Genomic DNA, 109,432 nt, shown 5'->3' with positions numbered 1-109,432 from the left:
AAATACGCCGCAGGGTCGCCGGGCAGCGCGCGCGTCATCAGGAAGGTGACGACGATGACGCCCGCCAGTGTCGGCAGCGCGGCAGCAAGCCGCCGCGCCAGGAGCCCGAACATCCGCCTCAGCCCTTCGTGAGCACGCGATAGTCGAGCTGGCGGTGGAACCAGTAGCGGTAGCCATCGATGTTGTCGCGCATCGCCACCATCAGCTTCGGCTGGAACAGCGGGATGCGGGGAACGTCGGTGAACGCCTTCGCAACGAAACCCTTGATCGCGTCGGTGTACTCGGCCTCGTTCTGCGTGAAGCGCGACTTCTCGATCAGCGCGTCCATCTCGGCGTTCTGGTAGCCCATCGTGTTGAACACGGCGTTCTGGCCGTGATAGGCCCAGAAGAAGAAATAGTCGGGGAAGTTCAGCCAGCCGCCGAAGGTGTTGGTGATCAGCGGCATCTCCTTCTTCAGCAGCTCGTTGCGCCAGTTCGCCCCCGGGATCTTGTTGATCGTCGTGCGGATGCCGAGGCGCGCCAGGCTCTCCGACACCAGCACCGAGATCGGCTCGTTCATCGAGGCGAGGCCGAGGTCGAAGCTGAAGGTCGTTTCGAAGCCGTTCGCGTAGCCAGCCTCGACGAGCAGCGCCTTGGCGCGGTCAAGGTCGGTGACGTAGGGATGCGCCTGCGGCCACGTCGCATCCGCCGGCTGTGCGGGGCCGCCGAACAGCGGCACGGCGGTGCCGTAGGCCACCTGGTCCATGATGCGCTGGTAGGGGATGGCGAAGGCGATGGCCTGGCGCACGCGCACGTCGTTGAACGGCGGGCGGTTCACGTTCATGCCGATATACTGCATCGCGTTCTCGACCGGCGTGCCGACGATCTTGAGCCGCCGCGCCGCGGCAAGCTCCTGGAAGTCCTTCGCCGGCAGGTCGAACGAGATGTCGGCGTCGCCACGCTCGAGCAGCGCGCGGCGGTTGCCCGCCTGCGGCACGATGCGCCAGATCACGCGCGCAAGGTCAGGCCGCTTGCCGCTCCTCCAGCCATCGAAGCGGGCGAACACCATCTCCTGCCCCGGCACCCAGCGCTCGAGCCGGTAGGCGCCACCGGCGGCGGGGTTGGCGCGCAGCCACTCCATCGCCCAGGGATCAGCAGCCGTGGAGTTCCTCTTCGCGAGGCCGGAGTTGTAGATCGCTGGCACCGGCACCGCGAGGTCGGGCATCGTCAGCTTGTCGGTGCGGATGAAGTCGATGCGGATGGTGTTGCGATCGACCACCACGAACTGCTCTGGCTTCTCGAGGGAGCCCGCGCGCATCTGGAAGGTGGGGAAGCCGCCCACCGCGAGGGCGCGGTCGAAGCTCCACTTCACGTCCTCGGCGGTGACGGGGCTGCCGTCATGGAAGGTCGCGTCGCGGCGCAGCTTGAACGTCACCGAGGTCGGCGTCTGGTTCCAGCTTTCGGCGAGTTCGGGCTCGAGCTTGGTGTAGTCGTAATGATCGACGCCGTTGGCATCCTTCTTCACGCCGAAGGTCATCAGCCTGTCGTAGAGGTTCCACGACGCCTCGTAGGCCGGCCGGTTGGTGCCGACGCCATGGATGTCGGTGCTGTTCGGTGGGTTCTCGCTGATCAGCAGCAGCGTCTCGCGGCGCGACTGCGCGGCGGCGCCATGGATGGCCGGCGCCGAGGCGACGGTGCCGAGGGCGGCTGCGGTACCTGCCTTCAGGATATGACGACGTGAAATCATTGTGCCTCTCCTCGGTCTGCCGGATTGGGGGGGCGCAGCAACCGGCATGCCACGTGCACACCGGCGCAGAAGAGGCGGAAAAAGACGGCATTCACGGCAGGCAGGCGACAGGAGTTGGTCATGAGTTGGGCGATCTGCACGCGAAGCGACCCGATATGCGCATATTGCATGCAATCCAACGGGGCCGGGCCATGAGCCACGGGGGCGATCTCTCCATCCCGGCCCTCGCCGCGGCGTATCGCGCCGGAGAGCGGCCGTCCCGCGTCGCGGAGGCGGTGCTCGCCGCCGCGGCCGCGCATGGCGACGGCGCGATCTGGATCGGCGGCCCCTGCGCCGACCGCCTCCGCGCACAGGCGGCCGCCCTCGATGCACGCGACCCCGCCTCGCTGCCGCTCTACGGCATTCCCTTCGCGGTGAAGGACAATATCGACGCGGCCGGGCTTCCCACCACGGCTGGCTGCCCTGCCTTCGCCTACCAGCCCGCCGCCTCGGCCACCGTCGTCGCGGCGCTCGAGGCTGCCGGTGCGATGCTCGTCGGCAAGACCAATCTCGACCAGTTCGCCACGGGCCTCGTCGGCGTTCGCTCACCCTACGGCGTGCCACGGAACGTTCTGGCGGCGGATCGCGTGCCGGGCGGGTCCTCATCGGGCTCCGCCGTCGCGGTCGCGGCAGGCCTCGTGTCGTTCGCGCTCGGCACCGACACGGCTGGGTCGGGCCGCGTGCCGGCGATGTTCAACGGCATCGTCGGGCTGAAGCCGACCAAGGGACTCGTCTCGACGTGGGGTGTCGTTCCCGCCTGCCGGTCGCTTGACTGCGTGTCGGTGTTCGCGACATCGGTTGCCGATGCGATGGCGGTTCTCGCCGTCGCCGCCGCGTTCGATGCGGAGGACCCATTCGCGCGCGCCGCACCGCCAGGCTGGGTGGCGCGCGGCGCCGCTGGCCATCGGCCGCGCCTCGGCGTTCCCGCGCCCGCGCAACGCGCCTTCTTCGGCCGCGCCGCTCCGGAGGCGGCCTATGCCGACGCCCTCGCACGCTGGGCGGAATTCGCCGACATCGTCACGATCGATTTCGGCCCCTTCGCCGAGGCCGCGCGGCTGCTCTACGAAGGCCCGTGGGTGGCGGAGCGCACGGCGGTGGTCGAGCGCCTGCTGGCGGAGCGGCCCGAGGCGATCCACCCAGTGGTGCGCGGCATCGTCGTCAAGGGAACTGGCCTTTCCGCCATCGAGACGTTCCGGGCGCAGTACAGCCTCGCCACCTTGAGGCGGGCGGCCGATGCGGTGATGGCGGGCATCGATGCTCTGCTGCTGCCGACCGCCCCCTTCGTGCCGACGCTCGCCGCGCTCGCGGCGGAGCCCGTGCTGGTGAACAGCCAACTCGGCACCTACACGAACTTCGTGAACCTGCTCGACCTCTCGGCCCTTGCCATTCCGGCGGGGACGGATGGCGAGGGGCTTCCCTTCGGTGTCACCCTTGTCGGGCCGGCTTTCGCCGAGGGTGACCTCGCTGGGATCGCGGCGATGTTCTCGGGCGAAGCGGCATCACCTGCTGAAGCGCCATTCCCGTTCCTCGATGTCGCGGTGTTCGGCGCGCACATGCGGGGGCTTCCGCTGAACAAGGACCTGGTCGCCCTCGGCGCGCGCTTCGCCCGCGAGATCGCCACCGCGTCCTGCTATCGCCTGCTGGCGTTGCCCGGGCAGCCGGCGCGGCCTGGCGTCGTGCCTGATGCGGCCGGTGCTGCGCTGGCCGGCGAGCTCTGGCGCATTCCGGCCGGTGCCGTTGCCGCCCTGCTTGCCTCCATCCCGGCACCGCTCTCGCTCGGCCGCGTGCGGCTTGATGACGGAACAGAAACGGTCGGCTTCCTCTGCACCGAAGCGGCGCCAGCGGGGGCGGAGGATGTGACGCGCTTCGGCGGCTGGAGGGCCTACCGCGCCTCCATCGCTGGCGTCGCGGCGAGGTAGCCCGCGGCGGCCTCGGCGATGCGCCCGACATGGGTGCGCATGGCGGCTTCCGCGCTTGCGGCGTCTCCTTGCGCGATGGCGGTGACGATCTCGCCATGCTCGACGTGGCTCAGCATCAGCCTTCCCTCGAGGTTGAACTGCCCGCGGCTGAAGGGGCGGATGCGCACGCGCATCGCCTGCGTGGTTTCCTCGAGGAAGGGATTGTGGCTGCCCGAGAAGATCGCGTGGTGGAAGCGGAGGTTCACGGCCTCATACGCTGCCGCATCGCCGCCGCGCATGATCGCCGCTGCCTCCTCATGCAGTGCTGCAAGTGCGCGGCGTTCGTGCGGGTCCATCCGCAGCGCGGCGAATCGTGCGGCGGTCGCCTCGAGCTCGGTCATCAGTTCGAACATGCCGCGCAGCCGTGGTGGGTCGGGCAGTGCAACGACAGCGCCCCGATGCGGCCGATGCTCGACAAGGCCCGAGGCGGCGAGGTTACGCAGCGCCTCGCGCACGGGGGTACGCGACACGCCGTAGCGCGCGGCAAGCCCTGCCTCGTCAAGCCGCTCGCCAGGTGCGAGCCTGCCATCGACGATCGCCTCGGCGATCGACCGTGCCAGCCGCGCGAGCTGCGTCTCCTCGCGCCGCGGCGCATTCGCCGCGATGCTCGCCCCAGGCGTTTCCATGCGCCTGATCATGGTCGCTCGCCCCAACACGGGCCAGGGCTAACCGATGCGCGCATAGGGCAGGCCACGCGCGAGCCAGCAGCCGACGGTGATGCCCGTGATGCGCCCGCCTTCACGCTGAATCGCGAGCGTCCAGTCCCCCGGCGGTGTGTGGTCGAGCGCGCGGGGGCAGGGCAGCGTCCAGAGGTCAGGGCCGATGGGTTCGAGCAGTTCCATCCGCCCAGCACCGAGGAAGCCCTGGAACGCGCCGTAGAGGGCGCCGCCCGCATCGGCGATCATGAGCTCGGCGGCGAGCTCCGCGCAGCGATAGCGGCCGGCGATGTCGGGTGTCGCCTCGCCAATGCAGCGGGCGAGATGCGTCACCTGGTTGTCGGCCGCACGCTCCATCAGGAGCGTTCCGTTGCCGGGACGAAGCCGCGTGCCGCCGCCTGCCGCGGAGCCATCGGCCGCGAGGTCCAGCCGCTCCGCCGCCTGGCCGTAGCGGAGGCGCAGCTGACCCGGCCACGGCGCATCGATGCGCGCGGAAAGCCCCGTTTCGGGTTCGACATAGGTGCCGAGCCAGGGGGGAGGTGCGAGCGTCGTATCGGGCTTCGGCTTCGCGATGCCGAGCACGGCGGCGAAGGCATCGGTCGCCGCAGCGGTGGCATCCGACAGGTGGTTCAGCATCGCAACGACGGAGATGCGCTCAGTGGGAGCGTAGAAGCGGTGGCTTCGCCAGCCGCGCAGCGCGCCGCCATGGCCGATCACCGCATGGCCGAGTTCGTTGCGGCGTGCGAGTCCGAAGCCGTAGCGCGCCGGCGTGCCGCAGGCGAAGGTGACGGGGGCGGCGAGCCGCGCATGCAGCGATGCGGCATCATCGCGTGTCGCGTCGATGTGCTTCTCCCACGCGATCATGTCATCGAGCGAGGCGCCGATCCCGGCATCGCCGGTCCAGACGATGCGGTTCTCGGCCGCGCGGAAGCCCGATGCCACGGTGCCTTCGTAGCCCTCCGTGCCATCGGGCATCGCGCGCGTGTCGGCGGCGAGGAAGGCGGTGTCCATGCCCACGCGATCGAAGATCAGCGTGCGCAGCAATTCGGCGAAGCTGCGGCCGGAGACCTCCTCCGCCGCATCCGACAGCAGGCGGAAATTCTGGTTCACGTAGGAGGCGCGCGTGCCAGGTGCGAAATGCAGCGTGTGCGTGCCGGCGATCACCCGCGCGCTCTCATGGTCGCCGAACGGCGCCTCGACGGGAGAGCCATGCAGCATCGCCACCGCCCAGTAGTCACGCAGGCCCGACTGGTTGTGGCAGAGCAGCCGTGCGGGCGGTGCGGCATCGCCCAGCAGGGGAAGCCGCGCACGCACGGCGGCATCGAGCGCCTCCGGTTCGCCGAACGCTTCGAGCACCACGCCGCACGTGAACTGCTTGGTGATCGAGCACATGCGGAACAGCGTGCGCGGCGTGAAGGGGATGCGCTGCTCCGCGTTCGCATAACCCCAGGCGTGGCAGGCGAGCACCTCGCCCTCGCGCAGGATGGCGATGGCCCCGCCAGGCCCCGGATAGGCGCGCGGCAGGTCGGCGAGGAGCGAATCGAGTCGCTGGGTGAGGCCCTGTATCATGCGCCCAGTGTTGCCCGATTACGCCGGAACTGGAATGGCTGCCCTGTTGCCCGCACCAGCCGGCGGATAGACTGTGCGTGATGCCCGCGCCATCCCCCCTCCCCGACGTGTTCTGGCAGGACCTCGCCGCCGCGCCGCACGTGACGGCGCCCTACGCCGATCGCGTATCGACGCGGCTGCCCGATGGGCGCTGGCTGCTGCAGCCGCTTCGCCCCGTGGCCGACGACCCTTCCCGCGCCGTCGCCTCCCTGATCTCGACGCAGGCCTCCTTCACGGTCGAGCATGCGTTGACCGGCTTCCTGGTCGGCGCAGCCCGCGCGCTCGCGCCCGAGGTGGTGGTTGGGCTGCCGACGCTCGGCCACGTGTTCGCGCGCGGGGCTGCGGAGCGGCTGGGGTTTCCGAACTGGGTGGCGCTCGGCTACTCCCGCAAGCTCTGGTACGACGAGGCGTTGGCCGAACCCATCGCGTCCTCCACAAGTCCCGATGCCGGCAAGCGCCTCTGGCTCGACCCGCGCGTGCTCGGCCGGCTCGCGGGCCGCCGCGTGCTGGTGGTCGATGACGTTGTCTCGACGGGCATCTCTGCTGCTGCCGCGCTCAGGCTCCTCGCGCGAGCGGGCTTCCCCGCCGTCGGTGTCGCGGTTGCGATGGCGCAAGGTGACCGGTGGCGGGAGCGGATGGCGGGTGTCGCCGTGGTCGCCGGCTTCGCGACGCCGATGTTCCGCCGCGATACCGACGGCTGGCGGCCTGTCGAGCGAACCTAGCCGCGCCGCGCCGCAAGCACGGCGAGGATGGCATCGACGATGCCCTGGTAGCCGGTGCAGCGGCAGAGATTGCCGGCGAGCTCTCGCCGCACCCGCGCTTCGTCAGCCCCCGGAATGCGCAGCACGATGTCGCGCGCGGTGATCAGCATGCCGGGCGTGCAGTAGCCGCATTGCAGCGCGTGGTGTGCCGTGAAGGCCGCGCGAAGCTCTGCCATCACAGAATCGTACTCGAAGCCTTCGATGGTGCGTACCACGGCTCCGGCGCACGCAGCGGCGAAGGCGATGCAGGCACGCGCGGGCGAGCCATCGAGCTCGACCGTGCAGGCACCGCACACGCCATGCTCGCAGCCGAGATGCGTGCCCGTGAGGCCGAGCGTCTCGCGCAGGGCATCGGCGAGATGGGTGCGGGGCGGCACGTCGAGCGTCGTTTCGATGCCGTTCACGGTGAGCGTGGTCATGCGGCGATGTCCCCGAGCGCGCGATCGAGTGAAACGTGCAGCAGCCGTGCCTTCCATGCTTCGCCTGGCCACGCATCGATCGCGGCATGAGCGCGAGGGCCGGCATCGGCGCCCTCGGCGATGATGGGCGCGCCATCGGTCGCCCCGACCACGACGCGGCGGATCGCGCGCGCTGGGTCATCCAGCACGGCGGCGATCGCCATCGCGAACTCGCCCTCCTTCCGGCAGAGCTTGCGGTAGGCGAGCCGCGCGCCCGGCCTGGGCCGTGGGATGGTGACAGAGAGGAGCAACTCGCCCTCGGCCAGTTGCGTGGCGAACGCGCCCGACATCCAGCCCGTCAGCGCCTCCTCGCGCTCGCCCTCCGGCCCCGCGATACGCACGCTGCCGCCGAGGGCGGTGAGCGCGCTGATCCAGTCCGCCGCAGGGTCAGCGTGTGCGAGGCTGCCGCCGACGGTGCCGCGGTTGCGCACGGCGCGATAGGCGATGTGGCCGGCGATGGCGCGCAGCGTTCCCCCCGTCGGGTCAGGCACGCGGCCATCCTCCACCTCGGCATGCGTCACGGCCGCACCCCAGGTGATGGTGTCGTCCGTTTCGGCGTGCGCACGCAACGCGGCGAGGGTGCGGATATCGGCAAGGCGCTCGGGCGTGGCGAGGCGGAAGTTCAGCATGGGCCCGAGCGACTGGCCCCCCGCCAGAGGCCGCGCGCCGTCGGCGAGGGCGGCGAGCGCATCGGCAACGGTGCGGGGGCGAACGAGGTCGAAAGCCGCTGCCTTCATCGTCCCGCCCGCGCCAATGCCTCGAGGATGCGGCGCGGTGTGATCGGCAGCGCATCGACGCGTGCGCCGAGCGGCCGCAGCGCATCGTTCACCGCATTGGCGATCGCCGCCGGCGGGCCGATCGCGCCGCTCTCGCCGATGCCCTTCTGGCCGAACCGCGTCAACGGCGAGGGCGTTTCCATATGCTCGATCGCGATGCGCGGAATCTCGCCGGCACCAGGCAGCAGATAGTCGGCCAGCGAGGCGGCGAGCGGCTGCGCCTCTCCGTCATACGGCATCTCCTCGTAGAGGGCGGTGCCGATGCCCTGCGCGGTGCCGCCGAGCACCTGGCCGTCGACGATCATCGGGTTCAGGCACACCCCGCCATCCTCTGCGATGACGTAGCGGCCAAGCGTGACGAACCCCGTCTCGGTATCCACCGTCACGGCGCAGGCGTGTGCCGCGTAGCTGAACGTTCCGCCATCGGAGAGCGGCTTGTAGCCGGCTGTCACGTCAAGCCCCGCTGGGTCAACGTCGCGCGGCAGCAACTGCGGGGCGCGATACCAGGTGTGCGCGACCTCGCGGAGCGTGACGGACGCACCGCCCGGTGCCACCACGCTGCCATCTTCCACGCGCACGGAACCGGCCTCGGCCTGCAGCAGATGCGCGCCGATCGCGGCGATGCGCTTGGCCAGCGTCTCGCAGGCGGCAGCGACAGCCCCGCCCGACATGACGGCGGACCGCGAGCCCCAGGTGCCGGTGGAATACGGCGTCAACGCCGTGTCGCCATGCACGAGCCGCACGGCGGCAGGGTTGATGCCGAGGATGGTGTGCGCCACCTGCGCGAGCGAGGTCTCCATCCCCTGGCCGTGGCTGTGCGCGCCGATGCGCAGTTCAAGCACGCCATCGGGCGTCAGCCGCGCCTGCGCCTGCTCGTGCCCCGGCACCATCGGGATGCCCCAGCCGTGATAGACGGCCGTACCGTGGGCGCCCTGCTCGCAGAAGATGGAGAGGCCAACGCCGGTGCGGACCGGTCCCGTCTCGCTCGCCTGCTGCGCGCGGAGTGTCGGGATGTCGAGCGCAGCGGCAGCACGGCGCAGCGCCTCGGGATAGTCGCCGCTGTCGAACACCTTGTTCGTCACGTTCGTGTACGGCATCTCCTCGCTCCGCACGAGATTGCGCTGCCGCACCGTTTCAATGTCGATGCCCGTTGCCTCGGCGATCGCGTCCATCACCGTCTCGATCGCGTAACACACGCCCGTCCGCGCCACGCCGCGATAGGGCAGGATCGGCGGCTTGTTGGTGGCGACCGAGAAGGTGCGGCAGCGATAGCGGCCGAACCGGTAGGGGCCGGGCAGGATCGAGGCGATCTGCGCGGCTTCGAGGCACGCCGAGAAGGGGTAGGACGAGTAGGCGCCCGCATCGACCATCGCCTCGCAGTCGAGCGCGAGCAGGGTTCCCTCACCGTCCGCGTAGGCCGTCAGCTCATAGGCGTGTTCGCGGCAATTGGCGTTGGCCGAGAGCTGCTCGAACCGGTCCTCGATCCACCGCACCGGCGCGCCGATGCGCCTCGCGAGCCATCCGAGTGCCACCTCCTCCGGCAGAAGGATTCCCTTGTAGCCGAAGCCGCCGCCGACATCGGGCGAGATCACGCGGATCTGCCCATGGTCGAGGCCGAGGCATTCGGAGAGGCCTGAGCGCGTGATGTGCGGCATCTGCGCCGATGACCACATGACGAGCTGGTCGAGCCTGCCGTCCCACTCCGCCACCACGCCGCGGCCTTCGATCGGCGACATGCATTGCCGCGCGGTGCGGAGGCTGCGGCGGATGACGATGGGGGCCGTGGCAGCGATGTCTGACAGGTCATCATCGACGAAGGTCTCGAGGACGATGTTGTCAGGCCATTCCTCGTGCACGCGGGTGGTGGTTGCGCGCGCCTCCGCCATGTCGACCAGCGCGGGCAGCGGCTCCCACGCAATGTCGATCAGGCCCGCAATGTCCTCGGCTTCCGCGCGGGTCGCGGCGACGATCATCGCCACCGCCTCGCCGACATGCCGCACCTTGCCGGTGGCGAGCACGGGCTGGTCCGACCGGCGGAAGCCCTTCAGGCCTGAGTACGCGCGGATGGGCGCGACATCGGTGAGGTCGGACGCCGTGAACACCGCAGCGCGATGAGCCTCCGGCACCGTGATGGCGCCGATGCGCGCGTGCGCGATGGGGCCGCGCAGGAACGCCACCTCGCGCATCCCGGGGATGCGGATGTCGGCGACGAACCTTCCCTTGCCGCGCAGGAAGCGATCATCCTCCTTGCGCGGCAGGCGCGCACCGACGCCCTTTCCGCTGCCACCATCGGCCATCGCTGGTCAGGCGGCAGCGGGCAGTGGCAGGATCGGTGCGTTCGCGTCATACCGCGTGCCGGCGCGGAGGCAGAAGAGCGGCCGCAGCATGCGATCGACCGTCGCCTCGTTCTTCTCGTTGTCGCGCAGTAACCAGCGGCCGCGCTCGTCCGACAGCACCGAGATATCGGCCTCCACGCCAGGGCGCAGCGTGCCGATCTCGCCCGAAAGGCCGAGCATGGCGGCGGCGTTCGACGTCACCATCGGCACCACCTGCTCGAGCGTGAGCCCCAGCGCCATCATCTCGACCATGGCGTGGACGAGGCTGAACCGCGCCTGGCCGGCGAAGGGGTGGTTCTCGTCATCCGGATGCTCGCCGGGCGTTCCCGGCGGCGGCGGCACGCGGGTGTTGTAGCCGTGCATGTCTGCGCCGAGCGTGTCGGGCATGATGCCGGCGGCCAGCACCTCGCGCGCGACGCGGAACGAGAAATGCGAGCCGTGGCCGACATCGATCTTGAGGCCGCGCGCCATTGCCTCCTTGATGATCGGGTGCACCTTCCCGTTGCGATCGACGAAGCCGCCCGGGTGGCGGGTGAACGGATGCGCGAGGATGTCGCCCGGGCGCATCAGCTCCGCCACCTCCGGCACGATCGTATCGGGATCGACACTGTTGCCGCCCTCGCCCGGCAGGGCCCAGAGCTGGCCGAAATGGATGTAGACGGGCAGGTCGGCCTCACGCCCGATCTCGGCTGCCATGCGCATCACCTCGATGCCCCAGCGCGCGAAGCCGCCGATCTCGGCATGCGCCTTGATGCCGCGCACAAGGTCGGCATTGGCGAGCGCCGCCTTCACGGTTGCACCCACGTCCACCTGCTCGGGGCTATAGAGGGAGGGGTAGTAGTGCCCCTCGAGCCCGCCGACGACATAGGCCGACATGAAGGCGTAGCAGCGCGTGGCCGAGGCGTTGGCGATGTAGTTGCGATAGGCGGGGAAGGTCATGCACGACGCTCCACCCTGGTCGATCACCGCGGTGGTCGCCGAGTTCACGCCGACCATGTCGGGCGGCAGGCCGAAGCGGCCTGTGACGTACTGGAACACGTGGCCATGCGTGTCGATCAGGCCCGGCAGCACGATGCGGCCCGCAACGTCGATCACCTCGCGCGCGGCGGCTGGCATGATGCCGGGCGCGACGGCGGCGATCCGCCCGCCCTTCACCGCGACGTCGAAGGCGCCGTCGAGGCCCTGCGCCGGGTCGATCACGCGGCCGCCCTTCAGCAGGATGTCATAGGTCTCGGTCATCGTTCTCTCCCGTCACGCGGCGCGCACTCAGGCGCTGCCGTACCAGCGAAGCATGGCCTTCTCGGCGAGCGCCACCGCCCCGTAGAGCACGAGGCCGATGACGCAGAGGGTGGCGATCGAGGCGAGGATCAGCGGCGTCTCTGCCTGCGAGGAGGCGAACAGGATGAGGTAGCCGAGCCCCGCCTGCGCGGTGATGAACTCGCCGACGATTACGCCGATCATCGCGAAGGTGACCGCGATCTTCATCCCCGAGAAGATGTAGGGCAGCGCGTAGGGAAACCGCACGGCCGCGAACACCTGCGCCTCGGTGGCGGTGAGCGAGCGGCAGAGGCGCAGCATGTCGGGCGGCACCGCGCGCAGCCCCGCCATGGTGGCGATCACCACGGGGAAGAAGCTGATGAACACCGAGAAGGCGAGGCGGCTTTCCGAGCCGATGCCGAGCCAGACGATGAACAGCGGTGCCAGCGCGATCTTGGGGATGAGCTGGAAGAACACCACGGTCGGATACACCGCCTCGCGGAACCGCCTTCCGTACACGAGGAAGGTGGCGAGGGTGGTGCCGAGGATCATCGACAGCAGGAACCCCACCACGGTCTCGACCGTCGTCGGCACCAGGTGGGTGAGCAGGAATGGCCAGGCGGAGAGGATGCGCGCCCATACCACCGAGGGGGCCGGCAGGATCACCGTCGGCACCGCGTAGAAGCGGACGAGGAACTCCCACAGCAGCAGCACGCTGACCGCGAAGCCAAGCGGCATGAGCACCGTGCCGGACCGCCGCGCGAGCATGCGCAGCGCGCCGGGTGCGGCTGGCGCTGCTGCGGGAGCGGGAAGGCGTGCGGCGTCGGCCGTCATGCAAACGCCTTCAGCGAGCGCCGCGGCCCGCGCGCCTCGCCGGCGCGTGCGTAGCCTTCCTCGATCCGCGCGCGAAGCTCACCGCAGATGCGGTTGAACTCCGGGTCCTCCTGGATCGACATGTCGCGTGGGCGCGGGAACGGGATCGTCACGTCAGCCACAACGGTGGAGGGGCGCTTGGCCATGACCAGCACGCGGTCTGAGAGGAACACCGCCTCGCGGATCGAGTGGGTGATGAACACGCCGGTCTTGTGATACGCGTCCCAGATATCCATGAGTGCCACGTTCATCTCGTCGCGCGTGATGGCGTCGAGCGCGGAGAAGGGCTCGTCCATCAGCAGCAGCTCGGGGTCGTGCACCAATGCGCGGCAGATCGCCACGCGCTGGCGCATGCCGCCCGAGAGCTGGTGCGGCTTCTTGCCCTCGAACCCGCCGAGGCCGACGAAATCGAGCAGCCGCATCGCCCGCTCGCGCGCGGGGGCGACCTCGCGGCGCATCATCCGGATCGGGAACAGAACGTTCTCGAGCGCCGATTTCCAGGGCAGCAGCGTCGCATCCTGGAACACCAGGCCGAACTCCGGTCGCGGCCCCGTGACCGGTGCGCCATCGACCGTGATGCTGCCCTCCGACGCGGGGTCGAGGCCGGCGATCATCATCAGCAGCGTCGACTTGCCGCAGCCGGAGGGGCCGAGGATGGACACGAACTCGCGGCGGCGGATGGTGAACGACGCGCGCGCCACGGCCTCGACCGGGCCTGACGGCGTCTCGTACACCTTCCGCACGCCATCCACCACGATCTGTGGCGGCGGCTCCATCCCCGGATCCGTCACCGAGCTCAGCCGAGCATCTTCGCGAAGTCGCCGAGCTTGCCGCGCAGCGCCTCCCACTCGGCGGCCGACAGCTTCGTCTTGCCGGCGAAACGGTTCGAGATGAGCGCCTCGACGGCCGGGCGCCGTGCATCGCCAGGTGCACCGAACTCCATCACGAGGTCGGTCATCTCGGTCCAGCGCGCCATGTCGGACCAGCCGAGGCCGTTGTTGATCGCCTCGGGGGCCAGGATCGTGTACTGCATCAGCCCCTGCGACAGCCGCGCATTCTCGCGCCCGCCCTGGGTGATGCCGATCTCCGGCACCTGCTTGATGAACATGTCGAGCGCGCGGTCAGGCTCCTTCAGCTGCAGCACCGTCGCCTCGATCAGCGCGTCCGTCACGGCCTCGCACAGGCCTGGGTCACGCTGCAGCACTTCCGCGCGCGTGGTGACGACGTTGGCGTAGAAGGTGATGCCCGCGGCGCTGTACAGCATGAAGCGGTGCGGCGCGTTCTGGCTCTGCATCACCGGGATGGTGGAGGAGCCGATCGCGGTGATCGCGTCCACCTGCCGGTCGATCAGGCTGCGCTCCAGCACGCGGTTGTCCATCTGCTGGATCGTGACCTTCGAGACGTCGATCCCCGCCTTCCGCGCGAAGGCCGGCCAGAACGGGAATTCGGCCGAGGCCGGCACGGCGCCGATGCGCTTGCCCTCGAGGTCCTTCGGCGTGCGGATCGGGCTGTCGGCGCGGAGTGCGATGCCCATCGTCATGTCGTAGTTGATGGTCGCGAGCCCGGTGAGCGGCAGGCCGCGCGCGGCGGTGAGGATGAGCGGGCCGGCGCCGACCAGGCCGAAATCGAACTGCCCCTGCGCGATCGCCTGGCCTGCAGCGACGGAGCCGAAGCCGCGGCTGATCTCGACGTCGAGCCCGCGCGAGCGGAACATGCCCGCCTCGCGCGCGACATAGGCATAGGCGGTCGCCCCCTGCGCCAGCCAGGGGAGGGTGAACTTGATGCTGCGCCGCGCCTGGGCGCGCACGGCCGGGGCTGCGAGGGCGACGCTGGCTCCCAGGGCGCCGGCGCCAAGCAGGACCGCGCGCCGCGAGGGGCGCAGAATGGATGTGCTCATGTGATCGACCTTTCCCCGGGTTCCCCAGCGCCCTCAGGAGCGCCGCACCGGAGCCCGTGGTCAGCAATCCCTATGCCAGGGGTCGTCATGCCAGGGGAGGGCGAGGATCGAGCGCGCGCGCCAGCTGCTTTCCGCCGAAGCCTTCGGCAGACTGCCCACGGAATGCGCAGTTCGCTCACGCCCAGCGCGCATCCTCCGGCATCACGGGGGGCATCGCTGCCTCCAGCACGGCCGAGCCGCGCAGCACCAGGTCCTCGCGCATGTGCGTGGCCACCACCTGCACGCCAACGGGAAGCCCCGCCGCGTCGAACCCCCAGGGAACGGAGGAGCAGGGCTGCTTCGTCAGGTTGAAGGTCCAGGTATAGGGCGTCCAGTCGTACCATTCGGGGTAGAGCATCGCGTCGGGCGTGTTTACGCCATGGCCGGCTTCGAAGGCAGCGATCGGTAGGGTCGGGCAGACCAGCAGGTCGTGGCTTCGGTGGAACGCGATCATCGCGTGCATCAGGCGGTGGCGCTCGAGCTGGGCGAGCTTCTCGGCCACCGCCGAGGTGGCAAGCCCGCGGCGGCCGACATCGAGCAGGCCAGGGTCGAACAGCTTGAGGCGCTCGGCCGGCGTGGTCATCACCGCGCTCGCATAGGCCGCTTCCCAGATCGTGGCGAAGGCAGCGCGGGCGTTCCAGAGCGGCGGATCGGCCCATGTCACGGTCGCTCCCGCTGCCTCCAACGCCCTGGCCGCCCCTTCGAGCGAGGCCGTGCGCACGGCATCGGGCCGACGCGTGAAGCCGAGCGTTGCCGAAATTGCGACGCGAAGGCCCGCAACCCCCGCCCCGAGCAGGGAAGGATAGTCGACGGAGGGCAGCGCCGAGGCGGCAGGATCGCGCGCATCGGGGCGGATCATCGCGGCAAGCACCGCCGCGCTGTCGGCCACGGTGCGGCTCAGCGGGCCGGGGGCAACCAAGTCGCCGGCCGGGCTGTCATAGAGGCCAGGCACGCGGAACGAGGTGGGCTTGATGCCGAACACGCCGGTGAAGCCCGCCGGCATGCGGATCGATCCGCCACCGTCACCGCCCGTCGCGATCGGGCACACGCCGGTCGCCACCGCCACCGCCGCGCCGCCGGAGGAGCCGCCAGGGGTCAGCGCCGGGTTCCAGGGGTTGCGCGTCACCCCGGTGAAGGGGCTGTCGTTCACGCCCTTCCAGCCGAGGTCGGGCATGGTGGTGCGGGCGAAGATGACCGCACCCGCCTCGCGCAGCCGCGCGATGTGGGGCTGGTCCTCGGCATCGGTCACGGGGTCACGCGTCAGGCTGCCGCTCCGCTTCGGCAGGTCCTTCGCACCGTGGTTCTCCTTGATCGCGAGCGGCACGCCATCGAGCGGGCCCTTCGCCTCGCCCTTCATCCACCGCGCCTCTGCCTCGTGCGCGGCTGCCTTCGCCGTCTCGGGGGCGAAGGCGCTGAACGGGTTCAGCTTCGGCTGAACCTTCTCCGCCCGCGCCAGCGCGGCGGCGAGCACCTCGACGGGCGACAGGCGCTTCGTGCGATACGCGTCCGCGAGCGCTGCCGCGTCCATCCGATGGATTTCGTTCACCGCCACTCCCCCTTGCCTGCCGCGCGGTGCATCCTACAAGCACAACCGGTGAGGGGAACCCCGATGGAGCTCGACCTGCCCGACGTGGTGGCGGAAGTGCGCGCGGTGATCGACCGCTACGAGACCGCATTGATGACCAACGACATCCCGACGCTGGAGGCGATCTTCTGGGACGATCCGCGCACCGTCAGGCTCGGGGTGAACGAGATCCTGTTCGGGATGGACGCGATCCGCCGCTTCCGCCGCGCCCAGGCAGGCGGCTACCAGCAGCGCGAGCGGCTCGAGGTGCGGGTGACGACGTATGGGCGCGACACGGGCGTGACCAACATCGTCTATCGCCGTGTCTCGACCGGGCTGATCGGGCGCGAGACCAAGATCCTTGCACGCATCACCGGGCTCGGCTGGCGCGTCGTCTCGGCGCATGTGTCGCTCAACCCCGAAGGCACGCCCATCGAGACGTAGCGCCTATCCCTGGCACATGACCTGCGCGATCCTCATCCCGCTGCGCAGCTGGTCTGCCACTGCACCGAAACGATCGGGGACGACGGCGATGGCCCGCGTGCCAGGTGCGGCGCGCTGCATCTGACGGTCTGGCCCGGCGAAGGCGAGCAGCGTCTCCGGCGCGGCGGTGGAGAAGCGGCCGCGGCGCGGCTCCTCCGCCACCATGACGCCGAGCACGTTGCCGTTCGCATCGAGCAGCGGCCCGCCGCTGATGCCGCCGAGACTGCCGCGGATTGACGGCGCGCGCCGCACCTCGGCCCATTCGAGCGTCGGCGCGCGGCCCTGGAACAGACCGCGCGCCTGCATCTGCGCCCGGCCGAGCAGGCGGCCCTGCACCGCCCCTGGCTTGCCCTGCGGGAATCCCATGCCGAAACCGTCCATCCCCCTCACGGGCGCATCGCCTGCCAGAACGAAGGGTGGGGTTCCGCCCTGGGTGCGCAGAAAGGCCACGTCGGCCTGTGGATGCGCCCAGGCGAGCGTGCCGCGCACCCAGCCCTGCCGCCCGCGCAGGCCGATCTGCCGGCAGCCTTGCGCGACGTGCCGTGCGGTCAGCCACAGGCCCGACTGGTCGACCGAGAAGGCCGTGCCCGTGCTGTTGCCGCCGCCACCGCCGCCCTGGACCTCGAACACGGGGTCGCGCGGCGAGGGGGGCGGCAGGGGGACGCGATCACCCTGCGGCGGCACGCGATCACCCTGCGGCGGTACGAGAACGGGCGGCGGTGGCTGCGGCGCCTCGGCCATTGGCGGGATGCGAGGCTGCGGGTTCCCCTCCCTGTCCTCGCCGAAGAAGGCCCAGAGCGCCATGACGAGCATCAGCAGGGTCGCGATCTTGTCGAGCCCGCGCATCGCCTCAGCCCGACATCGCGCCGGCGTTGACGATGCCGACGGAGAGCTGCACGGCGGCAGCGACGAGTGCGGCGGCGATGTCGCCACGCTCGACGCGCGCGGGAAGCTCGCGCAGGAGAAGGTTGGCGAGGCCGAAGGCTGCGGCCTGCATCATGGTCGCGACCGCGCCCCAGACCAGAATGTCAGCCACCGAGAGGGAGCGGGCGAGCGTCGCCCCCACGGGCATGGCAAGCCCGATCAGCGCGCCGCCAAGCGTGATCGCCGCCGCAACGTTGCCACCGCGGACCAGCTCGAGCTCGTGGTACGGCGTCAGCCGCGCGTAGATGGCGATGCCTGCGGCGTACACGGCAGCGGCGGCGATGAACTGAAGCACCAGCGTCGGCAGGCCGCTGATCAGGCTTTGAAGCACGGGATCCATGCAGGGATGTCCTTCGGGTGAGGGCTCAGAGCCTGTTTGAGAATGCGCTGCCATGAGCTGGATGGCGCGGTTTCCGAGAACCGGCGCGCAGCGGCCTTGAGGGCCGTGAGCACCGGAAGCGCAGGAAATCAAAGCCAGACGGCCATGGCAGTAGCATTGTCAAATAGGCTCTCAGATGACGGTGGGGTCGTTGCCGGCGGGCGCTGCCGTGTCGGCGAAGGCTTCGACGGCAGCGACATGCGCCTCCGCCTCCTCGAGGAACAGGCTGCGGGTGATCGCGCGCACCACACGGTCAGGCCCGAACTTCATGCCGTTCAGCCCGACGCAGACAGGCCCGACCGAGGGAACCGCCGCGATGCCGACATCGTGGAGGCGCGCGAGCATCGGCGCATCGGCCGCATCGCGTGCGGTGTAGGCGAAGCCGGCATCGAGATAGGGCATCGCGCCCAGCGTGGCGTCGGCGCCGGCGGGGGGAAAGCGATCGGCCCAGAGGGCGATGCGGTCGGCGAAGGCGGCGAGCTCCGGCCGGCCGCCCATGCGCACGGCAAATCCCGTCGCCGCGATTACGAAATCCGCAGCGATCGTGCCCTGGGGTGTGTCGAGCGCCACGGCGCCCCCCTCCACCCTTGCAGCGCGAAGCGGGGAAGCGGTGAGAACGCGAAATCGGGCGCCATGGTCGGTGCAGCGGGCGACGCTGTCCGGCGGCGGCGGCACCGCGAAGCGGGCCAGCACGCGGTGCAGGCGGAAGCGCTGCGCGTCGGAAAGCTCGCCGTAGTGGCGGAGGAAGCCCGCGAACTCCATCGCCTGCTTCACGTTCGGCTGCTCGATCGACGCCCGCCGTGCGATGAGCGTGACCGATGCCGCCCCACGTTCCAGGGCCACGGCGGCATTGTCGAACGCCGACGCACCCGCCCCGATCACCGCGACACGCTTTCCGGCGAGCGCTGCGACATCGATCATGTCGGATGAATGCGCGCGGAGATGGCCAGGCAGCGCTGCGATCTCAGCGGGCATCGCCGGCCCGCCGGCGCCGAGCACGCCGGTGGCCAGGACGATGCGGCGGGCGAAGCACCGCTCCTCCCCGCCAGGCCCTGCAAGCGTGCAGGCGAACAGCCCCTCGCCCGCCTCGGCGATGGCCACGAGCCGCGTGCCGTTCTCGACCGTGATGCCAGCGGTTTCGCGGAACCAGCGGAGATAGTCCATCCACACCCCGTTCGGCGCGCGCACCAGCGCGTCCCACGCAGCCGTGCCGAAGCGCGCGGCGTACCAGGTGGGGAAGGAGAGGGGGGCAACGCCGAGATCGGGCCCGACGAGCTCCTTCGGCGTGCGCAGCCAGCGCATCCGCGCAAAGCCGAGCCACGGGCCCTCGTGCCCCTCCTCGGCCGCATCGACCACCCGCACGCGCGCCACCTTCTCGCGCGCGAGGAGGAACGCCACCGCGAGCCCGTTGATGCCGGCACCGGCGACGAGAACATCGGCTGCCTCGGACCCATCGGGCGCGACGACGGGCCGCGTCCAGCTGCGCCTGGGATAGTCGATATAGCCCAGGGTGGCGCGGGCCTCGTCCGCGAGGGCCGCGACGCGTGGGTGATCCGGGGTGTCCATGCCGTCCATGGCCGCCAGGATGCCAGGGAGTGGCAAAAGGATCGAGATCACGTTGCGCCCGCCCTGTCCTGGCCGCATGCTCGGCGCGGGAGGAACGGTGCGATGGCGGCTGACAGGGCGAAGGCGCCGCGGTCGGGCCCGCGTGGCGGGTCTGTCGATCCGGCGGCGCTGATGGCCGTCGCCGAGGCGCTCGACGACATGCCGCGCCGGCCCGACATGCTGGTCGAGGCGCTGCACGCGGTGCAGGACCGGTTCGGAGCGATCCGCCATCGTGACCTGCGCGCGCTCGCCGAGCTTTTCGGCCTTGCCGCCGTGGTGCCGTACGAGACCGCGACGTTCTACGCGCATTTCGACGTGATCGCCGATGATGCTCCCTTGCCGCCCACCGTGACGGTGCGTGTGTGCGATGGCCTGCCCTGCGCGATGGCGGGTGCGGCAACACTGCTGGCCGGACTCCGCGCCGCGATGCCGGAGGCGCGCATCATCCCCGCCCCCTGCATCGGTGCGTGTGACCGGGCACCGGCCTGCAGCATCGGCCACGCGGTGATCGGCGAGGCGAGCGTCGCGCGCGTGAAGGCCGGCGCCGCACACCCACCCGCGCTGCCGGCCCCGCGCGCCTACAGTGCGCTCGCAGCCTCGCCCCCACCGGAGGCGCTGGTCGCGACCATTGCCGCCTCGGGCCTGCGCGGTCTCGGCGGTGCGGGCTTCCCGGTCGCGCGCAAATGGCAGCTCGTGCGCGGCAACCCAGGGCCGCGGCATCTCGTCGTGAATGCCGACGAGGGTGAGCCAGGCACGTTCAAGGACCGCTGGTGCCTTGCCGCCGATCCGCACCGCATGCTGGAGGGCATGCTGATCGCCGCCCGCGCGGTCGAGGCGTCCGCCTGCTGGATCTACCTGCGTGACGAGTATGGCGACCTTGCCCCTGGCCTCGCGCGCGCGATTGCCGACATTCCCGCGGGTGCGTTCGATGGGCCGATCCATCTCCGCCGCGGGGCCGGCGCCTATATCTGCGGCGAGGAGACGGCACTGCTCGAAAGCCTCGAGGGCCGACGCGGCTATCCGCGCCACAAGCCGCCCTTCCCGGGGCAGGTGGGCCTGTTCGGGCAGCCGACGCTGATCCACAACGTCGAGACGCTGTGGTGGCTACCGGAGATCATCACGCGCGGCGCCGAGGCGTTCGCGCAAGCGGGGCGCGCGGGGCATGCGGGTCGGCGGCTGATCTCGCTGTCGGGCCGCGTGCGCGAGCCTGGCGTGAAGGACGTGCCGATGGGCATCACCGCGCGCGCGCTGATCGATGAGTTCGGCGGCGGCATGGCGGAGGGGCATCGCCTCGTCGCCTACCTGCCTGGCGGTGCGTCGGGCGGCATCCTGCCCGCCTCGATGGCCGACCTGCCGCTCGCCTTTGGTGCGCTTGAGAAACATGGCAGCTTCGTCGGCTCGGGCGCCGTCATCGTCCTCTCCGACCATGACGACCTGGCGGAGGCCGCGCGCAACCTCGCGCGCTTCTTCCGTGACGAGAGCTGCGGCCAGTGCACGCCCTGTCGCGCCGGCACGGCCAAGGCGGCAGCGATGCTCGATGCCGCGCACTGGGACGGCGCCCTGCTCGCCGAGCTCGCCGCGGCGATGGCCGACGGCTCGATCTGTGGCCTCGGCCAGGCGGCAATGAACCCGGTGCTGAGCCTCATCCGCCACATGCCGGAGCACGTTCCATGAGCGTGACGTTCACCCTTGACGGCGAGGCCGTGACGGCCACGCCAGGCGAGACGATCTGGCAGGTGGCGCAGCGCCGTGGCACCGAGATCCCACATCTCTGCCACCTCGATCGCCCGGGCTATCGGCCTGACGGCAACTGCCGCGCCTGCATGGTGGAGATCGCGGGCGAACGGGTGCTCGCCGCCTCCTGCATCCGCACGCCTGCCGATGGCATGGTCGTCACCACCGCGAGCGAGCGTGTGCGGCGCACGCGCCGCGTCGTGTTCGAGCTCCTGCTCGCAGACCAGCCCGCATCGTTGCGTGATCCAAACGGTACCTTCGCCCGTTTCACGGCCCAACTTGGCGTGACGGAGAGCCGCTTTCCGCGCACCGCGCCTGATCTGGCGGCGGATGCGAGCCACCCCGCGATGCTGGTCCAGCTCGATGCTTGCATCGCCTGCGGGCTTTGCGAGCGTGCCTGCCGCGAGGTGCAGCACAACGACGTGATCGGCCTCGCCCATCGCGGGTCCGATGTGCGCGTGGTGTTCGATGCCGCCCTGCCGATGGGAGCCAGCAGCTGCGTTGGCTGCGGCGAATGCGTGCAGGCCTGCCCGACAGGTGCCCTCCTCCCCGCTTCGGTCGCGATCGAGGGCGTGCGCGCCGTGGTGCCTGATCGCGTGGTGGACAGTGTGTGCCCCTATTGCGGCGTCGGCTGCCAGGTGGCGTTCCATGTGGCCGACGGGCGCATCGTGGAGGTGACGGGGCGCGATGGGCCGTCGAACCAGGGGCGGCTCTGCGTGAAGGGTCGTTTCGGGTTCGACTATGTGCGCCACCCCGATCGCCTGACGGTTCCTCTCGTTCGCATCGATGGTGCCGCGAAGGACCCGGCAGACTGCATCGATCCCGAGTCCGCGCGCGGGAAGTTCCGCGAGGCGAGCTGGGACGAGGCGCTCGACCGCGCCGCAACCGGCCTGCGCCATGTGCGCGATCGTTTCGGTGGCGATGCGCTGGCCGGCTTCGGCAGCGCCAAGGGTGCCAACGAGGAGGCGTATCTTTTCCAGAAGCTGGTGCGCACGGGGTTCGGCACGAACAACGTCGATCACTGCACGCGGCTCTGCCACGCGGCCTCGGTCTCGGCGCTGCTCGAGGGCATCGGGAGTGCGGCTGTCACCGCGCCGTTCACGGCGGTGGCGGACGCTGATTTCATCCTGGTGATCGGCGCGAACCCGACCGAGAATCACCCCGTTGCCGCGACCTACATCAAGGACGCCGCCGTGCGCGGCGCGGTGCTCGCGGTGGCCGATCCGCGCGGCACGGGGCTCGACCGCTTCGCCACGCACACGCTCCGCTTCTCGCCAGGCAGCGATGTCGCGCTGCTGAACGCGATGCTGAACGTCGTGATCACCGAGGGGCTGGTTGACCGGCAGTTCGTCGCCGCGCGTACGCAGGGGTTCGACGTTCTCGCCGCCCATGTCGCGCCGTTCACGCCCGAGGCGATGGCGCCGGTCTGCGGCATCGGGGCCGACGCGATCAGGGCCGTCGCGCGCGGCTTTGCGCGGGCACGGGCGGCGATCATCCTCTGGGGCATGGGGATCAGCCAGTCAGTCCACGGCACCGACAATGCGCGCGCGCTGACGGCGCTGGCGCTGCTCTGCGGCCAGGTGGGACGGCCGGGGACGGGCCTGCACCCGTTGCGGGGTCAAAACAACGTCCAGGGCGCCTCCGATGCCGGCCTGATCCCGATGATGCTGCCCGACTATCAGCGGGTGGATGACGCCGCGTCGCGCGCAGCGGCGGAGGCCGTGTGGGGTGCCCCCGTGCCGACGGCACCGGGCCTGACCGTCGTCGAGATCCTGCACGCGGCGGAGGAAGGGCGCATCCGCGGCATGTACGTGATGGGCGAGAACCCGGCGATGAGCGACCCCGATGTGGCTCACGCCCGCGCCGCGCTTGCCTCGCTCGACCATCTCGTGGTGCAGGACCTGTTCCTGACCGAGACCGCGGCACTCGCCGACGTGATCCTGCCCGCCTCCGCCTGGCCCGAGAAATCCGGCACGGTGACGAACACGAACCGCCAGGTGCAGATGGGCCGCGCAGCGCTCACCCTGCCCGGCGAGGCGCGGCAGGATCTCTGGATCATCGTCGAACTCGCCCGCCGCCTCGGCCTCGCCTGGGAGCATCGCGCGGTGGCCGAGGTGTTCGCCGAGATGGCCTCCCTCATGCCCTCGCTCACCCACGTCACGTGGGAGCGGCTGGTGGCGGAGGGTGCCGTCACCTACCCCGTTCCCGGCCCTGGGCTTGCGGGCAGCGGCATCGTGTTCGCCGATCGCTTCCCCACGGCCGATGGCCGCGCCCGCCTCGTGCCGGCGGCGCTGTCGGACCCGACCGAACTGCCCGATGCCGCCTTCCCGTTCGTGCTGACGACGGGCCGCCAGCTCGAGCATTGGCATACCGGAACGATGACGCGCCACACCGCCGTGCTCGACGCGCTCGAGCCAGGGCCCACGCTCAGCCTCTGCCCGGCCGACATGCGGCGCCTCGGCCTCTCGCCAGGCGAGGACGCCCGGGTGGTGACGCGGCGTGGCGAAATCGTGCTCGCGGTGCGTGCGGCCCCCGGGCTTCCCGAAGGCCTCGCTTTCATTCCGTTTGCGTATCACGAGGCGGCGGCGAACATGCTGACGCATCCGGGCCTCGACCCGATCGCGCACATCCCGGGCTTCAAGCACTGCGCGGCGCGGATCGAGCCGATCGCCCCTCAGCTGCCGATCAGCCGCGCCAGCGCATCCCCGATGCCGGTGACGGGCGAGGGCGGCGGCGGGGCGTAGGAGCCTGCCGTCGCGCGCGCCGGGCCAAGCCGCGCGAGCATCAGCGCCTGGGCGATGCCGCAGGCGAGGCTGTCGAGCACAGGCACGGGCGTGCGCGCACCGATCCGCTGGGCAAGCCCCGCGAGCCCGGCACCGCCGAGCACGATCACTTCCGCCCCCCCGTCCACCAGCGCCCTGGCTTCGGCCGCGAGGCCCGCGACGGCGCCGTCAGGATCGGCCGCGATCTCGGCCCCCGTCTGCGGCACGGAGCGGATCAGCGTGCGCTGGCCAAGGCCGATGGCGGCAGCGTATTCGGCGAGCATCGGCACCCAGCGTGCGCCACCCGTCAGCACCCCGATGCGGCCGCCCAGCGCGGCGGCGGCCAGCAGGCTCGCCTCCGCCATGCCGGCGACGGGAACGGGGGAGACCTCGCGCAGCGCGGCAAGGCCAGGGTCGCCGAAGCAGGCGAGCAGCACCGCATCGGGCGTGGGCGGGCTGGCGAGGCGGAGGGAGAGCGCATCGAGGGCAGCGTGGCCGGCAATCGCGGCGGCGGCGCGCGTGCTGATGTAGCGGGCACCGAACCGCGCCGTCGCCTGCTCGATCGTCACCCCCTCGCCCGCGATCGGGGCGGCGAGGGCGGCCATGCGCGCGGTGATGGCGGCATCGGTGTTGGCATTGAGGAGGAGAAGGCGCATCGCGGGCGGATTCCGCTGGATTGGAGGGCAGGCTGCCCACGGCGCGGGCAGGGAGGCGCCACAATCCATGCTTCGCAGCCGCCCGCAAGCCCCAGGCGGCCCCCAGATGGCCCCCGGGCGGCTTGGCGCGACGGGCTGGCACGGTGCTTGCGTCGCCTGAGGCCAACGCTGGAATTTCACTGCCAGACCATCACGATGAATGCGGCGCCCGGGGGCCATTGCTGCTGCCACGGCTGCGCCGAACGAGACAAGGGAGAGCATGATGACGACCACCCGCTCGATGCTGTTCGGCGCAGGCCTCGCCGCCCTGATCGTGGCCGCGCCGGGGCTTGCCAGCGCCCAGGGCACGATCCGCATCGGCATGACGGCGGCCGACATCCCGCTCACCCACGGCCAGCCCGACCAGGGCTTCGAAGGCAATCGCTTCACCGGCATTCCCCTCTACAATGCCCTTGTCGAGTGGGACCTGACGCGCGGCGATCGCGCCACCCCGCTTCGCCCCGGCCTTGCCACCGAATGGGCCGTCGACCAGGCCGACAAGACCAGGTGGGTCTTCCGCCTCCGCCCCGGCGTGAAGTTCCATGACGGGTCGGACTTCAACGCCGATGCCGTGGTGTGGAACGTCCGCAAGGTGCTTGACCGCGAGGCGCCGCATTTCGATCCGCGCCAGGTCGGCGTCACCGCCTCGCGCATGCCGACGCTGCGGCGGGCCGAGAAGATCGACGATCTCACCGTCGCCCTCTTCACGTCGGAGCCTGACAGCCTTCTGCCGATCAACCTGACCAACCTGTTCATGGCGAGCCCGGCGCATTGGCAGGCCAAGCGCGCCGCCGCGGCGACCCCAGAGGCGGCGTGGAACGCCTTCGCGGCCGACCCGTCGGGCACCGGGCCGTTCCGGATGACGCGGCTGGTGCCGCGCGAGCGGGCCGAGTACACGCGCAACGACGCCTACTGGGGCACGAAGGCCAAGGCCGACCGGATCGTGCTGCTGCCGATCCCGGAGGCGAATGCCCGCACCGCGGCACTGCTCTCCAACCAGGTCGACTGGATCGAGGCGCCCTCTCCTGATGCCCTGGGACAGCTCCGCTCGCGCAACATGCGCATCGAGCAGAACGCCCAGCCGCATGTGTGGCCGTGGCAGCCATGCTTCGCCGAAGGCTCGCCGCTCGCCGACGTGCGCGTCAGGAAGGCGATGAACCTCGGCATCGACCGCGAGGGGCTTCGCACCCTGCTCGGCGGGCTCATGGTGCCGGCTGTCGGCTCCGTGGCGCCTGGCCACCCGTGGTGGGGCAACCCCTCGTTCCAGATCAAGCACGACCCCGTGGCGGCGCGCGCGCTGCTGGCCGAGGTTGGCCACAGCCCGCAGCGGCCGTTGACGGTGAAGGTGCAGATCTCGGCCTCCGGTTCGGGCCAGATGCAGCCGCTGCCGATGAACGAGTTCGTGCAGCAGAATCTCAAGGAAATCGGCATCAACGTCGAGTTCGACGTGATCGAGTGGAACGCGCTGTTCACCAACTGGCGTCGCGGCTGCCGCGATGCCTCCGCCCGTGGGGCGCACGCGATCAACGTGAGCTTCGCGGCGATGGACCCGTTCTTCGCCATGGTGCGGTTCTGGGACAGCAAGATGGCCCCGCCCACCTCGAACAACTGGGGCTTCTTCAACGACCCGAAATTCGATGCGATGGTGGCCGAGGCGCGCAACGCGTTCGAGCCGGCGGCGCGTGACGCGGCACTGGCGAAGCTGCATGCGGCTGGCGTCGACGAGGCGCTGTTCATCTGGATCGCGCATGACGTGTCGCCGCGCGCGATGAGCCCGCGGGTGCGCGGCTTCGTCCAGCCGCAGAGCTGGTTCGTTGACCTGACCCTGCCGTATATCCAGTGAAAAGGGGCATCCAGTGAGTGATCGGGGCACCCGCGCCGTGACCACGATGCGGTGCCCCGCCACGCTGGCTGCGCTGCCATGCTGATCTATCTCGTCCGCCGCATCCTCTACGCGATCCCCATCGCGCTCTCGGTCGGGCTGGTCTGCTTCATGCTCGTGCATATCGCGCCGGGCGATCCGATCAATGCGATCGTGCCAGCCGATGCGCCGCAGGAACTGGTCGACCAGATCCGCCGTGACTATGGGCTGGACAGGCCCTTGCCGATCCAGTTCGGGGTCTGGCTCGGCAAGGTGGTGCAGGGCGATCTCGGCAACTCCCTCGCCACCGGCCGCCGCGTCTGGGCCGATCTCTCGGTCGCTGTCGTCAACACGCTCCGCCTCGCGCTGACGGCCGCGATGATCGGCTTCGCTTTCGGCTGCCTGCTCGGCGGGCTCGCCGGAACCTTCCAGGGAACGGTCATCGACAAGGCCGCGGTGGGGCTCGCCGTCGCCGGCGTGTCGGTGCCGCATTACTGGCTCGGCATGGTGATGGTGATCCTGTTCAGCGTGAACCTGAACTGGCTTCCCGCCATGGGTGCAGGGCCTGGCGGGTCGAGCGACTGGGCGTGGAACTGGGAGCATATCCGGCACCTGATCCTGCCCGCCGTGACTCTTTCCGTGATCCCGATGGGCATCGTGACGCGCACCGTGCGCGGCATCGTCGCCGAGATCCTGAACCAGGATTTCATCCAGACGCTGCGCGGCAAGGGCCTCTCCAGCCGCGGCATCTTCTGGCACGTGGTGAAGAACGCCGCGCCGAACGCGATCGCGGTGATGGGGCTGCAGCTCGGCTACCTGATGGGCGGGTCGATCCTGGTCGAGACGGTGTTCTCCTGGCCCGGCACGGGGTTCCTGCTGAACAGCGCGATCTTCCAGCGCGACCTGCCGGTGCTGCAGGCGACCATCCTCGTGCTTGCGATGTTCTTCGTGGCGCTGAACCTCATCGTCGATCTGGTGCAGACCGCACTCGATCCGCGCATCAAGCGGGCGTGAGCCGCATGGCCGATGGCGCGGTGACAGCGAGGCCAGGCGCGAACGCAGCGGCGGAGGAACTCGCCGTCCAGGCGCGCGAGGCAGCGATCAGGAGCCAGGGCTACTGGGCCGGCGTGTGGAAGCGTGTCAAGCGTGACCCCGTGACGATCGCCTGCGGGCTGATCCTCCTCACCATGCTCGCCGCCATCGTGTTTGCGCACCTGATCGCGCCGCATGACCCCTACCAGGGCAGCATGATCCGCAGGCTTCGTCCCATTGGTACGCCGAACTATCCGCTCGGCACGGATGAGCTTGGCCGCGACATGGTGACGCGGCTTCTGTTCGGCGGCCGGCTCTCCTGGTTCATGGGCATCACGCCCGTGTTCCTCGCCTTCCTGATCGGCACCACGCTCGGCGTCCTCGCGGGCTATGCGGGCGGCGGCGTGAACATGCTGATCATGCGCACGACCGACGTGTTCTATGCCTTCCCCTCGGTTCTGCTCGCCATCGCCATCTCAGGCGCGCTCGGCGGCGGCACGATCAACGCCATCGTCTCGCTCACCCTCGTGTTCATCCCGCCCGTGATCCGCGTGGCCGAGAGCGTGACCACGGGCGTGCGCAACCTCGACTTCGTCGATGCCGCGCGTGCATCCGGCGCGGGTGCCTTCACCATCATCCGCGTGCACATCCTCGGCAACGTGCTCGGGCCGATCTTCGTGTACGCGACGAGCCTCGTCTCGGTGTCGATGATCCTCGCCTCCGGCCTCTCCTTCCTCGGCCTCGGCGTGACGCCGCCCGAGCCGGAGTGGGGCCTGATGCTGAACACGCTGCGCACCGCAATCTACGTGAACCCGACGGTCGCGATGCTGCCGGGGGCCTGCATCTTCGCGACCTCGATCTGCTTCAACCTGCTGTCGGACGGGTTGCGCCAGGCGATGGACGTGAGGGCCTGACGCAACCACCGGGGCGCGCTATGCCTCGGGCATGGACCGCGCCGCCGTCGTTCTCACAGCCATCGTTCCCGTCGCCCTGCTGATCGCCCTCGGCGCAGCGCTTCGCCGCGCGCCCGGCCTCGGCGATGCGTTCTGGGCGGGGGCGGAACGCCTCTGCTACCTCGTGCTGCTGCCGGCGCTGCTCGCGGTTGGCCTCGCGACGGCCGATTTCTCGACCGTCCCGGTTGGCGGCATGGCGGTGGCGATCTTTGGGGCACTGCTTGCCGTGGCTGCCGGGCTTGTCGCGCTCAGGCCTGCGATGGCGATCGACGGACCCGCCTTCACCTCCGTGTTCCAGGGCGGCGTGCGGTTCAACAACTACATCGCGATCGCGGTCGCGGCCGGGCTCTACGGCGCGCAGGGTGTGACGCTGATGGCGGTGGCAACGGCCGTCAGCGTGCCCTCGGTGAACGTCATGGCGGTGCTGGTGTTCGCCCGCTTCGGCACGGCACGGCCGACGCTGGCCGGCACGGCGAAGGCGCTCGCGACCAACCCGCTGATCCTCGCCTGCGTCATCGGCATCGCCATCCAGGCCATCGGGCTGCCGCTGCCTGGCGTCATCGTCGCTTCGTTGCGCTCGCTCGGCCAGGCGAGCCTGTCGATCGGGCTGCTCTGTGTCGGTGCCGCGTTCCAGCCGGCAGCGCTCTGGGCGAAGCCGGGGGCGGCCGCGATCTCGAGCGCGGCGAAGTTCGTGGTCCTGCCCGCCGTCACCTGGCTCGCCTGCCGTGCGATGGGTGTCACCGGCACGGCGGCCGAGGTGGCGCTGCTGTTCGCCGCGATGCCGACGGCGAGTTCCGCCTACATCCTCGCCCGCCAGCTCGGCGGCGACGCGCCGCTGATGGCCGGCATCACCACGGCGCAGACGGTATTGTCGGCCGCCGCCATCCCCCTCGTCCTCGCGCTCGCCGCTTAGCTCCTGACCAGCGCTGCGCGGGTCAGGTCATCGGCCGGCAGGAAGGCCTCGATCGCGAGCTCCGACAGCGTCACGTCGCGCGGCGTGCCGAACACCATCGAGGTGGAGAGGAAGCTCAGCATGCCGCGTTCGGTGGCGATCCGGAACGGAATGGCCAGCTCGTCGGCATCGGCGTCGTGCTCGCTGTCGGGTGCGGGATAGCCGGCGAGCTCGGCACGGAGTGTGATGATCGCCGCATCCCCCGTCTCGGCAATCTGCCGCCCGAGGCGCGCGAGCAGGTGTGCCCGCCATGCGCCGAGGTTCGTGATCCGCCTCGCGAGCCCGTCCGGGTGCAGCGTCAGCCGCAGCACGTTCACGGGCGGTGCCAGGAGTGCGGGTGCCGCACCGGCGAGCAGCAGCGGCACGGCAGCGTTGGCCGCAAGCAGGTGCCAGTGCCTGTCGATCGCGACGGCGGGGAAAGGCGCGTGCGCGGCGAGCACGGAATCGACGGCGGCGCGGACCGAGGCGAGGCCGGGATCATCCAGCCCGCGCTCCGGGAAGGCCGGCGCGTAGCCCGCGGCAAGCAGCAGAACGTTCTGGTCACGCAGCGGCACCTCGAGCTGGTCGGCGAGCCTGAGCACCATCGCGCGGCTCGGTCGCGCGCGGCCGGTCTCGAGATAGCTCAGGTGTCGCGTCGAGATGCCGCCCTCGAGTGCAACGGCAAGCTGGCTCAGCCGCCGTCGCTCGCGCCACTGGCGAAGCAGCGGTCCGAAGCCCTGGTCGGTCGCGATGATCTGCGTCATCGGCCGACGCTACTCCGGCACGGATGCAATCTCCATGACCTCCGAGGTCATCGACGATGGCCGTCTGAACCCGTCATCTCCCGCCATCCGCATGTAGCGGACATGGATCGAAAGGAGAACGACAATGACACGACCCACCCCCTGGCTCACCGCTGTGCTGGTGACCGATGCCATCGGCTGCCTTGCCCTCGGGCTGGTCGCGACGGGCGCGCCTGGCCTGGTCGGCGGGCTCACCGGCCTGCCGCGCGGCTTCATCGTCCCGGCGGGCGCCGTCCTGCTGGCCGCGGCGGCAGTGCTGATCGTCACGGCGGCGCAACGCAGCGTGTCGCTGACGATGCTTCGCGTCGTCGCCATCGGCAATGCCGCCTGGGTGCTGGCCTCTGTCGCCACGCTCGTGCTGATGCCGATGACCACGCTCGGCGTCGTGTTCGTCGGCGTGCAGGCGATCGCGGTCGCGGTCCTCGCGGTGCTGGAGGCACGGCCCCTCGTGTCGGTCCGGGCGGCAGGTGCGGCATGAGCGCGGTGCCGGCCTACGCGGTGGGGCTGCTGCGTCCCACCACGGTCGATCACGGGATCGAGACCTATCTGACCCGGATCGATGCGACGCTTGCGCCGTTCGGTGGACGCTTCCTCGTCCACGGTGGTGCCGCTGACGCGCTGGAGGGGGAGTGGACGTCGGATCTCGTGGTGATCCGCTTCCCTGACATGGCGGCGGCGCGCGCCTGGTACCGCTCGCCCGCCTATCGCGAGATCCTGCCGCTTCGCACCGCGCGAGTGGAGGGTGCGGTCGCCCTCGTCGAAGGCGTGGGCGAGGATCATCGCGCCGGCGACATCCTCGCGGGGCTTCGCGCCGCGGTGACGTGACGCCTGATGTAACCTCGGGCGGGGTAGCGGCGAAACATGGACAGCACCCCGTCCGGAACCGTCTCGATGCCACGCCCCTCACCCGCGACCACTGTCGCAGTGCTCGCCCGGCCGTGGGCGTGAGCGACGCCCCGCCGCGCCGGATGCCGCCTGCGCGACCAGCGCGTGATCCGCGACTGGATGCGTTGCGCGGGCTGATGCAGCTGCAGATCTTCGCGAGCCATACGGTCGGGAGCTGGTTTGGCGTGTGGGCGATCCACGCCGCCTGGGGTTTGTCCGACAGTTCCGAGCAGTTCGTCCTGCTGTCGGGCTTCGGGCTGGGTTCGCTGTTCGCCTACCGTGCGGCGCGCGAGGGGCAGCGCGGCGCGGTGGTGGACCTGCTGCGACGCACCGCCCGGCTCTGGCGCATCCACCTCATCGTGTTCTTTGCCTTCGCGGCCCTGGTGATCCTGTCCGACAGGGCAGGGCTGCTGCCGGGCGAGATCGCGGATCTGGGCTGGGTTTGGATGGCGGAGGCACCGTTCGCCGCCGCGCTGGCGGCACCGACAATGCTCTACCAGCCGAAATTCATGGACATCCTGCCCATCTTCGTCTGGTGCATGCTCGCGCTGCCGCTTTTCATGGTGGTAGGGGAATGGTCGGCGAGCGCGGCGCTCGTGCTCTCCGCCGCGGTGTACGCCGCCGGCATGTGGGGAGGGCTCAGCCTTCCCGGCCTCGGCGGCGAGCCGGTCGCGCTGAACCCGTTCACCTGGCAGGTGCTGTTCGTGATCGGCGCACTCGCCGGCCGGCAGGCACTGTCCACGGGCAGCGCGTTGCCGCGCGTGTGGTGGCTGATGCCGCTGTCGCTTGCCGTCATCGCGGTCGCGTTCTGGATCAGGCTCGGCTGGCATGGCGCGTTGCCGGAGATGCTGGTGCTGCCCCTGGCGCGGACCGACGCGGTGTTCGGCAAGCAGGACCTCGCCTTGCCGCGCATCGTCCACGCGCTTGCTCTCGCCGTCGTGGTGCGTGGCGTGACGGCGCGCGAGGGCGTGTTCGCGCGACCGGTCTTTGCCCCGCTGCGGGCCGCGGGGCGGCACAGCCTCGAGGTGTTCTGCGTCGGGCTCTTCCTCTCCTGGGGCGGGTCTGCGCTCCTGCGATTCACGGGCGGGAGCGTGCTGACCGATGCGACGACGATCGCCGCCGGCATCGCTCTGCTGCTCGGCTTCGCGATATGGAAGGAGCGTGGCCTCGTGCTGTTGGTCAGCGCCCCGCAGGTGCGAAGGTGAACGCCGAGGCGCCCTTCACGGCGGGGTCGAGAACGAGGCGGTGCTCGACCGGCGGGAAGGCGCGGCTGCGGCAGTTCGGCCGTTCGCAGAGCCGGCACGAAAGCCCGATCTCCGTCACCGCGCGGCCGACATCGAGCCCGTCGGCGTAGGCGACGTCGGCGGCGTGGGCGGCATCGCACCCCATCGCGATCACATGCACCTCGGGCGGTTCGGGCCACGGCCCGGCGGGGCGGGCGAGTGCCTTGGCGAAGCAGAGGAAGGTCGCGCCATCGGGCAGGCGCGCGACCTGAACCTGCACGCGGCCGGGGGTCGCGAAGGCCTGGTGAGGCACCCAGCGCGGGCATGAGCCGCCGTAGCGCGCGAAGGGAAACCCCGCCGCCGAATAGCGCTTGGTGACGTTGCCGGCGGCATCCGCACGGAGGAAGAAGAACGGGATGCCGCGCGCCCCCTCGCGCGAGAGGGTGGAGAGGCGGTGGCATGCCTGCTCGAAGCCGACGCCGAAGCGTGCGGCGGCCGCGTCCATGTCATGACGGAGTTCGCGCGAAGCGGCGAGGAAGCGGGCATAGGGCATCAGCAGGGCGGCCGCTGCGTAGTTCAGCAGGCCGAAGCGGATCAGTGCCGCTGCCTCATCGGTGCCTGGGCGGATCGTTGCGATCTCGGCTTCCACCGCATCGCGCGCCTCGATCAGCATGAGCTGGTACGCCATCTGGAAGCCGCGGCTCTCACGGGGCAGCAGGTCGGACAGAGCGAGCAGGCGGGAGGCGGCGTCGTAGCGGCGGATCTCGGGCTGCGCCTGGACGATCACGGTCAACCCATGGGTGCGGCGCAGCCGTTCCGCGATCGCATGGTTCATCTCGGCGGCGAGCGTGGTGCCGATGTCGGCGCCGATCGCCTCCGCCGCCGCCTCGAGACCCGGGAAATGGTTCTGCCGCGCGTGGAACGCATCCCGCGCCTCCTCCGTCGGCAGCGCGAGCCTGGTTCCGGTCGGCAGGGTGATGCCGGCGGCATCGTCGCGCGCAACCCGGAAGGCGCGGTAGATGGCGAGCACCGCGCGGGCCGCATGGGGCGCCGCATCGACCATCGCTGACACCTCCGCCTCCGGTACCTTGTCGACGCCGAGCAGCGGGTCGACGAACGCCTCCCGGAGCGAGGCTTCCGTCTGCCGTTCCTCCGCGCCGCCGAGGGCAGCGAGATCGACCTGGAACAGCGAGGCAAGCTTCAGTAGCAGCGAGGCGGTGACACCACGCTGGTCATGCTCGATCAGGTTCAGGTAGCTGCCGGAGATGCCCAGCGCGGCGGCGAGCGCCTGCTGCGTCAATCCACGCTCGGTGCGGAGGCGTCGGATGGTGCGGCCGATCTGCGGCTTGCGTGCCATGGCGTGAGTTCCGATCGCCACTGTGGGTGGCAAGGATTTTTACACGATTAACCGTATCGCGCATTTTTCCGAAAATCCACCCACGTCTTTGCTCATGTTGTTGCGTGATCTCGCTGGCATCTCGCGGGTGCAGCGTGAAACATTGACCACACGCCCTCCCGTAACGTGAGGGATGTATCAAGGAGTGAGATCGCCATGGGCACCACGAACTACCCGCGCTGCTATGCCCCCGAGGGCACTGCCACTTCCATTCCAGGCACTCCCGCATCATGGCTCGCCGAGCGGTTCGAGGGCATCCGCCGTGACTACACGCCGGATGACGTCGAGCGCCTGTCGGGCAGCGTGCGGGTGCGCCACACGCTGGCCGAGATGGGGGCGCGCCGCCTCTGGCACCTGCTGCGCACCGAGCCGTTCGTGAACACCCTCGGCGCGATGACCGGCAACCAGGCGATGCAGCAGGTCAAGGCAGGGCTGAAGGCGATCTATCTCTCCGGCTGGCAGGTGGCGGCCGATGCGAACCTCGCCGGCGAGATGTATCCCGACCAGTCGCTCTACCCTGTCAATTCCGTGCCGATGGTGGTCAAGCGCATCAACAACGCACTCCGCCGCGCCGACCAGATCGCCAAGATGGAAGGCAAGGGGGACGAGACGCACTGGTATGCCCCCATCGTGGCCGACGCCGAGGCCGGCTTCGGCGGGCCGCTCAACGCGTTCGAGCTGATGAAGGCGATGATCGAGGCCGGTGCCGCGGGTGTGCATTTCGAGGACCAGCTCGCGTCGGAGAAGAAGTGCGGCCACATGGGCGGCAAGGTGCTGGTGCCGATCTCGACGCATATCCGCACGCTCAACGCCGCGAGGCTGGCGGCGGATGTCGAGGGCGTGCCGACGGTTCTGCTCTGCCGCACCGACAGCCACTCGGCCCAGCTGCTGACCGCCGACATCGATGAGCGTGACCGCCCGTTCCTGACAGGCGAGCGCACGGCGGAGGGCTTCTTCCGCATCAGGCCAGGCATGGGCGTCGAGTACGCGATCGCGCGCAGCCTCGCCTACGCGCCCTACGCCGACCTGCTGTGGTGGGAGACGTCGGAGCCGAACATCGACGAGGCGCGGCAGTTCGCCGAGGCGATCCACCGGCAGTTCCCCGGCAAGATGCTCGCCTACAATTGCTCGCCCTCCTTCAACTGGCGGAAGAAGCTTTCGCCGGAGAAGATCGAGACGTTCCAGCGCGAGATCGGTGCGATGGGATATCGGTTCCAGTTCGTCACGCTCGCGGGCTTCCACAGCCTCAACTACTCCATGTTCCAGCTCGCCCGCGGGTACAGGGAGCGCGGCATGGGCGCCTATTCCGAGCTGCAGCAGGCCGAGTTCGACGCGGAGCCGCAGGGCTACACCGCCACGCGCCACCAGCGCGAGGTGGGCACCAGCTACTTCGATGCGGTGAGCATGGCGGTGACGGGCGGAACCAGCTCCACCACCGCGCTCAAGGGCTCGACCGAGGACGAGCAGTTCTTCGACGACCACGGCGGCAAGACCGTGGCGCACACGCCGCTGCACGCCGCGGCAGCGGAATGATCCGATAACGACTCGAGCGAGGAAGCGTCCGGCCAGGAGGGGGCGGTACCTGCGGGGGTGCCGCCCCGTTCCCTTGCGCGACGTTCAGTTCGGCACGAGCACCTGCACGGCGGCCCAGGTTTGCGGGAACGCTCCCTGGCCGGTGACGCCGCGGATCGCCCGGCCGGTCTGGCGGATCACCGTGCCGTCATCGAGCACCCAGCGCGTGTACTCGATCTCCCACGAATTGAAGCCGAAGCCGCGGTCGTTCAGCGTCTGCCGCCAGGCGGTGAAGGTGCCTGCGGGAATGGTGATCTGCTCCCGGCCGACGATCGTGACCGTCACCTGCCAGGCCTCGCCGTAGAAATTATGCGTCTGCCATGAGGCACGCTTGCCGGCTGCGAAGGGGAAGAGATTTCGCAGCTGCGTTCGCTCCTCGCCCGGCGTGTACTGCGTCAGCGCCGCGATGTTGAACAGCGCGCGCACGGTGCGCTCCTGCCCCGCGACCGTGAGCGAGAACACGCAGAACTCGGCATCGTCGCGCGCGGCGCCCGCGTAGACGATCATCCGCCCATCGTCGCCGCGCACCGTCGTGCCGGCGGCCGGACAGCCAAACCCAGGCGGCGGCTCACGTGCCGGCTCGACCTGCGCCGTCGTCGGCCCCTGGGCGCAGCCGGCGAGCGTTACCGCAAGCACAGCGGCAAGCGCGCCCGTTTTAAGGAGTGCCGTGTTGCTTTCCATGACCCGTTCCCCTCACGCATGTTGCGCGTTCGTCACGGAGGGAGGCTAGCACCGACGGCCTGCACCGCCGCAACCCGGGTGATGGCAGGTATGGGCAGCTGCCCCCATGACCGCGCGGGCCGGCGCTGGTAGCGTTCGCCGCGCCGATGAACCCGGAGGAGACAGACACCCCATGGCCCAGCCGCTGACGATCTATGGCATCCCGCGCTCGCGCGCCTTCCGCAATCTCTGGGCCGCCGAGGAGACGCGCGTCGAATACGTGCTGGAGGCGACCGATTTCACCACCGGCGTCAAGGCGCCCGCCTTCGTCGCGATGAACCCCAACGCCAAGATCCCGGCGCTGAAGGATGGCGATCTCGTGCTGTGGGAAAGCCTCGCGATGAACCTCTACATCGCGCGGAAATACGGCGAGGGCCTCTGGCCGGAGAAGCTCGAGGACGAGGGCCGTGTGTTCATGTGGACGTTGTGGACCGCGAACGAGCTCGAGAGCATCCAGATGCAGTGGGCCTACAACAGTTTCATCCGCCCGCCCGACCAGCGCGACGCCGCGCTGGCCGCCGCCGGGGCGGAGGGCATGAAGAAGCCCTATGGCGTCCTCGAATCCGTGCTGAAGGAGGGCGGCCCCTATCTGCTGGGGCCGAATTTCTCGATCGCCGACCTCAACGTCGCCTGCGTCGCCTACACCGCCTGGTTCAACAAGTGGGACTTCTCCGCGTTCCCGAAGGTGAAGGCCTGGCTCGACACCTGCCTCGATCGGCCGGCGGCGAAGCGGGCACGGAACATGCGCGAAGCGGCGTGACACAGCGATGCTGAAGGAAGCCTCCGCCCAGGCGACCTGGGCGGGGCTTCTGGCAGGGCTCGTCGGCTTCGCCTCGAGCTTCGCGGTCGTGCTGCAGGGCCTCGTCGCTGCCGGGGCAGACCCGGCCCAGGCAGCGTCGGGGCTTGCCGTGCTCACGGTGGCGATGGGGCTCTGCGGGATCGCGCTGAGCGTTGGAACCAGGATGCCGATCTCGGTCGCGTGGTCGACTCCGGGGGCTGCGCTGCTCGCCAGTTCCGGCGCGCCGGAGGGTGGGTTTGCCGTGGCCGTCGGCGCCTTCCTCGCGGCCGGCGCGCTCGTCGTCGCGGCGGGGCTGTTCCGGCCGCTCGGCCGCGCGGTGGCCGCCATCCCGGCGCCGCTTGCGAACGCGATGCTGGGCGGCGTGCTGTTCGGCCTTTGCCTTGCACCGGTGCGCGCTGCCGCCGAGGTGCCGGCGCTCGCCCTGCCGATGCTCGCTGCCTGGGCGATCGCCGCACGCATCAACCGGCTCGCGGCGATCCCGGCTGCCCTTGTCGTTGCGGTCATCGGCGTCGGGCTCACGGTGCCGGCGGGCGATGTCGGGCCGATCATCGCCGTGCCGGTGCTCGTGATGCCGCGCGTCGAGGCGGCGGCGATGATCGGCATCGCGCTGCCGCTGTTCCTCGTGACGATGGCGTCCCAGAACATTCCCGGCATCGCCGTGCTGTCGGCGAATGGCTACCGGCCGGAGCCTGGGCCGCTGTTCACCGCGACGGGCGTCGCCTCGGTCGTGGCAGCGCCGTTCGGGGCGCATGCGGTGAACCTCGCTGCGATCACGGCAGCGATCTGCGCCGGCAATGGCGCGCACCCCGACCCGGCGCGGCGCTGGTGGGCAGCGACGGTCGCGGGGGCGAGCTATGTCGTGTTCGGCATCCTCGCAGGCGGTGTGACAGGGCTTGCCGCCCTTGCCCCGCCCGTGCTCGTCCAGGCCGTCGCAGGGCTTGCGCTTCTGGCACCCCTGGCTGCCGCCCTCGTTGCCGGCCTCGCCGAGGGCAAGCATCGCGAGGCGGCGATCGTGACCTTCGTCGTCTCCGCCTCCGGCGTCAGCATCGCCGGGATTGGCGCTGCGTTCTGGGGGCTTCTCGCCGGCGGTGCATTGATGGCGCTCGCGCGGGTGGGGCGGTAACGCCACGGCGATTTGCCGCGACAGGGGTCGGTCGGTAGGGTGCCGCCGACGACTGCCATGCAAGCAGAATCATTGGGGGAAACATCGCGTGCTCCATCTCGACCTGCCGTCAGCCGACGGATTCCGCACCCTCGCCGAGGCGCGCGCCGATGTTGCCGTGACGATCGCACTGCCGACGACGCCGCTGTCGCAGGAGGCGGGTGCCATGCGCACCGCCTTCGCGAACCTCGCGAAGGAGGCAGTGGCGCAGGCAGCGACGCTCGATCTCGCCCGCGGGCGTCTCGCAGCTCTCGAGGAGCATCTGCACGATCTCGCCGATGACGAGGAGTTCTGGACGCTTCAGGCAACCAGCCTCTGCGTGCTCGCCACGCCCGACCGGCTCCGCGCTTTTCGCCTGGCGAACCGGCTGGCACCGCAGACGCATGTATCCGACCGCTTCCACATGAAGCCGCTGCTGCGGGCGCTGACGTTCCCCCATGTCGGGCTCGTCCTTGCGCTGTCCGAGAACGGCGTGCGGCTGATCGAGGTGTTTCCCGAGGGAGCGCCGCTCGAGCTGAAGGTGCCGGGCCTGCCGCGCGATGCCGCATCGTCCGTCGGCAAGGCCAGCATCAATGACCGCTCGCCCAGCGGCCGCGTGCACGGCTCCGAGGGCAAGAAGGTTCGCCTGACGCAGTATGCGCGGGCGGTCGACGTCGCGCTCCGCCCGGTGCTCGTCGGGCTCAAGGCGCCGCTGTTCCTCGCGGCGTCGGAGCCGCTGGCCTCGATCTTCCACAGCCTCTCGACGGCCGAGGGCCTCATACCGGGGGTGATCGCGGCAAGCCCCGACAGGACGCCGGACGCCGAGCTCGCCACCCTGACGCGCGCCGGCCTCGATGCGCACTATGCCGCCAAGCTCGCGGCGTTCCGGGAACTGCACGCCGCGCGCGACGCCGATGGCCGCGCGACGACGGACGTGGCGGCCACCGGTCGCGCCGCTGCATTCGGGGCGGTCGATACGCTCGCCGTCGACATCGACGAGGCGCTGCCCGGGACCTATGACGCGACCACCGGTGCGATCACCCACGCCGCCGGGCCGGGTGCCGACAGCTACGGCATCGTCGATGCGATCGCAGGCCAGGTGCTGGCGACGGGCGGCACCGTTCTCGGCGTCCGCCGCGCCGACATCCCGGATGGCGCGCATCTCGCCGCGGTGCTGCGCTACCGGCTCTGATCGGACCCAGAGGGCGCGGGGCGAGCGTGGGCAATCGCTCATTGGATCAGGCAGGTCATCCACGCCGATCGACGCCCGCTCACCGACCATGGCACGGCCGCCACGCAGCGGGTGTTCATCACCATCCTCGATGCCGTCGCCTGGCGGCCCGTCACCGGCTGGGCGCCGCCCCAGCCCCCGCCCTCGGCGAGGGACTATGCCGGCGCAGGCCTGCCCTGGTTCGACCTCTACGAGACCGATGCCGAGGCGCTGCCCGCCGTGGCACACGGCCGGTGCAGGCCTGGACCGGGGACAGACGCACCGACGCTCGGCGCCGGGCGAAGGTGTGCGCGAGGTCCGCGGGCACTGTTGCCGAGAAGAATGGCCGGCGGGAAAGCGCCCGCCGGCCATGCATCAGCGCAGCGGGGTGCGGCTCACTGGGTGACGGAGTCGTGGCTCTCGCGCACGTCGAGCGTCCACGTGCCAAGCCCGATGTCGAAGGTCATCTCGACGGTCGCACCTGGGTTGGCCTCGCGCGCCTGGGTCGCCATGACCTCCGCGCCCGTCTCGGTGAGGCCGGTGAAGAACTCGCCCGGCGTCAGCGCGCGCTGCGCCGAGGCTTCGCCTGCAACGAAGAAGGCGAGGGGGAGGGCGGCGATCCAGAACTTGCGCATTGTCTCTTTTCTCCATGGGATGTCGTGGCGACGTCACCAAACGTCACCACGCCATGAAGACCGAGAAAGGTTAACGGGCCTCTTCAGCGGCGCCGCTTGCGCGGGACCCAGATGCGCCTCACCGGCATGGCCGGCGGCCCGGCACGTGCACTCAGGGCCAGCGCACTTCCGGCGGCAGGCTCATCAGGATCGCCTCGGTGTTGCCGCCGGTCTTGAGGCCGAACAGCGTGCCGCGGTCATGCAGCAGGTTGAACTCGACGTACCGGCCGCGGCGGACAAGCTGGTGGTGCCGCTCCTCCTCCGTCCAGGTCTCGTGCATGCGCCTGGCGACGATGGCGGTGAAGGCCTCGAGGAAGGCGACCCCGACATCCTGGGTGAAGGCGAAATCTGCATTCCAGTCACCGGTGTCGTGGTTGTCGTAGAAGATGCCGCCGACCCCGCGCGGCTCGCCGCGATGGGGCAGGAAGAAGTAGCGGTCGCACCATTCCTTGAACTTCGGGTAGTAGGCCGCGTCATGGCGGTCGCACGCGGCCTTGAAGCCGGCGTGGAACGATGCTCCGTCCTCTGCCGTCTCGGCACGGTCGAGGAACATCGGCGTCAGGTCGCCGCCGCCGCCGAACCAGCCCTTGGTGGTGACGATCATGCGCGTGTTCATGTGCGCCGCCGGCACGCGCGGGCTCTGCATGTGCGCGACGAGGCTGATGCCTGAGGCCCAGAAGCGCGGGTCCTCGGCGGCACCCGGCATCTGGGCGCGGAACTCGGGGGAGAACTCGCCGAACACGGTCGAGACGTTGACGCCGACCTTCTCGAACACGCGCCCCTTCATCACGCTCATCACCCCGCCGCCGCCGCCCGGGCGGTCCCATGCCTTGCGGGTGAAGCGGCCTGGCGGGAGGCGGCCGGCAAGCGGCGTATCGGGCGCGTCCTCGAGCGCCTCGAACGCGGCGCAGAGCCGGTCACGCAGGGTTTCGAACCAGTTTCGGGCGGCCTCGCGCTGGGCCTCGGAGGGAATCGGCATGGCGCAATGGGGCCGCAACCGCCGGCAGCCGTCAACGGGCAGCCGTCAATGTCGCGTCGTCAACGTGCAGCCGTCAACGGACCTGGGCGCAGGGCGGCGTCAACGCATCCGAAACCTCGCCGTGCCTACCCTTGCGAAGGTCCGTGCCGTTTCCATGTCGGGCATGCAGGTTCGGGTGTGCAGCGGTTGCCGAATGCAGCCGCAGGCGCTATAGGCCCGCCGGCGTTGGACTTCGGGGGGCGCGGGCGTTTTCACCGCGCCCGGCGGTGTGCTCGATGCCGCCGGCGGCTCCTCGTGCCATCGCTGATCGGCGACGGATCGGTTTTCAGCGCGGCCCCTTTGCGCCGCTGCAGGAGAGAGACGAATGGCAGACGCAGCGACCGCACCCTCCACCGGAACCGCACCCCACGGTTCGACGGGCCCGGCCGAGACGCGCCGCGACTTCCTGAAACTGACCACGGCAGCGATGGCCGCCGTGGGCGTCGGCGCGGTCGTGTGGCCGTTCATCCAGAGCATGAACCCCTCGGCCAGCGTCCTGGCGCTCGCCTCCACTGAGGTCGACCTCGCCCCGATCACCGAGGGCCAGTCGATCACCGTGATGTGGCGCGGCAAGCCGGTGTTCGTGCGCCACCGCACGGCCGACGACATCAAGGCCGCGAACGACGTTGCCCTGAACACGCTGCCCGATCCGCAGGCCGACGGCGCGCGGGTGCAGAAGGCCGAGTGGCTCGTGATGATCGGCGTCTGCACGCATCTCGGCTGCGTCCCGCTCGGCCAGCGCCCGACGGACGCGAAGGGCGATTTCGGCGGCTGGTTCTGCCCCTGCCACGGCAGCCACTACGACACCTCGGGGCGCATCCGCCGCGGCCCGGCGCCGCGGAACCTCGACGTGCCCGAGTACACCTTCGTCAACGACACCAACATCCGCATCGGCTGAGGCACCCAATCATGGTCGGTCTGCACAAGAGCGAGATGAAGAACCCGGTGGTGCGCTGGATCGATGAGCGCCTGCCGATTCCCAGCATGCTCAATCAGGAATACGCGAAGTTCCCGACGCCGAAGAACTTCAACTACTTCTGGAACTTCGGCGCGCTGGCGATGGTCAACCTCGTGATCATGATCGTCACGGGCATCTTCCTCGCCATGCACTACACGCCCCACACGTCGTATGCGTTCGACAGCGTCGAGCGCATCATGCGTGACGTGAACTTCGGCTGGCTGATCCGTTACATCCACATGAACGGCGCCAGCATGTTCTTCATCGTGGTGTTCATCCACATCTTCCGCGGCCTCTACTACGGATCGTACAAGGCGCCGCGCGAACTGCTGTGGATCCTTGGCGTCGTCATCCTGCTCCTGATGATGGCCACCGCCTTCATGGGCTACGTGCTGCCCTGGGGCCAAATGAGCTTCTGGGGTGCCACCGTCATCACCAACCTGTTCAGCGCCTTCCCGATCGTCGGCGAGAGCATCGTCGTGTGGCTCTGGGGCGGCTTCAGCGTCGACAACCCGACGCTCAACCGCTTCTTCTCGCTGCACTACCTGCTGCCGTTCCTGATCGTGGGCGTTGTGTTCCTGCATGTCGTGGCGCTGCACATCACGGGCAGCAACAACCCGCTCGGCATCGAGCCGAAGGGCCCGCAGGACACCATCCCGTTCCATCCCTACTACACGATCAAGGACACGTTCGGCCTCTGCATCTACCTGATCGTGTTCGCCTTCCTCGTGTTCTTCATGCCGAACTACCTCGGCCACGCGGATAACTACATCCCGGCGAACCCGCTGGTGACGCCCGCGCACATCGTGCCCGAGTGGTACTTCCTGCCGTTCTACGCGATCCTGCGCGCGGTGCCGGACAAGCTCGGCGGCGTGCTGCTGATGTTCGGCTCGATCCTGGTGCTGTTCGTGCTCCCCTGGCTCGACACCAGCCCGGTGCGCAGCATGAAGTTCCGCCCGCTCGCGCGGCCATTCTTCTGGATGTTCGCGATCATCTGCGTCGTGCTCGGCTATGCCGGTGCGATGCCCGCCGAGGGCATCTGGGTGACGGTCAGCCAGGTGGGCACCGCCTACTACTTCATGTACTTCCTGGTCATCCTCCCCGTGCTCGGCAAGATCGAGAAGCCGCGGCCGCTGCCCGAGAGCATCTCGGCGCCGGTGCTGCGGGGCGGTGGTCCGATCATGGCCGGTGCTGCCGCCAAGCCGATGGAGAAGGCATGATGCGCATCCTTCGTACCACTGCCCTCGCGGCGGCCCTCGCGCTGGGCCTGCCAATCGCTGCCCATGCGGCGGGAGAGGTGCCGAAGCCGCCGGCGCAGAACTGGTCGTTCGGCGGGTTGTTCGGCACCTTCGACCGGGCGTCCGCGCAGCGCGGCTTCCAGGTCTACAAGGAGGTCTGCGCCGCCTGCCACGCGATGAAGCAGATATCGTACCGCAACCTGGCCGATATCGGGTTGTCGGACGCCGAGATCCGCGCCATCGCCGCTGACGTCCAGGTCAAGGACGGACCGAACGACGACGGCGACATGTTCGAGCGCCCCGGCCGCCCGTCCGACCGGTTCCGCAGCCCCTTCGCCAACGAGAAGGCCGCGCGCGCAGTGAACAACGGCGCCTACCCGGTCGATCTCTCGCTCATCATCAAGGCGCGCGGCGGCGGGGCTGACTATCTCTACGCGCTGCTCACCGGCTACCGCGACGAGCCGCCGGAGGGCGTACCGGCGATGGACGGCATGCACTGGAACGACTACTTCCCCGGGCACTGGATCGCGATGGGACGGCCGCTGAACGACGACCAGGTGACCTTCGCCGACGGCACCCCCGCGACCACCTCGCAGATGGCGCGCGACCTCACGACGTTCATGGCCTGGGCCGCCGAGCCGGAGCTCGAGGAGCGGCGGGCGATGGGTGTTCGGGTGATCCTGTTCCTGATCATCCTCGCCGGCATGACCTATGGCGTGAAGCGCAAGATCTGGGCTGATCTGAAGCACTGATCCGCGCCGGACTTTCGGTCTACAAGAGCGGGGCCGTCCTCAGGGGCGGCCCCTTTCGTTTGCGAGGAGCCCGAGCATGCCAGAGAGCCCTGTCCCCGAACCCGTCATCGGCATCATCGGCGGCTCCGGCGTCTATGACATCGAGGGCATCGAGGGAGCCGAGTGGCGCACCGTGCGCACGCCCTGGGGGCTGCCATCCGGCGAGCTTCTGTTCGGCCGCCTCGCCGGTGTCAGCGTCGTGTTCCTGCCGCGTCACGATCGCGGCCACCGTCTCTCGCCGACCGACCTTCCCTATCGCGCCAACATCGATGCGCTGAAGCGTGCGGGCTGCACCGAGATCATCTCGCTCTCGGCAGTCGGCAGCCTGCGCGCGGAGTTGGCACCCGGCACCTTCGTGATCGTCGACCAGTTCATCGACCGCACCTTCGCGCGGCAGAAGAGCTTCTTCGGCGCTGGCTGCGTCGCGCATGTCTCGATGGCTGACCCTGTGTGCCGCAGGCTCGGCGATGCGCTGGAGCAGGCCTGCCGCGACCTCGGCCTCGCGCACAAGCGCGGCGGCACGTATCTCGCGATGGAGGGCCCGCAATTCTCGACGCGGGCCGAAAGCGAGATGTACCGCGCCTGGGGCTGCGACGTGATCGGCATGACGAACATGCCGGAGGCAAAGCTCGCCCGCGAGGCGGAGCTTTGCTACGCCACCGTCGCGATGGTGACCGACTTCGACTGCTGGCACCCGGAGCATGACCACGTGACGGTCGAGGTCGTGGTGAAGGTGCTGTTCGCCAACGCCGCGAAGGCGCGGTCGCTCGTGTCGAAGGTGGTGCCTGTGCTGGGCGGGCGGCGGGAGCTGTGCTGGGCCGGCTGTCACACCGCGCTCGAGAACGCGATCGTCACCGCACCGGAGAAGCGCGATCCGGCGCTTGTCGCGCGCCTCGATGCGGTGGCCGGCCGCGTGCTCGGCCTCGAGGCGAAGGGCGAGGCGTAAGGCGGCCGGCTGGGCGTTGCGCATTGCCGGCCTCTCGCGCGCGTCGCGGCCCCCTCACCCAACCCTCTCCCCCTTGGGGGAGAGGGCCAGGGTGAGGGGTGGGCGAGCGGCCGGCCGCTTACGCCAAGTGCTTGCCGAAGAACGCCAGGGTGCGGGCCTGCGCCAGATCGGCGTCGGGCTTGCTGAAGCTGCCGCGCTCGTCACACCCGAAACCGTGCTGCGCGCCGGCATAGACGAACACCTCCACACCCGGCTGTGCCGCACGGATCGCCTCGACATCGCTCATCGGGATCGAGGCGTCCTTCTCGCCGAAATGCATCTGCACCGGGCAATGCGGCTCCTCCATCCGCGTGCCCGCGATGCCGCCGCCATACCAGCAGGAACTCGCGGCGAAGCGGCGCGTGCGTGTCGCTCCAAGCCAGGCGACCGTTCCGCCCCAGCAATAGCCGACGATGCCGATCGCAGCGCCGGCCGGCAGCGCGGCGGCGGCGGCCTCGATGTCGAGAACCGGCCCCTCCTCCGGCACCTTGGCCCGGAGTTCGCGCCCGCGCGCGACGTCATCGGCGGTGTAGCCGAGCGAGACGCCGCGCTCGGTGCGGTCGAACAGCGCGGGCGACACCACCGCGTAGCCGGCCGCGGCGAACCGGTCGCACACGTTCCGCATGTGGTGGTTCACGCCGAAGATCTCCTGCACCACGACAAGCGCGCGGCGCGAATCAGCCGGCCCCGCGGCATAGGCGGCGAGCGCGTGCCCGTCAGCCGCCGTCAGCGTGATCATCTCGCCCATCGATGTCCTCCATTGCCCGGTCCTGTCGCCGGCATGACGCAGGCGCGTCGCGCGTGCAAGCCCATCACCGGAATACCGCGACGAGCACCGAGAGGGTCAGCACCGACACGAGGGTCGAGGCGACCACGGTCGCGCCCGCACGATCCATCCCGACGCCATAGCGCGCGGCGAGCAGCACGGGGTTCGAGCCCGTCGGCAATGCGGCGGCCGTGACCGTGACGGCGAGTGCCGGCCCGTCGAGCCCGATCGCGAGGGCCGCACCCCACACCAGCGCCGGCATGATGAACAGTTTCGCCACCGTGCCGAGCATCACGTCCTGCCAGCCGTCGCCGAGGCGGAACGCGGCAAGCCCCGCGCCGAGGGAGACGAGTGCCACGGGCGAGGAGGCAGCGCCGAGCAGGTCGAGCGTCGCCTTCACGGGCCCCGGCAGCGGCGGCAGGCCGAGCGTGCGCCAGAGAATGGCCGCGAGGAGGGCAGCGACGATCGGGTTGGCCAGCACGGCGCCCACGACGCGCCCGAGTGCGCGCAGGCCCCCCGTTCCCTTCGCGTCGAGCTCGAGCAGCACCGTGGTCAGCCCGACGAGGGCAAGCGAGTGGAGCCCGATGATCCCGAACAGGATCGACAGCGTCTCCGGCCCGAACGCGGCCAGCGTCAGCGGGATGCCCATCGCGACGATGTTGCCGAAGCCGGCATTCAGCGCGACGAGTGCAGCGGGGCCGATGCGCAGGGCAAGCCGCGTGCGGGCCAGCACGAACACCAGCGCGTAGGTGGCCAGGCACCCGGCGAAGAAGGCGATCGCCGAAACACCACCCATCCCCTCCGACGAGAGCCCGGCGGAGAACAGCAGGGCAGGGGCGGCGAAGCTGAAGGCGAACAGCACCAGGCCACGCTGTGCGGCCGCATCCATCAGCTTCGCCCGCATCGCGCCGTAGCCGAGGCCGACGAGCGCGAACACCGGCACCACGGTGGTCAGGACGGCGGCGAGAACCTCGTTCATGATGCGGCGATGCGCCACGAGGGCGGAGAGGATGCGATGGGCGATCTCGTGAACCTGCGCCGCGCCCGCAAGGCGCGCGGGAAGCAGGCGGAAGCCGAACAGGCGGCCATGAACCGCGCGCTGCACGGGCGCACGAAGGCGGCGAGGGCCGAGGAAAAGGCAGAAGCAGCGCGGCGTGAAAAAGCCGCCCGCACCCTCGACCAGGCCCGCCGCGACCCGGATCGCTGACCGGCGGACCGGACGGCGCCATCGTCGCACGCGGTCACGACAACCGGGACTGCGTTGGCTCCGCGGCCGCGTCGCTCTCCTCTGCCACCCCCCCAGGCTCGTGCGGCAGGGCGAGCTGGAACGTCGTCCCCGCAGGCCCGGTGGCCACGACCGCGATGTCGCCCCCATGCGCGCGGACGAGGTCGCGCGCGATCGCAAGCCCGAGCCCTGACCCGCCCTTGCGGCCGGAATGGAAGGGCCGGAACGGATCATCGGCGAGGGCGGCCGGAAGCCCTGGCCCATTGTCGGCCAGCGTGACGACGACCCCGCCTTCCTCCGCCGCCGCACGCACGGTAATCGATGATGCACCGGCCTCGATCGCATTGCGCAGCAGGTTGAGGAACACGCGGAACAACAGCTCGCGGTCAGCCGCGATCGTCAGTGCCGGCGCGACCTCGGCGAGGATCACCGCGCGGCCCTCCGGCCCCGCGGCAGCACGCGCTGAAGCCGCGCACTCCTCCACGAGCCCCCGCAGCGGAAACCGCGTGACGGCGAGCGTCGGCGGTCCTTCGCGGGCGAACTCCATGGTGCGCGAGCAGAGGGCGACCGCACGCTCGATCGACCCGAGCAGCGTCTCCGCCGCGGCACTGACCTTCGGGTCTGCGCTTGCGGCAAGCCGGTCGGAGACGAGCAGCGCGGTGGCAAGCACGCCGCGCAGGTCATGGTTCACCTTCGCCACGGCCGTGCCGAGGGCGGCCAGCCGCGACTTGCGCCAGAGGTCCTCGCGGATCGCCTCCTGCATCGCACCGATCGCTGCCATCGCCCGTCCGATCTCGTCGTTGCGCAGCGGTGCGGGGCGGCGCTGCGGACCTTCAGGATCCTTGGCGAAGTGCTCGATGGTCTCGGTCAGCGCCCGCATCGGGCGGACGAGCAGCCATTGCAGCGCGAGAAAGAGAAGCGTCGCGGCGACGAGGCCGATCAGGCTGCCGGTGACGACGATGCGATACGCGGCATCGCGCAGCGCCTCGACCAGCGGCGCGCGCAGCATCACGAGATCGACCACCGTGCCGGGGTCCTGCACGCTGACGCCGACGACGCGCACATGCGTCGAGCCGGGCACGGCGAGCAGGTCGAGCGAGAGCATGATCGCGCGCGGCAGCGTCAGCGTGCGGAGGTCGATCATCCTGTCGATGGCGAAGGCGACGTCGTAGCGCGCGAGCGGCAGCAGGCTTCGCCCCGGCGTGCGCAGGCTGACGAGCTCGACGCCGGCCAGGGTGAGAAGCTCGTCCTGCAGCAGCGGGTCGAGGATGTCTTCGCCTGCCGCCTCGAGGGCGAGTGCCGCGAGATGCGCACCGTTGACGCGGGCCACGAGCCAGTCCTGACCGGCGCGGCCGAGCGAGGGGAGCAGGATCGATGCCATCGCCAGGAGGCCGAACACGACGGTCAGCCGCAGCAACAGCCCGGAGAGGCTCCGGCTTTGGCGCGGTTGTGCTGTACGTGACGGCATCGGTGGCGAGCTTAGCACCGCGTGCGGCGGAATTGCGGCCTTCGGGCGAGATCAGTCCCGGTAGCCGCGGAACCCGTCCAGCCGCCAGACGGTGTAGCGAAGGGCGGCGTCCCTGTGCGTCGGCACGATGATGCGGCCTGCCTGTTGGACGGTCGCGAATCGCCCGAACACGTCAGGAGCTGTGTCGCGGCGGGTGACGAACAGGAACGGGCCCGTGACGTTGGGCGTCAGCGCCGCTGTGAGCTCGAACTCGTTGCGCGCGATGCCGTCGGCCTCCCACATCAGCGCGTCGAGCGGGTGGGGGCGGATGTAGTAGAGCAGGGTGGCCATGTCGCGCCGCTGCTCGAACAGCACGCGGTGGCCCGGGTGTTCTGCGGCAACCCGCGACACGGCGGCACCGAGCGCCGCCCAGCCGCGCTGGCGCATCCACGGATCGGCCTTGCGCGGCAACGAGACCCCGGCTGCCTCGGCGATCGCAGGGCCTGCGAACACGATCAGCGCCGCCCCGACATGCAGGGCGACGGCGGCGCGCAGCAGCACCATCCGCCCCTCTGCGATCGCCCAGCCGACGACGAGCAGCGTGCCGGTGACGTAGACCGGTGCAGCCCAGTTCGCGTTCGCGCGGCTTGCGAATGACTGCGCGATCATGATGGCGCCCATCGGGGCGGCGAAGAGGGCGAGCATGCGTGTTGCCGGGTTCGTCCACGTGGCGCGGCGGGAGAGGACCCAGAGCAGCATCGCGAAGGTAACGGGCCCGAATACGCCGAACTGCGCGCCGAGGAACTCGAGCCCCTGGCCTGTGTTGAACGAGGGGCCGCCGCGGAGATTGGCGTTCTCGCCGACATGGCGGACGGTGGCGAAGCCGTTCCAGAGGTTCCAGACGAGGTTCGGCCCGAGCACCGCGAGCATGAGCGCGACCGCGATGAGCGGCCCCGGCCCGCGCAGCAGCGTGGTGCGTGCCTCGCGGTCGAGGATGAGGGTGAGTGCCAGCCCGCCGAGGAACCCCACCATCGCGTATTTCGCGAGGAAGCCCGTGCCGATCGCGACGCCGAGCACGGCCCACCAGGCAAGGCCCCCACCCTCGCGCAGCCGCACGAGTGCCAGCAGGGCCGCCGCCCAGGCTGCCAGCAGTGCGGCATCGGTCGAGACAATGGCCGAGGACACCGAGACGGCCGGCAGCGTGGCGTATACGCCGGCGGTCCAGAGCGCGGCGCGGGTGCCGAACAGGCGCGCGGCGGTGGCCCCCAGCAGCAGCGCCGTGCCCGCGTGGAGCAGCGGCGAGGAGAGGCGGATGCAGCCTTCGCCTGGACCGCACAGCGCCGTGGTGCCGGCGATCAGCCAGGCGATGAGCGGCGGCTTGGTGACGTAGCCGAGGCGAAGGTCCTGCGCCCAGGCCCAGTACTGCGCCTCATCCGCGTAGAGGTCGGGGGTGTTGAGCGACAGCCAGAGCACGCGTGCGAGCGTGATCGCTGCGACGAGCGCGAAGGCGCGCGGAAGCCACGGCGTGTCGGGTGATGCGGGCACGCGCGGGGATTAGCGGTGTGGGCGTGCGGCGGCAAGCGGCGAGGCCTGCGCCGACCCCTCACCCCGCGAGGTGTGGTGGAGGCGTTCCCTCTCCCGCGTGCGGGAGAGGGACAGGGTGAGGGGCCTCAGGCGGCGATCTTCGCGACCTCGTCGGGCGTCATCCGTACCGTTGCCTCGTAGTCGTCGAGCAGCGTCTTCGTGATCTCGGCCGGGGTGAATTTGTACGGCCCGATCTCGGACACCGGCGTGACCTCGGCCGCGGTGCCGCAGAGGAAGCACTCGGTCGCCCGCGCCATCTCCTCGGGCATGATCGGCCGCTCGACCACCTTCATCTGGCGGTTCCGCGCAAGCCGCATCACCGTGCGCCGCGTGATGCCGTCGAGGAAGCAATCGGGCACCGGCGTGTGAACCTCGCCGTCGATCACGAAGAAGATGTTCGCCCCCGTCGCCTCCGCCACCTGGCCGCGCCAGTCGAGCATCAGCGCATCGGCATAGCCCTTCGCCTCGGCCGCGTGCTTGTTCAGCGTCGCGATCATGTAGAGCCCGACGGCCTTGGCCGAGGTCGGCGCAGTCTGCGGGTGCGGGCGGCGCCACTCGCCGATGTCGAGGCGGATGCCCTTCATCCGGTCGGGGAAGTACGCACCCCACTCCCACACCGCGATAGCGAGGTGGATCGTGTTCTTCTGCCCGGCAACACCCATCATCTCGGAGCCGCGCCAGGCGATCGGGCGGACATAGGCGTCCGTCAGGCCGGAGGCAGCGAGCGTCGCCTTCGTCGCCTCGTCGATCTCAGCGAGCGACCAGGGGATCGTCATGTCCATGATGCGCGCGCTGTCGATCAGGCGCTGGCTGTGCTCGGTCAGCTTGAAGACGTGGCCGTTGTAGGCACGCTCGCCCTCGAAGACGGCGGAGCCGTAGTGCAGCGCATGCGTGAGGACGTGGACCTTGACCTCGCGCCAGGGGCGGAGAACACCGTCGAGCCAGATGAGCCCGTCGCGATCGTCATAGGGAACAAGGGCCATGGAGCGTATCCTTCCGAAACAGTGTTGGCCGAACAGTGTTGGCCGAACGGTGTGGTCGCCGCATCGTTGATCGTGGGTGCTTTCCAGTCCAGGCGCGCAATTTAGTTGCGTCACAAGGGCCACGAAAGCAACCTTGGCGACGGTACGGGCGATGGGGTAATATGTCAACGTCACTGACGTAACGACCGGTCAACCCAGGAAAGACGTAAGCGCATGGATGCCCGCGGCGCCGCCTCCCTTCTGTTCCTCCGCGAGGAGGAGATCAGGCTCGGCATGGAGCTGCTGTTCTACGGCTACCGCGACTTCACCGCGGGGCCAGACGCGATCCTGGCGGAGCTCGACATGGGCCGCGCGCATCACCGCGTGCTGCACTTCGTCGGCCGCAACCCGGGCATCACGGTGTCCGACCTGCTGGCCATCCTGCGCATCACCAAGCAGTCGCTTGGCCGTGTGCTGAAGCCCCTGATGGACGGGGGCTACGTGGTGCAGTCGCCGGGCCGGAACGACCGGCGCCAGCGGCTGCTGACGCTGACGCAGAAGGGCGAGGCGCTGGAGCGGCGGTTGTTCGAGCGGCAGCGCGACACGCTGTCGCGCGCCTATCGCGAATCCGGCGCGCAGGCGGTCGAGGGGTTCCGCCGCGTCATGCTCGGCATGATGGGCCCCGATGCGCGGGCGCGCATCGATGCACAGGGCATCGGCACGCCGCGCGAGCCCGAGCGGGCCGCCAACGCTCCTGGTAACGCTCCTGGCAACGCTCCTGGCAACGCTCCTGGCCAAGCTCCGGGCCAAGCTCCGGGCCAAGCTCCGGGCCAAGCTCCGGGCAACACCCCCGGCATCGGCGCGGGGCTCGGCCGGGAGAGCGGCAAGGTGGCGTGATGGCCTCCCACGCCGCCGCGGAAGCGCATCACCTCCTCGTCGTCGACGATGACCCGCGGCTGCGCGACCTGCTGCGCCGCTTCCTCGAGCGCGAGGGCTTCCGCGTCACCGCCGCCGGCGATGCCGCCGAGGCGCGGCACATGCTGAAGCTCATGCATTTCGACCTCATCGTGCTCGATGTCATGATGCCCGGCGAGAGCGGTCTCGAGCTGACCGAGGCGCTCAGGCGCGAGCGTGACGTGCCGGTGGTGCTGCTCACCGCCCGCGGCGCGCCGGAGGATCGCATCGCCGGGTTCGAGCGCGGCGCCGATGACTATCTCGCGAAGCCCTTCGAGCCGCGGGAGCTCGCCCTCCGCATCCGTACCATCCTGCGCCGCCTCGCCGCCCCCGCGGCGCAGGCGCAGGCATCAGGCCCCGTGCGGCTCGGCGAGGCGACATTCGACCCAGCCCGCGGCCTGCTGATGAAGCATGGCGAGCCGATCCGGCTGACGAGCGGCGAGGCGGCCTTGCTCGGCGCGCTGGCCACGCGTGCGGGCGAGACGCTGACGCGCGAGGACCTGGCCGCAGCACTCGGGCAGGAGGATGCCGGCGAACGCGCGATCGACGTCCAGGTGACGCGGCTTCGCCGCAAGATCGAGACAGACCCGCGCGAGCCCTCGTTCCTGCAGACGGTGCGCGGCCGCGGCTACGTCCTCCGGCCGGGCTGAGCAGCGTGATGATCGCCGCGTTCAAGCGCATCCTTCCCCGCACGCTGCTCGGGCGCAGCGTGCTGATCATCGTGATGCCGCTGATCGTGCTGCAGGCCGTGGCCTTGCAGGTCTTCTATGGCGCGCACTGGGAGGTGGTGTCGCGGCGCCTCGCCACGGCGGTGGCCGGCGACATCGGGTTCATCGTCGAGGTGATCGGCCGCCACCCCGACGCAGCGACCCTGTCCTGGGTGACGTTCGAGGCGCTGTCGCGGTTCGAGCTCGGCATCCGCGTCGAGCCGGGCGGCGTGGTGCCCGATACGCCAGACATCCGCACCGGCCCGGCCGAGCATGAGCTTGCCGCCGCGCTCGAGGAGCGCGTGCGGCTGCCCTTCCGCGTCACCTGGCCGCGGGGCGAGCGGGCGGTCGAGATCATGATCCAGCTGCCCGACGGGATCCTGCACGTCGAGGCGCCGGCCAAGCGCCTCTTCACCGGCACGGTGACGGTGTTCGTGCTCTGGCTCATCGGCTCGGCGCTGATCGTCTTCACCGTCGCGGTCGTGTTCATGCGCAACCAGGTGAAGCCGATCAGGCGGCTTGCGGCCGCGGCGGAGGCCTTCGGCAAGGGCCAGGACATCGCTCCCATCAAGCCCGAGGGCGCTGCCGAGGTGCGCCAGGCGGCCGTCGCGTTCAACAGGATGCGCGAGCGCATCGCCCGCTTCCTCGGCCAGCGCACCGAGATGCTCGCCGGCGTCAGCCACGACCTGCGCACCCCGCTCACCCGCATGCGGCTTGGGCTTGCGATGATCACCCCGCGCCTGCCGGAGGAGGATCACGAGGAGGCAGCAGCACTCGAGGGCGACATTGCCGAGATGGAACGGATGATCGAGGCCTATCTCGCCTTCGCCCGCGGCGAGGGGGCGGAACAGGCGCAGCCGGCCGATGTGTCCGAGCTGTTGGAGGAGGTCGCTGCCAAGGCGCGGCGCAACGGTTCGGCTGTGACGGTGGACGTGGAGCCCTCCCTCGTCCTGCCGCTGCGCAGCGATGCGATGCGACGCTGCGTGACCAACCTCGTCGACAATGCGCGGCGGCATGCGGCGCATGTCTGGGTGGGGGCTGCGCGCTTCGCCCGGCCGAACGGCGCGCTGGCGGTGCAGATCACGGTGGACGATGACGGGCCGGGCATTCCGCCCGATCAGCGCGAGGCGGCGTTCCGGCCCTTCGTGCGGCTCGACAAGCCGGGCGGCGCTGGCGGCGGCACCGGGCTGGGTTTGACCATCGCGCGCGACATCGTGCGCGCCCATGGCGGCGATCTGGCGCTGGAGGCAAGCCCGCACGGGGGGCTTCGCGCGCGGATCAGCCTGCCGGCCTGAGGCCGTCCGCGAATTCTCCTGCTGCGGCCGACTGGCTTTGGCTTTCTGGGCTTGCGGTGCTCACGGCCGTAGAGGCCGCTCCGCGCCGAAAGCCGCGCCATTCGGCTCACAGCAGCGAACTCTTAGACGGTCGCGTTGACAAGAACACGGGCGCGGGCCTCAGCGCCGATCGCACACGGCCTGACGACGGCCGTGTGCGTGAAGATGCCCGCACAACAAGAAAAGAGCGGTTTCCACCGGTGTGGAAACCGCTCTCGGCGCCGCGCCCGTTCAAGCAGCCGCGATGGCTCAGAGCTTCGTGGAGGTCGCCATCATCGTCTTGACCTCGTCGAGCGCCTCGGCAACGCGCTTGTTCAGCACGCCGAGCGTCTCGCCCGAGACCTTCTGCACCATGTCCTGAAGCTCACGCATGTTCTGCATGCCCTTCTCGTAGGTGGCCTTCATCATCTCGGCCTGCTTCGCGGCCTTGGCCTGCGGCGCCTCGGCCGACGCGATCGAGCGCATCGCCTCGGTCATGTCGGACATCACCTGCTGCATGATCTCCATGTTGCGCTTGGCAACGGCCTGCATGCCCTCGAGCGCGAGCTTGTTGGCGGTGGAGAACGTCTCGATGTTCTTGCGCTGCGCGGTGACGAGCGCCTCGACGTCGACCTGCGGCAGCTTGAAGTCTGCCATCACCTTGGTGAGGTCCATGTCGAACATCTGCTCCGGCTTCTTTGCCATGGGTCCTATTCCTTGTGTTCTGGAGGCGTCCGTTTCTTTTGGCATCGCATCGGCCTGCAGCGCTTCCCTCATGTCTGCGAAGGGGGCGGCGACGCAGAGGCGTGCACCGGGGCGCTATCTAGCGGTCGGATAGGTCCGGGTCAAACGCTATTGTGCACCGCACAAAACTTGCATCAAGGCCCAGGATCGTTGCATTCGCAGGCCAGCCGCGACGACGGGTCAGGCCCCTGCCGGGGCCGCTTCGCCCGCCGCTTCGCCCGCCGGTTCAGCCGCCGGCTCCGCCGCTGGCCCTGCCGTCTCCTGCGGCTTGCGCGCGCCCGGGATCAGCGGCTCGAGCGACCGTGCAAGCCCCTCCGCCCGGTCGAGCAGCCGATCAAGCGCTGCCATCGTCGCGCCCATGTCGGGATTCTCATCCTTCGCCCAGGCGCGGAAGGCGGCGAGCCAGAGGGCCAGCAGCGCCTTGGCGCGAAGCTGGCCGGTGATGCCCGCGGCAGGGATGCCGGCTGCCTCCAGCATCCAGGCCATCGAGCGCACGGCCGCGGGCGCGCCGACGGCCAGGAGGCACGGGTCCGACGGCAAGGCGCGGGCGACGGCGAGGACGCCGGCGCGGTGCGGCTGCAGCGCATCGAAGCGACGCATCAGCACGTCGAACAGCTTCTCGCGTGCCGTCTCGCCGGTGGCCCCCTGCGCCACCACGGCGGTGTCGACCACCGTGCCGAAGCGCAGCAGGATCGCCTCGCGCGAAGGGAATCGGGCGCGCAGCGGGCCGAGCCCGACCCCGGCTTCGGCAGCGATCGCGGCCATGGTCGTCTCGCCCCAGCCGTCGCGGCCGGCGACGTCGAGCAGGGCAGCGGTGATCTCACGGTCAAAGGCGTCGATTGCGTTCATGGCGTGAGGATAGACCGCCCTGGCTTCACTCCGCGAGCGTTCAGCCCGCGAGGTCGCGCGATCGCCGTGTCGCTGCGGCGATGGCCGTCTTCATCAGGTCGGGCCAGGCGCCGTCGGCCATCAGGACCTTCAGCGCCTCTGCCGTCGTGCCGCCGGGGCTCGTCACGTTCCGGCGGAGCTGGCCCGCATCCTCGGTGCTCGCCGCGAGCAGCGCGCCCGAGCCCGCGACCGTCTCGCGCGCCAGGAGCCGGGCAAGATCGGCCGGGATGCCTTCGGCGATGGCCGCCTGTTCCAGCACCTCGGCGAGCAGGAACACATAGGCCGGCCCGCCGCCCGAGACGGCGGTGACGGGGTCGATCAAGCCTTCGTCATCGACCCAGGCGACCGAGCCCACGGCACCCAGCAGGGCATCGCAGAGCGCGCGCTCCGCCGCCGTCACGCCCGGGCCTGGGCAGGCGACGGTGACGCCGCGGCGCACGGCGGCTGGCGTGTTCGGCATCGCGCGGACGATTCGCGGAGCGCCGCCGAGCATGGCTGCGAGCCCGGCGACGGTCTTGCCCGCCATGATCGAGAGGAACACGCCCGAGCCCGCGAATCGCGCATAGGCCGGCAGCACGGTTGCCGCCTCCTGCGGCTTGACCGCGAGCACGACCGCCGCGGGCGCGAGGCCGGCGGGAAGCGCCTCGGGTGCGGCGACGGCCGCGACCAAGCTCTCCGCGCCGGGGACGGCCGATGCCCCGCGCGGCTCCACGACCACCACGGCGCGACCTGCCTCGCGCCAGCCGGCGAGCATGGCCCCACCCATCTTGCCGCAGCCGACCAGCAGGATCGGCCCGTTTTCCCCGCTCATGCCAACATACTCACGCTTCTCCGGCGCACTCCAGCATGGCGGCGGCGAGCGCATCGCCGGGCGCCTTGCCGCCCCAGAGAACGAACTGGAAGGCGGGGAAGAAACGCTCGCACTCGGTCACGGCGATGTCGACCATGTCCTCCAGCGCCTCGACCGAGAGGCCGCCCGAGCCGCGCAGCAGCACGGAATGGCGGAATACCGGCGTGTTCTCCTCCGCCCAGACGCCGAAATGGCCGAGCCAGAGCTTCTCGTTGGCCAGCGCGAGGAGTTCGTGGACGGACGAGCGTCGCGCGGCGGGCACCTTCAGGTCGAAGGCGCAGAAGAAGTGCATGGCGCTGATTTCCGAGCACCAGGAGAAGTGCAGGGTGTAGTCGCACCACTTGCCCGGAACCTCGACGGCCATCTCGTCGTCGCCGCGCCGGTCGAACGGCCAGTCATTGGCCGAGACGATCTGTTCCAGCAGATCGAGCGGGTTGGCGGTGTGGGCTTCACGGAGGGCGAGGCGGTCAGTCATGGCCGCGTGCTCCCTGTCTTTGAGTGGCAGCGCTGCCCCGCGGAACGGGTTCCACGGGAAGGTGACGGGCCCAGGGTGACCGGGCCGAAACCCCGACATCTTGTTGCCGGCGAACCCCTTTCACACAAGCGCTAGACTACGGTGTCACCCTCCCGCGCCGCAAGGGCAGTCTCGCGCCGAGCCCCGATGTCACGGACGATTCACTGAGTGCCCTCGTCCGCCGCCTGTCCCGCCGCTTCGGGTCCAGCCGCCGCAGGCCCTGGTGCCGCGAGCTTCGCCTCGAGTGCCGCGACGCGTGCGGCGAGCGCATCCGTCTCGGCGCGGGCCTTCAGCACCAACTCGCGCAGCACCTCGACCTCTTCGCGCCGGGCGAGCTCGAGCCTTCCTGCCACGTCGTCACTTGCCGAGCGGACAAGCTGCTCGACCTCGCGGCGCAATCCGGCAAGCGCCGCGAAGGCACCGCCCGCGACACCCGCGAAGTCATCTCCCATGCCACCCTTCATCACGCTCTCCCTCATGCATCGATGATCCGCCGCTTGCTTGCGGCACACCCTGGCCGGACCGTATAACGCCGCCCACCGAGGCAGCACCATCTGGTCAGGAACCGGGGACGGAAATGTATCTGGTCACCGGCGGTGGCGGTTTCATCGGCTCCAATCTCACAGCTTCGCTGGCAGCGCGCGGCGAGGAGGTGGTGATCGCAGACCGTTTCGGTATCGACGCGAAATGGCGTAACATCGCCAAGGTGCCGATCGCGGGTGTCGTCGCACCCGAGGACCTGCGCACATGGCTCGATGCCGCGCCGAAGCTGAAGGCTGTGGTCCATCTCGGCGCGATCAGTGCCACGACCGAGACCGACGCGGACCTTACCATCCGCACCAACCTCACCCTCAGCCTCGGCCTGTGGGAGTGGTGCGCGCGGATGGGCGTGCCGTTCATCTACGCCTCCTCCGCCGCGACCTATGGCGCAGGAGAGGCCGGGTTCGACGATGATGCCTCGCCGGACGCCCTGGCGCGGCTTCGTCCGCTGAACCTCTATGGCTGGTCGAAGCACGCCTTCGATCGCCGCGTCGGCGACCTCATCCGCCGCGGCCGCCCGCGCCCGCCGCAATGGGCGGGCCTCAAGTTCTTCAACGTCTATGGCCCGAACGAGTACCACAAGGGATCGATGATCTCGGTGGTCAAGCGCAAGGCCGACGAGATCGCCGAGGGCCGTGCCGCGACGCTGTTCCGCTCCGCGCGCCACGACATCGCCGATGGCGCGCAGGCGCGCGATTTCATCTGGGTCGGCGATTGCGTCGCGGTGATGCTGTGGCTGCTCGACCACCCGGGCGTTTCAGGCCTGTACAACCTCGGCACCGGCCGCGCGCGGACCTATCTCGACCTCGCGCATGCGGTGTTCGCAGCGATGGGGCGGGCACCCGCGATCGCGTTCATCGACATGCCGGGGGTTCTCTCAGGCCAGTACCAGTACTTCACCGAGGCGCGGATGGAGCGGTTGCGCGCCGCCGGCTACACGGCGCCCTTCACAAGCCTCGAGGACGGGATCGCTGCCTACGTGAAGGGCTACCTGCTCGGACCGGACCCCTACGTGTGAGGAACGGTGCGCGAGGCGGCGAGCAGGGCCGGCACGACGCCGAGCTCCATCACGAGGGCCGCGACATGTTCCCACGGCGGCATGCCGTCGACCACAAGGCCGACGGCGCGCGCGGCACCGCCCACGATCACGACGAGGCAGAGCGTCGCGAACACGCCACGACGCTCACCGAGCCTCGCCGCGCACCAGAGGGAGGCAAGGCCGAGCCCGAGCAGCAGGCCGGAGAGATAGCGCGCATGGCTCGCCGCCCCGATCGGCAGGTCGCCGGCGCCGAGGAAGCCGAACCCCGTCGCCACGCCGGCTACGCCGGCCGCCAGCGGCACCAGCGCCGCAACCGCGATCGCCGCAGCGACCATCGCACCCTGCGTCATCGCCACGCCCTCCTTGCCATGCTGTGCCTTCTCCTCGTCGCGGGATGCGGGCCGGTGGATGCACTGAACGCGATCACGCCTTCGGAAGGCGCCTCCCGCTTCGCCGACATCCCCTACGGCGAGGGTGAGCGCCGGCGCCTCGACCTCTACGTCCCGGCCATGGTGCCGCCACGCGCGCCGGTGCTGGTGTTCTTCTACGGCGGAAGCTGGACCGACGGTGACCGCGCCGACTACCGCTTCGCCGGCACCGCCTTCGCCGGGCGCGGCTACATCACCGCCATCCCCGATTATCGCGTCCACCCGGAGGTGACGTATCCCGCCTTCCTCGAGGACGGGGCGGCCGCGGTCGCGGCCCTGCCAGGCATCCTCGCCGCGCGCGGCCTGCCGTCGGACGGGCCCGTCATCATTGCGGGGCACTCGGCGGGCGCGCATATCGCGATGATGCTCGCGCTTGACCCGCGCTGGCTCGCTGCGCGCGGGCTCTCGAACTGCCGCGATGTCGCCGCGGTGCTCGGCCTCGCCGGACCATACGATTTCCTGCCGATGACCAACGCAGGCGTCATTGCCGCGTTCGGGGCGGCGGTGAACACGGCGGAGACCCAGCCCATCACCCATGCCGGGCGTGGCGATCCGCCTGCCGTGCTGCTCACCGGCACCGCGGATGTGACCGTCCTGCCGCGCAACAGCCAGGTCCTTGCCCGCGCGCTGCGGGCAGCCGGAACGCCTGCGTCGGTCGTCACCTATGACGGCGTCGGCCATGTCGCGCTCGTCGCGGCACTCGCCGCCCCGTTGCGCGGCACCGCACCCGTGCTCGATGATGCCGATTCGGGCCTCCGCCAGGCACTCGCCGAACCCGCGCGGGCGTGCTGATGCTCGGCATCATCCCCTTCCCGATGATCGACCCCGTGCTGGTCGCGGTCGGGCCCTTCGCGATCCGCTGGTACGCGCTCGCCTACATCACCGGCATCGTCGCTGGCTGGATGATCATGCGCCGCCTCGCGCCCGCCGCACCGGCGGTGGCCACGCGCGAGCAGGTGGATGATTTCCTGACCTGGACCGTGCTGGGCATCATTCTCGGCGGCAGGCTCGGCTACGTGCTGTTCTACCGGCCGGGACACTATCTCGCGCATCCGCTGGAAGCACTGATGGTGTGGCAGGGGGGTATGAGCTTCCACGGCGGGATGCTCGGCGTCGTCATCGCCATCATCGTATACAGCCGCCGCAACGGCATCGACATGTTCGGCTTCGGCGACAGGGTGTCGACCGTGGTGCCGATCGGCCTGTTCCTCGGCCGCTGTGCCAATTTCATCAATGGCGAGCTCTGGGGCAGGCCATGGGATGGGCCGTGGGCGATGGTGTTCCCCACCGATCCGCTGCGGCTGCCGCGCCACCCGAGCCAGCTCTACCAGGCGACGCTCGAGGGCCTCGTGCTGTTCGCGGTGCTGGCTGTGCTGGCCCGCAGCGAGGCGAACCGGTCGCGGCGCGGGTTCCTTGGCGGCGTGTTCCTCGCGGGCTACGCGGTGGCGCGCATCATCGGCGAGTTCTTCCGCCAGCCTGATGCGTTCCTGGGCTTCCTGCCCTTCGGCGCGACGATGGGCCAGGCGCTTTCGTTGCCGATGTTCGCCGCGGGCCTCTGGCTGATCGTGACGAGCCGGCATCGCCGCGCGTGAGCGGGGCGATCGCCGAGGAGATCGCCGCCTCGGGGCCGATGCGGCTCGACCGGTTCATGGCGCGCGCCAACGCGGCCTACTATGCCGGCCGTGATCCGTTCGGACGGGCTGGCGATTTCGTTACGGCACCGGAGATCACCCAGGCCTTCGGCGAGCTCATCGGCCTTTGGGCCGCCGCGGCGTGGGAGGCGATGGGCGCACCCGCGCGCGTGACGCTGGCGGAGCTCGGCCCCGGGCGCGGCACGCTGATGGACGATGCGCTGCGCGCCATCAGCCGCGCTGCCCCCGCGTTCCGCGCTGCCGTCTCGGTCCACCTCGTCGAGACGAGCCTTGGCCTCCGCGTCGCGCAGCAGCAGCGCCTGGGCGATGCCGTCGCCGGCTGGCACGACAATGCGGCAACGCTGCCGGACGGTGCGCTCATCGTGCTCGCCAACGAGTTCCTCGATGCACTGCCGATCCGCCGCTTCGTTCCGGGCGGGGAGGTCGCCGTCACCCGCGCCGAGGGCAGGCTCGTTTTCACCACGATCCCCGCCGACTCGCCCTTCGGCCCGGGCGAGGTGTGCGAGCCTGCGCTCTCACTAGCCACCCTGCTTGCGCGCCGCGGGGCGACCGCTCTGTTCATCGACTATGGCCCGGCTGACGCGACGCCGGAGGACAGCCTCCAGGCCGTGCGGGGGCATGCGCGGGCCGATCCGCTGGGGGAACCAGGCTCGGCAGACCTCACCGCCCATGTCGATTTCGCGGCGCTGGCGCGGGCAGCGCGCGCGGCGGGCGGCGCGGCACAGGGGCCCGTGCCGCAGGGCGAGTTCCTCCGCCGCCTGGGCCTGCCGGAGCGTACGGCGATCCTCTGCCGCAGCGCCGCCCCGGCGCAGGCAGCGCTGCTGCAATCGGGCGCGCGGCGGCTGATGGACGCGGATGCGATGGGGCTCCTGTTCAAGGCCATCGCGCTCTGCGACCCTTCCTGCCCACCCCTTCCCGGATTCGCAGAATGACCGTCGCTGCCCTGACCGACCCGGCGCTGAGCCCCGTGGCGCACGGTTTCTTCACCCGCCTCGGCGGCGTCTCGACGGGTGCGTTCGCGAGCCTCAACTGCTCCCTCTCCGGCAAGGACGACCCGGATGCGGTGGCCGAGAACCGCGCCCGCGCGGCAGGCTGGCTTGGCGTCGGACACGCCGCACTCGTTGGGCTATACCAGGTGCATTCCGCCGATGTGGCGGTGCTGGAGGAGCCGTGGGGGATTGACGCACGGCCCAGGGCCGACGCGGTGGTGACGCGCCGTCGCGGCCTCGCGCTTGGGATCGTCACGGCCGATTGCGCACCGGTGCTGTTCGCCGATGCCGAGGCCGGCGTGATCGGCGCTGCCCATGCCGGGTGGCGCGGTGCGTTCGCCGGCATCATCGAGGCGACCGTGGCGGCGATGGAGCGGCTCGGCGCGGCGCGTGGGCGCATCGCGGCCTCGGTCGGCCCCTGCATCCGCCAGCCGAGCTACGAGGTGGACGAGGCGTTCCGCGCGCAGTTCCTCGCCGCCGACCCGGCGAACGCGCGGTTCTTCGCGCCCGGTGCGCGGGCGGGCCATGTGCAGTTCGACCTCGCCGGCTACTGCGATGACGCACTCGCCGCCTGCGGCATCGCCCGACGCGGCGTGGTGCCGGCCGATACGCTGGCGGAGCCTGGGCGCTTCTTCAGCTACCGTCGCGCGACGCTGGCCAAGGAGGGGCCGATCGGCCACCAGCTCTCGGCGATCGTGCTCGAATAGGGGGTGCATAGGCGCGGACGCGGGGGGCGTGTTAGGAGAGGACCGCCATGCCGTATCTCTACATCTTCTTCATCCTCATGATGCTTGGGATGCTCGCGACCTGTGCGATCTAGCCTCACCCTCGCCCTGCTGATGTTCCTCGCGGCCTGCGGGTCGCTGCCGATGCCGTTCGAGCGGACGCCGAACTCAGGCCCGCCCTCGTCGCTCCTACGCCCGCCGCCAGCGCGCATCGTCGTTCCGCCCTCGACCTCGGCGGGGCTCGCGCAGGCACAGGCCCGCGCCTTCGCCGGCGAACTCGCCAAGGCGCTGCAGGAGATCGAGATCCCGGCCACCGCCGCCGGCATCCGCAACCCGCAATACAGCCTTCTCGTCGCGGGTGAGGCGGAGGCGGGCCAGATGCGGCTGACCTATTCCCTCGCCGGGGCCGATGGCCGGCCGATCGCGTCGGCCGGCGGGCCGCGCGCGGTGCCAGCCGGTGCCTGGGCTGCCGCGAGCCAGGGAACGCTTGCCGCCACCGCGAAGGAGGCAGCGCCGGCAATCGCGCGCATGCTCGCGACCGTCGATGCCGCGCAGCGCGAGAGCAGCACCGGCGCGCTTGCCGAGCGCCTGCCGAGCACAACCGTCGCACCCATCACCGGAGCGCCGGGCGATGGCGCGCGCGCTCTCGACCGGTCGATCCGTGCCGCGCTCGAGCGCGAGGGCGTCGTCGTCGTCGAGGGCGCGGCGACGGGCGAGTTCCGCGTCACGGGGCAGGTGGTGATGGCGCCGCTGCCCCGGAACCAGCAGCGCGTCGAGATCACCTGGATCATAGCGCGGGCCGACGGGCTGGAGCTCGGCCGCGTGGCGCAGTTGAACGAGGTGCCGCGCGGCTCACTAGACGGGTTGTGGGGCGATGTCGCGCCCATTGTCGCCGACCAGGCGGCGGCGGGCGTGGTCGAGGTGATCAACCGCCACCGCAACGGTGGGTAGGGCGCCCGGCGCCTGTGGGCACAGAATGAACTTCCCCTCGGTTTACACCCAACCGTCACGTTGCTAGGTAAGCCCCGCCGAACGACCCGCCGCCTCACCCCTGGCCTGCCAGCACCGAAGGGTCCTGCCCGCGATGAAGATCGTCGCCTGCAACTCGAACCGCCCGCTGGCCGAGGCGGTCGCGACCTCGTTGGGCCTGCCGCTCACCAAGGCCTCCGTCCGCCGCTTCGCCGACATGGAGGTGTTCGTCGAGATCCACGAGAACGTCCGCGGCGAGGACGTGTTCGTGGTGCAGTCGACCTCCTACCCCGCGAACGACAACCTGATGGAACTGCTGATCACGCTCGATGCGCTTCGCCGATCCTCGGCCAAGCGCGCGACTGCGGTGATCCCCTATTTCGGCTATGCGCGGCAGGACCGGAAGTCGGGCCCGCGCACGCCGATCTCGGCCAAGCTCGTTGCCAACCTGATCACCGAGGCAGGCGCTGACCGCGTGCTGACGATGGATCTGCACGCAGGCCAGATCCAGGGCTTCTTCGACATCCCGGTCGACAACCTCTTCGCCGCACCGATGTTCGCCGGCGACATCCGCGACCGCCACAAGGGCCAGGACCTGATCGTGGTCAGCCCCGATGTCGGCGGCGTGGTGCGTGCGCGGCAGATCGCGACGCGGCTGAACTGCGACCTCGCGATCATCGACAAGCGGCGCGAGCGTGCCGGCATCTCGGAAGTGATGAACGTGATCGGCGAGGTGCAAGGCAGGCACTGCATCCTGGTGGATGACATCGTCGATTCGGCCGGCACGCTCTGCAACGCCGCCGAGGCGCTGATGAAGAACGGCGCGACCGGCGTGTCGGCCTATGTCACGCACGGGGTGTTTTCGGGCGGTGCGGTGGCCCGCGTCGCTGCCTCGCCCATCGGCATGATGACGACGACCGACAGCATCCTCGCGACCGAGGCGGTGCGCGTCAGCCACAACATCCGCCAGGTGACGATCGCGCCGCTGCTCGCCGAGGCGATCCGGCGCATCAGCGAGGACAGTTCGGTCTCGTCGCTGTTCTGCTGAGGGTCAGCCCCGGAACCCGCCTGCATCGAGGAACGCCTGTTCCTCGGCCGTGGTGTCGCGCCCGAGCATCGGGTTGCGGTGGGGGAAGCGGCCGAAGCGGGCGATGATGTCGCGGTGCCCGCGCGCGTGCTTCGCCGGCTCCTCGCCGAGCGGGGTGATCAGCGCGACGGAACGGTCCTGCAACGCCATGTCCTCGGCGTGCGTGAAGGGCAGGTAGAGGAACAGGCGCAGCGTTTCCTCGATGGCCTTGTCATGGCCCTGGGCGAGGGCACGCCCGGCCACCATCCGCGCGAGCGGGTCGGTCGCGTACATGTGGCCGGTGCCGCGGAAGCAGTTTCGGGGGAACTGGTCGAGCAGGAGGAGCAGCGCAAGCGTGCCCTCCGGCGTCTCCATCCAGGCGTCATGCAGGCGGGCGGCGGCGGCAAGGTGCGACGCCATGAAACGCTCGCGGAACATCGCGTCGAACGCGTCGTCGCGCGAAAACCACCGCTCCCGCCCCGCCTCGCGCCAGAACGCAACCACGTCCGCGGCCGTCTCCGTCATGCCGACTCCTCTTGCGCCCGGCCCTCTCCCTCTCCATCGTGCCGACCGGAACGTCCAAACGCCACCCGTCCCCACCAAGAGGCCAGCGGAACATGAAGCTCTTCTACAGCCCGGGCGCCTGCAGCCTTGCGGTCCACATCGCCCTACACGAGAGCGGCCGGCCATTCGAGGCGGTGCGCGTGAACCTTAAGGACGGCGAGCAGTTCACCCCCGCCTTCCTCGCGATCAACCCGAAAAGCAAGGTCCCGGCGATCGCGCGTGACGACGGCTCGATCCTGACCGAGTGCCCGGCCCTGCTGTTCTGGGTGGCGCGCACGAGCCCGGGCGCGGGCCTGCTGCCCGAGGATGCCGAGGGCCAGGCGCGTGCGATCGAGTGGATGAACTTCATCTCGGGCAGCCTGCACAATGGCGGCTTCACCCGCATCTCCCGCGGCGAGCGCTTCGTGGGCGACCCCGCCCACGCGCCGGCGGCGATCGAGAAGGCCAAGGCCGACACCGCGAAGTTCCTCGGCATCGCCGAGGAGATGCTCGGCGGCAGAGACACCGCGCTGGCGTCCGGCCACTCGGTGGTGGACGATTATCTCTACGTCCTTGCCCGCTGGGTGCCGCGCGCCGACAAGGACCTTGCCGACTATCCGACCCTGAAGCGCCTGCATGACCGTGTCGCCGCACGGCCGGGCACGCAGAAGGCCCTCGCCGCAGAAGGTCTCGGCTGAATGTCGCGCCTCGTCCTCTGGACCAGCACGCGCACCACGGGAACCATCGCGCGGCTTGTCCTGGCCGAGGCGGGACTCGACCACGAGACGCGCTTCCTCGCGCTGCGCGAAGGCGAGCACAAGCAGCCTGACTTCCTCGCCATCAACCCCAAGGGCCAGGTGCCTGCGCTGGTGCTGCCCGATGGCACGGTGATCACCGAGAACATCGCCATCGCCCTCTATGCCGGCCTCGCCGCCCCCGGCTCCGGCGTGATGCCGGCGGACCCCGTCGGCATGGCGAGGACGGTCGAGTGGCTCTCCTGGGGGGTCTGTTCGATTGTCTCTGCGTGGCAGCCGCGCTTCATGCCCGGCCGCTTCACGGCAGGCGGCGAGGGGGCGGAGGCTGATGTCGCCACTGCCGCCGAGGAACGTGCCGCCGCCGCGCTCGACATCGCCGAGGCAGCGCTCGAGGGTCGCGAGACGCTGCTTGGCGGCCCGCCCACGGCTGCCGACCTGATGCTGCTGTTCATCACCACCATGGGCTCGCTGCTCGGCATCGGCGGGGATACGCCGAACCTCGCCGCGCACCGCGAGCGCATGGCGGCGCGGCCGAAGGTCGCTGCCATCCTGGCCGAGGAAGGTCTCGCCTGATGGCGATCACGCCCTCTGCCTTCTGGTTCCTCCGCCACGGCGAGACCGACTGGAACGCCCAGTCGCTCAGCCAGGGCAATGTCGACATCCCGCTCAACCCGCGCGGCATCGCCCAGGCGGAAGCCGCAGCACTTGCGCTGCGCAACCGCGGCATCGCCAGCATCGTCCACTCCCCGCTCGGCCGGGCGCGGCATACGGCCGAGATCGTTGCCGCCGCCCTCGACCTGCCGATCACGCCTGACGAGGATCTGCGCGAGAGTTCCTTCGGCACCCATGAGGGCCAGCCGATGGGCGAGTGGTTCTCGTCCTGGATCGAGGAGAGCTTCACCCCGCCGGGTGGCGAGCCGTTCGGCCAGCTTCGCGCCCGTGGGGTGACGGCGCTGAACCGCGCGCTGGGCCAGCCGCCAACGGTGCTGGTGGTCGGGCACGGGGCGTTCTGGCGTGCGATCCGCCAGGTGATCGGGCTCGAGGTGAACGTCCGCACGCCGAACGCCACGCCGCTCTTCGTCTCCCCGCCGTCCGACGGCTCCGGCCCCTGGACGCTCGAGGTGCATGCGCCGGTCTGATCCTCGGCGCCTGAGCTTGCCTTCCCGGCTCGTTTCCCCTATCACCCGCCCCGCGCCGGCACCCCTGGAGGCCGGCGTTTTCTCATTCGCGAAGGAGCCTGGATATGGTCGAGGTCGTGACGATCGAGGCCGTGGCGCGCGAGCGGGCCGGTAAGGGGGCGGCGCGTGCGACACGGCGTGAGGGGCTTGTCCCCGCTGTCATCTATGGCGCGAAGCAGGCACCACGCCTGGCCGCGCTCGATCCCCGCACGGTGATGCGGGAGCTGCACAAGGCCGGCTGGCGCTCGCGTCTCTACGACGTCGTCGTCGGCGAGACGACCGAGCGTGCGCTGCTGCGCGAGGTGCAGTTCCACCCCGTGACCGACCGCCCCGAGCATGTCGATTTCCAGCGCCTCGCCGCAGGCCAGGAAATCCGCGTCGGCGTCGAGGTGGTGTTCCTCAACGAGTTGGCCTCTCCCGGGCTCAAGGCCGGTGGCGTGCTGAACGTCGTGCGCCACGAGGTCGAGGTGTACTGCACGCCCGAGACGGTGCCGGAGAAGTTCGTGATCGACCTCACCGGCCTCAACATCGGCGATTCGATCCACTGGACGGCACTGAAGGCGCCGGAGAGCGTCCGCCCGGTGATCACCGACCGTGACTTCACGATCGCGACGATCGCCGCACCGACCAAGATGGCCGAGGTGGCCGCCACGGCCGAGGGTGGCGCCGCCGCACCTGCCGCCGCCGGCAAGGCGGCAGCGCCCGCCGCCGGCAAGGCAGCCGCGCCGGCCGCCAAGCCCGCCGCCAAGAAGTAGCGACAGCTGTGCCGCCTCCCGGTGATCCGGGAGGCGGTCATGGTCGCGCGAGGGTGCGATGAAGCTCTGGGTCGGGCTCGGGAACCCTGGGGCGGAACACGCCCGGCAGCGGCACAATATCGGGTTCATGGCGCTGGATGCGATTGCCGCGCGGCATCGCTTCTCGCCCTGGCGGCAGCGTTTCCGCGGGCAGTTCGCCGAAGGCACGATCGCGGGGCAGAGGGTCCTCGCGCTCAAGCCCGAGACCTACATGAACGAGAGCGGCACCGCCGTTCAGCCGGCCGCGTTCTTCTACAAGCTGAAGCCCGAGGCGCTCTCGGTGTTCCACGACGAGCTCGACCTCGCCCCGGGCAAGGTGCGGGTGAAGAAGGGCGGGGGAGCGGCAGGCCACAACGGCCTGCGCTCGATCGACCGGCAGCTCGGCGCGCAGGAGTACTGGCGCATCCGCCTCGGCATCGGCCATCCGGGCCAGAAGGAGCGGGTGCACGGCCACGTCCTTGGCGATTTCGCGAAGGTCGATCGCGACTGGCTCGACACCCTGCTCGATGCGGTCGCCGATGCCGCGCCGATGCTGGCCGAAGGCCGGACGGAAGAATTCATGACGCGCGTTGCGTTCCTGACGCAGGCGCGGCCACACGAGGGGTAGGGGTTCGGCCATGGGGTTCAATTGCGGCATCGTCGGCCTGCCGAACGTGGGCAAGTCGACGCTCTTCAACGCGCTGACCGCCACCGTCGCGGCGCAGGCCGCGAACTACCCGTTCTGCACGATCGAGCCGAACGTGGGCCGCGTCGCGGTGCCCGACCCGCGCCTCGACCGCCTCGCCAAGATCGGGAAAAGTGCCAAGGTGGTGCCGACCAGCCTCGAATTCGTCGACATCGCAGGGCTGGTGCGCGGCGCCTCGAAGGGCGAGGGGCTCGGCAACCAGTTCCTCGCCAATATCCGCGAAGTCGATGCCATCGTCCATGTGCTGCGCTGCTTCGAGGATGGCGATGTCACGCATGTCGACGGTTCGGTCGACCCGATCCGCGATGCCGAGACGGTCGAGACCGAACTCATGCTCGCCGACCTCGAGAGCCTGGAGAAGCGCCTGCCGGCGTTCCAGAAGAAGGCCAAGGGCGGGGACAAGGACAGCGTGGCGCAGGTGGCGCTGATCGAGCCGATGATCGCCGCCCTCGCCGCCGGCAACCCGGCGCGCACCGCGATCCCGCCCGGCCAGGAGGCGATGGCGGCGGCACTGGGGCTGATGACGACCAAGCCGGTGCTCTATGTCTGCAACGTCGAGGAGGCCTCCGCCGCGTCGGGCAACGCATTGAGCGTGCGCGTGGCGGAGATGGCGAAGGCGAAGGGTGCGGCGCATGTCGTCGTCTCGGCCGCGATCGAGGCAGAGATCAGCCAGCTCCCCGAGGGCGACAAGGCGGAGTTCCTCGCGGGCCTCGGCCTCGAGGACAGCGGGCTCGACCGGGTGATCCGCGCCGGCTACGGGCTGCTGGGCCTCATCACCTACTTCACCGTCGGGCCGAAGGAGGCGAAGGCCTGGACGATCATCCGCGGCACCAAGGGCCCGCAGGCCGCCGGCGTGATCCATGGTGATTTCGAGCGCGGCTTCATCGCCGCCGAAACGATCGGGTATGACGACTACGTCACCCTCGGCGGCGAGGTGCCGGCGAAGGAAGCCGGCAAGATGCGCGTCGAGGGCAAGGAATACGTCGTGCGCGACGGTGACGTGATGCTCTTTAGATTTAATGTATAGGGAGGCCTGCTACTTCGCGGCGAGACGGGGCCAGTTGGTGTTGGCCTTGGTGATGTTGCCGGGAATGTCGGCCTCCCAGTCGCGCTGGATCCGGGGGTTGTAGTTCAGGTAGAGCCGGCCATCGACGATCTTCCACGCGTCCGGGTCGATCGACGCGGTGTAGCCCTGGGCCACGGCCCAGGCGCAGAACCCGCCATAGGCAGGAGCGTATCGTTCCGGATCGGCAGCGAAGGCGTCGCGGTTCGCGGCGGTGGCGAAACGCCACGTCGCACCACGCCACGGGTGCGTGATGGCGGCGTTGCCGGCCACGGGCCGGCCTTGCGTGAAGTAGGCCACAGGGTCTGTGCCGCGGATCGCGATGCCACGCTCGGCGAACACCTGGCCATCGGCTGCGCGCGAGGGAATGGCGAGGAACGCAGCAGCCGCGACCGGTGCGGCGAACAGGGCGGCGAGCACCATGCGGCGGACCGTCACGGGGGGAAGGCGCATGGTCGGTCTCCTCTCCTGCTGCCCTCACTTCGCGCGCGGAGGCGGAAAGGTTTCACCCCCGCAGCGGGGGAAACGGCGAGGCGGGATCGTTCTCCTCCGGGATCGCGGCGAGGCCGGTCCGCCCCATGCGTTCGCCGCGCGCCGGGTCAGAGGTGAGCACGCAGAAGGGGATGGCGAGAGCGAGGCCGCCGAGGAACGGCAGCGCCCAGAGGAAGGGCACGAGCCCCGCTGCGGCGAAGCCCGCGAGGCCGGTCACGCCAACGAGCGTATGCCACCAGAGCCCGCGCGCCGCCTCGCCCCAACTGACGCCCCCACCCTCGCGCGCCTGCGGCGACCAGCCGATGCGGCGGCCGAGCGCCATCGCTATCATGCCGCCCGTCTGGTTCACCGCCCTGATCGCCTCGAGCGCCAGGCCATGGACGAACTCGATCGCGAGACCGCGCGCGAGAACGCCCCCGCCGCCGTAGCGCGCGCGCTGTACGGGGTCGATCGCTGCCTGCGCGGCACCGAGCAGCTTGTGGGAGAAATATGCTGCGAGATACGCACCCGTCGCGGCAAGCGCCCAGCCGCGATCGACCGCGGCGGCTGCGTCGGACGACAGCGCGTTGGCGAGTGCGGCGAGCCCGGCGATGACGGCGAGCGGCGCCCAGGCGAACAGCATGATCGCAAACACGAGCTGCACCCGCCCCACCGTGGTGAAGAGCGGCAGCCGCAGCAGCGACACGTATTGCAGGTTGCCCGCCATCCAGCGGATGTCACGGTGCAGGAACGGCAGCAGCGAGGGCGGGTTGGCCTCATAGCTCCCCACCTCGCGCGGATCGAGCCTGACGTCGAAGCCAGCCCCGCGAAGGAGTGCGGCCTCGACCTGGTCATGGCTCAGGATCGCGGCACCGCTGGGCAGCGTCGGCATCGCGCCATGCGCGGCGAAGGGTGCGATGCGGATGATGGCGTTGTGGCCCCAGTACGGGCCATCCAGCCCCTGCCACCAGGCGGTGCCGGCGGCGTAGGCGCGCATGCCATGCCGCATGCCGAACTGGAACAGGCGGGGGAAGGGGACGAGCGCCGGCCGGGCGACGATCAGGCTCTGGATCAGCGCCGTGCCGGGGTTTGCGGCGAGAAGCCGCGCGAGCTCACGCACCGCGTCCGCCGTCATCACGCTGTCGGCGTCGAGCGTCACCATCGCATCGAACCCGGCGCTGCGATGCTGCACGAACTCCATGATGTTGCCGGCCTTGAAGCCCGTGTTCTCGCTCCGCCTGCGGTAGTGGATGCGCGCCGCGTCGGCGCGGCTTTCGCGGAAGCGCGCGACCGCCGCAGCCTCGGCGTCAGCATCGGCGCCATCGGGCGTGTCGGAGAGGATGAACAGCGCGAATGCCTCGCCATCGGGGGCGAGGCCGTCGAGCAGCGGCGCAGTGCGGGCGAGTGCGGCGTCGGTATCCTCGCGACGGATGCAGAGGAGGAGTGCGGTGCGGATCGGCGGCCCTTCGCGCGCCACGCCCGGCCACACGGCGGCGAGTGGGTCGCGCGCGGCCAGCAGCAGGGTCGCACCGATGAGTGAGGAGGCAGCGAGGTTGCCGATCCAGGGGGAGGTGACGGCGAGTGCTGCGAGGATGATCGCTTCCCACACGGTCCACCCGCCAAGGCTGAGCGCGCGCCAGGTGAGCCAGAGCGGGGCGAGCGCGAAGGCGAGGGCGAGGGCGAGATAGAGCGTGCGGCGGAGGGTGAGCATGCGCGGCGTTCTGCGCCGCGAAGATGGCGCGAGCTTGGCGGGCGCGGGCGATCAGTCGCACGTCACTGCGCGGCTGTGCCCACTCACCTGGATCGGGCCTGACGGACCGCGCCGCGTGTGGGGGCGGACGGCAGCGACACCGCCACAGGCATCGTCCGCACCAGTGCCTTCCGTGCCAGGGCCACCACCGGCACGCTGGTCGCGCTCCTCGAAATAGGCGCGCACCCGTGCACGCCAGCGCTCATGGCCTGGGGCGGTCCGGTTCAGATACGCGGTGGAGCCGATGACGGCGCGAACATCATCATCCGACCACTCACGCGTCGGCGTATCGGTGAGGCGATCGATCAGGGCGGCCTCGCGCTGGCGCGGCGTGCCGGCACGCGCGGCGCGATCGACGCCGAACCGCTCGTCGCCGAAGCGATAGCCGTCCAATGACGGGATGTCGCTCGGCCACGTCACTGGGATGGTGCGGTTCGCCTTCGGGCGCAGTTCCGGTTCATCCCAATCGCCTACAGCAATCCAGCGCGGCGTGTTGTCGGAGCCGCTGCCGCCGTTCGTGACCCCGGCGTCGATCGCGGCCCGGGCACGGCGGACCACCTCCTCGTAGGTGCGGGCGCTCGCACCGATCTCGAGCCCGATGGCGTTGTTGTGCTCGTCCATCTCGCGGCTCGGGCCGTCGATGTCCCGTGGCCCGCGCCGAAGGCGCCTGCGGTGAAAGCCATAGACCTCGTTGCCGGCTGCGATGCCGAATGCAGTCGGGAAGCCGAAACGGCGGCGGAGTTCAGCCACGCCCACGATATGCCGATACGCGTCGGCAGGCCCTTCATAGTAGCCAGGCAGGTCTGACCTCAGGGCTTCTCTTTCTGCCGCGTCTTCTACGGGCTGCCAGAACATATAGTCGCTCATGGACGATGGTTCCTTTACGGAGGCCGGAATGCTGCCGCATCACTTCCTGTGGCAGCTGAAAAAGAACGGGGCGATGCCGCTTTCCGGATGGTGATTGATCGGCTTGGCGTCTGCGTCGAGCTTCAAGATGAAAAGACAGATTGGAGGATAGTCACCGTCAAAGACTTGGCTGACCGAGCCACGCTCTCCTGACACCGCCTGCCACGTGACGGTAAGCGCCGCCTCGTGCACGCCTGGTGCACGCATTGGGGCGAAGAGGACATGGGTCAGTTCTGAGCCTGGAAGAAACCCCGGTCGGGGCCGCACCTCGCGGCCGCCATAGGTCACGCGGATGTCGCTCAGCCTCGCCTCAGAGATGACCATCAGGCGGTCTTCCCCGCGAAGATCTCGCAGAAACTCACCGAACCCGGTGAAGACGATCGCGGTGAGCAGGAGCGTGTACAGCACCCACGCCACGCGGAGCACGGACTTCGCCCGCTGTCGCCATTTTTCTCTCACCGAGCAGTCTCCGGATATGTCGGCGCGCATTGCTCCAACACCGCCTCATCCTTGCAGACGGCGATGGGCGTTGCATCCGTCACGGCTGGGGATGGGCGCGAAGGAAAGTCCTGGCCGCCGGCCCGTCAGGCCCTGGCGCGCGAGGCCGCGTAGGCGTTCCAGAGCTTCGGCCCGACCGCGAGCAGAAGGGCGACGACGAGGAACGACGCGCTGATCGGGCGGGTGATGAAGGTGAAGGGGTCGCCCTGGCTGATCGTCAGCGCCTGGCGGAAGGCCTGTTCGGCGAGCGGGCCAAGGATCATGCCGATCACGGCGGGGGCGACCGGGAAATCGTAGCGCTTCATGAACAGCCCGACGATGCCCACCGCGTACATCACCAGCAGGTCGACCACCGAGTTCGACACGCCATAGGCGCCGATCGTCGCGAACACGAGGATGCCGGCATAGAGCTGCGGCGTGGGGATCTTCAGGATCTTCACCCACAGCCCGACCAGCGGCAGGTTCAGCACCAGCAGCATGACGTTGCCGACATAGAGGCTGGCGATCAGGCCCCACACGAGATCGCCCTGCGTCACGAACAGCATCGGCCCTGGCTGGATGCCGTAGCTCTGGAACGCCGAGAGCATGATCGCGGCCGTCACCGAGGTGGGCAGCCCGAGCGTGAGCATCGGCATGAGCACGCCGGCGGCGGATGCGTTGTTCGCAGCCTCCGGCCCCGCCACGCCCTCGATCGCGCCGTGGCCGAACTCGGCCGGGTTCTTCGAGAGCTTCTTCTCCATGTAGTAGGAGAGGAACGTCGGCAGCTCCGACCCGCCCGCCGGGATGGCGCCGAAGGGAAAGCCCAGGAACGCGCCGCGCAGCCACGGCTTCCATGACCGCGCCCAGTCCTCGCGCGAGAGCCAGAGGCTGCCTTGCAGCGGGATGATCTCGTCCTCGCCGTGCTTCCGCCGCGTGGCGAGATGCAGCGTCTCGGCCACCGCGAACAGCCCGACGGCGACGATCGTCACCTCGATGCCGTCGAGGAACTCGATCATGCCGAAGGTGAAGCGCGGCTGGCCTGTCTGCAGGTCAACGCCGACGATGCCGAGCAGCAGGCCGAGGAACAGGCACGCGAGCCCGCGCAGCGCCGAGGCGCCGAGAACGGCAGAGACCGCGACGAAGGCCACCACCATCAGGCTGAAATACTCGGCAGGCCCCAGCTTCAGCGCGAGCTCGACCACCACGGGGGCGGCGAAGGTGAGAGCGCCCGTGGCAATCGTTCCGGCAACGAAGCTCCCGATCGCGGCGGTGGCGAGTGCTGGGCCCGCGCGGCCGGCGCGCGCCATCTTGTGGCCCTCGAGCGCTGTGATGATCGTCGCACTCTCGCCTGGCGTGTTCAGCAGGATCGAGGTGGTCGAGCCGCCATACATCGCGCCGTAGTAGACGCCCGCGAACAGGATGAAGGCGGATGTCGCCGGCACCTGGAACGTGATGGGCAGAAGCAGGGCGACCGTCAGCGCAGGCCCGATGCCCGGCAGCACGCCGACGGCGGTGCCGAGGAAGCAGCCGATGAACGCGAACATCAGGTGCGTTGGCGTCAGCGCGGTGGCGAAGCCACCGGCGAGTGCTGCCAACGTGTCCATTCAGATGAGGCCTTCGAGGATGCCGGCGCCGATGTTCACGCCAAGCAGCTTCTCGAACCCGAGATAGGCGCCGAACGCGATGATGGTGCCGATGACGGCATCGCGCACCAGCCCCGTGCTGCCGAAGCCGCGCGACACGCAGACGAACAGCGCAATGGCGGCGAACACAAAGCCCAAGGTTCCGATCAGCACGACATTCGCCGTGAGCCCCGCCGCCACCCAGGCAAGTGCCCGCCAGTCGATCGAGAGGCTTTCCTCGACGCCGAAGCCGCCACGGAAGGCCTGGATGAGCAGCAGCACGGCGATGACGAGAAGCCCCCAGGAGGCGATCTGGGGAAACAGCGTCGGCCCCACCCGCGCATAGATCGGCGAGACGGGGATGACGGCCGTCTGCCACAGCGACGCGAGCGCGATGACGACGAGCGCGCCCGCTGCCGCAACCTCGCCGGTGACGGGCCGGCGCCCGACCTTCGGCTGCTCAGGCAAGCCCGAGATCCTTCAGCACCGCCTCGGTGTCGGCGATGTCACGCTCGACGAAGCGGCCGAACGCCTCGCCGGCGAGGAACGCATCGGCCCAGCCGCGCGTGCGCAGGATCTCCTGCCACTGCGGCGTGGCATGCACCGCGCCCATCAGCGCGGCGAGCGCCGCCTGCTGTGCCGCCGTCGTGCCCGGAGCGCCGAACACCCCGCGCCAGTTGGCGAGCGTCACGTCCACCCCCTGTTCGCGCAGCGTCGGGATATCCGCACCGTCGCCCGCAAGCCGCGCCTCGCCGGAAATCGCGAGCGCGCGCAGCCGCCCGGCCTTGATCTGCTCGGCGAACTCGGAATAGCCGCTGATCGAGGCCTGCACCTGGCCGCCGAGCACCGCGGCGATGTTCTGCCCGCCTGCCTGGAACCCGACATAGGAGGCGCTGCGCGGCGCCTGGCCGAGCGCGCGCAGGATGAGGCCGAGGAGGATGTGGTCGATCCCGCCGGCCACAGAGCCGCCGATGGGAACCGCCCCGGGGTTCGCGCGCAGCGCGGCGGCGAGGCCGGCGAAGTCGCGGAAAGGGCTCGCGGCCGGGACCACAATCACGCCGGCCTCCGACGTCAGCCGCGCGATCGGTTGCACGTCACGCACCGTGACCGAGGATTTCCCGGTGATGCCGGTGCCGAGCATGATCGACCCGCCGACGATCATGGCGTTCGCCTGGCCGCGCCGCTGGTTCACGAAGCGCGGCAGGCCGACCATGCCGCCGCCGCCACCGACATTCTCGAACTGGAACGACCCGACGAGGCCCGCCGCTCGCGCCGCCTGCTCGATCGCGCGGCCGGTCGAGTCCCACCCGCCGCCTGGCGCGGCGGGCACGAACATGAACACGCTCTCGAACCGCGCCTGGGCCTGAGCCTGGGCGCGGGCCGGGTGGGCGAGGGCGAGCGCGCCGGCCGCAGCCAGCGCGCCACGCCGAGTGATCGACCCGCTCATGCGAGGCCCCCCACTCATGCGAGGCCCAGATCCTTCAGCACGCCCTCTGTCGCGGTGATGTCCTGGCGGAGATAGGTGCCGAAGGCGTCGCCGGTGAGGAAGGCATCGTCCCATGCGCGGGTGGTGAGGATCTCCTTCCACTGCGGCGTGGCGTGGACGGCCGTCATGAAGTCGATCAGCGCCTGGCGCTGCGCCGCGTTCAGGCCCGGGCCGCAGAACACGCCGCGCCAGTTGGCGGCCGTCACGTCGACGCCGAGTTCCTTCAGCGTCGGGATGTCGGTGCCAGGGATGCGCTTCTCCCCGGTGGTGGCCAGCGCCCGCATCCGCCCTGCCTTGATCTGCTCGGCGAACTCCGAATAGCCAGAGATGCCAGCACCGACCTGGCCACCCAGGATCGCGGCGTTGGCCGGCCCGCCGCCTGCGAAGGCGACGTAGGAGGCCTCGCGCGGGTTCCGGCCGAGCGCCTTCAGGATCAGGCCGAGGGCGATATGGTCCGTCCCGCCGGCCGAGCCGCCGCCCACCGCCACGGCACCCGGGTTGGCGCGGAACCGCGCGGCGAGATCGGCCCATGACTTGAGGTCCGAGTTGCCGGGAACGACGATCACGCCCGCCTCCTCCGTCAGCCGCGCGACGGGCTGGACGCTGGAGATCGTGACCGGCGACTTGTTGGTGATGCCAGCGCCCACCATCACGCTGCCGCCGACGAGCAGCGCATTGGCCTGGTTGCGGCGCTGGTTCACGAAGCGCGGCAGGCCGACCATGCCGCCCGCGCCGCCGACGTTCTCAAACTGGAAGTTGCCGACGAGGCCGGCCGCCCGCGCGGCCTGCTCGATCGCGCGCCCGGTGCCGTCCCACCCACCGCCGGGGCCGGCGGGGACGAACATGAAGATGCTCTCGAATTTCGCCTGCGCCGCGGCGCTGCCCGGCAGGCCGAGGGCGGCGATGCCGGCGGCGAGCGGAGCGGTGGCAAGCATATGGCGGCGTGTGATGGTCATGGCGTTCTCTCCCCGACGCGAACTCTGTTGCCGCGGAGCCTAGAACAGCTTGGCGCGGAAGGGAAACCGCCGGATCGGGGCATTCCGCCTGCCGCGATGGCTTGACCGCCCTCGCGCCGCCGCCGACGCTCGCCGGCGAAGGAGACCGCCATGCCGACCATCGAGACCCCGCATCTCATCATGCCGAAGCTCGGCCTCGGCACCTGGCAGCTGCGGGGGGCAGAGTGCGCCCGCGCGGTGGCCGATGCCATCGGCCTCGGCTACCGCCTCATCGACACGGCGGAGATGTACGGCAACGAGGATGGCGTCGGGCAGGGGTTGCGCGATGGCGGCGTGCCGCGCGAGCAACTGTTCGTCACGACCAAGGTGTGGTGGGAGAACCTGGCCGCCCCCGATCGTGCGCTGGAAGCGAGCCTCGCGCGGCTCGGGACCGAGTATGTCGACCTGTTCCTCATCCATTGGCCGAACCCTGCCGTGCCGCTTCCCGCCACCATCGCGATGATGGAGGTGCTGAAGGAGCGCGGCCTCTGCCGCGCCATCGGGGTGGCGAACTTCACGCCGCGCCTGCTGCGCGAGGCGATCGACACCGGCGCGCCGATCGCGGCGAACCAGGTCGAGTATCACGTGATGCTGGGGCAGGACCCGCTGCTCGCCCTCTGCCGCGAGAACGGCATCGCGCTCACCGCCTACTCGCCGCTCGGCAAGGGCGGGCTGGTCGATGATCCCGCTCTCGCCCGCATCGCGGCGAAGCATGGGGTGAGCGGGGCGCAGGTGGCGCTGGCCTGGCTGCTGGGGCAGGAGATGGTCGCTGCCATCCCGAAATCGGGGCGGGCGGAGAACATGAAGAAGAACCAGGCCGCACTCACCCTCACCCTCGACGACGAGGATCGTGCGGCGTTGGCGGCGCTGCCGAAGGACCGGCGCTTCGTGAACCCCGCCTTCTCGCCGGACTGGGCCGACTAGGCGGCGCCGACCGCGGCGAGGGCGCGCAGCGCCTCGCCGCCATGCAGAGCATCGACGCGGGCGAGCCACGCCGCAAGCGGATCGGCATCGGCGAGCGTCAGCTTGTTGCTCATCATGCGTGCCCACATGAAGGTGCCGTGCAGCGCATAGTCGGCATAGCCCGGTTCGTTGCCTGACAGGAAGGGTTGCTCCGCGGCCAGCCTGCGCGCGGGGCCGAGCAGCGCGCGGATGCTGGCCAGTTCCGCGACCGGATCGGTGCAGACCTGTTCCAGCGCGCAGCCGAAGCGCTTCTCCCGGCTCTCGCGGAAATAGGCACGGTCCTTCTCGGCGAGGTGGGAGAAGATGTCGGTGATGATCAGCCGTGCGACGGGCAGCGCCAGCGTGCGGTCAACCCACGCGACCATGAATCGGGCGAGCGCCAGCCCCTCCGGTCCGCGGAACAGGCTCGGCCCCTCCGGATAGGTGGCCTCCAGATACTCCGCGATCGCCATGTTCTCGCGTACCCAAGCGTCGCCATCGACGATCACCGGCACCGTGCCGCCGCCCGAGGCGGCGATGGTTTCCTTCTCGGTGAAGCGCCAGGGGCGGCCTTCGAAGGCGAGGCCCTTATGGCGGAGTGCCATGCGCACGCGCCACACCGGTGGGCTGAACCGGCGCCTGTCATCGGCGCCGGTGAGCTCGTAGAGAACGATCACGCCTTGACGACGTGCGCGTCTGTGGTGATCGAGGCTGCCGTCTGGCCGAACAGCACGCGGCGCTGCTCCTCGGTCATCTGCGGCGGGCCGTCGGGGCGGTATTTCGGCCCGAGCGCGTAGGCGCGCTGCGTCGCGGGCTTCGCCGCGATGCGGTCGAGCCAGGCCTTCACGTTCGGGAACTCGGCGATGTCCTGGCCCTGCCGCTCCCACGTCACGGCCCAGGGGTAGGAGGCCATGTCGGCGATGGAGTATTCGCCGCAGATATAGTCGCGCCCCGCCAGGCGTCGGTCGAGGACGCCGAGCAGGCGGTTCGTTTCCTTGGTGTAGCGGTCGATCGCGTAGGGGATCTTCTCGGGCGCATAGGCGCGGAAATGGTTGTTCTGCCCGAGCATCGGGCCGAGGCCGCCCATTTGCCAGAACAGCCACTCGAGCACCGCGACGCGGCCGCGCGTGTCGGCGGGGATGAAGCGGCCCGTCTTCTCGGCGAGGTAGAGCAGGATCGCGCCGCTCTCGAACACGGTGACGGGGGCGCTGCCATCAGCAGGGGCACGATCGACGATCGCGGGCATGCGGTTGTTCGGCGCGATGGCGAGGAAGTCGGGCTTGAACTGCTCGCCCTTGCCGATGTTCACCGGCACGATCTCATACGGCAGGCCGGCTTCCTCGAGGAACATCGTGATCTTGTGGCCGTTCGGCGTCGGCCAGTAATGGAGCTCGATCATGGCGTGATGGTCCTTCTGCCCGGTGCATTTGCACTCATGATGCGCCCATCGCCGCCGCGCGCAATGCCGCGGGCCGGATGGGCGTTATCCGTTGGGCGGATGTAAGGTTTCGGAGACCGCCTGAGAACTCGCTGCTGTGAGTCGGATGGCGATGCTCCCGAGAACCGGCGCGCAGCGGGCTTCAGGCCCGTGAGCACCGGAAGCCCCCAAAAGACACCAGAGGGGAGCGAAGCCAGACGGCCACAGCAGTAGAGTTCGCAGGTGGTCTCTCAGGTCTTGTAGTCGGGCTCCTCACGATCCAGCACCCGCCGCCAGGCGTCGAGGTGCATGCGCGCATCGATGCGCTGGCCCCAGGGGCCCGTGTAGTTGCGGCGGAACCTCTGCGGCAGCTCGCGGATCGGCAGGCCGGTCGAGAGCGCCGTGACCTGGTACATCGCGGTGCGCTCGGCGATGAAGAGCTCGTCGAACGCGTCAGCCACCGTCGGCCCGACGACGGAAACGCCATGCCCGCCCATCACCATGATCGACTTGTCGCCGAGCATGCGGGCGATGCGGTCACCTTCCTCGTTGTCGTGCACGGGCTCGTAGCCTTCCGTGTCGTAGACGATCCGGTCGTTCAGCAGCAGGTTGTTGTGATGCGAGAGCCTGAACTCGCCCCCCTCGCACATCGAGAGAGCGGTGAGGTATTGCGGGTGCACGTGCATCACCACCGTCGCCTTCGGGTTGGCGAGGTGGATGCGCGCATGGATGTGGAACGCAACCTTGCGCAACTCGCCCGTGCCGCGCAGCACCTTTCCCTCGAGGTCGCACACGATGAGGTCGGAGGCGCGAAGCTCCTGGAACAGGTAGCCGCGCGGGTTGATCACGAACAGCGGATCGTCACCGGGGATCATCGCGCTGTTGTGGTTGCCGATCTGCTCGTTCCAGCCGAGGCGGGCGGACACGCGGAACACAGCCGCCATGTCGCAGCGCAGCGCCCACTCGGCTTCCTCGGCCTTGCTGTTGGAGAGTGCTGTCACAACCGCTGTCATCGGGTCCTCCTGTTGGATCAGAGATCGCGCGCGACCACGGCCACCGGGTCACCCGCCCGGCAGCGGCCAGGCCCGCGCGTGCACCAGAGCAGGCCGCCCGCGCCATAGGGCAGCGCGAGCGCGGGTTCGAGTGGCGCCTCGATGCGGTGCAGCCGCCCGGCGAGGGCGCCCTCCGCCACCGTCGCACCCAGCGCATCGGCGGCTTCCCAGATGCCGTCATGCGGTGCGAACACGTAGTGGCGCATGTCGGGCACCGTCATGCGCCGGCTGCCTTCGCCTTCCGGCACGCCGTCGAGCATGCCGAGGTGCTTCATCACGTTGCGCACGCCGCGCTCGGTGACGGCGAGGCCACGCGGGTTCAGCCGCCCGATGCCGCCGAGTTCCGAGGACAGCGCGACGACGCCGCGCGCCTCGGCGGCGGCGAGCAGCGTCGGCCCCGCGTTCACCTCCTCGAGCAGCAGCGTGATCGGCGCTCCGAACGCATCGGCCATCGCGAGGCTTTTCGTCATGTAGCCGGCATCGTCGAGAACGTGGCCGACGGCGGAGGGCACGATGTCCATCCCCGTGCCGCCGCTGTGCAGGTCCATCTGCGCGTCACAAAGCGGAAGCAGGTGCGTGTCGACGTAATGCGCCAGCACCTCGGCGAAGCTGCCGCGCGGGTTGCCGGGAAAGCAGCGGTTGAAATCCTTCCCGTCCAGCGGGCTTTTCCGCGTGCCGGCGAGCGCTGCCGGATAGTGCATGGCGGGGAGGATGATGACGCGGCCGGCCAGCGCGGCAGGCTCGATCGCCCGCGCAAGCCTGAGCAGCGTGACCTGGCCCTCGTACTCGTCGCCGTGGTTGCCGGCGGTGAGCAGCAGCGTCGGGCCCTCGCCATTCGCCACGATCACGATCGGGATGCCGATGGTGCCCCAGCCGCTGTCATCGCGCGAATAGGGCACGCGGAGGTGACCCGCCTGCTTGCCCGGCGCCCAGAGGTCGATCTCGGCGCGCACCGGCGAAGCCTCGGCCGGATATGCCATGCCCACTCCTGTCATCACGCTGGGAGTGTCGTCCCTCCCGTGGTGTTTGCCAAGACGGCGCGGCAGCGTCATCATTGCCCGCAAGAATCGTTTCAACGCAATCACGCGGGGGATGGCACCGATGATCACACGCAGGACGCTCGGCAAAGGCGCGGCAGCCGGCCTCGCCACGGCAACGCTTGCCGCACCGATCGCAGGCCCGGCCTACGCGCAGCGGCGCGGCGGCGAGGTCGTGATCGCGCAGCAGGCCCAGCCGCCCAGCCTTGATGCCGCGACCACGACGGCGCAGGCCAGCCGCAACATCAACCTTCACATCTACGAGACGCTGTTCGCCCGCGACGAGGCCGGCAACCCGATGCCCGACCTCGCCGAGGGCGTCGACATCTCCGCCGATGGCCTCACCTACCGTTTCGGCCTCCGCCGCGGCGTGAAGTTCCACAACGGCAAGACGATGACGTCGGCCGACGTGAAGGCCTCGCTCGAGCGCTACGGGAAGGTGGGTGGCTCCGCCTTCATCATGCGGCCGGTGGAGGAGATCACCACGCCCGATGCCAACACCGTGGTGGTGAAGCTGAAGGAGCCGTATCCCGGCTTCATCGCCGGCATCTCCTCCCCGCGCGCGCCCTGCGCCATCATCCCCGAGGAGGAGGCCGGCAAGGCCGCCAACCAGATCGCGGTGATCGGCACCGGCCCGTTCCGCTTCGGCGAATTCCGCCCCGACAGCCACGTGAAGCTCACCCGGTTCGATGATTACGTGCAGAACACCAACTTCGCGCGGCGCGACGGGTTCGGCGGCCGCAAGACCGTGCATTTCGATGCCGTCACGATCCGCTTCATGCCGGAGGCCGGCGCCCGCACCGCCGGTCTGCAGACCGGGGAGCTGCATGTCCTCGAGGCGCTGGCCGTCCCGGCGGCGCAGCGGCTGAAGGATGACCGCAACGTCCGCGCCTACGAGATGATGCCCTGGGCCTTCCAGACGCTCATGATGAATCACGCCCAGGGGCCGACCAGCAACGTGATGTTCCGCCGCGCCGTGCAGGCAGCGCTCGACATGGAGGAGATCATGGCGATCTCCACCGACGGGCTGTTCCGCCTCACCCATGGCTGGCAGCATCCTGGCACCGCCTACTTTGCCGGCGATATCGGCAAGGAGCTCTACAACCTCAAGGACCAGGCCCGCGCCCGCGCGCTGCTGCGCGAGAGCGGCTACCGCAACGAGGAGGTGACGGTCCTCGCCGACAGCTCCTTCTCCAACCACAAGGCGACGGGCGAGGTCGCGGCCGAGCAGCTGAAGGCGATCGGCGTCAACGTGAAGCTCGTCGTGGTCGACTGGCCGACGGCGTTCAACCAGCGCACCCGCCGCGAGGGCTGGCACCTCTGGACGCTGATGCTCGGCATCGAGCCCTACGAGGGGCCCTACGGCGTCGTCGGCTTCTTCTCCGGCCACCAGCCCGTGCAGCATGAGCGCGATGCGGGCATCGAGGCGGCGCAGGCGAAGCTCACCACCTCCCTCGCCGAGGCCGACCGCAAGGCGGCCGTGGCCGACTTCCAGCGCCGCATGTACGACCAGGCGATCGCGGTGAAGTGCGGCGATGTCGGCATCGTGCAGGCGACGCGCGCCAACGTGGCAAACTACGCGCCGTACCGCATCCCGCGGATGTGGGATTGCTGGTTCAGCTGACCGGGATACCGCTGAACGGTGCTCCGCTACACGCTCGGACGGCTCGCCTCCGCCATTCCCGTCCTGTTCGTCGTGTCGCTCGTCTCCTTCGCGATCATCGCGCTGGTGCCGGGCGACATGGCGAGCGAGATGGCCGGCCCCTCCGCGACGGCGGAGGAGCTGCAGCGCCTTCGCGTGCAGCTCGGCCTCGACAAGCCGATCCTCCAGCGCATGCTGGAGTGGTACGGCGCGCTGCTGCGCGGTGACCTGGGCGAGAGCGTGCTGCTCCGCCGCAGCGTGACGGAGGCGATCCTCGAACGCCTTCCCGTCACGCTCGGCCTCACCTTCCTCGCGCTGTTCTTCTCCATCATCTTCGGCGTGCTGGCCGGCATGGTCGCTGCCGTCCGCCCGAACAGCTGGACCGACCAGGGCGTGATGGCGCTCGCGCTGATCGGCCTGTCGCTGCCGGATTTCTGGCTGGGGCTCGTGTTCATCTGGGCCTTCGCGGTGCAGCTCGGCTGGCTGCCGACCGGCGGCTACGTGCCGTTCGGCGAGAACCCGATCGGCTGGCTGCGCTCGATGGCGATGCCGGCGACGGCACTGGCGCTCACGCAGATGGGCCTGCTCGCGCGCATGACGCGCGCCTCGATGCTCGACGTGCTGCGCCAGGACTATGTGCGCACCGCGCGCGCCAAAGGCCTGCCGGGCTGGGTGGTGGTGTTCCGCCATGCCGGGGCGAATGTCCTCGTGCCCATCATCACGGTCGCGGGCGTTTCCGTCGGCATCCTGCTCGGCGGCGCGGTGGTGATCGAGCAGGTGTTCAGCCTGCCAGGTGTGGGGCGCCTGATCATCGGCGCCATCCAGCGGCGAGACTATCCCGTGATCCAGGGCGGCCTGCTGCTGACCGCGACGATCTTCGTTCTGGTGAACCTCGCGGTCGACCTGCTCTATGCCGCCGTCGATCCGCGCGTGCGCTATGGCAAGTGAGGCTGTTGATGGTGCGGCCCCCCGGCGCGTGGGCGTGGTGGCGCGCGCGCTCGGCCATCGCGGCGTGCTGATCGGGCTCACGCTCTTCGGCGCGATCGTCCTCGTCGCCCTGTTCGCAGACTGGATCGCCCCGCATGACCCGGTGCGCAACAATTTCCGCTACCGCCTTGGCGCGCCGAACGCCATCCACTGGCTCGGCACGGATCGTTTCGGCCGCGATATCCTCAGCCGCATCATCCACGGCACGCGCGTCAGCCTGCGCATCGGGCTGATGGTCGTTGCCGCAACCGGCATCATCGGTGCGCTGCTGGGCGCTCTCGCGGGCTATTTCCGCGCGGCCGACGGGCCGATCATGCGGGTGATGGACGGGCTGATGGCGTTTCCCGGCATCCTGCTCGCGGTTTCGCTCGCTGCCGCCCTCGGCCCGTCGGAAACCAACGCAGCGATCGCGCTCAGCGTCGCCTACACGCCGCGCACCGCGCGCATCGCGCGCGCCGCCGTGCTGGTGGTGCGCGAGATGGAGTATGTCGAGGCAGCGCGCGCGCTCGGGGCCGGGCACCTGCACATCCTTGCCCGCCACATCCTGCCGAACTCGCTCACCCCGCTCGTCGTTCAGTGCACCTACATCTTCGCGCTGTCGATCCTCGCCGAAGCCGTGCTCAGCTTCATCGGCGTCGGCCCGCCGCCGCCTACCCCCTCGCTCGGCGGGGTGATCGCCGATGGGCGCGACTACATGCTCGAGGCGCCGTGGATCAGCCTGTTCCCCGGCCTCATGATCGCCATCACCGTGCTCGGCCTCAACCTGCTCGGCGATGGCCTGCGTGACGTGCTCGACCCGCGGATGAAGGTCGAGATGCGATGAGCGCACTGCTCGCCGTCGATGGCCTCACGGTGCGCTTCGGTCGCTTCGCGGTGGTCGAGGAGTTGAACTTCACGGTCGACCCTGGCGAGGTGCTGGCCATCGTCGGCGAGAGTGGATCGGGAAAAAGCATGACCGCGCTCGCGCTCATGCGGCTCATCCCGCCACCTGGCCGCGTCACGGGCCGCGTGGTGTTCGACGGGCAGGACCTGCTGTCGCTGCCGGAGCGCAAGATGCGCGCCATCCGCGGCGGGTCCATGGCCATGGTGTTCCAGGAGCCGATGACGAGCCTGAACCCCGTGTTCACCGTCGGCAGCCAGATCGCCGAGGCGCTCTCGTGGCATCGCGGCCTCTCGGGCGCTGCGGCAAAGGCAGAAGCCGTTCGGCTGCTCGGCCTCGTCGAGATCCCGAACCCGGCTGCGCGCGTGCGCGAGTATCCGCACCAGCTCTCCGGCGGCATGCGCCAGCGCGTGATGATCGCGATGGCGCTGGCCTGCAACCCGCGCCTGCTGATCGCCGACGAGCCCACCACCGCGCTCGACGCCACCGTGCAGGCGCAGATCCTCGACCTGCTGCGCCGGCTCCGCGCCGAGCTCGGCATGGCGGTGATCCTGATCACGCACGACCTTGGCGTGGTGAGCGATTTCGCCGACCGCGTCGCGGTGATGTACGCCGCGCGCGTGGTCGAGACGGCCCCGGCCGCCGCGCTGTTCGCCGACCCTGCGCATCCCTACACCGAGGGGCTTCTCGCCTCCCTGCCACGCCTCGGCGAAACGGTCGACCGGCTCGCGGCGATCCCTGGCCAGGTGCCGCCGCCCTTCGCGCTGCCGCCAGGCTGCCGCTTCGCGCCGCGCTGCGCCTACGCCAAGGCGCCCTGCACGCTGGCCCTGCCGCCGCTGCTCGCGCTCTCGGGCGATCGTGCGTCCGCCTGCATCCGCCACGCCGGCTACATGGTCGAGGCATGATGGTGAAGCCATGACCGGGCCGATCCTCTCGGTGCGCGGCCTCGTGAAGCATTTCCGCCCGCGCACGCGGATGTTCGGCGCCGAAGGCAAGCCCGTGCGCGCCGTCGACGGCATCGACCTCGACGTTCCCGCCCGCGGCACGCTCGGCCTTGTCGGCGAGAGCGGCTGCGGCAAGTCCACCACCGGGCGCCTCGTGCTCAGGCTGATCGAGGCCGATGCTGGAACGATCCGTTTCGAGGGCGAGGACATCCGCACCGCCCCGGCCGCCCGCCTGCGTGCCCTCCGCCGGCGGATGCAGATCGTGTTCCAGGACCCCTTCGCCTCGCTCGACCCGCGCATGACGGTGGCCGAGATCCTGGCAGAGCCCTTCGTCGTGCACGGCATCGGCGACGGGGCGGAGCGGGCCAAGTCGGTCCGCCGCCTGCTCGACCAGGTGGGGCTCGCCGCCCACCACGCCGAGCGGCACCCGCACGAGTTCTCCGGCGGGCAGCGCCAGCGCATCGGCATCGCACGTGCGCTGGCGCTCGACCCCGCCCTGATCGTGGCGGACGAGCCCGTCTCTGCGCTCGATGTCTCGATCCAGGCGCAGATCCTGAACCTGATGCGTGACCTCCAGCGCGCGCGCGGCCTCGCCTTCCTGTTCATCAGCCACAACCTCGCCGTGGTGCGGCACATGGCCGATCGGGTGGCGGTGATGTATCTCGGCCGCGTGGTGGAGGAGGCGCCGCGCGAGGCGCTGTTTGCCGCGCCGCTCCACCCCTACACCCGCGCGCTGCTCTCGGCCGTGCCCGACCCGGGGCGCGAGCGGCAGGAGAGGATCGTCCTGACCGGCGAGATCCCCCGGCCCGACGATCCACCCTCCGGCTGCCGGTTCCGCACCCGCTGCCCGCTCGCCGATGCCGGCTGTGCCGCCACCGAGCCGCCTTTGGCCGCGCGCGGCAATGGCCACCGCGTCGCCTGCCACAAGGTGCCCTGAGCCACGCGGGGGGGGCGCCGGGGTTTGCGCCTGGGGCCGACCCTCCCCACATCCGGCCCATGTCGATGTTCTCGCGCAAGTCCGGCCTCGCCACCCTTGTGGAAGCAAGGGCCTGGATCGCAGCGCTCGGCCTCGGTGCCGCGCCCGCGCTCGCCCCCGCACCGGCGCTGGGGGCAGACCTCGTGGTGCAGGCGCCCGTTCCCCCTTCTCCGTCCGCCCGCCGCGCCGGCTGGGCCGTGCCGGCGGAGGCGACGCTGGGGGCGAGCCCCTATGGCCCCGTGCCGCTGGCGGGAATCCGCCTCATTCAGGCCGGCGCCGCCCTGCCCGAGGGAACCGACGCGATCCTCCCGCCCGACCAGGCGAGCGACCAGGGGCGGTGGATCGAGCTCACCGGCTCGGTTGCCGCGGGCGATGGGGTGGCCGCTGCCGGCGAGCACCTGGCGCCTGGGCAGGTGCTGGCCCGGGCGGGAACGGTGCCGTCGCTGCTCGCCCGCGCCGTGGCAACGGGTGGCGGCGAGGCGATGCTGGCGTTGCTCGCGGCAGCCACGCCCCCCGGCATCGGTCTCGGCCCTGTGGCGCGGCCCACCATCTCCGGGCTCGGCGCACGGCCGATCGAGGACACGAGCCTCGGCGAGGGGGAGGATGGCCGCCCCACGATCGCCCTGCCGGACGATCCTGCCGCCCGCCTGCTCGGCTGGTGCGCCCTCCTCGCCCCGCCGGGCGGCGAGGTGTCGGCCGTGATGGGCCGCAAGCTCGCCTCTGCGGTGGGACTGACCGATCTCGTTCCCGTCAGGCTTTCGGGCGGCATCGCCACGCCGCTGGCCGCCGCCGATTCGCCACGGCTCGGCGCGCTGGCGATCGCGGCAGGCTGGATCGAGGTTCCGCCCGACAGCGAGGGCCACGCCGAGGGCGGTGCCGTCACGCTGCATCTGTTCCCGCCCCTGCTGATCGGCTAGACGCCCCCGATGCCGCCCTTCGACGCCATGGCGGCGGTGCGCGATGCCGCGCGGCAGGAGCAGTTCCTTGTCGTGCTGAGCGAGGACGAGGCCCGCGCCCGCTTCGCCGCCGCCTTTACCCCCGTGCCCCGCGGCACGGAGGTGGTTTCGCTTGCCGCCGCGCTTGGCCGGGTGCTGGCGGAGGATGTCGCGAGCACGGTGGATGTTCCGGGCTTCGACCGCAGCGGCGTCGACGGGTTCGCGCTGCGCGCGGCCGACACGCTGGCGGCGCGCGAGGATGGCCCGGTCACGCTGCGCCTGAACCCCGAGGTGCTGGCCTGTGGCCACCCACCAGCGCTCGCTGTCGAACCTGGCACGGCCACGGTGATCGCCACCGGCGGCATGCTGCCGCGCGGTGCCGATGCGGTGGTGATGGTCGAAAACACCGAGGCGCTGGAGACGGATGCCGGCCCCGTGGTGGTGCTGCGCCGCACCGTCGCGGCGGGGGCGGCCATCGCGGGGGCTGGCAGCGACATCGCCCGCGGCGAGACGCTGCTGCGCCGCGGCACGGTGCTGACGAGCCGTGGCATCGGCATGCTGGCCGCGATCGGGCGTGACGCCGTGCCGGTGATCCGCCGCCCGCGCGTGGCGGTGCTGTCCACCGGCGATGAGCTCGTGCCGCCGGGCGCGCCGCCGCGGCCGGCAGGCGTGTTCGACAGCAATGGTGCGATCATCGCCGCAGCCGTTACCGAAGCCGGCGGCGAGCCCATCGCCTTCGGCATCATCGCCGATGACCTCGCGAGGCTGACCGCAGCGATCGACCGCGCGGTGGCCGGCGCCGACCTCGTCGTCCTCTCCGGCGGCACGTCGAAGGGGGCGGGGGACATCTCGCATCGCGTTCTCGCCGCACTCGGGCGCGTCGTCGTGCATGGGGTCTCGCTGAAGCCAGGAAAGCCGCTCTGCCTCGGCCTCGTGCGCGGCGTTCCCGTCGCGGTGCTGCCCGGCTTCCCGACGAGTGCGGTCTTCACTTTCCACGGCTTCGTCGCCCCGATCATCCGCGCCATGGCCGGGCTTCCGGCGGATGCGGCCGAGACGGTGCCGGCGACGCTCGCCGTGCGCGCACCGTCCGAGCTCGGGCGCACCGAGTACGCGATGGTCTCGCTAGTGCCTGACGGCCCGGGGTTCCGTGCCTATCCGCTCGCGAAAGGGTCCGGCTCGGTCACCGCCTTCGCGATGGCCGACGGGTTCGTCGTGATCGATGCGTTGTCGGAAGGGCTCGATGCGGGGGCAACCGTCACGGTCACGCGCATCGGCGCGCGAACGCGGGCGGCGGACCTCGTGGTGATGGGCAGCCACTGCGTCGGGCTCGACCGCGTCATCGGCCTGCTCGGCGCGCGCGGCATCGTGGCGAAGGCGATGGCCATCGGCTCCCTCGGCGGGCTCGCCGCCGCACGGCGCGGGGAGTGCGATCTCGCGCCGATGCACCTGCTCGATCCCGACAGCGGGCTCTACAATACCCCGCTGCTGCCGCCGGGCGTCGGGCTGATCAAGGGCTGGCGGCGGATGCAAGGCCTCGTGTTCCGGCCGGGCGACGGCCGCTTCGCCGGGCGCGACGCGGTCGGTGCGGTGGCCGCCGCCCTCGCCGATCCGGCCTGCGTGATGGTCAGCCGCAACCAGGGCTCCGGCACGCGCATCCTGATCGACCGCCTGCTCGCCGGTGCGCGGCCGCAAGGGGTGTTGAACCAGCCGAAGAGCCACAACGCGGTGGCCGCCGCCGTGGCGCAGGAACGGGCCGATTGGGGGGTCGCGATCGAGACGGTGGCGCGCGACTATGGGCTCGGTTTCATTCCGCTAACGGAAGAGCATTACGACTTCGCCGTGCCGGACGCACGCCGCGGCCGCGAGGCGATCATGTGGTTCGAGGCGCTGCTGGCAGGGGACGAGACGCGCACCATGCTTACCTCTCTCGGGTTCATGCCATGAGGATCGTCGTTCTCCTGCTCGCACTGGTTCTCGCCCTGCCTGCGCAGGCGGAGCTGCGCGGCCATGGCGGGCCGGTGCGGGCGCTTGCCATCTCGCCCGATGGCGCGCGCATTCTCTCGGGCAGCTTCGACCAGTCCGCCATCCTCTGGTCGCCCGAGGCAGGGGCGGCGATCGCGGTGCTGCGCGTGCACGAGGGGGCGGTGAATGCCGTCGCCTTCCTGCCCGATGGCCGGTTCGCGACCGCTGGCGAGGAGGGGCGTATCGCGCTGTGGCGCCCCGGTGCCGCCCAGCCCGAGCGCGTGTTCGAAGGCCATGGCGCGAAGATCGCCGCACTTGCCGCAAGCCCCGACGGACGCTTCCTCGCCTCCGCCGCCTGGGACCGCAGCGTGCGTCTCTGGCCGCTCGACGGGTCGGCTCCGCGCGTGTTCGAGGGGCATGCGGAGAATGCCGTCAACGCCGTGGGTTTCCTCGCGGATGGCTCGGCGGTCGTTTCGGCCGCGTATGACGGCACGCTGCGGCTCTGGCCGGTCGATGGCAGCGCGCCGCGCGTGCTGGCGGAGTTCGGGCTGCCGCAGAACACGCTTGCCGTCCTGCCGAAAGCTGCCGGCATCGCCGTTGCCGGAGCGGATGGAACGGTGCGCCTCGTGCCATTGGATGGCGGGCCTGTGCGCGAGCTTGCCGGCGGCGCGAGCCCGATCATTGCACTTGCGGTGAACGGCGATGGCACGCTGCTGGCCGCCGGCGGCATCCGCGGGTCGGTGGCGCTGTGGTCGCTGCCAGAGGGGCGGCTCGCGCGGACGCTGACGGGGCCGGGGCTTCCGGTATGGTCAGCCGCCTTCGCGCCCGACGGCACGCTCTACACCGGCGGCACCGATCGTCGCGTGCGCCGCTGGAACCCGATCACGGGCGCGCATCTGGGTGCCGTTGTGCCGGAGGCGGAGGAGCGCGCCGCGACCGCCGACCATCCGGGTGCCCGCGTGTTCCGTGCCTGCGCTGCCTGCCACACGCTCTCGGGCGACAGCGCCAACCGCGCCGGGCCAGCCCTCGCTGGCCTGTTCGGCCGTCGGATCGCCACCGTGCCCGACTTCCAGTATTCCGAGGCGCTCCGGCGGATGGACATCGTATGGACGCGCGAAACGGTGGCGGCCCTCTTCACGCAGGGCCCTGCCGCCTACACGCCGGGCACGCGCATGCCGGAACAGACGGTGGGCAACGGCGACGACCTCGCCGCCCTGCTCGATTTCCTCGAGGTCGAAACGAAGCGCTGACGGTCAGCCCAGGTCGAGGCGCATGAACGTGCTGTTCGGATCGGGCCTGTAGTCGCCGAAGGGTGCGCATTCCACGAAGCCGTGCGCGGCGTAGAGGGCACGCGCCGGGGCGAAGTAGTCGAACGAGCCGGTCTCGAGGAACAGACGCTCCATCCCGCGATCGCGTGCTGCGGCGATGACGTGCCGCAACAGCGCCGCCCCCACGCCGCGCCGCCGCGCGGCCTCGGCCGTGTGCATCGACTTCACCTCGCCGTCGGCAGCCGACATCGCCTTCAGCGCGCCGACGCCCGCGAGCGCCTCGCCCTCCCACGCCGACCAGAAGGAGATGGCGGGAACCTTCAGCCCCGAGAGGTCGAGCGCATGCGCGCTGCCCTCGGGCGTGACGGCGCGTGCGCGCGTCAGGTGATGGTGCAGCAGCGCAACCACGCGCGCATCGTCGAGGCCGCCCTCCGCGATGCGCAGCATCAGTTCAGTTTCTTCGGATCATCCGGTGCGCCGGCCTCGCGGGCGGCGAGGTAGTCGTCCGTCGTCATGATGCGCGGGCGGTCGGCCGCGGCGTAGGGGTCGAGCTTGCCGGTCTGCGTCACGGTGATGGCGCGGCAATCGGCGCACATGCGCATGAGGTCGAGGTTGCCGGGCGCGCCCTTGTACATCCAGTGCGTGGAGGAAAGCTTCGCCGCCACGCGCTCGATCGTGCTCTTCGTGCCGAACGGCGTGCTGCAGCGGATGCAGTGGAACGGCTCCTCCTCCTTCACCAGGCGAGGCTCGGCGGCAGCGGGGCCGAGGTTGAGCCGCGGGTCGAGCGTGATCACCTTCTCGGGGCATGTCGCGGTGCAGAGGCCGCACTGCACGCACGCATCCTCGGTGAAGGTGAGCATCGGGCGATCGGGGTTGTCGCGCAGCGCACCGGTCGGGCAGGCGGAGACGCAGGCGAGGCAGAGGGTGCAGCCGGCGGCATCGATCGCAAGGTTGCCGAAGGGGGCCTTGTCCGGAAGCGGAATGATCGTCGCTGGCACCGGTGCTGCCTTGCCGAGCTCGCGCAGCGATGTCGTCATCACGCCGCGCTTGTCGCCCATCGCGAGGAAGCGCCGCGGTTCGGCCACGCCATCGCGCCTGGGCAATGCCGCGAGGGCCGTGGCGAGCGCATCGGGTGCATCGGCCGCGATCACGCCGACGCGCCCCTCGCCGAAGCCAAGCCCGCGCAGCACCGTGTCGGCGAGCGTCAGCGTGCGGTCGAGCGCCTCGGTGTCGTCGCGCGGGCGCGCGCCCATCAGCACCTGGAGTTCCGCAGCACCATGGGCGAAGGCGGCGGCGACCGTCTCGATGCCGAGTGCCGTCACCTCGTTCAGCTGGAACGCCAGCACGCGGGCAGGCAGGCCATCGCCGTGGCGGGCCAGCGCCTCGATCAGCGGCGCGCCATGCTCACCCTCATGGACCAGCACGACGGGCCGCCTGCCGCCCGCATCGGCGTAGGTGAGCAGCAGCGCGCGCAGCCGCCGCAGCAGCGCATCGGATGGTGGGAGAGCGTAGGAGGCGGCACCGGTCGGGCACACCGCGGCGCAGGAGCCGCAGCCCGCGCAGATGTTCGTGTCGATCGCCACATGGTCGCCGGAAGGCGCGATGGCGCCGACGGGGCAGAGGTCGAGGCAGCGCGAACAGCCGGTGCGCTTGTTGCGGGAATGGGCGCAGAGGCTGTCGGTGAAGCTGATGAAGCGCGGCTTGTCGAACTGCCCGACGAGCTCCGACGCCTTGAAGATCGCCCGTGCCACCGCCGCAGGGTCGGCCGGGTCGGCGCGGAGATAGCCTGGCCGCTTCTCGTGCGCGGGGAACAGCGGCACACCACCCGAGAGGTCGAGGATCACGTCGCAGCGGCTCTTCGCCCCATCGCGCCCGGGCCCGAAGGCCAGCGCGGCGCGGGAGGAGGGGGCAGGGGCGGCATAGTCATCCACCGTCAGCGCGAAGGCGCCGAGATGGCCGGTCGCTGCCCGGATCGTTCCTTTCAGCACGGGAAAATCCGTCGCGCGCGTAGGCGCTATGTCGCGTGGCCTCGACAGCAGCACGGTGAGGTTCAGCCGATGCGCGAGGGAACGCGCCGCCTCGATCGCCGTCTCGTCACGGCCATAGATGAGCGTGACCCCTTCCGAGGCGTAGGAGACGATGGCGGTGTCGGGCATCGGCACGGCGGCGGCGGCGATCAGCGCGGCGATCTTGGCCGTGGCCCCCTTGGCCTCGCTGCTCCAGCCGGCCTGCTCGCGGATGTTCACCGTGTCGAGCCTGCCCGTGTGGCCTGCCTCTGCCGCACGCTCGGAGAACAGCGGCGCCTCCTGGGTGCAGGCGACCATCACGTCCGCCTCGCCCAGCGCTGCCGTGAACCGGTCGAGCTCGGCGCGGCAGAGCTGGGTCGCATGCTCGACCACGGCGCCCGGCAGCGCGCGGGCGCAGGCGCGGGTGATGCCCGCCTCGTCGAGCGGCATCGTCCCTTCGCAAGCGCACACGAAGACGCGCCGTCCTGTCTCGCCCGCCATTAGCTTCCCCTCGCCCAGTGCCCGATGAACGGGCCAGCCTGTGAAACGCGCGCAGGGCGGCATATATGACGGCCAGACGACCACCGCCAGCGGGGAGGCCATGCGGGCCGCCGATCTCGACCGACGCCTCGACCTGCCCCCGCTCTTCCGCGGCATCACGCTGCGGGAGGGCGGCGATGCCTTCGCCCATGCCTGCGCCATCGCGCCGGAGGCAGGCGCGGGAACCCTCGTGCTCGCGCGGGGGGGGCTGGTGTTCGATTGTGCCGTGGTGCTCGAGCCAGCCATGCCGCTCGCCCGCGCCCGCATCGCGCTGCATGTCGGGCTGACCGCGCTGGCCGACGCGCTCTCCGTGATCGCCCCGCCGGAACACCCGATCGGCTTCGTCTGGCCCGACATGATGCTGATCGATGGCGCGCGGGTGGGCGGCGCCAGGCTTGCCCATGCCCCGGTGGTGGGCGACCTCCAGGCGCCGGACTGGATCGTGCTGCACGCCATGCTCCGCCTCGCCGAGCCGCCCGGCATCGAGACCGGCGCGTTCCCCGACCGTACCTCGCTCGAACAGCAGGGCTTCGAGGAGGTGGACGGGGCGCGGCTCGCGGAACGCTTCGCGCGGCACCTGATGGCAGGGCTCTATACCTGGCAGGAGGATGGCTTCGCCCCGGTCGCAGAGACCTGGCTTGCGCGGCTGGCCGAGCCAGAGGCAGCCGAGCGCGGCCTCGACCCCTCCGGCGACCTGCTGCTGCGCGACGCGGCCGGCGTGGAATCCCGCCGCCCCCTCGCCCCGGCGCTTGCCTCCCCCACCTGGCTCGACCTGTTCGCATGACGACCAGGATGCTGCGCACGATCAGGCTCGACCCATCCGACACGGTGGTGTTCGCCCATGCGGCCGAGCCCGGGGAGCCTGCCGTGGTCGGCAGCTTCATGTTCTGGGATGGCGACCCTGGCGCGCTCAGCGGCAAGCCTCGGCAGGCCTTCCGGTCCGGTTTCCTCGGCCTCGGCAGCTTCGGCTTCTCGACGCTGGTCACCGTCGGCACCGCGACGGGGGAGGAGCGCGAGGGAGCGGTGGCGGCCCTCGCATCCCGCCTGCGTGCCCAGCACGGCGCGCCGGATGACGCCGCTGCCCTCGCGGCAGCCGAGGACGAGGTCGCCTTCGCCGAGGGGCTGGCCGAGGGACACGAGGCGGGGACGGTGATCGCGCTGACCCGCAGCATCGAGGATGACGGGGTGCGCGAGCGGTTCCGCACGTTGAAGCCCAAGGGCTCGCCACAGGCGCTGCCGGTGATCGGCTTCATCCGCACCGACGAGGAGGAGGGCCCGGTGGAGGATGTCGATCTCGTCGCGCTGATGCGGGATGTGCGGCGATGAGGCCTGATTTCTGGCTCTCCTGCGGTCATCACCTGGTCGACCGTGACGAGGCAGGGGGGCTTCCGGTGTCGGACGCCCTGCTCGCCGCCTGGCTGGCGCGGCCGGAGCTCATGCCGCCGGATGAAGCCTGCGCCGCCGAACGTGCGCTGCACGCGAGCCTTCTCGCCAACCCGCGCCGGGGCGTCGCCGGCATCGAGGTGTCGGGGCTGGCGGACGCCGATGCGCGCGAGAACTGGCAGGCCTGGCTCCGCTTCCGTGACCACCTGCTGGCGCACCCGACGCTTGAGGCGGCCTATGTCGGGCTGTTCCGCGGCGAGGTGCACGGCGTCCCGCCGCTGTTCATCGCACAGCTCGCGCAGCTCATCCTGCGCAACATCGTCGATGCGGTGGAGGACCCGATCCGCGTGCGCGCGGCCGAGCTGTTCTTCCGCCCCCAGCGTGTGTCGACCGAGGGCGGCAACCTGCTGCTGGCCGACGAGGAGACGGTCGAGAGTGCCGCCGGCAACGTGCGGCAGGGCCATGGCGGGCTTGGCGTTCTCGGCCAGATGATCGCCGAGACGGGGGCGGGCCTCAGGTCGGTCGAGCTCGACGTTCTCTCGCCCGAGAACGCGGACGTGTACTGGGAGAGGAGCGACCGGTTCGACACGGTGCTCGACCTCACCTTCGGCCGCGAGGGGCAGGATGCGCTGGCCCGCGTGATCGAGGCGTGGGTGCGCCACCTGCTCGGCATCGCCGTCTCTGTGCAGCCGCTTCAGACGATCCATGACGAGGCCTGGGCGTGGTATGTCGGGCTCGACGCCGAGGCGACCGCGATCTCCACCCGGCTCTGGAACGGCGAGAAGGTCGCGCCCGAGGCGCTCGGGCGGGTGATGGCGCTGTTCCGGCTGGAATTCGAGAACCCGGCCGAGATGCTGCCGCGGGTGGCCGGCAAGCCGGTCTACCTCTCGCTCGCCATGACCGAGGGCAAGACTGTGCGGATGAAGCCGCAGAACCTGCTCGTCGGCCTGCCGCTCAGGCAGGCGAAGGCAGCTTGAGAGACATGGGCTGAGGGAGGGCGCGATGCTGGCAGAGGAGCACCACCCGATCGCCGTCGTGGTCGAGCGCCGCGCCGCGGTCTCGCCATGGGCCGATCATGTGTGGGTCCCGGTTGCCATCCTGCCGGGCGAGACCACCGCCGCCCCCTGGACCGTGCTGCGCGAGGCGGAGGGGCTGACGGCCTTCATCGCCGGGCAGACGCGGGTGAGCTTCTTCTCCTCGGAAACCCCCAACTACAAGGCCAATCTCGAGACCGGAGAACCCGTTCTCTGGGTCGTCCTCCGCGCCACCGACGCAGCGCCCGGGATGGACCTCGTCGCCGTGCTGGCCGATCCCGGCGAGGCGGAGGCGATGACGACGGCGGGCGCCGACGTGATCGAGCCCGTGCCGATGCCGGGGCAGATCCGCGAGGCGCTCGAGGATTTCGTCGCCGCCCACCATGTCGACCGCGGCTTCTTCAAGCGCAAGCGCGACCGGGCCGATCCCGATTCGCTCGGCATCCGCAAGCGGGTCGGACCCGATGGCTGAGGAGGAGAGCGGCCAGGGCTTCCTCTCCCGCTGGTCGCGCCTCAAGCGCGGCGCGGCGGCAGAGCCTGCGCCCGAGACCCCCCCGGCTGTCGTGCACCCGGCCGCGCCACCCGTGCTGCACGCCTTGCCGGAAGCTGGGCCAGAGGCTGGGCCAGAGGCCGGGCCGGAGGCTGGGCGGGACGTCGCGCCGCAGCAGGACCCGGAGATCGACCTGGCCTCCTTGCCGCCGGTCGACGAGATCACGGCGGGCACGGATATCACGGGGTTCCTGCGGAAGGGCGTTCCCGCCGCGCTGCGCAACGCGGCGCTCCGGCGTGCCTGGAGCGCCGACCCGCTGATCAGGGATTTCGTCGGCCCTGCCGATTACGCGTGGGACTGGAACGTTCCCGGCGGCGCGCCTGGCTACATGGCGGAGATCGCGTCCGGGCCGGATGTCGATGCGCTTGCCGACAGGATCCTTGGCCTCGTGAAGCGCGAGACGGCACCCCAGGACGCCGCGCCCCATGCGGAGGGGGAATCGCCGCCCTTGGCGCAGCCTGGCTCCGGACCCGGACCCGGGCCAGTTGCTGCACGGCAGCCCGAGCCCGAGCCCGAGCCCGAGCCTCAGCCTGCGCCCCGGCCCGAGGCTGCCCCGGCGCTGATGTCCGGCGCCCCGGCTCCGCTCGACGCACACGTCACGGTCGCCACGGCGTCGCCGGTGCCGGCGGAACCTGTCCGGCCGCGCCATGGCGGTGCGGTGCCTACCTGAGCGTGCTGGTCGGATATCCGGTGGCGTGACGATCACGCGGGCGATACGAACGCACCCGGATCGTTTCGCCGGTTCACTCAACCTGCCCTGCCATAGCCGATACCTATTGACCGACACGCCCACTCAGCCATAGCGTGTCGCCATGGAGGGAACAGGTCACGCTGGGCGAGAGTCCGGGCTTGAGCAAGCGATCCGCGCCTGCGGCGGGATCACCGAGCTCGCCCGTCGCCTTGGCATTTCCCAGCCCTCCGTCTCCCATTGGCAGCGTATCCCGGCCGAGCGTGTGCTGATGGTCGAGCAGGCCACCGGCGTGTCGCGCAGCCTGCTTCGCCCCGATCTCTATCCGTCCGAGCCATTGCCCGGCGATGCACCGGAGTCCGACGAGCTCGACGCGGTGCGCGCGCAGCACTGGGGCTTGATCGCCAGGCTCCTCGCCCGCCCGCCAGAGGCGGCGCTGCTGCGCCAGCTCGCCACGCTCGCCGGTGACGACACGCCGCTCGGCAGGGCCCGCGCAGCGCTGGCCGAGGCTGCCGCCGCCGCCGATCCGCGCGCGGTGGAGCGTGAGTTCCACGACCTCTTCATCGGCCTCGGGCGCGGCGAACTGCTGCCCTATGCCAGCTACTACCTGACGGGCTTTCTGCATGAGCGCCCGCTCGCCAAGCTCAGGGCGGAGATGGACCGGCTCGGCATTGCCCGCGCCGAGGATGTCTCGGAGCCCGAGGATCACATCGCCACGGTCGCCGAGATCATGGCCGGGCTGCTGCGGGGTTCATTCGGTGATGATCCGGGTGGCGAGGAGGCGCGGCGCTTCCTGGCCCGCCACATCGCCCCCTGGGCACAGAAGTGTTTCTCCGATCTCGAGGCGGCCGAGACTGCGCGGTTCTACCGTGCCGTCGGGCGGCTCGGGTCGGTGTTTGTCGCGATCGAGACCGAGGCGGCCACGCTGGCGGCCTGAGGGGGTACACCCCAAGGGCTGCGGCGAAGGTTTCCCGGTGTTGGAACGAGTTGGGTACGGAGCGAGGGGTTCATGACGAAGAAGACGGCTGATGACGCTGCGGCGCGTGCGCCGGGCGCGCGACGCGGGTTCCTGAAGGTGCTCGGCCTCTCCGCCGGCGCGGCGGCGGCGGCCACACCGCTGATCGCCACGCCGGCCGTCGCGCGCGAGAGCCGCGATGAGGCGCGGAAGGCCCGCTACAAGCCGAACAGCCCAGAGGTGCAGGCATTCTACCGCACCAATCGTTACGAGCATTGAGGGGAGACGCGCGATGCTGATCAAGCGGAGCGAGGGCAAGGCCGCGCGGGCGGGGCTCGCGGCGGCGTTCGCCGGCATGTCGGGTGGCGCGCTCGATCGGCGTGGCTTCCTCAGGAAATCGGGTGTGGTTGCCGGTGGCCTGGGTGCGCTCGGCGCCCTCGGCGCCGGCACGGTGCGGAAGGCCGAAGCCGGCCCCGTGCAGCCAGGCCGGCCGGTCACGGTCAAGAAGAACATCTGCACCCACTGCTCGGTGGGCTGCACGGTGATCGCGGAAGTGCAGAACGGCGTGTGGGTCGGGCAGGAGCCCGCCTATGACAGCCCGATCAACCGCGGCACGCATTGCGCCAAGGGCGCCTCGGTGCGCGAGCTCGTGCACGGCGACCGGCGCGTGAAGTACCCGATGAAGCTGGTCAACGGCCAGTGGACGCGGATCAACTGGGACCAGGCGATCAACGAGATCGGCGACAAGCTGCTGTCGATCCGCCAGCAGTCGGGTCCCGATTCGGTGTTCCTGCTCGGCTCGGCGAAGTTCTCGAACGAGGGTGCATACCTCTATCGCAAGTTCGCCGCGTTCTGGGGCACCAACAACGTCGACCACCAGGCCCGCATCTGCCACTCGACCACGGTGGCGGGCGTTGCCAACACCTGGGGCTACGGCGCGCAGACCAACAGCTACAACGACATCCGCCGCTCCAAGACGATGATCATCATCGGCGGCAACCCGGCCGAGGCGCACCCGGTCTCGCTGCAGCACGTTCTCTCCGGCAAGGAGGTGAACCGCGCGAACATGATCGTCATCGACCCGCGCTTCACCCGCACGGCAGCGCACGCGACCGAGTATGTCCGCCCCCGCCCGGGCACCGACATCCCCCTCTTCTGGGGCCTGGTCTGGCACATCTTCGAGAATGGCTGGGAGGACAAGGAGTTCATCCGCCAGCGCGTCTACGGCATGGACGAGGTGCGGAAGGAAGTCGCGAAGTGGACGCCGGCCGAGGTCGAGAAGGTCACGGGCGTTCCCGGCGCGCAGCTGCGCAAGGTCGCCGAGATGTTCGCGACCCAGAAGCCAGCGACGCTGATCTGGTGCATGGGCCTGACGCAGAAGACGGTGGGCACGGCCAACGTGCGCGCCGCCTGCATCCTGCTTCTGGCCACCGGCAATGTCGGGGCTGACGGCACGGGCGCCAACATCTTCCGCGGCCACTGCAACGTGCAGGGTGCGACCGATTTCGGCCTCGATGTCACGACGCTGCCTGCCTATTACGGGCTCGACGAGGGTGCGTGGCGCCACTGGGGCCGCGTTTGGGATGTCTCGTACGACTATCTGCGCGGCCGCTTCGGCCCCGCGAATGCCGACGATGCAGCCCGCAAGCGCATGATGGAGATGCCCGGCATCACCACCACGCGCTACTTCGATGCGACGGTGCTCGAGCCCGGCTCGGGTGACACCGCGAACCTGATCGCCGGCCAGCCGAACTTCCGCGGCATGGTGGTGTTCGGCCACGGCGGCAACACCGTCACCCGCATGCCGGATGCGGTGGCAGGCCTCGAGAAGCTCGATCTTCTCGTGGTCGCCGATCCGCACCCGACGACCTTCGCGGTGCTCGCCAACCGGCGCGAGAACACCTACATCCTGCCCATCTGCACCCAGTTCGAGTGCGACGGCAGCCGCACCGCGTCCAACCGCTCCGTCCAGTGGGGCGAGAAGGTCGTCGAGCCGATCTTCGAGAGCAAGAACGACTACGAGGTTCTCTACCGCCTCTCCGAGAAGCTCGGTTTCGCGGGCGAGATGTTCAAGAAGATCAAGGTCACCGGCAAGATGCCGGAGGCAGAGAGCATCCTGCGCGAGATCAACAGCGGCGCCTGGTCGACCGGCTATACCGGCCAGAGCCCCGAGCGGCTCAAGGCGCACATGGCGAACCAGGGCGCGTTCGACCTCGTCACGCTCCGCGCCAAGGCAGACGCGCCCGAGAGCGTGAAGGGCGATTTCTACGGCCTGCCCTGGCCGTGCTGGGGCACGCCAGAGATCCGGCACCCGGGCACGCACATCCTCTACAACACCAATGTCCACGTGAAGGATGGCGGCGGAACGTTCCGCGCGCGGTTCGGCGTCGAGCGCAACGGCACGACGCTGCTGGCCGAGGGCAGCTATTCGAAGGGCTCCGAGCTCACCGATGGCTATCCCGAGTTCACCTACGCCGTGCTGAAGCGCCTCGGCTGGGACGCCGACCTGACGGAGGCGGAGCGCGCGACGATCGAGCGCATCGGCGGCGCCAACGCCGACCGCGTGAGCTGGGCGACCGACCTTTCGGGCGGCATCATCCGCGTCTCGCTCGAGCATGGCTGCTCGCCCTTCGGCAACGCCAAGGCGCGCGCCAATGCCTGGAACCTGCCTGACCCGATCCCGGTCCACCGCGAGCCGATCTACAGCCCGCGGCCCGACCTGGTGGCGCAGTACCCGACGCGCGACAACTTCATGGCGCATCGCGTGCGCAACATCGGCAAGACGGTGCAGGACCGCGCGGTCCAGAACAACGTCGCGCGGAACTTCCCGATCGTTCTCACCTCGGGCCGCCTCGTCGAATACGAGGGCGGCGGCGAGGAGACGCGCTCGAACAAGTGGCTGGCCGAGCTGCAGCAGGACATGTTCGTCGAGATCAACACCCAGGACGCGGCCGAGCGGAACATCCGCGACGGGTCGTGGGTGCTCGTGAACGGGCCGGAGATGCGGCAGGGCAAGATGATCCGCGTGAAGGCGCTCGTGACCGACCGTGTCGGCCGCGGCGTGGCCTTCATGCCGTTCCACTTCGCCGGCTGGTTCATGCAGGAGGACCAGCGGAAGAAGTATCCCGCCGGCACCGACCCGATCGTGCTCGGCGAAAGCGTGAACACGGTCACGACCTACGGGTATGACCCGGTGACATCGATGCAGGAAACCAAGTGCACGCTTTGCCAGATCCGGGCGGCGTGAGCGGGTAGCGAGGGGAGAGCACAGACATGGCCCGCATGAAGTTTCTCTGCGACGCGGATCGCTGCATCGAATGCAACGCCTGCGTCACGGCGTGCAAGAACGAGCACGAGGTGCCCTGGGGCATCAACCGCCGGCGCGTCGTCACCATCAGTGACGGCAAGCCTGGCGAACGGTCGATCTCGATGGCGTGCATGCACTGCACCGATGCGCCCTGCGCCGCGGTGTGCCCCGTCGATTGCTTCTACACCACGGCCGATGGCGTGGTGCTGCACTCGAAGGATCTCTGCATCGGCTGCGGCTACTGCTTCTACGCCTGCCCGTTCGGCGCGCCGCAGTATCCGCGGCTGGGCAATTTCGGCAGCCGCGGCAAGATGGACAAGTGCACCTATTGCGCCGGTGGCCCCGAGGCCGACAGCACGATGGCCGAGTACGCCAAGTACGGGTCGAACCGCCTCGCCGAGGGCAAGCTGCCGCTCTGCGCCGAGATGTGCTCGACCAAGTCGCTGCTTGCCGGTGATGGCGACATCATCGCGCAGATCTATGCCGAGCGTGTAACGCGCCGCGGCTACGGTTCCGGCGCCTGGGGCTGGCGCGTCGCCTACAAGGACGTGACGACCGGCTGAACCGGCAGGTAAGCCGGCCCCGGCCCAACTGGCACGATGAGGGAGCGCGGGGTGCTGTCATGAATGGCAGCCCCCGCAGACTCAGGAGCACAGCATGATGCGTTTCATCCAGAAGCTGCGTGGCGCACTCGCCGTGACGCTGCTTGCCGCAGGCCTCGCCCTCGCGGCGGCGCCAGCCCCCGCCCAGGCCCAGGCGCCAGCCTCGCCCGGCGCGCCCGCGCAGGCGTCGGAGCAGATGCTGTTCAACTACCTGCAGGGCAACGTGCAGGGCCGCACCTCGATCCCGGACCCGCGCTCGGCCACGCTGATCCAGCCGCAGGGCCGCGACTTCCAGCATTTCTGGCGCACCACGCTGAAGTGGATCGGCGGCATCGCGGTGGGCGGCATGCTCGTCGTGCTCGTCATCTTCTACGCCACGCGCGGCAAGATCCGCATCGCGGCCGGCCCCTCCGGCCGGACGATCGAGCGCTTCAACGGCATCGAGCGGTTCGCGCACTGGATCACGGCCTCGACCTTCATCATCCTTGGCATCACCGGGCTGAACATCAGCTTCGGGCGCGAACTCCTGTTGCCGATCATGGGACCCGAGGCCTTCACCACCTGGTCGCAGTGGGGCAAGATCGCGCACAACTTCCTCTCGTTCCCCTTCACCCTCGGCGTGCTCCTGATGCTCGTCATCTGGATCAAGGACAACATCCCGTCGGGCGCCGACGTGGCGTGGTTCGCGTCGGGCGGCGGGCTGGTCGGGCATGGCCACCCACCTGCCAAGCGCTTCAATGGCGGACAGAAGGTCATCTTCTGGGCCGTCGTGCTCGGCGGCGGCGCCATCGCGGTGACGGGCTTCATCATGATGTTCCCGTTCCAGTTCGTGACGACGATGGACGGCATGCAGCTCGCCACCCAGCTGCACGGCATCATCTCGCTCGTGCTGATCGCGATCATCCTCGCCCACATCTATATCGGCTCGATCGGGATGGAGGGCGCCTTCGATGCCATGGGCAGCGGCAAGGTCGACCTCAACTGGGCCAAGGAGCACCACAGCCTCTGGGTCGACGAGGTGATGTCGGCCGGCCGCGGCGCCCCGCAGGCACCGCCGGGCGCGCGCAAGGCCGGCGCCGACTGATCCCGCCCGCGGCGGACGAAACGGACGAGGCTGGCGGAACCGCTCCGCCAGCCTCATTCTTTTGCGCATGGTGATCTTCGGCATCGCCGGCTGGTCCGGCTCCGGCAAGACGACTCTCCTGGTCAAGCTGATCCCGGCCCTGGTGGCGCGCGGCTTGCGCGTCTCGACCATCAAGCACGCGCACCACAGCTTCGACCTCGACACGCCCGGCAAGGACAGCCACGCGCACAGGATGGCGGGGGCGACCGAGGTGCTGATCGGCTCTGCCGCACGCTACGCCATCATGCACGAGCTTCGCGGCGCGCCTGAGCCGACGCTGGACGAGCTCATCGCCCGCCTCGCCCCGGTCGATCTCGTGCTGGTCGAGGGGTTCAAGCACGGCGCGCACGCCAAGCTCGAGGTTTGGCGAACGGTCACGGGCAAGCCACCGCTCTGGCCGGATGACCCAGCGGTCGTCGCCGTCGCCTCCGATGGTCCCGTACCCGGCTGCACACGCCCCGTTCTCGCGCTCGACGACTCGGCGGCAATCGCTGCGTTCGTGGCCGGGCGCGCCGGCCTCGCGCCGGGCTGCTGAGGCCCCGGGGTGGCGCAGCTCTCCGACGATTGCTTCGCCTTCGGCGGTGCGCTCATGAGCGTGGACGAGGCGCTGGCGCTGCTGGCCGAACGCCTCGCGCCCGTGGCGGGGACGGAGCGCGTGGCACTTGCCGCCGCATCGGGGCGCATCCTCGCGGCCGACCTGGTCGCTCCCTGCGATGTGCCGCCTTTCGCCAACAGCGCGGTGGATGGCTACGCCCTGCGGCATGCCGACCTGCCGGCGGAGCGAGAGACGACGCTGCCCGTGACCGGCCGCGTGGCCGCGGGCGGCTCGCTCGGCCGCGCCATCGTACCCGGAGAGGCGATCCGCATCTTCACCGGCGCGCCGATGCCCGAGGGCGCCGACACGGTGTTCATGCAGGAGGACGTGGCGCTGGGCGAGGATGGCCGCGTGCGCCTCCCCCCCGGCCTCAAGCGCGGGGCGAACGCGCGCGCGGCGGGCGAGGACGTGGCGCGCGGCAGCACCATCCTCCAGGCAGGCCAGCGGCTGAGACCCCAGGATGTCGGGCTCGCCGCCTCGGTCGGGCTCACGGCGCTCGATGTCCGCTCACCGCTGCGCGTCGCGCTGTTCTCCACCGGCGACGAGATCGCCGAGCCGGGCAGCGCGCTCGCCCCCGGCATGCTCTATGACAGCAACCGCTTCACCCTTGGCGCGCTGCTCGGCGCGCTGGGCTGCCACGTCACCGATCTCGGCATCCTGCCAGACCGGCGCGAGGCGGTATCAGCCGCGCTCGCCGCTGCTGCGCCCGGCCATGACCTGATCCTCACCTCGGGCGGCGTCTCGACCGGGGAGGAGGATCATGTGAAGGCAGCGGTGGAGGGCGCGGGGTCGCTGTTCTTCTGGCGGCTCGCCATCAAGCCGGGGCGGCCTGTGGCGATGGGCCAGGTGGGTGGCACGGCCTTCGTCGGGCTTCCCGGCAACCCCGTGGCGGTGATGGTGACGTTCGCCCACATCGTCCGCCCGCTCGTGTTGCACCTGGCCGGGGCCCGCGCCGTTTCGCTGCCACGTTTCGCGGTGCGGGCGGCGTTCAGCTATCGCAAGAAGGCAGGTCGGCGGGAATACGTGCGCGTGTCGCTCGCGCGCGGCGATGACGGCATGACCGAGGCGAGGAAATTCCCGCGCGAGGGCGCCGGCATCCTCTCATCGCTGGTCGGCAGTGATGGACTGGTGGAACTGCCGGAACAGGTTCTCGCCATCGCGCCGGGCGACAGCGTGTCCTATCTCCCGTTCAGCGGATTTGCCTGATCAGAGCCTGACGCCGGTCGTGGAGAAGGCCTGCTCGACATATTGCTGGAAGTTCTCGCTGAGCACGTAGCTGCCGGCGACGGCGAGGCCGACGGCAAGCACCGCGGCGATCACGAAGGCCTTCATGGTTGCACCCCTGGTGGCGGCGTTCCTGCGCCAATCGATGCGCCATTCCGCACTGTTTATCAAGTCTCTACAGGCCCGGATGCGCGGCCAGCAGCGCTTCGGCCTCGGTGAGTTCCCCTTGCGTGTTGGCGTTGAAGAACGGATCGGCCGGCACGACCGGCCAGTCGGCGTGGGCGATGCCGTGGCGGGCTGTCCATCGGTCGATCTTGTGGATGTGCTCGACCGTCAGCGCGTGGCGAAGATCATCCCGCAGCGCCACGGCCCAGAGGCCGATGACGGGATGCGCCTGGCCGGCGGAGCGGGCGCAGGCGAGCGGCGTGCCGGCAGCCTCGCGCGCGCGGTGCAGCCCCGCGACAAGGTTTCGCGGCAGGAACGGGCTGTCCGTCGCCACGCTCACCACCCAGGCGAGGTGCGGGCGGTGCGCCGCGGCCCAGTCGAGGGCGGAGAGGATGCCGGCAAGCGGCCCGGCGAAACCGGGAACGTCATCGGCGATGACCCTCAGCCCCGTGTCGGCGAAGCGGGCAGGGTCGCCGTTGGCGTTCAGGATCAGCCCGTCGCACTGGTTGGCGAGCCGCATGATGACACGGGCCAGGATGGTCTGCCCGCCGACCGCGCGCAGGCCCTTGTCGCCGCCGCCCATCCGCCGCGCGAGGCCTCCGGCAAGCAGCACGCCCAAGGTGGCCGGAATCGGCATGGCAATCGGCTCACTCATCCCGATCGGACCCCTTGCGGCGATGCGAGGCACGCTCCTCCTCCACCATCGCAGGGTCGAGGTCGAACACGATGCGCTCCTGCCCGGCGAGTGCCACGAACCGCTTCCCACGCGCGCGGCCGATCAGCGTCAGCCCCGCCTGGCGGGCGAGTGCCACGCCCCAGGCCGTGAAGCCCGAGCGCGAGACGAGGATGGGAATGCCCATCTGCACCGTCTTGATCACCATCTCGGAGGTCAGCCGCCCGGTGGTGTAGAAGATCTTGCCCGCAGGATCGATGCCGTGCCGGAACATGTAGCCGGCGATCTTGTCCACCGCGTTGTGGCGGCCGACATCCTCCATGTAGATCAGCGGGCGGTCCTGCTCGCACAGCACGCAGCCATGGATCGCGCCGGCCTCGAGGTAGAGCGAGGGCATGGTGTTGATCGCGTGCGTGAGGCGATAGAGCCACGACGTGCGCAGCTCGGCAGCCGGCAACGTGACGCTCTCGAAACGCTCCATCAGGTCGCCGAAGGCCGTCCCCTGCGCGCAGCCGGAGGTGAGCGTCTTCTTGCGCAGCTTCTCCTCATAGTCGGTGCCGCGCTCGGTGCGCACCACGACGGTCTCGATCTCCTCGTCGTAGTCGACCGCGGTCACGGCATCGTCGCGCCGCAGCATGTTCTGGTTCAGCAGGTAGCCGAGCGCGAGATACTCGGGATAGTCGCCGATCGTCATCATCGTGACGATCTCCTGCCCGTTCAGGTACAGCGTCAGCGGCCGTTCGACCGTGACGGAGGTCTCGATCGCGGCACCCGTCTGGTCGATGCCGGCGACACGCTCCGTCAGCCGCGGATCATCCGGCGCGGGGCGGACCAGCATCGCCCCTGGTTCGGTCATGTTTGTCATGTGTCCGACCATGGGCGCAGGCGTGCCGCCGTTCAAGCGCGGCCCTTCCCGCCCGGGGCGCAAGGCCCTACCGTCGCGCCATTGCATGCGGGGGGAGGGGGTAGTGCCGACGCTGAGGGTCGCGACCTGGAACATCGAGTGGATGGCCGGCCTCTTCAACGGCCGCTGGAAGGACTGGGACGGCACGATTCCGGATCGCTTCGCCGGCCGCAGCCTCGGCGGCATCCGCCTTGACGCGATCGATGACGTGCCAGCCCTCTGCGCCCGCATCGCCGGCGTGATCCGCCGCCTCCGCCCCGATGTCCTCGCGGTGCAGGAAGGCCCGCCGCTGCCGGCACAGCTCGAGCATTTCGTCGCCCGCTTCCTCGATGACGACTATGTCGTCGTCGGCGCCAACGCAACCTGGCAATCGGCCTATATCCTTGTCCGCCGCGCGCTTGCCGGCGGGCTCGCGAAGGTGCCGGCGGAAGCACCCGGCATGGCGGCGTTGACGGGCAGCTTCTTCTTCTACCCCTGGCAGGGCTTCCGCGTCGCCGACAGGCGCCGTCACCGCTTCGCGCGCCAGCCCGTGTGCGCCGATCTCACGCTGCCGAACGGCAAGCGCATCGCCTTCGTCAACGTCCACCTCAAGTCGAAATTCTCCAAGCTCAAGACGCTCGCGCAATGGGAGAACCGCGATCCCGAGGCGATGCTCGATGCGCTCGACGTGCGCCAGAAGGTCTCGGCCGAGGTCGCTGCCCTTCGCCGCTACGTCTCGCTCCGCCTCCTGATGTCGGATGTGCCGGACGGCGTCGTGATTCTTGGCGACTTCAACGACGGGCCGTTCGGCGAGCTGTTCGAGGCGGAGTTCCTGCTGCACAACATCCTCGACGAGATGGTCGGCTCCTTCCTCGAGCCCGACCTGCTGCTGCGCCACGCGATGAAGCCCGAGGTGCTGCGGGCCGCCTCCTCCGTCACCTTCAACGATCCCTTGCAGGGCGGGGCGGAGGTGAAGGAGCTGATCGATCACATCATCGTCTCGCCGCGCATGATGGTTGCGCGCAACGCCGTTCGCCTGCACCAGGCCTCGTGCAAGGTCGAGGACAAGGCGTGGAGCGCCTTCACCGAGGGTGAGGGCAAGGGCGCGCGTGGCCTTCGCCCGTCAGACCATATCCCCGTCTCCGCAACGTTCGGCTACTGAAAGGATTTCCCCGCATGCCAGGTCGCCTCGCAGGCAAGGTCGTTCTCGTCACCGGTGCGTCGAGCGGCATCGGCCGCGCCATCGCACGCCGCTTCGCCGCCGAAGGGGCCACGATCGCGATCGCCGACATGACCGAGGCGGTGCGCGAGGGCGGCGAGCCGACGCACGAGATCCTCATGCGCGAGGGACACACGGTGGCCTTCCTGCGCACCGACGTGTCCGACGAGGCCTCAGCCGAAGGGGCCGTGATCGAGACGGTCGCGCGCTTCGGCAGGCTGGACGTGCTGGTGAACAACGCCGTGTTCAACGTCGGCGGCACGCTGACGGACACGACGCTCGAGACCTGGAACCGCACCATGGCGGTGAACCTGACGGGCGTGTTCCTGATGAGCCGTGCGGCGGTGAACGTCATGCTCGGCCAGGCGCCGAACGATGAGGGCGTGCGCGGGCGGATCGTGAACATCTCCTCCCAGCACGGCATGGTGGCGAGCCCTGAGAACATCGCCTACGGCGTGTCGAAGGCGGGTACCGTCTACATCACGCGGCAGATCGCGGTGGACTATGCGAAGGAGGGCATCGTCTGCAACGCGGTGGCACCCGGCAAGATCATGACGGGCAAGACGGGGCGCGCGATCGAGCCGCGCTGGATCGACTACAGCCATGCGCGCACGCCCTGGCCCCGCCTCGGCCGACCGGAGGATGTCGCCTCCGCCGCGCTGTTCCTCGCGTCCGACGAGGCGACGTTCATCACCGGCGAGAACCTGCTCGTCGATGGCGGCTGGATGGCCTATTGAGCGCGCGAGCGATTAGCGCTGAGTGCGGACCTCGAGCGAAATCTGCGCGAGATGGTGAGTTGCATCTTGGTAAGGGCGGAGTTCCGATTGGAGGGATGGTCAGGGGCTGTCCGATACAAGCCGGTTTGCCCAAGCCTTTGCTGCGGCTGAGCCGTAGAGTGTCTCGCCCATTGCAGGGTCGCTCAATGCGCGGACGGCGCTCAACCTAATCCGACGAGGCTTATTGCCCCACGGCTCCCACCGGCCATACAGCTGGAGCGGGCCTGACTTTCCGCCGATGATCGCTTGGACATGTAGCAGTCCCGGCTGTGCTTCCTCGCCGTGGCTCAGAAGCACGCTGCGTCGAATAAAGAAGCGAAGGACGTGATGCGAGGGCGCGAGATCCGGGTCAGGGAGGGGCTGCCACGGTCCAGCAACTAAGTCGGCCGGTTGTGCCGCCACGGGTTCCGACGTTGTTTTGGGGATCCGCGCTTCAGCAGTTATGGATTGCGCCCAGGTGACGATCGCTTTGCCTTCCTCAATCACCTCTCCGGTCTCGTGGTCGGTGAGTTCAAGGATTCGATCTAGCCTAAAGTGCCGGAGTGCTCGGCGCATGTGGCAGACGCCAGCGACGTATTCTGGAGCGTTTGGATTGTCTCCGAGTATGCGGCGCACGGTCACGTGGCGCTCGGTTTCATTTCCAGCAGCATCCTCGTAAACGAGCGCAATTGAGCGATTCAGTCCTGACGCGAGCGGTTGTGGTAGACTTCGTGTGATTGGTGCTGCTGATGGCAACGCCCTTGTGGAGCGGCCCCCAATTCGACCGGACAGGTGGCGCAACCGTGAGGACCTAGGTGGAAGCCTAGGCGTGCGCCTATGTCGAACCCCATCGAGCGCGTCGAAATCATCACCGGCCGCGA

Annotated in this window: 109 protein-coding genes and 2 pseudogenes (1 of these 111 cut by a window edge); 60 read left to right on the top strand and 51 right to left on the bottom strand. The window is 70.1% G+C overall.

Features of this window, described 5'->3' with window-relative positions:
- On the bottom strand, window positions 1-113 hold the beginning of the coding sequence (locus Q0C38_RS08795) for an ABC transporter permease (protein ID WP_291296702.1). It extends 901 nt beyond the left edge of the window; 113 of the gene's 1,014 nt are visible here — the first part of the coding sequence; the start codon lies at window positions 111-113; its stop codon lies beyond the left edge, outside the window.
- 5 nt (window positions 114-118) lie between these two features.
- Window positions 119-1,726: an ABC transporter substrate-binding protein gene (locus Q0C38_RS08790; protein ID WP_291296701.1), complete on the bottom strand. Its 1,608-nt coding sequence runs from the start codon at window positions 1,724-1,726 to the stop codon at window positions 119-121.
- A 191-nt stretch (window positions 1,727-1,917) separates the two neighbouring features.
- Between Q0C38_RS08790 and atzF the strand changes: the two genes are divergently transcribed.
- Window positions 1,918-3,684 carry an allophanate hydrolase gene (gene atzF / locus Q0C38_RS08785; protein ID WP_291296700.1) on the top strand — a complete coding sequence of 589 codons (1,767 nt, stop codon included), beginning with the start codon at window positions 1,918-1,920 and terminating at the stop codon, window positions 3,682-3,684.
- On the opposite strand, the gene Q0C38_RS08780 is transcribed toward atzF, so the two are convergent.
- Together Q0C38_RS08780 and Q0C38_RS08775 are read right to left on the bottom strand one after the other, a co-directional pair.
- Window positions 3,648-4,349 (bottom strand): GntR family transcriptional regulator, encoded by a 702-nt coding sequence (locus Q0C38_RS08780; RefSeq protein ID WP_291296699.1) that lies wholly within the window; start codon window positions 4,347-4,349, stop codon window positions 3,648-3,650. The two genes, atzF and Q0C38_RS08780, sit on opposite strands and share 37 nt — an antisense overlap.
- Window positions 4,350-4,388: 39 nt before the next feature.
- A complete protein-coding gene (locus Q0C38_RS08775; protein ID WP_291296698.1) occupies window positions 4,389-5,948 on the bottom strand; it encodes a D-aminopeptidase in 1,560 nt (519 codons plus the stop codon).
- Between the two features lie 80 nt (window positions 5,949-6,028).
- On the opposite strand from Q0C38_RS08775, the gene Q0C38_RS08770 reads away from it, so the two are divergent.
- Window positions 6,029-6,709, top strand: a complete 681-nt coding sequence (locus Q0C38_RS08770) for a phosphoribosyltransferase (RefSeq protein ID WP_291296697.1) — start codon at window positions 6,029-6,031, stop codon at window positions 6,707-6,709.
- Here the strand turns inward: Q0C38_RS08770 and Q0C38_RS08765 are convergent.
- The 8 genes from Q0C38_RS08765 to Q0C38_RS08730 form a co-directional block, all read right to left on the bottom strand.
- A complete protein-coding gene (locus Q0C38_RS08765) occupies window positions 6,706-7,167 on the bottom strand; it encodes a (2Fe-2S)-binding protein (RefSeq protein ID WP_291296696.1) in 462 nt (153 codons plus the stop codon). The genes Q0C38_RS08770 and Q0C38_RS08765 overlap by 4 nt on opposite strands.
- Window positions 7,164-7,943 (bottom strand): xanthine dehydrogenase family protein subunit M, encoded by a 780-nt coding sequence (locus tag Q0C38_RS08760; protein ID WP_291296695.1) that lies wholly within the window; start codon window positions 7,941-7,943, stop codon window positions 7,164-7,166. Before Q0C38_RS08760 ends, Q0C38_RS08765 begins: the two co-directional genes overlap by 4 nt.
- Window positions 7,940-10,279: a xanthine dehydrogenase family protein molybdopterin-binding subunit gene (locus Q0C38_RS08755; protein WP_291296694.1), complete on the bottom strand. Its 2,340-nt coding sequence runs from the start codon at window positions 10,277-10,279 to the stop codon at window positions 7,940-7,942. The genes Q0C38_RS08760 and Q0C38_RS08755 overlap by 4 nt, the downstream gene beginning before the upstream one ends.
- Window positions 10,280-10,285: 6 nt before the next feature.
- Complete coding sequence (locus Q0C38_RS08750; protein WP_291296693.1) at window positions 10,286-11,557, bottom strand: amidohydrolase/deacetylase family metallohydrolase; 1,272 nt, start codon at window positions 11,555-11,557, stop codon at window positions 10,286-10,288.
- A gap of 27 nt (window positions 11,558-11,584) precedes the next feature.
- Window positions 11,585-12,409, bottom strand: a complete 825-nt coding sequence (locus Q0C38_RS08745; RefSeq protein ID WP_291296692.1) for an ABC transporter permease — start codon at window positions 12,407-12,409, stop codon at window positions 11,585-11,587.
- Window positions 12,406-13,224, bottom strand: coding sequence for an ABC transporter ATP-binding protein (locus Q0C38_RS08740; RefSeq protein WP_291296691.1), 819 nt, complete (start codon window positions 13,222-13,224; stop codon window positions 12,406-12,408). Before Q0C38_RS08740 ends, Q0C38_RS08745 begins: the two co-directional genes overlap by 4 nt.
- A gap of 20 nt (window positions 13,225-13,244) precedes the next feature.
- Window positions 13,245-14,345 (bottom strand): ABC transporter substrate-binding protein, encoded by a 1,101-nt coding sequence (locus tag Q0C38_RS08735; protein WP_291296690.1) that lies wholly within the window; start codon window positions 14,343-14,345, stop codon window positions 13,245-13,247.
- Window positions 14,346-14,520: 175 nt separating this feature from the next.
- A complete protein-coding gene (locus tag Q0C38_RS08730; protein ID WP_291296689.1) occupies window positions 14,521-15,930 on the bottom strand; it encodes an amidase family protein in 1,410 nt (469 codons plus the stop codon).
- Window positions 15,931-15,978: 48 nt separating this feature from the next.
- Here Q0C38_RS08730 and Q0C38_RS08725 point away from each other — a divergent pair, with 48 nt between their 5' ends.
- The gene (locus Q0C38_RS08725) at window positions 15,979-16,392 is read left to right on the top strand and encodes an AtzH-like domain-containing protein (protein WP_291296688.1); all 414 of its coding nucleotides are present in this window, start codon (window positions 15,979-15,981) and stop codon (window positions 16,390-16,392) included.
- Window positions 16,393-16,395: 3 nt separating this feature from the next.
- On the opposite strand, the gene Q0C38_RS08720 is transcribed toward Q0C38_RS08725, so the two are convergent.
- The 3 genes from Q0C38_RS08720 to Q0C38_RS08710 all read right to left on the bottom strand — a co-directional run bounded on the left by Q0C38_RS08720 (window position 16,396) and on the right by Q0C38_RS08710 (window position 19,300).
- Window positions 16,396-17,277, bottom strand: coding sequence for a serine protease (locus tag Q0C38_RS08720; RefSeq protein ID WP_291296687.1), 882 nt, complete (start codon window positions 17,275-17,277; stop codon window positions 16,396-16,398).
- Window positions 17,278-17,281: 4 nt separating this feature from the next.
- Window positions 17,282-17,695, bottom strand: coding sequence for a DUF350 domain-containing protein (locus Q0C38_RS08715; RefSeq protein ID WP_291296686.1), 414 nt, complete (start codon window positions 17,693-17,695; stop codon window positions 17,282-17,284).
- 171 nt (window positions 17,696-17,866) lie between these two features.
- The gene (locus Q0C38_RS08710) at window positions 17,867-19,300 is read right to left on the bottom strand and encodes an FAD-dependent oxidoreductase (protein ID WP_291296685.1); all 1,434 of its coding nucleotides are present in this window, start codon (window positions 19,298-19,300) and stop codon (window positions 17,867-17,869) included.
- A gap of 102 nt (window positions 19,301-19,402) precedes the next feature.
- Here Q0C38_RS08710 and Q0C38_RS08705 point away from each other — a divergent pair, with 102 nt between their 5' ends.
- Both Q0C38_RS08705 and fdhF read left to right on the top strand, forming a co-directional pair.
- Entirely contained in the window at window positions 19,403-21,013 is a 1,611-nt protein-coding gene (locus Q0C38_RS08705) for an NADH-ubiquinone oxidoreductase-F iron-sulfur binding region domain-containing protein (RefSeq protein ID WP_291296684.1), read from the top strand.
- Window positions 21,010-23,817 carry a formate dehydrogenase subunit alpha gene (fdhF, locus tag Q0C38_RS08700; protein WP_291296683.1) on the top strand — a complete coding sequence of 936 codons (2,808 nt, stop codon included), beginning with the start codon at window positions 21,010-21,012 and terminating at the stop codon, window positions 23,815-23,817. Before Q0C38_RS08705 ends, fdhF begins: the two co-directional genes overlap by 4 nt.
- On the opposite strand, the gene Q0C38_RS08695 is transcribed toward fdhF, so the two are convergent.
- Complete coding sequence (locus tag Q0C38_RS08695) at window positions 23,748-24,491, bottom strand: aspartate/glutamate racemase family protein (RefSeq protein ID WP_291296682.1); 744 nt, start codon at window positions 24,489-24,491, stop codon at window positions 23,748-23,750. The two genes, fdhF and Q0C38_RS08695, sit on opposite strands and share 70 nt — an antisense overlap.
- Window positions 24,492-24,753: 262 nt before the next feature.
- Between Q0C38_RS08695 and Q0C38_RS08690 the strand changes: the two genes are divergently transcribed.
- The 4 genes from Q0C38_RS08690 (at window position 24,754) to Q0C38_RS08675 (ending at window position 29,289) form a co-directional block, all read left to right on the top strand.
- Entirely contained in the window at window positions 24,754-26,373 is a 1,620-nt protein-coding gene (locus Q0C38_RS08690) for an ABC transporter substrate-binding protein (RefSeq protein ID WP_291296681.1), read from the top strand.
- Between the two features lie 78 nt (window positions 26,374-26,451).
- The gene (locus Q0C38_RS08685; RefSeq protein ID WP_291296680.1) at window positions 26,452-27,405 is read left to right on the top strand and encodes an ABC transporter permease; all 954 of its coding nucleotides are present in this window, start codon (window positions 26,452-26,454) and stop codon (window positions 27,403-27,405) included.
- A gap of 5 nt (window positions 27,406-27,410) precedes the next feature.
- Window positions 27,411-28,337 carry an ABC transporter permease gene (locus Q0C38_RS08680; protein ID WP_291296763.1) on the top strand — a complete coding sequence of 309 codons (927 nt, stop codon included), beginning with the start codon at window positions 27,411-27,413 and terminating at the stop codon, window positions 28,335-28,337.
- Between the two features lie 31 nt (window positions 28,338-28,368).
- A complete protein-coding gene (locus Q0C38_RS08675) occupies window positions 28,369-29,289 on the top strand; it encodes an AEC family transporter (RefSeq protein ID WP_291296679.1) in 921 nt (306 codons plus the stop codon).
- Here Q0C38_RS08675 and Q0C38_RS08670 read toward each other — a convergent pair.
- Window positions 29,286-30,071: a helix-turn-helix domain-containing protein gene (locus Q0C38_RS08670; RefSeq protein WP_291296678.1), complete on the bottom strand. Its 786-nt coding sequence runs from the start codon at window positions 30,069-30,071 to the stop codon at window positions 29,286-29,288. The two genes, Q0C38_RS08675 and Q0C38_RS08670, sit on opposite strands and share 4 nt — an antisense overlap.
- 124 nt (window positions 30,072-30,195) lie before the next feature.
- Between Q0C38_RS08670 and Q0C38_RS08665 the strand changes: the two genes are divergently transcribed.
- From Q0C38_RS08665 to opgC, 3 genes are all read left to right on the top strand, one after another.
- Window positions 30,196-30,588, top strand: a complete 393-nt coding sequence (locus tag Q0C38_RS08665; protein ID WP_291296677.1) for a hypothetical protein — start codon at window positions 30,196-30,198, stop codon at window positions 30,586-30,588.
- Complete coding sequence (locus Q0C38_RS08660; RefSeq protein WP_291296676.1) at window positions 30,585-30,935, top strand: DUF1330 domain-containing protein; 351 nt, start codon at window positions 30,585-30,587, stop codon at window positions 30,933-30,935. Before Q0C38_RS08665 ends, Q0C38_RS08660 begins: the two co-directional genes overlap by 4 nt.
- Window positions 30,936-31,078: 143 nt before the next feature.
- Window positions 31,079-32,200, top strand: coding sequence for an OpgC domain-containing protein (opgC, locus tag Q0C38_RS08655; protein ID WP_291296762.1), 1,122 nt, complete (start codon window positions 31,079-31,081; stop codon window positions 32,198-32,200).
- Here opgC and Q0C38_RS08650 read toward each other — a convergent pair.
- Window positions 32,175-33,575: a helix-turn-helix transcriptional regulator gene (locus Q0C38_RS08650; RefSeq protein ID WP_291296675.1), complete on the bottom strand. Its 1,401-nt coding sequence runs from the start codon at window positions 33,573-33,575 to the stop codon at window positions 32,175-32,177. The two genes, opgC and Q0C38_RS08650, sit on opposite strands and share 26 nt — an antisense overlap.
- Window positions 33,576-33,770: 195 nt before the next feature.
- On the opposite strand from Q0C38_RS08650, the gene aceA reads away from it, so the two are divergent.
- Complete coding sequence (aceA, locus tag Q0C38_RS08645; protein ID WP_291296674.1) at window positions 33,771-35,147, top strand: isocitrate lyase; 1,377 nt, start codon at window positions 33,771-33,773, stop codon at window positions 35,145-35,147.
- 84 nt (window positions 35,148-35,231) lie between these two features.
- Here aceA and Q0C38_RS08640 read toward each other — a convergent pair whose 3' ends face one another.
- Window positions 35,232-35,867: a hypothetical protein gene (locus tag Q0C38_RS08640; RefSeq protein ID WP_291296673.1), complete on the bottom strand. Its 636-nt coding sequence runs from the start codon at window positions 35,865-35,867 to the stop codon at window positions 35,232-35,234.
- Window positions 35,868-36,039: 172 nt separating this feature from the next.
- Between Q0C38_RS08640 and Q0C38_RS08635 the strand changes: the two genes are divergently transcribed.
- From Q0C38_RS08635 to Q0C38_RS08625, 3 genes are all read left to right on the top strand, one after another.
- Entirely contained in the window at window positions 36,040-36,666 is a 627-nt protein-coding gene (locus tag Q0C38_RS08635) for a glutathione S-transferase family protein (RefSeq protein ID WP_291296672.1), read from the top strand.
- Window positions 36,667-36,673: 7 nt separating this feature from the next.
- The gene (locus Q0C38_RS08630) at window positions 36,674-37,828 is read left to right on the top strand and encodes a benzoate/H(+) symporter BenE family transporter (protein ID WP_291296671.1); all 1,155 of its coding nucleotides are present in this window, start codon (window positions 36,674-36,676) and stop codon (window positions 37,826-37,828) included.
- A gap of 88 nt (window positions 37,829-37,916) precedes the next feature.
- Window positions 37,917-39,038: a hypothetical protein gene (locus tag Q0C38_RS08625; protein ID WP_291296670.1), complete on the top strand. Its 1,122-nt coding sequence runs from the start codon at window positions 37,917-37,919 to the stop codon at window positions 39,036-39,038.
- Between the two features lie 413 nt (window positions 39,039-39,451).
- On the opposite strand, the gene Q0C38_RS08620 is transcribed toward Q0C38_RS08625, so the two are convergent.
- Window positions 39,452-39,691, bottom strand: coding sequence for a hypothetical protein (locus tag Q0C38_RS08620; protein ID WP_291296669.1), 240 nt, complete (start codon window positions 39,689-39,691; stop codon window positions 39,452-39,454).
- A 151-nt stretch (window positions 39,692-39,842) separates the two neighbouring features.
- A complete protein-coding gene (hemF, locus tag Q0C38_RS08615) occupies window positions 39,843-40,709 on the bottom strand; it encodes an oxygen-dependent coproporphyrinogen oxidase (RefSeq protein ID WP_291296668.1) in 867 nt (288 codons plus the stop codon).
- Window positions 40,710-41,073: 364 nt separating this feature from the next.
- Between hemF and petA the strand changes: the two genes are divergently transcribed.
- The 4 genes from petA (at window position 41,074) to Q0C38_RS08595 (ending at window position 44,681) form a co-directional block, all read left to right on the top strand.
- A complete protein-coding gene (gene petA, locus Q0C38_RS08610; RefSeq protein ID WP_291296667.1) occupies window positions 41,074-41,646 on the top strand; it encodes a ubiquinol-cytochrome c reductase iron-sulfur subunit in 573 nt (190 codons plus the stop codon).
- An 11-nt stretch (window positions 41,647-41,657) separates the two neighbouring features.
- Window positions 41,658-42,926 (top strand): cytochrome b/b6, encoded by a 1,269-nt coding sequence (locus tag Q0C38_RS08605; RefSeq protein WP_291296666.1) that lies wholly within the window; start codon window positions 41,658-41,660, stop codon window positions 42,924-42,926.
- On the top strand, window positions 42,926-43,696 hold the full coding sequence (locus Q0C38_RS08600) for a cytochrome c1 (protein WP_291296665.1): 771 nt from the start codon (window positions 42,926-42,928) through the stop codon (window positions 43,694-43,696). Before Q0C38_RS08605 ends, Q0C38_RS08600 begins: the two co-directional genes overlap by 1 nt.
- Window positions 43,697-43,772: 76 nt before the next feature.
- Window positions 43,773-44,681: an S-methyl-5'-thioadenosine phosphorylase gene (locus Q0C38_RS08595; RefSeq protein ID WP_291296664.1), complete on the top strand. Its 909-nt coding sequence runs from the start codon at window positions 43,773-43,775 to the stop codon at window positions 44,679-44,681.
- A gap of 118 nt (window positions 44,682-44,799) precedes the next feature.
- On the opposite strand, the gene Q0C38_RS08590 is transcribed toward Q0C38_RS08595, so the two are convergent.
- Window positions 44,800-45,468 carry a dienelactone hydrolase family protein gene (locus Q0C38_RS08590; protein ID WP_291296663.1) on the bottom strand — a complete coding sequence of 223 codons (669 nt, stop codon included), beginning with the start codon at window positions 45,466-45,468 and terminating at the stop codon, window positions 44,800-44,802.
- A gap of 64 nt (window positions 45,469-45,532) precedes the next feature.
- Window positions 45,533-46,483, bottom strand: a complete 951-nt coding sequence (locus Q0C38_RS08585; RefSeq protein ID WP_291296662.1) for an AEC family transporter — start codon at window positions 46,481-46,483, stop codon at window positions 45,533-45,535.
- Between the two features lie 18 nt (window positions 46,484-46,501).
- Between Q0C38_RS08585 and Q0C38_RS08580 the strand changes: the two genes are divergently transcribed.
- On the top strand, window positions 46,502-46,693 hold the full coding sequence (locus tag Q0C38_RS08580) for a DUF4169 family protein (RefSeq protein ID WP_291296661.1): 192 nt from the start codon (window positions 46,502-46,504) through the stop codon (window positions 46,691-46,693).
- A gap of 34 nt (window positions 46,694-46,727) precedes the next feature.
- Here the strand turns inward: Q0C38_RS08580 and Q0C38_RS08575 are convergent, their stop codons facing one another.
- The 3 genes from Q0C38_RS08575 to Q0C38_RS08565 all read right to left on the bottom strand — a co-directional run bounded on the left by Q0C38_RS08575 (window position 46,728) and on the right by Q0C38_RS08565 (window position 50,725).
- Entirely contained in the window at window positions 46,728-48,179 is a 1,452-nt protein-coding gene (locus Q0C38_RS08575) for a HAMP domain-containing sensor histidine kinase (RefSeq protein ID WP_291296660.1), read from the bottom strand.
- A gap of 51 nt (window positions 48,180-48,230) precedes the next feature.
- The gene (locus Q0C38_RS08570; RefSeq protein WP_291296659.1) at window positions 48,231-49,703 is read right to left on the bottom strand and encodes a glycosyltransferase family 39 protein; all 1,473 of its coding nucleotides are present in this window, start codon (window positions 49,701-49,703) and stop codon (window positions 48,231-48,233) included.
- A 125-nt stretch (window positions 49,704-49,828) separates the two neighbouring features.
- Complete coding sequence (locus Q0C38_RS08565) at window positions 49,829-50,725, bottom strand: branched-chain amino acid aminotransferase (protein WP_291296658.1); 897 nt, start codon at window positions 50,723-50,725, stop codon at window positions 49,829-49,831.
- Between the two features lie 213 nt (window positions 50,726-50,938).
- Between Q0C38_RS08565 and Q0C38_RS08560 the strand changes: the two are divergent.
- The 3 genes and pseudogenes from Q0C38_RS08560 to Q0C38_RS08550 all read left to right on the top strand — a co-directional run.
- Window positions 50,939-51,409: pseudogene (locus Q0C38_RS08560) on the top strand (MarR family winged helix-turn-helix transcriptional regulator); the annotation flags it as partial.
- 191 nt (window positions 51,410-51,600) lie between these two features.
- Window positions 51,601-52,308 carry a response regulator gene (locus Q0C38_RS08555; RefSeq protein WP_291296657.1) on the top strand — a complete coding sequence of 236 codons (708 nt, stop codon included), beginning with the start codon at window positions 51,601-51,603 and terminating at the stop codon, window positions 52,306-52,308.
- An 8-nt stretch (window positions 52,309-52,316) separates the two neighbouring features.
- Window positions 52,317-53,660 carry an ATP-binding protein gene (locus Q0C38_RS08550; RefSeq protein WP_291296656.1) on the top strand — a complete coding sequence of 448 codons (1,344 nt, stop codon included), beginning with the start codon at window positions 52,317-52,319 and terminating at the stop codon, window positions 53,658-53,660.
- A 288-nt stretch (window positions 53,661-53,948) separates the two neighbouring features.
- Here the strand turns inward: Q0C38_RS08550 and Q0C38_RS08545 are convergent, their stop codons facing one another.
- The 5 genes from Q0C38_RS08545 to Q0C38_RS08525 form a co-directional block, all read right to left on the bottom strand.
- Window positions 53,949-54,383, bottom strand: coding sequence for a phasin family protein (locus Q0C38_RS08545; protein ID WP_291296655.1), 435 nt, complete (start codon window positions 54,381-54,383; stop codon window positions 53,949-53,951).
- 219 nt (window positions 54,384-54,602) lie between these two features.
- Window positions 54,603-55,271 (bottom strand): helix-turn-helix domain-containing protein, encoded by a 669-nt coding sequence (locus tag Q0C38_RS08540; protein ID WP_291296654.1) that lies wholly within the window; start codon window positions 55,269-55,271, stop codon window positions 54,603-54,605.
- Window positions 55,272-55,311: 40 nt separating this feature from the next.
- Window positions 55,312-56,121, bottom strand: coding sequence for a pyrroline-5-carboxylate reductase (gene proC, locus Q0C38_RS08535; protein WP_291296653.1), 810 nt, complete (start codon window positions 56,119-56,121; stop codon window positions 55,312-55,314).
- A 10-nt stretch (window positions 56,122-56,131) separates the two neighbouring features.
- Window positions 56,132-56,635, bottom strand: a complete 504-nt coding sequence (locus tag Q0C38_RS08530) for a YbjN domain-containing protein (protein WP_291296652.1) — start codon at window positions 56,633-56,635, stop codon at window positions 56,132-56,134.
- Between the two features lie 200 nt (window positions 56,636-56,835).
- Window positions 56,836-57,153, bottom strand: a complete 318-nt coding sequence (locus tag Q0C38_RS08525) for an accessory factor UbiK family protein (protein WP_291296651.1) — start codon at window positions 57,151-57,153, stop codon at window positions 56,836-56,838.
- A gap of 98 nt (window positions 57,154-57,251) precedes the next feature.
- Here Q0C38_RS08525 and rfaD point away from each other — a divergent pair, with 98 nt between their 5' ends.
- On the top strand, window positions 57,252-58,232 hold the full coding sequence (rfaD, locus tag Q0C38_RS08520) for an ADP-glyceromanno-heptose 6-epimerase (protein ID WP_291296650.1): 981 nt from the start codon (window positions 57,252-57,254) through the stop codon (window positions 58,230-58,232).
- Here rfaD and Q0C38_RS08515 read toward each other — a convergent pair.
- On the bottom strand, window positions 58,223-58,603 hold the full coding sequence (locus Q0C38_RS08515; RefSeq protein ID WP_291296649.1) for a DUF4345 domain-containing protein: 381 nt from the start codon (window positions 58,601-58,603) through the stop codon (window positions 58,223-58,225). The two genes, rfaD and Q0C38_RS08515, sit on opposite strands and share 10 nt — an antisense overlap.
- A 54-nt stretch (window positions 58,604-58,657) precedes the next feature.
- On the opposite strand from Q0C38_RS08515, the gene Q0C38_RS08510 reads away from it, so the two are divergent.
- The 6 genes from Q0C38_RS08510 (at window position 58,658) to Q0C38_RS08485 (ending at window position 64,064) form a co-directional block, all read left to right on the top strand.
- A complete protein-coding gene (locus tag Q0C38_RS08510; protein ID WP_291296648.1) occupies window positions 58,658-59,473 on the top strand; it encodes an alpha/beta hydrolase in 816 nt (271 codons plus the stop codon).
- On the top strand, window positions 59,473-60,273 hold the full coding sequence (gene lgt / locus Q0C38_RS08505) for a prolipoprotein diacylglyceryl transferase (protein WP_291296647.1): 801 nt from the start codon (window positions 59,473-59,475) through the stop codon (window positions 60,271-60,273). Before Q0C38_RS08510 ends, lgt begins: the two co-directional genes overlap by 1 nt.
- 38 nt (window positions 60,274-60,311) lie before the next feature.
- Entirely contained in the window at window positions 60,312-61,265 is a 954-nt protein-coding gene (locus Q0C38_RS08500) for a class I SAM-dependent methyltransferase (protein ID WP_291296761.1), read from the top strand.
- Entirely contained in the window at window positions 61,262-62,029 is a 768-nt protein-coding gene (gene pgeF, locus Q0C38_RS08495; protein WP_291296646.1) for a peptidoglycan editing factor PgeF, read from the top strand. The genes Q0C38_RS08500 and pgeF overlap by 4 nt, the downstream gene beginning before the upstream one ends.
- Before the next feature lie 102 nt (window positions 62,030-62,131).
- Window positions 62,132-62,998, top strand: coding sequence for a hypothetical protein (locus Q0C38_RS08490; RefSeq protein WP_291296645.1), 867 nt, complete (start codon window positions 62,132-62,134; stop codon window positions 62,996-62,998).
- Window positions 62,999-63,131: 133 nt separating this feature from the next.
- Entirely contained in the window at window positions 63,132-64,064 is a 933-nt protein-coding gene (locus Q0C38_RS08485) for a ribose-phosphate pyrophosphokinase (RefSeq protein ID WP_291296644.1), read from the top strand.
- Window positions 64,065-64,067: 3 nt separating this feature from the next.
- On the opposite strand, the gene Q0C38_RS08480 is transcribed toward Q0C38_RS08485, so the two are convergent.
- Complete coding sequence (locus tag Q0C38_RS08480; RefSeq protein WP_291296643.1) at window positions 64,068-64,607, bottom strand: DUF924 family protein; 540 nt, start codon at window positions 64,605-64,607, stop codon at window positions 64,068-64,070.
- 92 nt (window positions 64,608-64,699) lie between these two features.
- Here Q0C38_RS08480 and Q0C38_RS08475 point away from each other — a divergent pair, with 92 nt between their 5' ends.
- The 6 genes from Q0C38_RS08475 to ychF all read left to right on the top strand — a co-directional run bounded on the left by Q0C38_RS08475 (window position 64,700) and on the right by ychF (window position 69,064).
- Window positions 64,700-65,323 (top strand): glutathione S-transferase family protein, encoded by a 624-nt coding sequence (locus Q0C38_RS08475; protein WP_291296642.1) that lies wholly within the window; start codon window positions 64,700-64,702, stop codon window positions 65,321-65,323.
- Window positions 65,324-65,953 (top strand): glutathione S-transferase family protein, encoded by a 630-nt coding sequence (locus tag Q0C38_RS08470; protein WP_291296641.1) that lies wholly within the window; start codon window positions 65,324-65,326, stop codon window positions 65,951-65,953. It begins immediately after the preceding gene.
- Window positions 65,953-66,519: a histidine phosphatase family protein gene (locus Q0C38_RS08465; RefSeq protein WP_291296640.1), complete on the top strand. Its 567-nt coding sequence runs from the start codon at window positions 65,953-65,955 to the stop codon at window positions 66,517-66,519. The genes Q0C38_RS08470 and Q0C38_RS08465 overlap by 1 nt, the downstream gene beginning before the upstream one ends.
- A gap of 104 nt (window positions 66,520-66,623) precedes the next feature.
- Window positions 66,624-67,313 (top strand): 50S ribosomal protein L25/general stress protein Ctc, encoded by a 690-nt coding sequence (locus tag Q0C38_RS08460; protein WP_291296639.1) that lies wholly within the window; start codon window positions 66,624-66,626, stop codon window positions 67,311-67,313.
- A 58-nt stretch (window positions 67,314-67,371) separates the two neighbouring features.
- Window positions 67,372-67,959: an aminoacyl-tRNA hydrolase gene (pth, locus tag Q0C38_RS08455; RefSeq protein ID WP_291296638.1), complete on the top strand. Its 588-nt coding sequence runs from the start codon at window positions 67,372-67,374 to the stop codon at window positions 67,957-67,959.
- A gap of 10 nt (window positions 67,960-67,969) precedes the next feature.
- Window positions 67,970-69,064 carry a redox-regulated ATPase YchF gene (gene ychF, locus Q0C38_RS08450; protein ID WP_291296637.1) on the top strand — a complete coding sequence of 365 codons (1,095 nt, stop codon included), beginning with the start codon at window positions 67,970-67,972 and terminating at the stop codon, window positions 69,062-69,064.
- A gap of 9 nt (window positions 69,065-69,073) precedes the next feature.
- Here ychF and Q0C38_RS08445 read toward each other — a convergent pair whose 3' ends face one another.
- From Q0C38_RS08445 to Q0C38_RS08410, 8 genes and pseudogenes are all read right to left on the bottom strand, one after another.
- On the bottom strand, window positions 69,074-69,553 hold the full coding sequence (locus Q0C38_RS08445; RefSeq protein ID WP_291296636.1) for a YHS domain-containing (seleno)protein: 480 nt from the start codon (window positions 69,551-69,553) through the stop codon (window positions 69,074-69,076).
- A 52-nt stretch (window positions 69,554-69,605) separates the two neighbouring features.
- A pseudogene (mdoH, locus tag Q0C38_RS08440) lies at window positions 69,606-71,306 on the bottom strand (glucans biosynthesis glucosyltransferase MdoH); the annotation flags it as partial.
- A gap of 27 nt (window positions 71,307-71,333) precedes the next feature.
- Window positions 71,334-72,188, bottom strand: coding sequence for a hypothetical protein (locus Q0C38_RS08435; protein WP_291296635.1), 855 nt, complete (start codon window positions 72,186-72,188; stop codon window positions 71,334-71,336).
- Between the two features lie 39 nt (window positions 72,189-72,227).
- Complete coding sequence (locus Q0C38_RS08430; RefSeq protein WP_291296634.1) at window positions 72,228-72,716, bottom strand: hypothetical protein; 489 nt, start codon at window positions 72,714-72,716, stop codon at window positions 72,228-72,230.
- 95 nt (window positions 72,717-72,811) lie between these two features.
- Window positions 72,812-74,308 (bottom strand): tripartite tricarboxylate transporter permease, encoded by a 1,497-nt coding sequence (locus Q0C38_RS08425; protein ID WP_291296633.1) that lies wholly within the window; start codon window positions 74,306-74,308, stop codon window positions 72,812-72,814.
- Complete coding sequence (locus Q0C38_RS08420; RefSeq protein ID WP_291296632.1) at window positions 74,309-74,794, bottom strand: tripartite tricarboxylate transporter TctB family protein; 486 nt, start codon at window positions 74,792-74,794, stop codon at window positions 74,309-74,311.
- A complete protein-coding gene (locus Q0C38_RS08415) occupies window positions 74,787-75,773 on the bottom strand; it encodes a tripartite tricarboxylate transporter substrate binding protein (protein ID WP_291296631.1) in 987 nt (328 codons plus the stop codon). Before Q0C38_RS08415 ends, Q0C38_RS08420 begins: the two co-directional genes overlap by 8 nt.
- 14 nt (window positions 75,774-75,787) lie before the next feature.
- Window positions 75,788-76,768, bottom strand: a complete 981-nt coding sequence (locus tag Q0C38_RS08410) for a tripartite tricarboxylate transporter substrate binding protein (RefSeq protein ID WP_291296630.1) — start codon at window positions 76,766-76,768, stop codon at window positions 75,788-75,790.
- A gap of 150 nt (window positions 76,769-76,918) precedes the next feature.
- Here Q0C38_RS08410 and Q0C38_RS08405 point away from each other — a divergent pair, with 150 nt between their 5' ends.
- Window positions 76,919-77,731, top strand: a complete 813-nt coding sequence (locus Q0C38_RS08405; RefSeq protein WP_291296629.1) for an aldo/keto reductase — start codon at window positions 76,919-76,921, stop codon at window positions 77,729-77,731.
- On the opposite strand, the gene Q0C38_RS08400 is transcribed toward Q0C38_RS08405, so the two are convergent.
- The 4 genes from Q0C38_RS08400 to Q0C38_RS08385 all read right to left on the bottom strand — a co-directional run bounded on the left by Q0C38_RS08400 (window position 77,728) and on the right by Q0C38_RS08385 (window position 81,198).
- Window positions 77,728-78,426 (bottom strand): glutathione S-transferase N-terminal domain-containing protein, encoded by a 699-nt coding sequence (locus Q0C38_RS08400; protein ID WP_291296628.1) that lies wholly within the window; start codon window positions 78,424-78,426, stop codon window positions 77,728-77,730. The genes Q0C38_RS08405 and Q0C38_RS08400 overlap by 4 nt on opposite strands.
- Window positions 78,423-79,148 carry a glutathione binding-like protein gene (locus Q0C38_RS08395; protein ID WP_291296627.1) on the bottom strand — a complete coding sequence of 242 codons (726 nt, stop codon included), beginning with the start codon at window positions 79,146-79,148 and terminating at the stop codon, window positions 78,423-78,425. Before Q0C38_RS08395 ends, Q0C38_RS08400 begins: the two co-directional genes overlap by 4 nt.
- Before the next feature lie 269 nt (window positions 79,149-79,417).
- Entirely contained in the window at window positions 79,418-80,179 is a 762-nt protein-coding gene (locus Q0C38_RS08390; RefSeq protein ID WP_291296626.1) for a class II aldolase/adducin family protein, read from the bottom strand.
- A gap of 17 nt (window positions 80,180-80,196) precedes the next feature.
- Window positions 80,197-81,198 (bottom strand): succinylglutamate desuccinylase/aspartoacylase family protein, encoded by a 1,002-nt coding sequence (locus Q0C38_RS08385; protein WP_291296625.1) that lies wholly within the window; start codon window positions 81,196-81,198, stop codon window positions 80,197-80,199.
- Between the two features lie 121 nt (window positions 81,199-81,319).
- On the opposite strand from Q0C38_RS08385, the gene Q0C38_RS08380 reads away from it, so the two are divergent.
- From Q0C38_RS08380 to Q0C38_RS08345, 8 genes are read left to right on the top strand one after another with little or no spacing between them, the layout of a single operon-like run.
- Window positions 81,320-82,879, top strand: coding sequence for an ABC transporter substrate-binding protein (locus Q0C38_RS08380; protein WP_291296624.1), 1,560 nt, complete (start codon window positions 81,320-81,322; stop codon window positions 82,877-82,879).
- An 18-nt stretch (window positions 82,880-82,897) separates the two neighbouring features.
- Complete coding sequence (locus Q0C38_RS08375; RefSeq protein ID WP_291296623.1) at window positions 82,898-83,845, top strand: ABC transporter permease; 948 nt, start codon at window positions 82,898-82,900, stop codon at window positions 83,843-83,845.
- The gene (locus Q0C38_RS08370; protein ID WP_291296622.1) at window positions 83,835-84,707 is read left to right on the top strand and encodes an ABC transporter permease; all 873 of its coding nucleotides are present in this window, start codon (window positions 83,835-83,837) and stop codon (window positions 84,705-84,707) included. Before Q0C38_RS08375 ends, Q0C38_RS08370 begins: the two co-directional genes overlap by 11 nt.
- Complete coding sequence (locus Q0C38_RS08365; protein WP_291296621.1) at window positions 84,704-85,669, top strand: ABC transporter ATP-binding protein; 966 nt, start codon at window positions 84,704-84,706, stop codon at window positions 85,667-85,669. The genes Q0C38_RS08370 and Q0C38_RS08365 overlap by 4 nt, the downstream gene beginning before the upstream one ends.
- Window positions 85,670-85,679: 10 nt before the next feature.
- Window positions 85,680-86,645, top strand: coding sequence for an ABC transporter ATP-binding protein (locus Q0C38_RS08360; protein WP_291296620.1), 966 nt, complete (start codon window positions 85,680-85,682; stop codon window positions 86,643-86,645).
- A gap of 59 nt (window positions 86,646-86,704) precedes the next feature.
- Window positions 86,705-87,601, top strand: coding sequence for a hypothetical protein (locus Q0C38_RS08355; protein WP_291296619.1), 897 nt, complete (start codon window positions 86,705-86,707; stop codon window positions 87,599-87,601).
- A 9-nt stretch (window positions 87,602-87,610) separates the two neighbouring features.
- Window positions 87,611-89,563 (top strand): molybdopterin biosynthesis protein, encoded by a 1,953-nt coding sequence (locus Q0C38_RS08350; RefSeq protein WP_291296618.1) that lies wholly within the window; start codon window positions 87,611-87,613, stop codon window positions 89,561-89,563.
- Window positions 89,560-90,831, top strand: a complete 1,272-nt coding sequence (locus tag Q0C38_RS08345) for a c-type cytochrome (protein WP_291296617.1) — start codon at window positions 89,560-89,562, stop codon at window positions 90,829-90,831. Before Q0C38_RS08350 ends, Q0C38_RS08345 begins: the two co-directional genes overlap by 4 nt.
- Window positions 90,832-90,834: 3 nt before the next feature.
- Here the strand turns inward: Q0C38_RS08345 and Q0C38_RS08340 are convergent, their stop codons facing one another.
- Together Q0C38_RS08340 and Q0C38_RS08335 are read right to left on the bottom strand one after the other, a co-directional pair.
- The gene (locus Q0C38_RS08340) at window positions 90,835-91,296 is read right to left on the bottom strand and encodes a GNAT family N-acetyltransferase (protein ID WP_291296616.1); all 462 of its coding nucleotides are present in this window, start codon (window positions 91,294-91,296) and stop codon (window positions 90,835-90,837) included.
- Window positions 91,296-93,305: a 4Fe-4S binding protein gene (locus Q0C38_RS08335; RefSeq protein WP_291296615.1), complete on the bottom strand. Its 2,010-nt coding sequence runs from the start codon at window positions 93,303-93,305 to the stop codon at window positions 91,296-91,298. Before Q0C38_RS08335 ends, Q0C38_RS08340 begins: the two co-directional genes overlap by 1 nt.
- A gap of 151 nt (window positions 93,306-93,456) precedes the next feature.
- Here Q0C38_RS08335 and Q0C38_RS08330 point away from each other — a divergent pair, with 151 nt between their 5' ends.
- The 12 genes from Q0C38_RS08330 (at window position 93,457) to glp (ending at window position 104,838) form a co-directional block, all read left to right on the top strand.
- A complete protein-coding gene (locus Q0C38_RS08330) occupies window positions 93,457-94,179 on the top strand; it encodes a biotin/lipoate--protein ligase family protein (protein ID WP_291296614.1) in 723 nt (240 codons plus the stop codon).
- Window positions 94,176-94,721, top strand: a complete 546-nt coding sequence (locus tag Q0C38_RS08325) for a DUF6505 family protein (RefSeq protein WP_291296613.1) — start codon at window positions 94,176-94,178, stop codon at window positions 94,719-94,721. Before Q0C38_RS08330 ends, Q0C38_RS08325 begins: the two co-directional genes overlap by 4 nt.
- Window positions 94,718-95,755 (top strand): DUF6352 family protein, encoded by a 1,038-nt coding sequence (locus tag Q0C38_RS08320; protein WP_291296612.1) that lies wholly within the window; start codon window positions 94,718-94,720, stop codon window positions 95,753-95,755. Before Q0C38_RS08325 ends, Q0C38_RS08320 begins: the two co-directional genes overlap by 4 nt.
- A gap of 25 nt (window positions 95,756-95,780) precedes the next feature.
- On the top strand, window positions 95,781-96,284 hold the full coding sequence (locus Q0C38_RS08315; protein ID WP_291296611.1) for a DUF3305 domain-containing protein: 504 nt from the start codon (window positions 95,781-95,783) through the stop codon (window positions 96,282-96,284).
- On the top strand, window positions 96,277-97,032 hold the full coding sequence (locus Q0C38_RS08310) for a DUF3306 domain-containing protein (protein WP_291296610.1): 756 nt from the start codon (window positions 96,277-96,279) through the stop codon (window positions 97,030-97,032). Before Q0C38_RS08315 ends, Q0C38_RS08310 begins: the two co-directional genes overlap by 8 nt.
- A 142-nt stretch (window positions 97,033-97,174) precedes the next feature.
- A complete protein-coding gene (locus Q0C38_RS08300; RefSeq protein WP_366937249.1) occupies window positions 97,175-97,987 on the top strand; it encodes a Cro/CI family transcriptional regulator in 813 nt (270 codons plus the stop codon).
- A gap of 72 nt (window positions 97,988-98,059) precedes the next feature.
- Complete coding sequence (locus Q0C38_RS08295) at window positions 98,060-98,284, top strand: hypothetical protein (protein WP_291296609.1); 225 nt, start codon at window positions 98,060-98,062, stop codon at window positions 98,282-98,284.
- Between the two features lie 13 nt (window positions 98,285-98,297).
- Complete coding sequence (locus tag Q0C38_RS08290) at window positions 98,298-101,252, top strand: formate dehydrogenase subunit alpha (RefSeq protein WP_291296608.1); 2,955 nt, start codon at window positions 98,298-98,300, stop codon at window positions 101,250-101,252.
- 26 nt (window positions 101,253-101,278) lie between these two features.
- Window positions 101,279-101,875 carry a formate dehydrogenase FDH3 subunit beta gene (fdh3B, locus tag Q0C38_RS08285; RefSeq protein ID WP_291296607.1) on the top strand — a complete coding sequence of 199 codons (597 nt, stop codon included), beginning with the start codon at window positions 101,279-101,281 and terminating at the stop codon, window positions 101,873-101,875.
- A gap of 94 nt (window positions 101,876-101,969) precedes the next feature.
- A complete protein-coding gene (locus Q0C38_RS08280) occupies window positions 101,970-102,998 on the top strand; it encodes a formate dehydrogenase subunit gamma (protein WP_291296606.1) in 1,029 nt (342 codons plus the stop codon).
- A 67-nt stretch (window positions 102,999-103,065) separates the two neighbouring features.
- On the top strand, window positions 103,066-103,572 hold the full coding sequence (gene mobB / locus Q0C38_RS08275; protein WP_291296605.1) for a molybdopterin-guanine dinucleotide biosynthesis protein B: 507 nt from the start codon (window positions 103,066-103,068) through the stop codon (window positions 103,570-103,572).
- 9 nt (window positions 103,573-103,581) lie between these two features.
- Window positions 103,582-104,838, top strand: coding sequence for a gephyrin-like molybdotransferase Glp (glp, locus tag Q0C38_RS08270; protein ID WP_291296604.1), 1,257 nt, complete (start codon window positions 103,582-103,584; stop codon window positions 104,836-104,838).
- Here the strand turns inward: glp and Q0C38_RS08265 are convergent, their stop codons facing one another.
- From Q0C38_RS08265 to Q0C38_RS08255, 3 genes are all read right to left on the bottom strand, one after another.
- Window positions 104,839-104,964 (bottom strand): hypothetical protein, encoded by a 126-nt coding sequence (locus Q0C38_RS08265; protein WP_291296603.1) that lies wholly within the window; start codon window positions 104,962-104,964, stop codon window positions 104,839-104,841.
- Between the two features lie 67 nt (window positions 104,965-105,031).
- Window positions 105,032-105,658: a molybdenum cofactor guanylyltransferase MobA gene (mobA, locus tag Q0C38_RS08260; protein ID WP_291296602.1), complete on the bottom strand. Its 627-nt coding sequence runs from the start codon at window positions 105,656-105,658 to the stop codon at window positions 105,032-105,034.
- 10 nt (window positions 105,659-105,668) lie between these two features.
- Window positions 105,669-106,559, bottom strand: a complete 891-nt coding sequence (locus Q0C38_RS08255; protein ID WP_291296601.1) for a formate dehydrogenase accessory sulfurtransferase FdhD — start codon at window positions 106,557-106,559, stop codon at window positions 105,669-105,671.
- A gap of 103 nt (window positions 106,560-106,662) precedes the next feature.
- On the opposite strand from Q0C38_RS08255, the gene Q0C38_RS08250 reads away from it, so the two are divergent.
- Both Q0C38_RS08250 and Q0C38_RS08245 read left to right on the top strand, forming a co-directional pair.
- Window positions 106,663-107,739 carry an endonuclease/exonuclease/phosphatase family protein gene (locus tag Q0C38_RS08250; protein WP_291296600.1) on the top strand — a complete coding sequence of 359 codons (1,077 nt, stop codon included), beginning with the start codon at window positions 106,663-106,665 and terminating at the stop codon, window positions 107,737-107,739.
- A gap of 14 nt (window positions 107,740-107,753) precedes the next feature.
- Window positions 107,754-108,533: an SDR family NAD(P)-dependent oxidoreductase gene (locus Q0C38_RS08245; protein WP_291296599.1), complete on the top strand. Its 780-nt coding sequence runs from the start codon at window positions 107,754-107,756 to the stop codon at window positions 108,531-108,533.
- 99 nt (window positions 108,534-108,632) lie between these two features.
- Here the strand turns inward: Q0C38_RS08245 and Q0C38_RS23250 are convergent, their stop codons facing one another.
- Window positions 108,633-109,307, bottom strand: coding sequence for a WYL domain-containing protein (locus tag Q0C38_RS23250; protein WP_366937254.1), 675 nt, complete (start codon window positions 109,305-109,307; stop codon window positions 108,633-108,635).
- Window positions 109,308-109,432 lie beyond the last annotated feature (125 nt).

Source organism: Elioraea sp. (assembly GCF_022842375.1).
Lineage (GTDB): Bacteria > Pseudomonadota > Alphaproteobacteria > Acetobacterales > Acetobacteraceae > Elioraea_A.
The sequence above is the reverse complement of the archived record's forward strand: the minus strand, read 5'-3'. Positions and strand labels throughout refer to the sequence as shown.

What these genes read in the sequence shown, in the direction of transcription:
- Q0C38_RS08500 (WP_291296761.1), top strand. Translation starts at nt 60,312, where the DNA reads ATGCGGCTCGACCGGTTCATGGCGCGCGCCAACGCGGCCTACTATGCC.
- mobB (WP_291296605.1), top strand. Translation starts at nt 103,066, where the DNA reads ATGGTGATCTTCGGCATCGCCGGCTGGTCCGGCTCCGGCAAGACGACT.
- Q0C38_RS08735 (WP_291296690.1), bottom strand. Translation starts at nt 14,345, where the DNA reads ATGAGCACATCCATTCTGCGCCCCTCGCGGCGCGCGGTCCTGCTTGGC.
- Q0C38_RS08410 (WP_291296630.1), bottom strand. Translation starts at nt 76,768, where the DNA reads ATGACCATCACACGCCGCCATATGCTTGCCACCGCTCCGCTCGCCGCC.
- Q0C38_RS08530 (WP_291296652.1), bottom strand. Translation starts at nt 56,635, where the DNA reads ATGACTGACCGCCTCGCCCTCCGTGAAGCCCACACCGCCAACCCGCTC.
- Q0C38_RS08320 (WP_291296612.1), top strand. Translation starts at nt 94,718, where the DNA reads ATGAGGCCTGATTTCTGGCTCTCCTGCGGTCATCACCTGGTCGACCGT.
- Q0C38_RS08245 (WP_291296599.1), top strand. Translation starts at nt 107,754, where the DNA reads ATGCCAGGTCGCCTCGCAGGCAAGGTCGTTCTCGTCACCGGTGCGTCG.
- Q0C38_RS08675 (WP_291296679.1), top strand. Translation starts at nt 28,369, where the DNA reads ATGGACCGCGCCGCCGTCGTTCTCACAGCCATCGTTCCCGTCGCCCTG.
- Q0C38_RS08385 (WP_291296625.1), bottom strand. Translation starts at nt 81,198, where the DNA reads ATGGCATATCCGGCCGAGGCTTCGCCGGTGCGCGCCGAGATCGACCTC.
- Q0C38_RS08315 (WP_291296611.1), top strand. Translation starts at nt 95,781, where the DNA reads ATGCTGGCAGAGGAGCACCACCCGATCGCCGTCGTGGTCGAGCGCCGC.
- Q0C38_RS08390 (WP_291296626.1), bottom strand. Translation starts at nt 80,179, where the DNA reads ATGACAGCGGTTGTGACAGCACTCTCCAACAGCAAGGCCGAGGAAGCC.
- Q0C38_RS08280 (WP_291296606.1), top strand. Translation starts at nt 101,970, where the DNA reads ATGATGCGTTTCATCCAGAAGCTGCGTGGCGCACTCGCCGTGACGCTG.
- Q0C38_RS08710 (WP_291296685.1), bottom strand. Translation starts at nt 19,300, where the DNA reads ATGGACACCCCGGATCACCCACGCGTCGCGGCCCTCGCGGACGAGGCC.
- proC (WP_291296653.1), bottom strand. Translation starts at nt 56,121, where the DNA reads ATGAGCGGGGAAAACGGGCCGATCCTGCTGGTCGGCTGCGGCAAGATG.
- Q0C38_RS08515 (WP_291296649.1), bottom strand. Translation starts at nt 58,603, where the DNA reads ATGACGCAGGGTGCGATGGTCGCTGCGGCGATCGCGGTTGCGGCGCTG.
- ychF (WP_291296637.1), top strand. Translation starts at nt 67,970, where the DNA reads ATGGGGTTCAATTGCGGCATCGTCGGCCTGCCGAACGTGGGCAAGTCG.
- Q0C38_RS08595 (WP_291296664.1), top strand. Translation starts at nt 43,773, where the DNA reads ATGCCAGAGAGCCCTGTCCCCGAACCCGTCATCGGCATCATCGGCGGC.
- Q0C38_RS08620 (WP_291296669.1), bottom strand. Translation starts at nt 39,691, where the DNA reads ATGCGCAAGTTCTGGATCGCCGCCCTCCCCCTCGCCTTCTTCGTTGCA.
- Q0C38_RS08365 (WP_291296621.1), top strand. Translation starts at nt 84,704, where the DNA reads ATGAGCGCACTGCTCGCCGTCGATGGCCTCACGGTGCGCTTCGGTCGC.
- Q0C38_RS08590 (WP_291296663.1), bottom strand. Translation starts at nt 45,468, where the DNA reads ATGGGCGAGATGATCACGCTGACGGCGGCTGACGGGCACGCGCTCGCC.
- Q0C38_RS08720 (WP_291296687.1), bottom strand. Translation starts at nt 17,277, where the DNA reads ATGCGCGGGCTCGACAAGATCGCGACCCTGCTGATGCTCGTCATGGCG.
- Q0C38_RS08435 (WP_291296635.1), bottom strand. Translation starts at nt 72,188, where the DNA reads ATGAGCGACTATATGTTCTGGCAGCCCGTAGAAGACGCGGCAGAAAGA.
- Q0C38_RS08395 (WP_291296627.1), bottom strand. Translation starts at nt 79,148, where the DNA reads ATGATCGAGCTCCATTACTGGCCGACGCCGAACGGCCACAAGATCACG.
- Q0C38_RS08660 (WP_291296676.1), top strand. Translation starts at nt 30,585, where the DNA reads ATGAGCGCGGTGCCGGCCTACGCGGTGGGGCTGCTGCGTCCCACCACG.
- Q0C38_RS08445 (WP_291296636.1), bottom strand. Translation starts at nt 69,553, where the DNA reads ATGCGCCTTCCCCCCGTGACGGTCCGCCGCATGGTGCTCGCCGCCCTG.
- Q0C38_RS08550 (WP_291296656.1), top strand. Translation starts at nt 52,317, where the DNA reads ATGATCGCCGCGTTCAAGCGCATCCTTCCCCGCACGCTGCTCGGGCGC.
- fdhF (WP_291296683.1), top strand. Translation starts at nt 21,010, where the DNA reads ATGAGCGTGACGTTCACCCTTGACGGCGAGGCCGTGACGGCCACGCCA.
- Q0C38_RS08780 (WP_291296699.1), bottom strand. Translation starts at nt 4,349, where the DNA reads ATGGAAACGCCTGGGGCGAGCATCGCGGCGAATGCGCCGCGGCGCGAG.
- Q0C38_RS08770 (WP_291296697.1), top strand. Translation starts at nt 6,029, where the DNA reads ATGCCCGCGCCATCCCCCCTCCCCGACGTGTTCTGGCAGGACCTCGCC.
- Q0C38_RS08475 (WP_291296642.1), top strand. Translation starts at nt 64,700, where the DNA reads ATGAAGCTCTTCTACAGCCCGGGCGCCTGCAGCCTTGCGGTCCACATC.
- pgeF (WP_291296646.1), top strand. Translation starts at nt 61,262, where the DNA reads ATGACCGTCGCTGCCCTGACCGACCCGGCGCTGAGCCCCGTGGCGCAC.
- Q0C38_RS08790 (WP_291296701.1), bottom strand. Translation starts at nt 1,726, where the DNA reads ATGATTTCACGTCGTCATATCCTGAAGGCAGGTACCGCAGCCGCCCTC.
- pth (WP_291296638.1), top strand. Translation starts at nt 67,372, where the DNA reads ATGAAGCTCTGGGTCGGGCTCGGGAACCCTGGGGCGGAACACGCCCGG.
- Q0C38_RS08300 (WP_366937249.1), top strand. Translation starts at nt 97,175, where the DNA reads ATGGAGGGAACAGGTCACGCTGGGCGAGAGTCCGGGCTTGAGCAAGCG.
- fdh3B (WP_291296607.1), top strand. Translation starts at nt 101,279, where the DNA reads ATGGCCCGCATGAAGTTTCTCTGCGACGCGGATCGCTGCATCGAATGC.
- Q0C38_RS08430 (WP_291296634.1), bottom strand. Translation starts at nt 72,716, where the DNA reads ATGCGCGCCGACATATCCGGAGACTGCTCGGTGAGAGAAAAATGGCGA.
- Q0C38_RS08640 (WP_291296673.1), bottom strand. Translation starts at nt 35,867, where the DNA reads ATGGAAAGCAACACGGCACTCCTTAAAACGGGCGCGCTTGCCGCTGTG.
- Q0C38_RS08605 (WP_291296666.1), top strand. Translation starts at nt 41,658, where the DNA reads ATGGTCGGTCTGCACAAGAGCGAGATGAAGAACCCGGTGGTGCGCTGG.
- Q0C38_RS08630 (WP_291296671.1), top strand. Translation starts at nt 36,674, where the DNA reads ATGCTGAAGGAAGCCTCCGCCCAGGCGACCTGGGCGGGGCTTCTGGCA.
- Q0C38_RS08465 (WP_291296640.1), top strand. Translation starts at nt 65,953, where the DNA reads ATGGCGATCACGCCCTCTGCCTTCTGGTTCCTCCGCCACGGCGAGACC.
- Q0C38_RS08525 (WP_291296651.1), bottom strand. Translation starts at nt 57,153, where the DNA reads ATGAGGGAGAGCGTGATGAAGGGTGGCATGGGAGATGACTTCGCGGGT.
- Q0C38_RS08705 (WP_291296684.1), top strand. Translation starts at nt 19,403, where the DNA reads ATGGCGGCTGACAGGGCGAAGGCGCCGCGGTCGGGCCCGCGTGGCGGG.
- Q0C38_RS08690 (WP_291296681.1), top strand. Translation starts at nt 24,754, where the DNA reads ATGACGACCACCCGCTCGATGCTGTTCGGCGCAGGCCTCGCCGCCCTG.
- Q0C38_RS08545 (WP_291296655.1), bottom strand. Translation starts at nt 54,383, where the DNA reads ATGGCAAAGAAGCCGGAGCAGATGTTCGACATGGACCTCACCAAGGTG.
- Q0C38_RS08555 (WP_291296657.1), top strand. Translation starts at nt 51,601, where the DNA reads ATGGCCTCCCACGCCGCCGCGGAAGCGCATCACCTCCTCGTCGTCGAC.
- hemF (WP_291296668.1), bottom strand. Translation starts at nt 40,709, where the DNA reads ATGCCGATTCCCTCCGAGGCCCAGCGCGAGGCCGCCCGAAACTGGTTC.
- mobA (WP_291296602.1), bottom strand. Translation starts at nt 105,658, where the DNA reads ATGCCGATTCCGGCCACCTTGGGCGTGCTGCTTGCCGGAGGCCTCGCG.
- Q0C38_RS08290 (WP_291296608.1), top strand. Translation starts at nt 98,298, where the DNA reads ATGCTGATCAAGCGGAGCGAGGGCAAGGCCGCGCGGGCGGGGCTCGCG.
- Q0C38_RS08340 (WP_291296616.1), bottom strand. Translation starts at nt 91,296, where the DNA reads ATGCTGCGCATCGCGGAGGGCGGCCTCGACGATGCGCGCGTGGTTGCG.
- Q0C38_RS08665 (WP_291296677.1), top strand. Translation starts at nt 30,196, where the DNA reads ATGACACGACCCACCCCCTGGCTCACCGCTGTGCTGGTGACCGATGCC.
- Q0C38_RS08750 (WP_291296693.1), bottom strand. Translation starts at nt 11,557, where the DNA reads ATGACCGAGACCTATGACATCCTGCTGAAGGGCGGCCGCGTGATCGAC.
- aceA (WP_291296674.1), top strand. Translation starts at nt 33,771, where the DNA reads ATGGGCACCACGAACTACCCGCGCTGCTATGCCCCCGAGGGCACTGCC.
- Q0C38_RS08355 (WP_291296619.1), top strand. Translation starts at nt 86,705, where the DNA reads ATGTCGATGTTCTCGCGCAAGTCCGGCCTCGCCACCCTTGTGGAAGCA.
- Q0C38_RS08775 (WP_291296698.1), bottom strand. Translation starts at nt 5,948, where the DNA reads ATGATACAGGGCCTCACCCAGCGACTCGATTCGCTCCTCGCCGACCTG.
- Q0C38_RS08470 (WP_291296641.1), top strand. Translation starts at nt 65,324, where the DNA reads ATGTCGCGCCTCGTCCTCTGGACCAGCACGCGCACCACGGGAACCATC.
- Q0C38_RS08715 (WP_291296686.1), bottom strand. Translation starts at nt 17,695, where the DNA reads ATGGATCCCGTGCTTCAAAGCCTGATCAGCGGCCTGCCGACGCTGGTG.
- Q0C38_RS08295 (WP_291296609.1), top strand. Translation starts at nt 98,060, where the DNA reads ATGACGAAGAAGACGGCTGATGACGCTGCGGCGCGTGCGCCGGGCGCG.
- Q0C38_RS08335 (WP_291296615.1), bottom strand. Translation starts at nt 93,305, where the DNA reads ATGCCGCTCGACGAGGCGGGCATCACCCGCGCCTGCGCCCGCGCGCTG.
- Q0C38_RS08265 (WP_291296603.1), bottom strand. Translation starts at nt 104,964, where the DNA reads ATGAAGGCCTTCGTGATCGCCGCGGTGCTTGCCGTCGGCCTCGCCGTC.
- petA (WP_291296667.1), top strand. Translation starts at nt 41,074, where the DNA reads ATGGCAGACGCAGCGACCGCACCCTCCACCGGAACCGCACCCCACGGT.
- Q0C38_RS08540 (WP_291296654.1), bottom strand. Translation starts at nt 55,271, where the DNA reads ATGAACGCAATCGACGCCTTTGACCGTGAGATCACCGCTGCCCTGCTC.
- Q0C38_RS08670 (WP_291296678.1), bottom strand. Translation starts at nt 30,071, where the DNA reads ATGACGCAGATCATCGCGACCGACCAGGGCTTCGGACCGCTGCTTCGC.
- opgC (WP_291296762.1), top strand. Translation starts at nt 31,079, where the DNA reads ATGCCGCCTGCGCGACCAGCGCGTGATCCGCGACTGGATGCGTTGCGC.
- Q0C38_RS08370 (WP_291296622.1), top strand. Translation starts at nt 83,835, where the DNA reads ATGGCAAGTGAGGCTGTTGATGGTGCGGCCCCCCGGCGCGTGGGCGTG.
- Q0C38_RS08405 (WP_291296629.1), top strand. Translation starts at nt 76,919, where the DNA reads ATGCCGACCATCGAGACCCCGCATCTCATCATGCCGAAGCTCGGCCTC.
- Q0C38_RS08565 (WP_291296658.1), bottom strand. Translation starts at nt 50,725, where the DNA reads ATGGCCCTTGTTCCCTATGACGATCGCGACGGGCTCATCTGGCTCGAC.
- Q0C38_RS08600 (WP_291296665.1), top strand. Translation starts at nt 42,926, where the DNA reads ATGCGCATCCTTCGTACCACTGCCCTCGCGGCGGCCCTCGCGCTGGGC.
- rfaD (WP_291296650.1), top strand. Translation starts at nt 57,252, where the DNA reads ATGTATCTGGTCACCGGCGGTGGCGGTTTCATCGGCTCCAATCTCACA.
- Q0C38_RS08765 (WP_291296696.1), bottom strand. Translation starts at nt 7,167, where the DNA reads ATGACCACGCTCACCGTGAACGGCATCGAAACGACGCTCGACGTGCCG.
- Q0C38_RS08310 (WP_291296610.1), top strand. Translation starts at nt 96,277, where the DNA reads ATGGCTGAGGAGGAGAGCGGCCAGGGCTTCCTCTCCCGCTGGTCGCGC.
- Q0C38_RS08380 (WP_291296624.1), top strand. Translation starts at nt 81,320, where the DNA reads ATGATCACACGCAGGACGCTCGGCAAAGGCGCGGCAGCCGGCCTCGCC.
- lgt (WP_291296647.1), top strand. Translation starts at nt 59,473, where the DNA reads ATGCTCGGCATCATCCCCTTCCCGATGATCGACCCCGTGCTGGTCGCG.
- Q0C38_RS08330 (WP_291296614.1), top strand. Translation starts at nt 93,457, where the DNA reads ATGCGGGCCGCCGATCTCGACCGACGCCTCGACCTGCCCCCGCTCTTC.
- Q0C38_RS08740 (WP_291296691.1), bottom strand. Translation starts at nt 13,224, where the DNA reads ATGGAGCCGCCGCCACAGATCGTGGTGGATGGCGTGCGGAAGGTGTAC.
- Q0C38_RS08325 (WP_291296613.1), top strand. Translation starts at nt 94,176, where the DNA reads ATGACGACCAGGATGCTGCGCACGATCAGGCTCGACCCATCCGACACG.
- Q0C38_RS08350 (WP_291296618.1), top strand. Translation starts at nt 87,611, where the DNA reads ATGCCGCCCTTCGACGCCATGGCGGCGGTGCGCGATGCCGCGCGGCAG.
- Q0C38_RS08480 (WP_291296643.1), bottom strand. Translation starts at nt 64,607, where the DNA reads ATGACGGAGACGGCCGCGGACGTGGTTGCGTTCTGGCGCGAGGCGGGG.
- Q0C38_RS08485 (WP_291296644.1), top strand. Translation starts at nt 63,132, where the DNA reads ATGAAGATCGTCGCCTGCAACTCGAACCGCCCGCTGGCCGAGGCGGTC.
- Q0C38_RS08760 (WP_291296695.1), bottom strand. Translation starts at nt 7,943, where the DNA reads ATGAAGGCAGCGGCTTTCGACCTCGTTCGCCCCCGCACCGTTGCCGAT.
- Q0C38_RS08635 (WP_291296672.1), top strand. Translation starts at nt 36,040, where the DNA reads ATGGCCCAGCCGCTGACGATCTATGGCATCCCGCGCTCGCGCGCCTTC.
- Q0C38_RS08580 (WP_291296661.1), top strand. Translation starts at nt 46,502, where the DNA reads ATGGGCGATCTCGTGAACCTGCGCCGCGCCCGCAAGGCGCGCGGGAAG.
- Q0C38_RS08685 (WP_291296680.1), top strand. Translation starts at nt 26,452, where the DNA reads ATGCTGATCTATCTCGTCCGCCGCATCCTCTACGCGATCCCCATCGCG.
- Q0C38_RS08460 (WP_291296639.1), top strand. Translation starts at nt 66,624, where the DNA reads ATGGTCGAGGTCGTGACGATCGAGGCCGTGGCGCGCGAGCGGGCCGGT.
- Q0C38_RS08345 (WP_291296617.1), top strand. Translation starts at nt 89,560, where the DNA reads ATGAGGATCGTCGTTCTCCTGCTCGCACTGGTTCTCGCCCTGCCTGCG.
- Q0C38_RS08415 (WP_291296631.1), bottom strand. Translation starts at nt 75,773, where the DNA reads ATGAGCGGGTCGATCACTCGGCGTGGCGCGCTGGCTGCGGCCGGCGCG.
- Q0C38_RS08575 (WP_291296660.1), bottom strand. Translation starts at nt 48,179, where the DNA reads ATGCCGTCACGTACAGCACAACCGCGCCAAAGCCGGAGCCTCTCCGGG.
- Q0C38_RS08695 (WP_291296682.1), bottom strand. Translation starts at nt 24,491, where the DNA reads ATGCGCCTTCTCCTCCTCAATGCCAACACCGATGCCGCCATCACCGCG.
- Q0C38_RS08680 (WP_291296763.1), top strand. Translation starts at nt 27,411, where the DNA reads ATGGCCGATGGCGCGGTGACAGCGAGGCCAGGCGCGAACGCAGCGGCG.
- Q0C38_RS08255 (WP_291296601.1), bottom strand. Translation starts at nt 106,559, where the DNA reads ATGACAAACATGACCGAACCAGGGGCGATGCTGGTCCGCCCCGCGCCG.
- Q0C38_RS08650 (WP_291296675.1), bottom strand. Translation starts at nt 33,575, where the DNA reads ATGGCACGCAAGCCGCAGATCGGCCGCACCATCCGACGCCTCCGCACC.
- Q0C38_RS08360 (WP_291296620.1), top strand. Translation starts at nt 85,680, where the DNA reads ATGACCGGGCCGATCCTCTCGGTGCGCGGCCTCGTGAAGCATTTCCGC.
- Q0C38_RS08755 (WP_291296694.1), bottom strand. Translation starts at nt 10,279, where the DNA reads ATGGCCGATGGTGGCAGCGGAAAGGGCGTCGGTGCGCGCCTGCCGCGC.
- Q0C38_RS08745 (WP_291296692.1), bottom strand. Translation starts at nt 12,409, where the DNA reads ATGACGGCCGACGCCGCACGCCTTCCCGCTCCCGCAGCAGCGCCAGCC.
- atzF (WP_291296700.1), top strand. Translation starts at nt 1,918, where the DNA reads ATGAGCCACGGGGGCGATCTCTCCATCCCGGCCCTCGCCGCGGCGTAT.
- Q0C38_RS08425 (WP_291296633.1), bottom strand. Translation starts at nt 74,308, where the DNA reads ATGGACACGTTGGCAGCACTCGCCGGTGGCTTCGCCACCGCGCTGACG.